96 protein-coding genes and 1 pseudogene (1 of these 97 cut by a window edge) are annotated in these 115,343 nt (G+C 72.0%); 59 read left to right on the top strand and 38 right to left on the bottom strand.

The window, feature by feature from the left end; all coding sequences use genetic code 11:
- The 11 genes from ACH4C6_RS30545 to ACH4C6_RS30495 all read left to right on the top strand — a co-directional run.
- On the top strand, positions 1-2,164 hold the 3' portion of the coding sequence (locus tag ACH4C6_RS30545) for a DEAD/DEAH box helicase (protein ID WP_398111871.1). The gene continues 677 nt to the left of window position 1, outside the view; only the last 2,164 of its 2,841 coding nucleotides appear in the window; its start codon lies off the left edge, out of view; its stop codon occupies positions 2,162-2,164.
- Positions 2,164-3,468 (top strand): hypothetical protein, encoded by a 1,305-nt coding sequence (locus ACH4C6_RS30540; RefSeq protein ID WP_398111870.1) that lies wholly within the window; start codon positions 2,164-2,166, stop codon positions 3,466-3,468. The genes ACH4C6_RS30545 and ACH4C6_RS30540 overlap by 1 nt, the downstream gene beginning before the upstream one ends.
- Positions 3,469-3,635: 167 nt before the next feature.
- On the top strand, positions 3,636-5,129 hold the full coding sequence (locus ACH4C6_RS30535; protein ID WP_398111869.1) for an AMP-binding protein: 1,494 nt from the start codon (positions 3,636-3,638) through the stop codon (positions 5,127-5,129).
- Position 5,130: 1 nt separating this feature from the next.
- Positions 5,131-5,394: an acyl carrier protein gene (locus ACH4C6_RS30530; protein WP_398111868.1), complete on the top strand. Its 264-nt coding sequence runs from the start codon at positions 5,131-5,133 to the stop codon at positions 5,392-5,394.
- 2 nt (positions 5,395-5,396) lie between these two features.
- Positions 5,397-6,440 carry an anthranilate phosphoribosyltransferase gene (locus tag ACH4C6_RS30525; RefSeq protein WP_398111867.1) on the top strand — a complete coding sequence of 348 codons (1,044 nt, stop codon included), beginning with the start codon at positions 5,397-5,399 and terminating at the stop codon, positions 6,438-6,440.
- Entirely contained in the window at positions 6,433-7,368 is a 936-nt protein-coding gene (gene trpA, locus ACH4C6_RS30520) for a tryptophan synthase subunit alpha (RefSeq protein WP_398111866.1), read from the top strand. Before ACH4C6_RS30525 ends, trpA begins: the two co-directional genes overlap by 8 nt.
- 16 nt (positions 7,369-7,384) lie before the next feature.
- Positions 7,385-7,759 (top strand): ectoine synthase, encoded by a 375-nt coding sequence (locus ACH4C6_RS30515; RefSeq protein WP_369193212.1) that lies wholly within the window; start codon positions 7,385-7,387, stop codon positions 7,757-7,759.
- The gene (locus ACH4C6_RS30510; RefSeq protein WP_398111865.1) at positions 7,759-8,898 is read left to right on the top strand and encodes an acyl-CoA dehydrogenase family protein; all 1,140 of its coding nucleotides are present in this window, start codon (positions 7,759-7,761) and stop codon (positions 8,896-8,898) included. Before ACH4C6_RS30515 ends, ACH4C6_RS30510 begins: the two co-directional genes overlap by 1 nt.
- A 39-nt stretch (positions 8,899-8,937) precedes the next feature.
- Entirely contained in the window at positions 8,938-9,615 is a 678-nt protein-coding gene (locus ACH4C6_RS30505; RefSeq protein WP_398111864.1) for a transglutaminase family protein, read from the top strand.
- Positions 9,615-10,283 (top strand): N-(5'-phosphoribosyl)anthranilate isomerase, encoded by a 669-nt coding sequence (locus tag ACH4C6_RS30500; RefSeq protein WP_398111863.1) that lies wholly within the window; start codon positions 9,615-9,617, stop codon positions 10,281-10,283. Before ACH4C6_RS30505 ends, ACH4C6_RS30500 begins: the two co-directional genes overlap by 1 nt.
- On the top strand, positions 10,280-11,014 hold the full coding sequence (locus ACH4C6_RS30495; RefSeq protein ID WP_398111861.1) for an indole-3-glycerol-phosphate synthase: 735 nt from the start codon (positions 10,280-10,282) through the stop codon (positions 11,012-11,014). The genes ACH4C6_RS30500 and ACH4C6_RS30495 overlap by 4 nt, the downstream gene beginning before the upstream one ends.
- 33 nt (positions 11,015-11,047) lie before the next feature.
- On the opposite strand, the gene ACH4C6_RS30490 is transcribed toward ACH4C6_RS30495, so the two are convergent.
- Positions 11,048-11,632 (bottom strand): DUF2269 domain-containing protein, encoded by a 585-nt coding sequence (locus ACH4C6_RS30490; RefSeq protein ID WP_398111860.1) that lies wholly within the window; start codon positions 11,630-11,632, stop codon positions 11,048-11,050.
- Positions 11,633-11,796: 164 nt separating this feature from the next.
- Between ACH4C6_RS30490 and ACH4C6_RS30485 the strand changes: the two genes are divergently transcribed.
- The 4 genes from ACH4C6_RS30485 to ACH4C6_RS30470 are packed head-to-tail and all read left to right on the top strand — an operon-like array spanning position 11,797 to position 15,097.
- Positions 11,797-12,657 carry an NAD(P)H-binding protein gene (locus tag ACH4C6_RS30485; protein ID WP_398111859.1) on the top strand — a complete coding sequence of 287 codons (861 nt, stop codon included), beginning with the start codon at positions 11,797-11,799 and terminating at the stop codon, positions 12,655-12,657.
- The gene (locus ACH4C6_RS30480) at positions 12,654-13,697 is read left to right on the top strand and encodes a zinc-binding dehydrogenase (protein ID WP_398111858.1); all 1,044 of its coding nucleotides are present in this window, start codon (positions 12,654-12,656) and stop codon (positions 13,695-13,697) included. The genes ACH4C6_RS30485 and ACH4C6_RS30480 overlap by 4 nt, the downstream gene beginning before the upstream one ends.
- Before the next feature lie 39 nt (positions 13,698-13,736).
- Positions 13,737-14,180 carry an ester cyclase gene (locus ACH4C6_RS30475; protein ID WP_398111857.1) on the top strand — a complete coding sequence of 148 codons (444 nt, stop codon included), beginning with the start codon at positions 13,737-13,739 and terminating at the stop codon, positions 14,178-14,180.
- Positions 14,177-15,097 carry an MBL fold metallo-hydrolase gene (locus ACH4C6_RS30470; RefSeq protein ID WP_398111856.1) on the top strand — a complete coding sequence of 307 codons (921 nt, stop codon included), beginning with the start codon at positions 14,177-14,179 and terminating at the stop codon, positions 15,095-15,097. The genes ACH4C6_RS30475 and ACH4C6_RS30470 overlap by 4 nt, the downstream gene beginning before the upstream one ends.
- Before the next feature lie 72 nt (positions 15,098-15,169).
- On the opposite strand, the gene ACH4C6_RS30465 is transcribed toward ACH4C6_RS30470, so the two are convergent.
- The 3 genes from ACH4C6_RS30465 to ACH4C6_RS30455 are packed head-to-tail and all read right to left on the bottom strand — an operon-like array spanning position 15,170 to position 17,343.
- Positions 15,170-16,048: an NmrA/HSCARG family protein gene (locus tag ACH4C6_RS30465; protein ID WP_398111855.1), complete on the bottom strand. Its 879-nt coding sequence runs from the start codon at positions 16,046-16,048 to the stop codon at positions 15,170-15,172.
- Between the two features lie 15 nt (positions 16,049-16,063).
- Positions 16,064-16,939: an SDR family oxidoreductase gene (locus ACH4C6_RS30460; RefSeq protein WP_398111854.1), complete on the bottom strand. Its 876-nt coding sequence runs from the start codon at positions 16,937-16,939 to the stop codon at positions 16,064-16,066.
- Positions 16,909-17,343, bottom strand: coding sequence for a SnoaL/DnrD family polyketide biosynthesis methyl ester cyclase (locus ACH4C6_RS30455; RefSeq protein ID WP_398111853.1), 435 nt, complete (start codon positions 17,341-17,343; stop codon positions 16,909-16,911). The genes ACH4C6_RS30460 and ACH4C6_RS30455 overlap by 31 nt, the downstream gene beginning before the upstream one ends.
- A gap of 187 nt (positions 17,344-17,530) precedes the next feature.
- Between ACH4C6_RS30455 and ACH4C6_RS30450 the strand changes: the two genes are divergently transcribed.
- On the top strand, positions 17,531-18,397 hold the full coding sequence (locus tag ACH4C6_RS30450; protein WP_398111852.1) for a class I SAM-dependent methyltransferase: 867 nt from the start codon (positions 17,531-17,533) through the stop codon (positions 18,395-18,397).
- Between the two features lie 240 nt (positions 18,398-18,637).
- Here ACH4C6_RS30450 and ACH4C6_RS30445 read toward each other — a convergent pair whose 3' ends face one another.
- The 3 genes from ACH4C6_RS30445 to ACH4C6_RS30435 form a co-directional block, all read right to left on the bottom strand.
- On the bottom strand, positions 18,638-19,393 hold the full coding sequence (locus tag ACH4C6_RS30445) for an SDR family NAD(P)-dependent oxidoreductase (protein WP_398111851.1): 756 nt from the start codon (positions 19,391-19,393) through the stop codon (positions 18,638-18,640).
- A 7-nt stretch (positions 19,394-19,400) separates the two neighbouring features.
- Positions 19,401-20,477 carry a serine hydrolase domain-containing protein gene (locus ACH4C6_RS30440; protein WP_398111850.1) on the bottom strand — a complete coding sequence of 359 codons (1,077 nt, stop codon included), beginning with the start codon at positions 20,475-20,477 and terminating at the stop codon, positions 19,401-19,403.
- Positions 20,478-20,567: 90 nt separating this feature from the next.
- A complete protein-coding gene (locus tag ACH4C6_RS30435) occupies positions 20,568-21,017 on the bottom strand; it encodes a nuclear transport factor 2 family protein (protein ID WP_398111849.1) in 450 nt (149 codons plus the stop codon).
- A 181-nt stretch (positions 21,018-21,198) separates the two neighbouring features.
- Between ACH4C6_RS30435 and fabG the strand changes: the two genes are divergently transcribed.
- The gene (fabG, locus tag ACH4C6_RS30430) at positions 21,199-21,984 is read left to right on the top strand and encodes a 3-oxoacyl-ACP reductase FabG (protein WP_398111848.1); all 786 of its coding nucleotides are present in this window, start codon (positions 21,199-21,201) and stop codon (positions 21,982-21,984) included.
- A 30-nt stretch (positions 21,985-22,014) separates the two neighbouring features.
- Positions 22,015-22,968 carry an aromatase/cyclase gene (locus tag ACH4C6_RS30425; RefSeq protein ID WP_398111847.1) on the top strand — a complete coding sequence of 318 codons (954 nt, stop codon included), beginning with the start codon at positions 22,015-22,017 and terminating at the stop codon, positions 22,966-22,968.
- An 85-nt stretch (positions 22,969-23,053) separates the two neighbouring features.
- On the opposite strand, the gene ACH4C6_RS30420 is transcribed toward ACH4C6_RS30425, so the two are convergent.
- A complete protein-coding gene (locus tag ACH4C6_RS30420; RefSeq protein ID WP_398111846.1) occupies positions 23,054-23,734 on the bottom strand; it encodes a class I SAM-dependent methyltransferase in 681 nt (226 codons plus the stop codon).
- 89 nt (positions 23,735-23,823) lie between these two features.
- The gene (locus ACH4C6_RS30415; protein ID WP_398111845.1) at positions 23,824-24,609 is read right to left on the bottom strand and encodes an alpha/beta fold hydrolase; all 786 of its coding nucleotides are present in this window, start codon (positions 24,607-24,609) and stop codon (positions 23,824-23,826) included.
- Positions 24,610-24,854: 245 nt separating this feature from the next.
- Between ACH4C6_RS30415 and ACH4C6_RS30410 the strand changes: the two genes are divergently transcribed.
- On the top strand, positions 24,855-27,230 hold the full coding sequence (locus tag ACH4C6_RS30410; protein ID WP_398111894.1) for a LuxR C-terminal-related transcriptional regulator: 2,376 nt from the start codon (positions 24,855-24,857) through the stop codon (positions 27,228-27,230).
- Positions 27,231-27,282: 52 nt separating this feature from the next.
- Here the strand turns inward: ACH4C6_RS30410 and ACH4C6_RS30405 are convergent, their stop codons facing one another.
- The gene (locus ACH4C6_RS30405) at positions 27,283-28,188 is read right to left on the bottom strand and encodes a BTAD domain-containing putative transcriptional regulator (RefSeq protein ID WP_398111844.1); all 906 of its coding nucleotides are present in this window, start codon (positions 28,186-28,188) and stop codon (positions 27,283-27,285) included.
- Positions 28,189-28,295: 107 nt separating this feature from the next.
- Positions 28,296-29,030: a thioesterase II family protein gene (locus ACH4C6_RS30400; RefSeq protein ID WP_398111843.1), complete on the bottom strand. Its 735-nt coding sequence runs from the start codon at positions 29,028-29,030 to the stop codon at positions 28,296-28,298.
- 293 nt (positions 29,031-29,323) lie between these two features.
- Between ACH4C6_RS30400 and ACH4C6_RS30395 the strand changes: the two genes are divergently transcribed.
- The 5 genes from ACH4C6_RS30395 to ACH4C6_RS30375 all read left to right on the top strand — a co-directional run bounded on the left by ACH4C6_RS30395 (position 29,324) and on the right by ACH4C6_RS30375 (position 36,192).
- A complete protein-coding gene (locus tag ACH4C6_RS30395) occupies positions 29,324-30,088 on the top strand; it encodes a thioesterase II family protein (protein WP_398111842.1) in 765 nt (254 codons plus the stop codon).
- 220 nt (positions 30,089-30,308) lie between these two features.
- Complete coding sequence (locus ACH4C6_RS30390) at positions 30,309-31,625, top strand: FAD-dependent monooxygenase (protein ID WP_398111841.1); 1,317 nt, start codon at positions 30,309-30,311, stop codon at positions 31,623-31,625.
- A 439-nt stretch (positions 31,626-32,064) separates the two neighbouring features.
- On the top strand, positions 32,065-33,792 hold the full coding sequence (locus ACH4C6_RS30385) for a pyranose oxidase (RefSeq protein WP_398111840.1): 1,728 nt from the start codon (positions 32,065-32,067) through the stop codon (positions 33,790-33,792).
- A gap of 46 nt (positions 33,793-33,838) precedes the next feature.
- A complete protein-coding gene (locus ACH4C6_RS30380; protein ID WP_398111839.1) occupies positions 33,839-34,861 on the top strand; it encodes a TIM barrel protein in 1,023 nt (340 codons plus the stop codon).
- 2 nt (positions 34,862-34,863) lie between these two features.
- Positions 34,864-36,192: an FG-GAP-like repeat-containing protein gene (locus tag ACH4C6_RS30375; protein WP_398111893.1), complete on the top strand. Its 1,329-nt coding sequence runs from the start codon at positions 34,864-34,866 to the stop codon at positions 36,190-36,192.
- 183 nt (positions 36,193-36,375) lie between these two features.
- On the opposite strand, the gene ACH4C6_RS30370 is transcribed toward ACH4C6_RS30375, so the two are convergent.
- Positions 36,376-37,101: an NAD(P)H oxidoreductase gene (locus tag ACH4C6_RS30370; RefSeq protein WP_398111838.1), complete on the bottom strand. Its 726-nt coding sequence runs from the start codon at positions 37,099-37,101 to the stop codon at positions 36,376-36,378.
- A 67-nt stretch (positions 37,102-37,168) separates the two neighbouring features.
- On the opposite strand from ACH4C6_RS30370, the gene ACH4C6_RS30365 reads away from it, so the two are divergent.
- Together ACH4C6_RS30365 and ACH4C6_RS30360 are read left to right on the top strand one after the other, a co-directional pair.
- On the top strand, positions 37,169-38,131 hold the full coding sequence (locus ACH4C6_RS30365; protein WP_398111837.1) for an AraC family transcriptional regulator: 963 nt from the start codon (positions 37,169-37,171) through the stop codon (positions 38,129-38,131).
- 179 nt (positions 38,132-38,310) lie between these two features.
- Positions 38,311-38,784 (top strand): hypothetical protein, encoded by a 474-nt coding sequence (locus tag ACH4C6_RS30360; RefSeq protein WP_398111836.1) that lies wholly within the window; start codon positions 38,311-38,313, stop codon positions 38,782-38,784.
- 113 nt (positions 38,785-38,897) lie between these two features.
- Here the strand turns inward: ACH4C6_RS30360 and ACH4C6_RS30355 are convergent, their stop codons facing one another.
- Complete coding sequence (locus ACH4C6_RS30355) at positions 38,898-39,209, bottom strand: Ig domain-containing protein (RefSeq protein ID WP_398111835.1); 312 nt, start codon at positions 39,207-39,209, stop codon at positions 38,898-38,900.
- A gap of 401 nt (positions 39,210-39,610) precedes the next feature.
- Here ACH4C6_RS30355 and ACH4C6_RS30350 point away from each other — a divergent pair, with 401 nt between their 5' ends.
- Positions 39,611-41,296 (top strand): ribonuclease J, encoded by a 1,686-nt coding sequence (locus tag ACH4C6_RS30350; protein ID WP_398111834.1) that lies wholly within the window; start codon positions 39,611-39,613, stop codon positions 41,294-41,296.
- A 250-nt stretch (positions 41,297-41,546) separates the two neighbouring features.
- Here the strand turns inward: ACH4C6_RS30350 and ACH4C6_RS30345 are convergent, their stop codons facing one another.
- Entirely contained in the window at positions 41,547-41,702 is a 156-nt protein-coding gene (locus tag ACH4C6_RS30345) for a DUF6131 family protein (RefSeq protein WP_398111833.1), read from the bottom strand.
- 263 nt (positions 41,703-41,965) lie between these two features.
- Here ACH4C6_RS30345 and ACH4C6_RS30340 point away from each other — a divergent pair, with 263 nt between their 5' ends.
- The gene (locus ACH4C6_RS30340) at positions 41,966-42,220 is read left to right on the top strand and encodes a DUF5302 domain-containing protein (RefSeq protein WP_398111832.1); all 255 of its coding nucleotides are present in this window, start codon (positions 41,966-41,968) and stop codon (positions 42,218-42,220) included.
- A gap of 83 nt (positions 42,221-42,303) precedes the next feature.
- Here ACH4C6_RS30340 and ACH4C6_RS30335 read toward each other — a convergent pair whose 3' ends face one another.
- Positions 42,304-43,032: an SDR family oxidoreductase gene (locus ACH4C6_RS30335; RefSeq protein WP_398111831.1), complete on the bottom strand. Its 729-nt coding sequence runs from the start codon at positions 43,030-43,032 to the stop codon at positions 42,304-42,306.
- Positions 43,033-43,136: 104 nt separating this feature from the next.
- Between ACH4C6_RS30335 and ACH4C6_RS30330 the strand changes: the two genes are divergently transcribed.
- Positions 43,137-43,514 carry a MerR family transcriptional regulator gene (locus ACH4C6_RS30330; RefSeq protein ID WP_398111830.1) on the top strand — a complete coding sequence of 126 codons (378 nt, stop codon included), beginning with the start codon at positions 43,137-43,139 and terminating at the stop codon, positions 43,512-43,514.
- A 132-nt stretch (positions 43,515-43,646) separates the two neighbouring features.
- On the opposite strand, the gene ACH4C6_RS30325 is transcribed toward ACH4C6_RS30330, so the two are convergent.
- Entirely contained in the window at positions 43,647-44,180 is a 534-nt protein-coding gene (locus ACH4C6_RS30325; RefSeq protein WP_398111829.1) for a GNAT family N-acetyltransferase, read from the bottom strand.
- A 206-nt stretch (positions 44,181-44,386) separates the two neighbouring features.
- Between ACH4C6_RS30325 and ACH4C6_RS30320 the strand changes: the two genes are divergently transcribed.
- Positions 44,387-45,793 carry an FG-GAP-like repeat-containing protein gene (locus ACH4C6_RS30320; protein ID WP_398111828.1) on the top strand — a complete coding sequence of 469 codons (1,407 nt, stop codon included), beginning with the start codon at positions 44,387-44,389 and terminating at the stop codon, positions 45,791-45,793.
- Positions 45,794-45,995: 202 nt separating this feature from the next.
- On the opposite strand, the gene ACH4C6_RS30315 is transcribed toward ACH4C6_RS30320, so the two are convergent.
- From ACH4C6_RS30315 to ACH4C6_RS30305, 3 genes are read right to left on the bottom strand one after another with little or no spacing between them, the layout of a single operon-like run.
- On the bottom strand, positions 45,996-46,289 hold the full coding sequence (locus ACH4C6_RS30315; protein WP_398111826.1) for a DUF1330 domain-containing protein: 294 nt from the start codon (positions 46,287-46,289) through the stop codon (positions 45,996-45,998).
- Positions 46,290-46,319: 30 nt separating this feature from the next.
- Positions 46,320-47,753: an MFS transporter gene (locus tag ACH4C6_RS30310; protein ID WP_398111825.1), complete on the bottom strand. Its 1,434-nt coding sequence runs from the start codon at positions 47,751-47,753 to the stop codon at positions 46,320-46,322.
- Entirely contained in the window at positions 47,750-48,208 is a 459-nt protein-coding gene (locus tag ACH4C6_RS30305) for a MarR family winged helix-turn-helix transcriptional regulator (protein ID WP_398111824.1), read from the bottom strand. Before ACH4C6_RS30305 ends, ACH4C6_RS30310 begins: the two co-directional genes overlap by 4 nt.
- Positions 48,209-48,371: 163 nt before the next feature.
- On the opposite strand from ACH4C6_RS30305, the gene ACH4C6_RS30300 reads away from it, so the two are divergent.
- Positions 48,372-49,796, top strand: a complete 1,425-nt coding sequence (locus ACH4C6_RS30300; RefSeq protein WP_398111823.1) for an FG-GAP and VCBS repeat-containing protein — start codon at positions 48,372-48,374, stop codon at positions 49,794-49,796.
- A 116-nt stretch (positions 49,797-49,912) separates the two neighbouring features.
- Positions 49,913-50,461: a hypothetical protein gene (locus ACH4C6_RS30295; RefSeq protein WP_398111822.1), complete on the top strand. Its 549-nt coding sequence runs from the start codon at positions 49,913-49,915 to the stop codon at positions 50,459-50,461.
- A 217-nt stretch (positions 50,462-50,678) separates the two neighbouring features.
- Here the strand turns inward: ACH4C6_RS30295 and ACH4C6_RS30290 are convergent, their stop codons facing one another.
- Together ACH4C6_RS30290 and ACH4C6_RS30285 are read right to left on the bottom strand one after the other, a co-directional pair.
- On the bottom strand, positions 50,679-51,557 hold the full coding sequence (locus tag ACH4C6_RS30290) for a hypothetical protein (RefSeq protein WP_398111821.1): 879 nt from the start codon (positions 51,555-51,557) through the stop codon (positions 50,679-50,681).
- Between the two features lie 131 nt (positions 51,558-51,688).
- Positions 51,689-52,498, bottom strand: coding sequence for a class I SAM-dependent methyltransferase (locus ACH4C6_RS30285; RefSeq protein ID WP_398111820.1), 810 nt, complete (start codon positions 52,496-52,498; stop codon positions 51,689-51,691).
- 181 nt (positions 52,499-52,679) lie between these two features.
- Between ACH4C6_RS30285 and ACH4C6_RS30280 the strand changes: the two genes are divergently transcribed.
- Complete coding sequence (locus ACH4C6_RS30280; protein ID WP_398111819.1) at positions 52,680-53,678, top strand: YdcF family protein; 999 nt, start codon at positions 52,680-52,682, stop codon at positions 53,676-53,678.
- 73 nt (positions 53,679-53,751) lie between these two features.
- Here ACH4C6_RS30280 and ACH4C6_RS30275 read toward each other — a convergent pair whose 3' ends face one another.
- Together ACH4C6_RS30275 and ACH4C6_RS30270 are read right to left on the bottom strand one after the other, a co-directional pair.
- Positions 53,752-55,257, bottom strand: a complete 1,506-nt coding sequence (locus tag ACH4C6_RS30275) for an FAD-dependent oxidoreductase (protein ID WP_398111818.1) — start codon at positions 55,255-55,257, stop codon at positions 53,752-53,754.
- Positions 55,257-55,544, bottom strand: coding sequence for an antibiotic biosynthesis monooxygenase family protein (locus tag ACH4C6_RS30270; protein WP_398111817.1), 288 nt, complete (start codon positions 55,542-55,544; stop codon positions 55,257-55,259). The genes ACH4C6_RS30275 and ACH4C6_RS30270 overlap by 1 nt, the downstream gene beginning before the upstream one ends.
- A gap of 199 nt (positions 55,545-55,743) precedes the next feature.
- On the opposite strand from ACH4C6_RS30270, the gene ACH4C6_RS30265 reads away from it, so the two are divergent.
- Together ACH4C6_RS30265 and ACH4C6_RS30260 are read left to right on the top strand one after the other, a co-directional pair.
- Positions 55,744-56,205, top strand: a complete 462-nt coding sequence (locus tag ACH4C6_RS30265) for a nuclear transport factor 2 family protein (protein WP_398111816.1) — start codon at positions 55,744-55,746, stop codon at positions 56,203-56,205.
- 17 nt (positions 56,206-56,222) lie between these two features.
- Positions 56,223-56,765, top strand: coding sequence for a nuclear transport factor 2 family protein (locus ACH4C6_RS30260; RefSeq protein ID WP_398111815.1), 543 nt, complete (start codon positions 56,223-56,225; stop codon positions 56,763-56,765).
- Positions 56,766-56,821: 56 nt separating this feature from the next.
- Here the strand turns inward: ACH4C6_RS30260 and ACH4C6_RS30255 are convergent, their stop codons facing one another.
- Both ACH4C6_RS30255 and ACH4C6_RS30250 read right to left on the bottom strand, forming a co-directional pair.
- Positions 56,822-57,187, bottom strand: a complete 366-nt coding sequence (locus tag ACH4C6_RS30255; protein WP_398111814.1) for a hypothetical protein — start codon at positions 57,185-57,187, stop codon at positions 56,822-56,824.
- A gap of 362 nt (positions 57,188-57,549) precedes the next feature.
- The gene (locus ACH4C6_RS30250; protein WP_398111813.1) at positions 57,550-59,142 is read right to left on the bottom strand and encodes a (2,3-dihydroxybenzoyl)adenylate synthase; all 1,593 of its coding nucleotides are present in this window, start codon (positions 59,140-59,142) and stop codon (positions 57,550-57,552) included.
- Positions 59,143-59,459: 317 nt separating this feature from the next.
- Here ACH4C6_RS30250 and ACH4C6_RS30245 point away from each other — a divergent pair, with 317 nt between their 5' ends.
- The 9 genes from ACH4C6_RS30245 to ACH4C6_RS30205 all read left to right on the top strand — a co-directional run bounded on the left by ACH4C6_RS30245 (position 59,460) and on the right by ACH4C6_RS30205 (position 82,345).
- Complete coding sequence (locus tag ACH4C6_RS30245; protein WP_391883116.1) at positions 59,460-60,206, top strand: thioesterase II family protein; 747 nt, start codon at positions 59,460-59,462, stop codon at positions 60,204-60,206.
- Positions 60,207-60,213: 7 nt separating this feature from the next.
- The gene (locus ACH4C6_RS30240; protein ID WP_398111812.1) at positions 60,214-61,248 is read left to right on the top strand and encodes an isocitrate/isopropylmalate dehydrogenase family protein; all 1,035 of its coding nucleotides are present in this window, start codon (positions 60,214-60,216) and stop codon (positions 61,246-61,248) included.
- A gap of 67 nt (positions 61,249-61,315) precedes the next feature.
- The gene (locus tag ACH4C6_RS30235) at positions 61,316-62,734 is read left to right on the top strand and encodes an FAD-dependent oxidoreductase (RefSeq protein WP_398111811.1); all 1,419 of its coding nucleotides are present in this window, start codon (positions 61,316-61,318) and stop codon (positions 62,732-62,734) included.
- On the top strand, positions 62,725-63,066 hold the full coding sequence (locus ACH4C6_RS30230; protein ID WP_398111810.1) for an antibiotic biosynthesis monooxygenase family protein: 342 nt from the start codon (positions 62,725-62,727) through the stop codon (positions 63,064-63,066). The genes ACH4C6_RS30235 and ACH4C6_RS30230 overlap by 10 nt, the downstream gene beginning before the upstream one ends.
- Before the next feature lie 248 nt (positions 63,067-63,314).
- The gene (locus ACH4C6_RS30225; protein WP_398111809.1) at positions 63,315-71,165 is read left to right on the top strand and encodes an amino acid adenylation domain-containing protein; all 7,851 of its coding nucleotides are present in this window, start codon (positions 63,315-63,317) and stop codon (positions 71,163-71,165) included.
- 8 nt (positions 71,166-71,173) lie between these two features.
- Positions 71,174-80,581, top strand: a complete 9,408-nt coding sequence (locus ACH4C6_RS30220; RefSeq protein ID WP_398111808.1) for an amino acid adenylation domain-containing protein — start codon at positions 71,174-71,176, stop codon at positions 80,579-80,581.
- A 46-nt stretch (positions 80,582-80,627) separates the two neighbouring features.
- A complete protein-coding gene (locus ACH4C6_RS30215) occupies positions 80,628-80,840 on the top strand; it encodes an MbtH family protein (RefSeq protein WP_391883122.1) in 213 nt (70 codons plus the stop codon).
- 202 nt (positions 80,841-81,042) lie between these two features.
- Complete coding sequence (locus tag ACH4C6_RS30210; protein ID WP_206666946.1) at positions 81,043-81,465, top strand: winged helix-turn-helix domain-containing protein; 423 nt, start codon at positions 81,043-81,045, stop codon at positions 81,463-81,465.
- 121 nt (positions 81,466-81,586) lie between these two features.
- Complete coding sequence (locus ACH4C6_RS30205) at positions 81,587-82,345, top strand: TetR/AcrR family transcriptional regulator (RefSeq protein WP_398111807.1); 759 nt, start codon at positions 81,587-81,589, stop codon at positions 82,343-82,345.
- 12 nt (positions 82,346-82,357) lie between these two features.
- Here the strand turns inward: ACH4C6_RS30205 and ACH4C6_RS30200 are convergent, their stop codons facing one another.
- Positions 82,358-83,044 carry a tryptophan 2,3-dioxygenase family protein gene (locus tag ACH4C6_RS30200; RefSeq protein WP_277755380.1) on the bottom strand — a complete coding sequence of 229 codons (687 nt, stop codon included), beginning with the start codon at positions 83,042-83,044 and terminating at the stop codon, positions 82,358-82,360.
- A 197-nt stretch (positions 83,045-83,241) separates the two neighbouring features.
- Here ACH4C6_RS30200 and ACH4C6_RS30195 point away from each other — a divergent pair, with 197 nt between their 5' ends.
- Entirely contained in the window at positions 83,242-84,429 is a 1,188-nt protein-coding gene (locus ACH4C6_RS30195; protein ID WP_398111806.1) for a cytochrome P450, read from the top strand.
- A gap of 7 nt (positions 84,430-84,436) precedes the next feature.
- Here the strand turns inward: ACH4C6_RS30195 and ACH4C6_RS30190 are convergent, their stop codons facing one another.
- The 3 genes from ACH4C6_RS30190 to ACH4C6_RS30180 form a co-directional block, all read right to left on the bottom strand.
- Entirely contained in the window at positions 84,437-86,233 is a 1,797-nt protein-coding gene (locus tag ACH4C6_RS30190; RefSeq protein WP_398111805.1) for an amino acid adenylation domain-containing protein, read from the bottom strand.
- A gap of 89 nt (positions 86,234-86,322) precedes the next feature.
- A complete protein-coding gene (gene ecm14 / locus ACH4C6_RS30185; RefSeq protein ID WP_398111804.1) occupies positions 86,323-87,531 on the bottom strand; it encodes an N-formyl-beta-hydroxy-L-kynurenine formamidase Ecm14 in 1,209 nt (402 codons plus the stop codon).
- A gap of 68 nt (positions 87,532-87,599) precedes the next feature.
- Positions 87,600-88,376 (bottom strand): TioE family transcriptional regulator, encoded by a 777-nt coding sequence (locus ACH4C6_RS30180; RefSeq protein WP_398111803.1) that lies wholly within the window; start codon positions 88,374-88,376, stop codon positions 87,600-87,602.
- A gap of 158 nt (positions 88,377-88,534) precedes the next feature.
- Between ACH4C6_RS30180 and ACH4C6_RS30175 the strand changes: the two genes are divergently transcribed.
- The 5 genes from ACH4C6_RS30175 to ACH4C6_RS30155 all read left to right on the top strand — a co-directional run bounded on the left by ACH4C6_RS30175 (position 88,535) and on the right by ACH4C6_RS30155 (position 95,891).
- Entirely contained in the window at positions 88,535-90,913 is a 2,379-nt protein-coding gene (locus ACH4C6_RS30175; RefSeq protein WP_398111801.1) for an ATP-binding cassette domain-containing protein, read from the top strand.
- Positions 90,914-91,202: 289 nt separating this feature from the next.
- Positions 91,203-92,141 carry an NAD(P)/FAD-dependent oxidoreductase gene (locus ACH4C6_RS30170; RefSeq protein WP_398111800.1) on the top strand — a complete coding sequence of 313 codons (939 nt, stop codon included), beginning with the start codon at positions 91,203-91,205 and terminating at the stop codon, positions 92,139-92,141.
- A gap of 162 nt (positions 92,142-92,303) precedes the next feature.
- Positions 92,304-93,017: a class I SAM-dependent methyltransferase gene (locus tag ACH4C6_RS30165; protein ID WP_398111799.1), complete on the top strand. Its 714-nt coding sequence runs from the start codon at positions 92,304-92,306 to the stop codon at positions 93,015-93,017.
- A 39-nt stretch (positions 93,018-93,056) separates the two neighbouring features.
- Complete coding sequence (locus ACH4C6_RS30160) at positions 93,057-94,439, top strand: DoxX family protein (protein WP_398111798.1); 1,383 nt, start codon at positions 93,057-93,059, stop codon at positions 94,437-94,439.
- Between the two features lie 60 nt (positions 94,440-94,499).
- Positions 94,500-95,891: an FAD-binding oxidoreductase gene (locus tag ACH4C6_RS30155; protein WP_398111796.1), complete on the top strand. Its 1,392-nt coding sequence runs from the start codon at positions 94,500-94,502 to the stop codon at positions 95,889-95,891.
- A gap of 33 nt (positions 95,892-95,924) precedes the next feature.
- On the opposite strand, the gene ACH4C6_RS30150 is transcribed toward ACH4C6_RS30155, so the two are convergent.
- Together ACH4C6_RS30150 and ACH4C6_RS30145 are read right to left on the bottom strand one after the other, a co-directional pair.
- Positions 95,925-96,608 carry a hypothetical protein gene (locus ACH4C6_RS30150; protein ID WP_398111794.1) on the bottom strand — a complete coding sequence of 228 codons (684 nt, stop codon included), beginning with the start codon at positions 96,606-96,608 and terminating at the stop codon, positions 95,925-95,927.
- Positions 96,609-96,847: 239 nt separating this feature from the next.
- Entirely contained in the window at positions 96,848-97,435 is a 588-nt protein-coding gene (locus ACH4C6_RS30145) for an SMI1/KNR4 family protein (RefSeq protein ID WP_398111793.1), read from the bottom strand.
- Between the two features lie 586 nt (positions 97,436-98,021).
- Here ACH4C6_RS30145 and ACH4C6_RS30140 point away from each other — a divergent pair.
- Positions 98,022-98,177 carry a hypothetical protein gene (locus ACH4C6_RS30140; protein ID WP_010059700.1) on the top strand — a complete coding sequence of 52 codons (156 nt, stop codon included), beginning with the start codon at positions 98,022-98,024 and terminating at the stop codon, positions 98,175-98,177.
- A gap of 173 nt (positions 98,178-98,350) precedes the next feature.
- On the opposite strand, the gene ACH4C6_RS30135 is transcribed toward ACH4C6_RS30140, so the two are convergent.
- Both ACH4C6_RS30135 and ACH4C6_RS30130 read right to left on the bottom strand, forming a co-directional pair.
- Positions 98,351-98,971 carry a hypothetical protein gene (locus tag ACH4C6_RS30135; RefSeq protein ID WP_398111792.1) on the bottom strand — a complete coding sequence of 207 codons (621 nt, stop codon included), beginning with the start codon at positions 98,969-98,971 and terminating at the stop codon, positions 98,351-98,353.
- Positions 98,972-99,117: 146 nt separating this feature from the next.
- On the bottom strand, positions 99,118-100,353 hold the full coding sequence (locus ACH4C6_RS30130; RefSeq protein WP_398111791.1) for a glutamate--cysteine ligase: 1,236 nt from the start codon (positions 100,351-100,353) through the stop codon (positions 99,118-99,120).
- A 438-nt stretch (positions 100,354-100,791) separates the two neighbouring features.
- Here ACH4C6_RS30130 and ACH4C6_RS30125 point away from each other — a divergent pair.
- From ACH4C6_RS30125 to ACH4C6_RS30100, 6 genes and pseudogenes are all read left to right on the top strand, one after another.
- A pseudogene (locus ACH4C6_RS30125) lies at positions 100,792-101,088 on the top strand (urease subunit gamma); the annotation flags it as partial.
- A 24-nt stretch (positions 101,089-101,112) separates the two neighbouring features.
- On the top strand, positions 101,113-101,646 hold the full coding sequence (locus tag ACH4C6_RS30120; protein WP_398111892.1) for an urease subunit beta: 534 nt from the start codon (positions 101,113-101,115) through the stop codon (positions 101,644-101,646).
- Positions 101,647-101,699: 53 nt separating this feature from the next.
- Positions 101,700-103,685, top strand: coding sequence for an urease subunit alpha (locus ACH4C6_RS30115; protein ID WP_398111891.1), 1,986 nt, complete (start codon positions 101,700-101,702; stop codon positions 103,683-103,685).
- A 105-nt stretch (positions 103,686-103,790) separates the two neighbouring features.
- On the top strand, positions 103,791-104,465 hold the full coding sequence (locus ACH4C6_RS30110; RefSeq protein ID WP_398111790.1) for an urease accessory protein UreF: 675 nt from the start codon (positions 103,791-103,793) through the stop codon (positions 104,463-104,465).
- A gap of 28 nt (positions 104,466-104,493) precedes the next feature.
- Positions 104,494-105,189 carry an urease accessory protein UreG gene (ureG, locus tag ACH4C6_RS30105; protein WP_398111789.1) on the top strand — a complete coding sequence of 232 codons (696 nt, stop codon included), beginning with the start codon at positions 104,494-104,496 and terminating at the stop codon, positions 105,187-105,189.
- Positions 105,190-105,293: 104 nt separating this feature from the next.
- A complete protein-coding gene (locus tag ACH4C6_RS30100; protein WP_398111788.1) occupies positions 105,294-106,052 on the top strand; it encodes an urease accessory protein UreD in 759 nt (252 codons plus the stop codon).
- Positions 106,053-106,115: 63 nt separating this feature from the next.
- Here the strand turns inward: ACH4C6_RS30100 and ACH4C6_RS30095 are convergent, their stop codons facing one another.
- The 5 genes from ACH4C6_RS30095 to ACH4C6_RS30075 all read right to left on the bottom strand — a co-directional run bounded on the left by ACH4C6_RS30095 (position 106,116) and on the right by ACH4C6_RS30075 (position 113,854).
- The gene (locus ACH4C6_RS30095; RefSeq protein ID WP_398111787.1) at positions 106,116-106,364 is read right to left on the bottom strand and encodes a hypothetical protein; all 249 of its coding nucleotides are present in this window, start codon (positions 106,362-106,364) and stop codon (positions 106,116-106,118) included.
- 13 nt (positions 106,365-106,377) lie between these two features.
- The gene (locus ACH4C6_RS30090) at positions 106,378-107,064 is read right to left on the bottom strand and encodes a TNT domain-containing protein (RefSeq protein ID WP_398111890.1); all 687 of its coding nucleotides are present in this window, start codon (positions 107,062-107,064) and stop codon (positions 106,378-106,380) included.
- 264 nt (positions 107,065-107,328) lie between these two features.
- Positions 107,329-108,375, bottom strand: a complete 1,047-nt coding sequence (locus ACH4C6_RS30085) for a hypothetical protein (protein WP_398111786.1) — start codon at positions 108,373-108,375, stop codon at positions 107,329-107,331.
- Positions 108,376-108,406: 31 nt separating this feature from the next.
- Entirely contained in the window at positions 108,407-110,269 is a 1,863-nt protein-coding gene (locus tag ACH4C6_RS30080; protein WP_398111785.1) for a DNA/RNA non-specific endonuclease, read from the bottom strand.
- A gap of 216 nt (positions 110,270-110,485) precedes the next feature.
- Positions 110,486-113,854, bottom strand: coding sequence for an ALF repeat-containing protein (locus tag ACH4C6_RS30075; protein WP_398111784.1), 3,369 nt, complete (start codon positions 113,852-113,854; stop codon positions 110,486-110,488).
- A gap of 576 nt (positions 113,855-114,430) precedes the next feature.
- Here ACH4C6_RS30075 and ACH4C6_RS30070 point away from each other — a divergent pair.
- A complete protein-coding gene (locus ACH4C6_RS30070) occupies positions 114,431-114,958 on the top strand; it encodes a hypothetical protein (protein ID WP_398111782.1) in 528 nt (175 codons plus the stop codon).
- An 83-nt stretch (positions 114,959-115,041) separates the two neighbouring features.
- A partial coding sequence (locus ACH4C6_RS30065) for a trypsin-like serine protease (protein ID WP_398111781.1) occupies positions 115,042-115,343 on the top strand: 302 nt, incomplete at its 3' end.

Raw genomic sequence — 115,343 nt, 5'->3', positions numbered from 1 at the left:
GCGGGTCTCGCTGCGGGTCGAGCTCACCGAAGGCTCGGGCGGTGACGGCCCCGGAGCGGAGCCGCCCGGCCTGCGGCTCGTCCCGCGCGCCCACAGCCTCGCCGACCCGACCCTCGCGCTCGACGCGGGCGAGCTGTTCGAGAGCGCCGACCACGCGCTGGGCCCGCGCGCCCAGGCCGACACCGTGCTCGCCGTCCGCCGCGCCTCGGGCGTGTGGCCACCGCTGGAGCGTCTGCTGCCCGTGCCGCGCGCCCTGGACCTGTCCGACCGGGACGTCACCGACCTGCTGGGTGAGGGGGCCGGCCGGCTGCGGGCCCACGGCATCGACGTGGTGTGGCCCGAGGACGCCCACCGCGCGCCGACCGCCCGCGCCGTCGTCGGCGCCGATCTTCCGCCGCCCACCGACCTGCGTTCCTTCTTCGGCGGCGACGGCACGGTCGACCTGCGCTGGCAGCTCGACCTCGACGGCGATCCGCTGACCGAGGAGGAGACGGCGGCGATCGCCGCGGGCCGGCCCCTGGTACGGCTGCGGGGCGGATGGATCCTCGTCGGCGCCGACCTCGCCCGCAAGGCACGCGACCGGCAGGTGGGCTCCCTCACCGCGATCGAGGCCCTCGCCGCCGCCCTGAGCGGACACACACGGATCGGCACCGAGCAGGTTCCGGTCGCCCCCACCGCCTGGTTGCAGGCGCTGCGCGCCCGGCTGTCCGACCCGGACGGCGGCGACGAACCCGTCCGGCAGCCGGCCGCACTCACCGCCACACTGCGCGACTACCAGCTGCGCGGCCTGCGGTGGCTGGACCGGATGACCTCACTGGGTCTCGGCGGCTGCCTCGCCGACGACATGGGCCTGGGCAAGACCCTCCAGCTCATCGCGCTGCACCTGCTGCGCCGGGAAGCGGGCAGCCGCGGCCCCACGCTGGTCGTCTGCCCGGCCTCCCTGCTGGGCAACTGGCAGCGGGAGGTGGGCAGGTTCGCCCCCGGCACCGCCGTGCGCCGCTACCACGGCGCCGGGCGCACCCTGGACGGCGCCGACGACGGGTTCGTGCTGACGACGTACGGCACCATGCGCCTCGACGCTGGCCGACTGGCGGAGCACGCCTGGGACATGGTCGTCGCCGACGAGGCCCAGCACGTCAAGAACCCGCACTCGGGCACCGCGAAGGCGCTGCGCCTCATCCCCGCCGACGCCAAGGTCGCGCTCACCGGCACACCCGTGGAGAACAGCCTGTCCGAGCTGTGGGCGGTGCTGGACTGGACGACACCCGGACTGCTGGGCGGGTACGGGGAGTTCCGCCGGCGCTGGATGGCGCCGATCGAGGCGGAGCGCGCCGAGGGGGAGCGGACCACGGCCACGCGCCTGGCGGGTCTCGTCCGCCCCTTCCTGCTGCGCCGCCGCAAGTCCGACCCGGGCATCGCACCGGAACTGCCCCCCAAGACCGAGACGGACCGGCCGGTCGCGCTCACCGCAGAGCAGTCCTCCCTGTACCGCACGCAGGTGCGGGAGGTGATGGCGCAGATCCGCGGCAGCGAGGGCATCGCCCGCAACGGACTCGTCCTGAAGCTGCTCACCGGCCTGAAGCAGATCTGCAACCACCCCGCCCAGTTCCTCAAGGAGGAGGGCACGGCGCTCACCGGGCGCTCCGGAAAGCTGGAGCTGCTCGACGAACTCCTCGGCACGATCACCGCCGAGGACGGCGCCGCGCTGGTGTTCACGCAGTACGTCGCCATGGCGCGGCTGCTCGAGCGGCACCTGCGGGAGCGGGGCGTGCCCGTGCAGCTCCTGCACGGCGGCACGCCCGTGCCCAAGCGCGAGGAACTGGTACAGCGCTTCCAGGACGGGGAAGTGCCCGTCTTCCTGCTGTCGTTGAAGGCGGCGGGCACCGGGCTCAACCTCACCCGCGCCGATCACGTCGTGCACTACGACCGCTGGTGGAACCCCGCGGTGGAGGCCCAGGCGACGGACCGTGCGTACCGCATCGGCCAGACCCGGCCGGTCCAGGTCCACCGGCTGATCGCCGAGGGCACCGTCGAGGACCGGATCGCCGCGCTGCTGGAGTCCAAGAAGGAACTGGCCGACGCGGTGCTGGGCACGGGCGAGCAGGCACTGACGGAGCTGACGAACGACGAGCTGGCCAACCTGGTCGAGCTGAGGAGCGAGTGATGGGCGAGGCACAGGGGAGCGGTGCACGGGGCTTTCCCGCCTTCGCGGCACGCAGGGGCGGGCGCGCCCGCGGTCAGTCCTTCTGGGGCAAGGCGTGGACCGAGGCCGTGGAGGACACCTGGCCCGAGGAGGAGTCGCTGAAGGGCGGGCGGGCCTTCGCACGCACCGGGCGGATCGGTCCCGTCACCGTCAGCCCGGGGCGCATCGCCGCGGAGGTGTACGGAGGCGAGAGCGCGTACACCACCGTGGTCACACTCACGGAGCTGGACGCGGGGGAGTGGGAGCTGCTCTGGGAGAAGGCCGCCGACCGGACCGGCGTCGCGGAGGGACTGCTCGCCGGTGAGCTGCCGGAGGACTTCCTGGAGGCCGTCGAGGACGCCCGGGTGCGGATGCTCCCCGGATACGGCGACCTGGACGCGGACTGCGACTGCGACGCGCTGGAGCACCCGTGCGCGCATGCCACGGCACTGTGCTATCAGATGGCGTGGCTGCTGGACGCGGAGCCGTGGCTGCTGCCGCTCGTCAGGGGCAGGGACCTCGACGAAGCCCTGGAGGAACTGAAGTCGGAGCTGCTGCTGCGGGCGATGGCGGGCACGGACGACGACGGACCGGACCACGAGGACGGCGACGACGAGCGCGCCGCCGGGGGCAGCGGGCCGGCGGAAGCGGCCGCGGCCGGTCCGCCGCCCGGCGTCGACCCCGTCGCGGCATGGGCCCGGGGCGACGTGCCGCTGCCCGCTCCGCCACCGCTGCCCGCCGCCCCGGCCGGCACCGACGAGCCCGTCACCGGCATCGAGGCCGACCCGCTGGAGCACCTGGTCGCCGACGCGGCGGTGCGGGCCCGGGGCCTGCTCGCCTACGCCCTCGGGCTGACCGCGCAGCCCCCGCCGCCGCTCGACCAGTGGCAGGACACCGTGCGGATCGCCGCCACGCACCCCGATCCGAGGGTGCCGGAGCGGCTGCGCGTCAGCTGCGGCCGGCCACCCCGGGAGCTGGACCGTGCGGTCGAGGCCTGGCGCACCGGCGGAGCGGCCGGGCTGGAGGTGCTGGAGCACACCTGGTCACCGTCCGCCCAGGAGACCGCCCGGGCCCGGGCGGCGCTCTCGGCGGGCTGGGAGGCGGACGAGCTGCCCGGGCCGGACATCCGGGACAACCACTGGACCCTGGCCGGACAGGGCGTCCAGCTGCGCCTGGGGCGCGACGGACGGTGGTACCCCTACCGCGACGAGTCGGGCACCTGGTGGCCCGCCGGTGAGCCGCACGGCGACCCGGCGGACGCGCTGGTGGAACTGACCGGCGGCTGAGCGCCGCACGGCCCGAGGGGCCGCGTCACCTGCCCGGTGACGCGGCCCCTCGGCGTTCGGCGGGCCGGTCGCAGGCGGCGAAGTGCAGCGGGGCTCCATCCATCCTCCAGACGGCGCAACCACCATCAGAACCCGCAGGAGTGCAAGGGCGAACCGGGGGAGGGGCCGTGAGCGCAGGCGCGGGTGGGACGCAGGGCCGGCACGGGCTGCTCGACGGCATCGTCGGGCAGGCACGCCGGACGCCGCGGGCGCCCGCCCTGGTGTGGCGGGACGAGGAGATCAGCTACGGCACGCTGCTGCGCCTCGCGGCGCGGGAGCGCGGCCGCATCGCGCACCTGCCGGGCGACGAACCGGTCGCGGTACCCGCCGTGAAGTCGCCCGCCACGATCGCGCTGGTCCTGGCCTGCCTGCTGGAGCGGCGGCCGGTGCTGCTGCCCGCCGCGACGCTCGGCCCGCAGGCACTGGACCGGCTGCACCGGCAGGCCGGCGTCCAGGAGGTGCTGCGGCCGTGCGCCACCGATGCGTCCGGGCCGCGGGCCGACCCGCCCGCACACCCCGCGCCGCCCACCGGCCGGCCCGCCCTGCTGCTGACCACCTCCGGCTCCACCGGCCTGCCGAAGATCGTCCCGCTGCACCCGGACGCCCTCGACGCCTTCGCCGGCTGGGCCGGCGCCGCCTTCGGCATCGCACCGGGCACCACCGTCCTCAACTACGCGCCGCTCAACTTCGACCTCTGCCTGCTCGACGTGTGGACCACCCTCGCCCACGGCGGCCGTGTCGTCCTCGTCGACCCCGACCACGCGCTGGACGGCGCGCGGCTGCTCGGCCTGCTCCGGCGGCACGAGGTGCACGTCGTGCAGGCCGTGCCCATGCTCTTCCGGCTGCTGGCCGACGCGGCGGACGCCACCGGGACATGCCTGCCCGCCGTGCGCCACGCCATGTTCACCGGCGACGCCATCCCCGGGCCGCTGCTCGGCCGGCTGCCCGGCCTGCTGCCCGGAGCCCGGCTGCACAACGTCTACGGCTGCACCGAGACCAACGACAGCTTCCTCCACGAGGTCGACGCTGGTGCCCCCGTGACGACGCCCCTCCCTCTCGGCGCCCCGCTGCCCGGAGTCCAGGCGCTCGTCGTCTCGGCCGAAGGCGCGGTGCTCGCGGGTCCCGGCACGGGCGAACTGCTCGTCTCCACACCGTTCCAGACGCGCGGCTACCTCGGTGTCGCCGCCGCCCGGCAGGTGCTCGTACCGCACCCCGAACGCGACGACGGGCGGTGCTACTTCCGCAGCGGCGACCTGGTGCGCAGGCACCCGGACGGCTCCCTGACCCTGGAGGGCCGCACCGACCACCAGGTCAAGGTGCGGGGCGTGCGGGTCAACACCCAGGAGGTGGAGCACCTCCTGCTCGGCCACCGCGAGGTGACCGAGGCGGCCGTCCTCGCCCTGCCCGACCCCGTCGCCGGCCGCCTGCTGCACGCCGTCGTCCGCCGTGCCCCGGGCTCGGGCCTCAACAGCCTGACGCTGCGCGGGCACCTCGCCCGCCGGCTGCCCCGGGCAGCGGTCCCCAGCGTGCTGCGGATCACCGACGACGCGCTGTCCCGCACCTCCACCGGCAAGGTCGACCGAGACCGGGTCGCTTCGGCCCACTTCACCAAGGAGAACTGACATGCAGTACGTTCAGGCCGTCCGGGCGTTCGTCGTCGAGGAGTTCCTGCCCGACGTGGCCGCCCACGAACTGGCCGACGACTACGACCTCATGGCGGGCGGCGTCATCGACAGCCTCGGGCTGCTCAAGGTGATCGCCTGGCTGGAGGACCGCTACGGCGTCGACACCGACGCCGTCGACCTCGACCCGGAGTCCTTCACCTCCGTCGCGGCGATCGCCGCGTTCCTCGCGGACGCGCCGCGCGAGCACGCGGGGGCCGCGTAGCCATGCACGAGGCGGTCGTCTCCCTCATCGGCCGGGACCGTCCGGTGGAACTGCGGGTGTGGCGGTCCTTCTGGGACCGGCTCCACACGGGAGGACTGCGCCGGGGGGAGGCCACGGCTCTGCTGGCCTCCCTGTCCACCCGGATGCCCGACCGGGTCACCCTGGGCGCGTTCCTCGACTCGCTGGCCGAGCGCCGGCCCGCCCGCCCCGCGGACGGATTCGGGCCGGCGGTCAACATCGTCGGCACCGGGGGCGGGCCGCGCACCTTCAACATCTCCACGGCCGCCGCGTTCGTCGCGGCGGCGATGGGGGTGCGGGTCGTCAAGACCGGCTCGCGGGCCTACACCGGCAGCTGCGGTTCCCTGGACCTGCTGGAGGAGCTCGGGATCACACCGGCGACGTCGTACGAGCAGACCCGGGACGTGCTGGAGCGCTGCGGCATCGCCTTCGCCGGGCACTTCGTGTACCCGCGCGAGATCGCCCTGCTCGCCCGGGCCGTCGCACCGCTCGACCTGCGGCAGCTGGGCTCCTTCGTCAACACCCTCGGCCCCTTCCTCGCCGACGTGCCGGTGACCGCCCAGGTGACCGGGGTGTCCCGGCCCGCGGTGCTGGACGCCCTGCGGCACGCCGCCGGCCACACCTCCCGCGCCACCGGCCGGACGGTGTGGCTGACCGACAACGACGCCGGCGCCGACGAGTTCCTCGCCTTCACCACCAACCGGGTGCGGGCCTACGAGAGCGGCGGCGAGGACGAGTTCACGCTCGTGCCCGGCGCGCTCGGCCTGGGGGCCGGCCACCTGGCCGACCTGGCTCCGGCCGAGGACGGAGTGCGGGGCGCCACCTCGCTGTTCCAGGACGTGCTGGCCGGACGCGGCGGCCCGGCGGCGACGCAGACCGTCTGCCTCAACGCCGCCGCGCTGGCGGTCGCGGGCCGGCTGACCGGTGACTGGCACCAGGCGCTGGGCGCCGCGCGCGCCGCCCTGCACAACGGCTCGGCGCTGCGGCTGGTCGAACGGCTGCGGACGAGGGAGGCGGCCCATGCCTGACGGCTTCCCCGCCGCCCGGATGCCGGGCCGCGCCCGTGGCCTGCCCCGCCCGCCCGGCGCCCCGGACACCGCCGTACGAGCCGACCCCGCGGCCGACGCCGCCGCGCGGGACGGCGGGAGCGGGCCCGGGTTCTTCGCGCGACGGCGACCCGGACGGCCCGGGCTGGCCGTGTTCGTCAACGCGGGCGACCCGCCGCTCGACGCGCTGCCGGACCTGGCGGCGATGCTCGACGACGGCGACGTCGACTGCCTCGAACTGGCCGTCCCCTTCCCGGACTCGGTGACCGACGGCCCCGTGATCCGCCGGTCCGCCGACCGGGCGCTGGCCGCCGGCGTCACGCTCGACGGGGTCCTGGACGCGGTGTCCGCCCTGCGGCCCCGGCTGCGCCGGCTGCGGATCGCGCTGCTCGCCGACTGGAGCCACACCGTCAAAGGCCGGGACCTGGACGACTTCACCCGGTCCGTCGCCGACGCCGGCTGTGACGGACTGCTGCTGCACGGACTGCCGCCCCGGCTGCGCGACGCCCACTACGACGCCGCCGAGCGCGCCGGGCTGCCCCTGGTCACCACCTGCTACGCGGTCTCCGACCCGGCGACCGCCGCGGAGGCCGCCCGGCACGCCTCCGCCTACCTGTACCTGGTCGCCCACTACGGCCGCAGCGGCACCACCGCCGCACCCGACCACGAGCGGCTCGCCGCCGCCCTCGGCACCCTGCGCGCCGCGACGCGCGCCCCGGTCGCCGTCGGCTTCGGCGTGCGCACCCGCGCCGACATCGCCGTCCTGGAGAAGCTCGGCGCGGACGCCGCGGTCGTCGGCAGCGCCGGCGTGTCCGCGATCGAACAGGCCCTGGACACCGGGCGCGACCCGGTGGAGGCGTTCGCCTCCTTCGTCGCGCAGCTGCGCCACCCCACCCTCCCCACCACATGACCGAAGGGAAGAACCCATGATCGTCCGTGCTCTCGACAGCGTCCACTGCGTCGACTGGGGCAACGGCCTCAGCCGCCGGTTCCTCACCGAGTCCGACGGGCTCGGGTACACCGTCACCGACACGATCGTGCGGGCCGGCACCAAGTCGCGGCTGGAGTACCGGCGTCACCTGGAGGCCTGCTACTGCATCAGCGGCAGCGGCGAGGTCGTCGACATGGCCGGCACCTCCCACCCCATCACTCCCGGCACCCTCTACGCACTCGACCAGCACGACGCGCACTGGCTGATCGCCGGCCCGCACGAGGACCTGCGCCTGGTGTGCATGTTCACCCCGGCGCTGCGCGGCGACGAACGCCACAACCTGGACTCGTCCGAGTTCTCCCAGTACTGATGATCACGTGGACGGACGAACAGCAGCGGCTGCGCGACGGCCTGGCGCCGCTGCTGGACAAGATCGGCGCCGGGCACGTCGAGCGTGACGCCGAGGCCGCCTTCCCCCGCGAGCAGTGGGACCTGCTGCGTGCCTCCGGCATCCTGGGCCTGCCCTTCGACACACGGTGGGGCGGGCTCGGCCAGGACCTGCTGACCACGATGTACGTCCTGGAGGGCCTCGGCCGGGGCTGCCGCGACGCGGGACTGAACTTCTCCGTCTGCAGCCACCTGGTCAGCACCGGCGTACCCCTCCAGCGGTTCGGCTCCCCGGAGCTCCAGGACCGCTACCTGCCGGGACTGTGCTCCGGCGACCTGATCGGCGCCCACGCCATCAGCGAGCCCGACAGCGGGTCGGACGCGCTGGCCATGCGCACCCGCGCCGTGCGGGACGGCGACGACTTCGTCCTCAACGGCAGCAAGGCCTTCGTCAGCAACGGGCCGGTCGCCGACGTGGTCACCGTGTACGCACGCACCAGCGACCGCCCCGGCCCGCTCAGCATCACCGCCTTCCTCGTCGACCGCGACACGCCCGGCCTGACCACCGGCCGGCCGGTCGCCAAGATGGGACTGCGCACCTCGCCGCTGTGCGAGCTGTTCCTCGACGACTGCCGCGTCCCCGCCTCACAGGTCGTGGGCCGCCCCGGCGGCGGCTTCCTCGTCCTGGACCACGTGATGCGCTGGGAGATCCTCTGCTCCTTCGTCATCAACGCGGGGGAGATGCGCGACCGGGTGGAGCGCTGCACCGAATACGCCCGCGCCCGCACCCAGTTCGGCCGGCCGATCGGCTCCTACCAGGCCGTGTCCCACAAGATCGTGGACATGGACGTCGGGACCGAGACGGCCCGCCACTGGCTGTACTCCACCGCGCGCAAACTGATGGCCGGGGAGAACGTCACCCGCGACATCGCCATCGCCAAACTCGTCACCAGCGAGGCCAACGTCGCCTCCGCGCTCGCCGCCGTCCAGATCTTCGGGGGCAACGGCTACATGGCCGAGTACGGCGTCGAGAAGGAACTGCGCAACTCGGTCGCCGGGACGATCTACTCCGGCACCTCCGAGATCCAGCGCAACCGCATCGCCTCGATGCTCGGCCTCTGAGCACACGTCGACACCCAACGGAAGCGGAACCACGCCACCATGACCCCCGAACCAGCCCTGGCAGCGACCGAGTTCATCGACCACCACAGCCCCGAGGTGCGCGCCTTCGTCCGCGACACACTGCCGGCGGGTGCCACCACCCCCACCGAACGGGCCGTGGCCCTGTACTACGCCGTGCGCGACGGCATCCACTACGAGGTGTACGGCGCGGACCTGTCCCGTGCGGGTCTGCGCGCCAGTCAGGTGGTGCGCACCGGCTCCGGCATGTGCCTGCACAAGTCGGTCCTGTACACGGCCGGGCTGCGCTCGCTCGGCATCCCGGCACGCCTGGTCCTGACCGACGTCCGCAACCATCTCGCCTCCGAGCGGCTGAAACGGCTGCTGGGCGGCGACGTGTTCCACCAGCACGCGCTCACCTCGGTGCGGCTGGAGGGCCGTTGGGTGAAGGCGACGCCGGTGTTCAACAAGACGCTGTGCCGGCTGTACCGCATGGCGCCGCTGGACTTCGACGGCACCGCCGACAGCCTGCACCACCCCTTCGACCTCAAGGGACGGCGGCAGATGGAGTTCCTGCGCGAGCACGGCGCGTTCGACGACCTGCCCTACGAGTGGCTGATCGCCGACCTGCGCGCCGCGCACCCGGGACTGTTCCAGGACGGGCCGGACGGCTCGCGCGACCGGCTCGCGCGGGGCTCACTCGTCGGCGAGGCCGTGTAGTGCTCGTCAAGATCTGCGGTGCGACCAGCGCCGCCGAGGTGCGGGGCGTCGCCGACGCCGGGGCCGACCTGATCGGGCTGTGGCACGGGGTACCCGGCGGCCGGGCGGACCTGAGCGCGCACCGCCTGACCGAGCTCGCCGCCGAGGCACGGGCGACCGGGCGCCTGGAGGCGGTACTGGTCACCTTCGCCGCCGACGCCGAGGCACTGGCCCGGCTCACGGGCCCCGGCGGCCCCGCGTGGATCCAGCTGCACGGCTACCAGCCGCCCGGCACGGTCCGCGCCCTGCGGGCCCGGGTCCCCGACGGCGTACGCATCGTCAAGGTGCTGCACGTCGACGGCGGTTCCTGCGTCGAGGCACGGCTGATCGGCGCGTACGAACGGGCCGGCACCGACTGCTTCCTGCTCGACGCGGTCGGCGCGGGCGGCCGGGTCGGCAGTACCGCCGTGAGCCTGGACGACGGCACGGTGACCGGGCTGGCCGACCGCATGCACCGGCCCTTCCTGCTCGCGGGCGGGCTGGACGCGGGCAACCGCGACCGCTTCCCCGGGACCCTCGCCCACCCCCGGTTCCTCGGCATCGACGTCGACTCGGCCGCCCGGGGCGGGGACGGCCTCCTCGCCGCGGGGAACGCGGCGGCCGTGACCCGTGCGTGGAGGGCGCCATGACGTTCACCGACGCGCTGCTGGCGGCCCCCCGCCCCGTGGTCATGGAGGTCAAGCGGCGAGACGCCGACGGCACCGACCTGCTGGGCGCCCGCTCGGTCAGCGAACTCGTCGCCGCCTACGAGAAGGCCGGGGCGCCGTGCGTCTCGGTGGTCACCGGCCGCTGGTTCGGCGGCAGCGAGGCGCTGCTGGAAGAGGTCGCCGCCGCCACGCGCCTGCCCCTGCTCCGCAAGGACTTCCTGACCAGCCGGCGCCAGCTCGAACGCAGCCGGGAACTGGGCGCCTCCGCCGTGCTGCTGACCGTGCGGCTGCTGCCCCGCGGTGTCCTGGCGCGGCTGGTGGACCACGCCCTGGACCTCGCGCTGACCCCGTTCGTGGAGGTCGCCGACGCTGCGGAGGCGGCGGCGGTGCCGAGGGCCGACCGATGCGTGGTCGCCGTCAACAACAAGGACATCACCACCCGCGAACGCCTGCCCGGTGACCTCGACCGCAGCTCCACGCTGCTGCCGGCCGTGCGGGCGACCGGCACGCGCTGCGCGGTCAGCGCCAGCGGCATCACCGACCCCACCGACGCGGCCCGGCTGCTCGACGCGGGCTTCCAGGGCCTGCTCGTCGGCACGGGGCTGCTGCGCGCCCCCCACCCGGCGCACTGGTGCGCCGCCCTGGACGCCGCACGCGACCGGCCGGCGGCGTCCGGGCACGGCCCCGGGCAGACGCGTCCGGCCCGCCGGTGAGGGCGGGCCGGAGACCGGTGACGGGCCGGTGCGTCAGGTGCGGCGGGGACGGGCCGTGGTGCGGCGGCCGCGGGCCGTGCGGCCCCACGGCTTGTAGACGGAGATGACCGCCGCCGCCGTGAGCAGCACGAACAGGGCGGGCACGCTCCACACCAGGAAGTCCGCCGGCCAGCCCGGGTTGGGGGGCGCCCCGCCGGCCTCGGCCGTGTTCTCGGTGGCCTGCATGACGATCGGGTGGATGACGAACCACGCGAAGATCGTCATGAACAGGGTGATGACCCACTTGGCGACGATCCACCAGTGCAGCAGCAGACCCCAGGCCGTGCCGCAGGACAGCAGGATGCCGGAGATCGACGCGGCCACGCTGAACACCGTGACGCTGGTGTCGTCGAACACGTACATGGCGTAGTACACGCCCTTGGCGACCGCCGCGTCGTCCGTGGTGAATCCCATGAGGGCCAGGACGGCCATGGACAGCGACAGGCCGACCCAGCCGACGGACGTGACGACGTGGACGGCCAGGGTCAGCTTGCGGCCCCGGCGGCTCAGTTGGAATCTCTTCTTCTTCCGGGCGTCCTGCTGCCCGGTCGTGCCGGGCGTGGTCGTGGGAGCGGACAAAACGCTGCCTCGCCTTCATGTCCTGTGGGAAGTGGTGGCCGTTGCCATGGTTCTCCCCTCCGCTCGAGGCGGGGTCGAGGCGGTCGACCGCCTCTCCGGGCATCCTCCAGCGGCGTTCCCGACGCTGGGCAGCACTTACTGGCCAACGAACTCGTGGAGCAGGCGTGACAATTCTGGTGACAGGAGCAACAGGATCGGTCGGCCGTCATGTGGTCGCGCGGCTCGTGGCCGCGGGTGCCACGGTGCGGGCGCTGACCAGGAATCCGGCCACCGCCGGACTCCCGGAGGGCGTGGACGTCGTCGAGGGCGACCTCACCCGCCCCGGCACGCTGCGCGCGGCGCTGCACGGGGTGGAGCGCCTCTACCTCTTCCCGGTCCCGGAGACGAGCCGCGAGGTCGTCGCGGCCGCCAAGGAGGCCGGAGTGCGCCGCATCGTCGTGCTGTCCTCGTCCTCCGTGCTGGACGAGTCGGGCGACAACCACAGCGGTGAGCACCACCGCACCGTGGAACGGGCCGTGGAGGAGTCCGGCATCGACTGGACGTTCGTGCGTCCCGACGAGTTCGCCACCAACGTCCTGTGGAAGTGGGGCCACTCCATCCGCACCGAGGGCGTGGTGCGCGCCCCGTACGGCAACGCCCCGCGCGTCCTCGTCCACGAGGCGGACGTCGCCGCCGTCGCGGTGACCGCGCTGCTGGAGGACGGGCACGCCGGCCGGGCGTACGTGCTCACCGGGCCGGAGGCGATCACCCAGGCCGACCAGGTGCGGGCCATCTCCGGCGCGCTGGGGCGCGAGGTCCGCTTCGAGGAGATCACGCCCGACCAGGCACGCGAGCAGATGGGCCGGGTCATGCCGGTGCCGGTCGTGGAGATGGTGCTGGGCTACCTGGCCGGCGCCGTGACCGACCCGCCCGCGGTCCTGGACACCGTCGAGCAGGTCACCGGTGTGCCGGCGCGGACCTTCGCCCAGTGGGCGGCCGACCACGCCGCCGACTTCGCCCCCGTGACCGAGGAGGTGGCCGCATGACCGCCGACGCCGGCCTCGGGACCGCGCTCAGCGGCGCGAAGGTCACCATGACGGGCAGCGGCAGGCCCGAGGAGCGGCTCGTCACCGCCCGCGAAGCGGCCCCCTCGGCGGGGCGCGGCAAGGTCGTGGTGCGCGTCGAGGCGGCGGGCGTGTCCTTCGCCGAGGTGCAGATGCTCCAGCACCTGCACCCCTTCCCGCCGACATTCCCCTTCGTGCCCGGCTACGACCTGGTCGGTCGCATCACCGAGGTGGGGGAGGGCGTCACCGGGTGGCGCCCCGGCGACCGGGTCGCCGCCATGCCCCGCTACGGCGCCTGGCAGGAGTACGTCGAGACGGCCGCGAAGGACCTGGCCCCGGTGCCCGGGAACCTGGACGCGGCCGAGGCGGTGGCACTGGTCACCAACGGGGTGACCGCCTACCAGATGCTGGACCGGCTGACCGGCCTGGCCCCCGGCGACACCGTGCTGGTGCACGGGGCGAGCGGCGGCGTGGGCTCCCTGCTCACCCAGCTCGCCGTCCACCGCGGCCTGCGCGTCATCGGCACCGCCTCGCCCGCGAAGCACGACGCCGTGCGCGCGCTGGGCGCCGAGCCGCTGGACTACCGCACCCCCGACCTCACGGCCGCGGTGCGCGAGCTGGCGCCGCACGGGGTGGCCGCCGTCTTCGACCACATCGGCGGCCGGGGCCTGGACGCCGGCTGGGCCATGCTGGCCGAGGGCGGCACGCTGGTGTCGTTCGACTCCTCCGTCGCCGGATACCGGCCGGGACAGTGGTTCCGCCCGCACGTCCCGGCGCTGGTGCGCACCGGCCGGCGCTTCCTGGCGCGCCTGCTCGGCCTGACGCGCGGCCGGCGGATGACCATGTACTACGTCAAGCCGGGCCGGGCCTTCAACAGCGCTCTGGACGCCCTGTACGGCCTGCTCGCCGAGGGCGTGCTGAAGCCGGAGATCGCCGGCCGCCACCCGCTCGACGGGGCCGCCACCGCGCTGCGCGACCTGCTGGACGGGCGCTCCGTCGGCAAGCACGTCCTGTTTCCCTGACACCCCACCCCACCCCACGACGACCGTGAAGGATCGATGATGTCCACGACGCTGACCGAGCCGTCCGTCCAGGAACGCAACAAGCAGATCGCGCTCGACTGTGCCGCCGCCTGGAACCGCTGGGACCTGGACGGCATCACCGAGCACTGGGCCCCCGGCATCCGGCACTTCTCCGAGGACCGTCCCGTCGACACCGAGCAGATGATCGGGGCGATGCGGGGCGGCCTCGCCGCTTTCCCCGACCTGCACCTGGACGTCAAGAGCGCCGTCTCGGAGGGCGACCGGGTGATCCTCCGGATCACCGTGACGGCGACCCACCTGGGCGAGTTCATGGGCAAGGCCCCGACCGGCAAGAAGGTCACCTGGTTCATGCTGGAGGAGCTGCGCTTCGACGACGACGGCCGGATCATCGAGCACTACGACGTGTTCAACTACCTGCCGATGCTCAAGGAGCTGGGCTTCGTCCCCGCGGACGCGCTGTGAGCACCGCCGTCGCCCTCGCGGGGGAGCTCACCGAGGTCGCCGACGGGGTGCACGCCTTCGTGCAGCCCGACGGCGGCTGGTGCCTGAACAACGCGGGCCTGGTCGCCGGCGACGACGGCCGGGCCGTGCTCGTCGACACCGCGGCGACGCAGACGCGCGCGCGGCGGCTGCGCGAGGAGGTGCTGCGCGTGACGGGCACGCCGCCGCGCACCCTGGTCAACACGCACTTCCACGGCGACCACACCTTCGGCAACCACCTCTTCCCGGAGGCCGTGGTCGTCGCCCACGAGCGGACACGCTCGGACATGGCGGCCGCCGGTCTCCACCTGACGTCGCTGTGGCCGGACGTGTGCTGGGGCGACATCGAACTCGCCCTGCCCGAGGTCACCTTCCGCGACGCCCTCACCCTGCACGCGGGGAGCGTGCGGGTGGAGCTGCTGCACCTCGGCCCGGCCGCGCACACCACCAACGACACCGCGGTGTGGCTGCCCGAACGGCGCGTGCTGTTCACCGGGGACCTGGTGATGTCCGGGGTGACGCCGTTCTGCCTGATGGGGTCCGTCAGCGGCTCCCTGGACGCCCTGGAGCGGATGCGCCGGCTGGACCCGCTCGTGGTCGTGCCGGGGCACGGACCGGTCGGCGGCCCCGAGGTCCTCGACGCCAACGAGGCCTACTTCCTCCGGCTGCGCGACCTTGCCCGGCAGGGGATCGCCGACGGGGTGACGCCCCTGGAGCTGGCCCGCGCCGCCGGACCCGGCCCCTTCGCCCGGTTGCTGGACGCCGAACGGCTGGTGCCGAACCTGCACCGCGCCTACGCGGAGGAGCGTGGTGCGGCGCCCGGCGATCCGCTGGACGTCCCGGCCCTGTTCCGGGAGATGACCGCGTACCACGGCGGGCTGCCCACCTGCCGCGCGTGAACCGCGGGTGCGAAACGCCGGTGGCCCTCCCGCAGCGGGAGGGCCACCGGCGTTTCGCGTGCGGCGGATGCGTCAGACGTCGATGCCCTTGAGGTACGTGGCGAACGTCTGGAGCGCCGGGTGCGCGGTGCGCAGCGCGGGGATGTCGGCGCGGTAGCCGTGCTCCTGGAACCACTCGAACATCAGGGCGATCTCCGGGCCGTTCGGGATGTACGGGTTGGCGGCCACCGCGTCCAGGGGCAGCTCCTCGAAGCGGGCCGGCAGGCCGCTGCGGGCGGAGAACGCCTCGGCGATCCCGGTGGCCGTCAACTCGTCGCCCGCCAGCTCCACGGCCCGCCCCAGGTACTCCTGCGGCCGGTCGAAGGCCTCCGCGGCGAAGTACCCGATGTCGTCCACGGCGATGAACTGCACCCGGGTGCCCGGCTTCAGCGCCAGCCGGACCACCAGCGTGCCGTCCACGTTCTGCGGCCCGTGCGCGGCGAAGTTGTCCATGAAGAACGTCGGGCGCAGCACCGTCGTCGGCACGCCCAGCTCCTCCAGGTACCGCTCGATGTGCCGCTTGGAGTCGAAGTGCGGCACGCCGCTGTGCCGTTCGGCACCGCCCACCGAGCTGTACACCACGTGCGCGACCCCGGTGGCCTCGGCCGCCCGTGCCACCGCCCGCCCCTGGCGGACCTCACCGCCCAGCCCCTTGGGCGTCATGAAGTTCTGCACGGAGAACACCCCGTGCACGCCCTCCATGGCCGCACGCAGCGACGCCTCGTCGTCCAGGTCACCGGTGACCAGCCGCACGCCCGACGCGGCGAGCGCCCGGGCGCCGTCGGACCCGGGGTCGCGCACCAGCGCGGCCGTGTCCCGGCCGCGCCGCACCAGCTCGCGTGCGGTGGCGCCGCCCTGCAGACCGGTGGCCCCGATCACCAGGACCGGGCCGTTCGCCTCGGTCTTCGTCATGTCGTTCGCCTCTCCTCAGCCGAACAGCGGCGCGGCGTTGGCGGCCGCCCAGGCACGGTACGGACGGGGGTCGCGGCCGGTGAGGTCCTTCACGGCCGTCGTGGGCGTCGCCCACGGCACGTCGGGGCTGTGCAGCGCGGCCACGTTGGTCACGGCCGCCGCGCGGTCGCCGGTGATGCCGGCGAAGACCTCGACGACCTCCTCCTGCGGCGCCACGGAGAAGTCAAGGCGGCGGCCCAGGACTTCGCCGAGGATGCCGGCCTGCTCCTGCGAGGTGAGGACCTCGCCACCGGTCAGGACGTACGCCCTGCCCCGGTGGCCGTCCCGGGTGAGCGCGGCGACGGCCGCGGAGGCGATGTCGTACTCGTCGATCGGCGCACCGGGGTTGTTGCCGATCCAGCAGCGCACCGAGTCGCTCTCGCGGACGGTCCTGACCCACCACGCGGTGTTCGCGTGGAACGGGCCGGGACGCAGGAACGTGGTCGCGACGCCGGAGTCCGTGATCGCCTCCTCGGCGGCCCGGTGCTCCTCGGCGATGCCGTGCGGCAGCGGATGCAGCACGCTCGCCGAGGACAGGAACACGATGTGCTCGACGCCCGCCGCCGCGGCGGCCTTGGCGATGTTGCGTGCTTCACCGGCCACGTCGCCGGAGAGCACCACCAGCGCCGCGGTGACGCCGGCGAACGCCGCGGTCAGCGACGCGGGGTCGGCCGGGCTGCCGGCCACGACCTCGACGCCCTCGGGCAGACCCGCCTCCTCGGGCTTCCTGCTGAGCGCCCTGACCCGGCGGCCCTGCGCGGTGAGCTGCTCGACGGCCTCGCGGCCGACCTTGCCCGTCGCTCCGGTGACCAGAATCATGATCAGGCCCTCCAGCCCTGCGGCTCCGGCCACGGCGAGCCGAGCTGACGGTACGTGCCCTGGTAGTCGGGCCAGTCGCGGTGGTCGCGGATCTTGCCGTCGACGAGGCGGATGAGGTGGATCTGCTCACCGGAGAAGCGGCGCCCGGTCGGCGCCATGCCGACCAGCTCCCCGACGTGCCGGCCGTACAGGACGAGGTTCGCGCGCACCCAGTCGCCGCGCTCCTCCAGCAGCACCTCCTCCAGGTGCGCCTCCTCGGAGAAGGTCATCTTCAGCCACTTGACGGCCATCGCGAAGGAGTCCGGACCACGCAGGTCCATGTGCTCCATCGTCGCCGGGTTGAGGTACTCCGGGTGGATGTACTCCGCGACGTCCTCGGTGTCACCGGTGTTGTACGCCTCGATCATGCGGCGTACCGCAGTTATCTGGTCGCTCATCGAATGTCCTCCACGGCTGGCGCCAAGGGCGTCGGTCAATGGCCCTATTCTGTGCGGGAAATGCACGGCCCGGCAAGGGAGGAAATGTCGACTCCCTTTGTTCTCCAGGCATATGCGGGGCAGCTTTCCACCGCGCCTCGAACAATGCTCCAGCTGCACACGTGAGAAGGGCCCCAGCATGTGGCACATGGACACGGACACAGCCACCTACAAGACAAAAGTCACCGCCGCCTTCAATGGGGCCGCCGCGACCTATGACCGGCTCGGAGTGGAATTCTTCACGCCGATGGGAAAGCGGTTGGTGGAATTCGCCGGCCCACGCCCCGGCCAGCGACTGCTGGACGTCGGCTGCGGCCTGGGCGCCACCCTGCTCCCGGCGGCCCGGCTGGTCGGCCCCGGCGGCAGCGCGCTCGGCATCGACATCGCCGAGGCCATGGTCGAGGAGGCCGGACGGGAGGCGGCACGGCAGGGCATCGGCAACGTCGACCTGCGGGTGATGGACGGCGAGCACCCCGACCTGCCCGCCCGCTCCTTCGACCTGGTGCTCGGCAGCTACAGCGTGATCTTCCTGCCGGACGCCCGGGCCGCGCTCGCCCGGTACGCCGGACTGCTGCGCGACGGCGGCCGGATCGCCTTCACCAGCCCGGTGTTCGCACGGGACACCTTCCCGTTCCTGCCGCCGCTGTTCACCGACCTGATCCCGATGTCGCTGCTGAACCACCTGCCGGCCGCCTGGCACCCCGAGCAGCTGCGGCGACAGCTCCACTCCTGGCTGGAGGACCCGGCCGACCTGACGGCCGCGCTGCGCACGGCGGGCTTCGACGACGTCCGGATCGTCGACGAGTCGGTCGACATGACGGCCCGCTCCGGCGAGGCGTGGGTGGACTGGTCCCACACCCAGGGGATGCGCCTGCTGTGGCAGCACCTGCCGGCCGACGAGGCGGCCGCCCTGCGGGCCCGGCTCGTCACGGCCCTCGACGCCCTGCGCGGCGAGGACGGCCTCATCCACATCGACGTCCCCGTCCGCTACGTCACGGCCACGGTCGCCCGCTGATCCGCGCACGGCGCCACGACGGACGGGGCACGGCGCACACCTCACCCCGGCACGCACAGGGCGGCACCACCGGTCATCGCGGTGGTGCCGCCCTGTGCGTGCCGGCGCGACGCCGGGCCCGGCCACGGGGGAAGGCCGCGTCGGCCGGCCCGCACGCCACCGGCCGCCCACGCCGAACGCCCGGCTGGGCGACCCAGCCGGGCGTTCCGCGGTACTCCGGGCCGCACGGGCGCCGCCCCGTCAGGTGACCGACAGCGCGCCGTCCACCGCCAGGACCGTGCCGTTGGCGTAGGCGGCCTCCGGGCGGGTCAGCTGGACGATCCACCAGGCGATGTCCTCGGGCCGGCCGACCCTGCCCGAGGGGATCCGCGTCGCCATCCCCTCGAGGAACGCCTCGTACGCCTCCGGGGGCATCCCGGCCCGTACCCCGACACCCGTGTCCACGACACCCGGCGCGATGCCGACCGAGCGGATGCCGCGCGGGGCGAGCTCCACGGCCCAGGTGCGGGTGAGGAAGTCCAGGGCGACCTTGGCCATCCCGTAGACGGAGTTCTCCGGCCACGCCCGGCGGCCCAGCGAACCCGCCGAACTGACGTTGACGACGACGCCGCCGGTCGCCTCCAGCGCGTCCAGCGCCCGCTGGGTCAGGAACACCGGAGCGATCAGATTGGTGCCGAGCTGCGCACGGACGGAATCACGGTCCAGACCGTCGAGGGAGGCGAATCCCGTGACGGCCGCATTGTTCACCAGGACGTCGAGCCGCCCGAATGCGCTCAGCGCGGTGGAAATGATGAGTTCCGGCGCCTCGTGGTCATGGACGTCCGCCGCCAGCACTCGAATACGGTCCTGGCCGTCCGCGGTCTCCTTGAGGGTGGCTTCATTGCGGCCGACAACGAGCACGTGGGCGCCGCTCTCCGCGAATGCGCGGGCCGTCGCCGCTCCGATTCCCGTGCCGCCGCCCGTGATGACGACGGCCTTCTCCACCGAATGCGTCACCGCGACCTCACGAGCACAGCGCGATGTTGACACCGCGGATGACGGCCTGCTCGGCGTCCGGCCCGAAGTCCTTGTCGCCGATGGTGAACGACAGCTGCACGCGGGCGCTCAGGTCGCGGGTGGTCGCCGCGAACGTGGCGTAGCCGGGAATGCCGGCGCCGTGGCCCCACAGGTCGAGGTCGTCGTCGTTCTCGAGCTTCATGATGCCCAGGCCGTAGCCGATGCCCATCGGCAGGTTCTCGATCATCTCGGGCGGCAGCGGGGTGGTCATCTCGGTGAACTCCGCTTCCTTCAGGAGTTCGCCGCTGAACAGCGCGGAGAAGAAGCGGTCCAGGTCCGCGGTGGTGGAGATGATCTCGCCCGCGCAGCCGGCCTCCGAGGGGTTCATCAGCGTGACGTCCACCGGCTCGCCGCCGATCTGCATGTAGCCGCGCGCGTGCGGCTCCGGGATGTTCGGGTCGTCGCCGGGCAGCACGGTCTCGTCCAGCGCGAGCGGCTCGAGGACCCGCTCGCGGATCTCGTCGCGGTACGAGCGGCCGGTCACCTTCTTGATGAGCAGGCCGACGATGAAGTAGTTCGTGTTGCAGTAGGCGAACTTGGTGCCCGGCTCGAACTCCAGCGGCTTGGCGGCCGCGATGGCGATCAGGTCCTCGGGCTCGTAGTGCTTGTAGCGGTCGCGCAGGAAGCGGTCACCGGGCTTCTGGAACGAGTCCATGTAGTTGTACAGGCCGCTGGTGTGCTGCATCAGGTTGCGCACGGTGATCTTCTCGCCGTACGGCAGCAGACCCGGTAGGTAGCTCTCGACGCTGCGGTCGAGGTCGATCTTGCCCTCGGCGACGAGCTGGAGCACCACCACGGCCACGAAGGGCTTGGTGATGCAGGAGATGCGGAAGCGGCCGTCGGCGGGAACGGGACGGTCGGTGCCCAGCTCCGCGATGCCGGACGTCACCACGAAGGACTCGTCCCCCCGGGCGACCCGGAACTGCACGCCTCCGGCTCCGGCTTCGACGAGCCGGTCGGCGGCGCCCTGGACGGCCTGCTGAAGGGCCGAGACCTCCGGCCGGGCGATCGTCGTCTGCGTCATGTCGGGAAACCCCCATGGTGGCTGTCGGTTCTTTCGGCCGAGGCTGACCGGCCGGGGTGGAGAGGCGGCCGGGCGCCGGTGGAGCGCGGCTCAGGCAAGGTCGTCGCGGGTCACCGTGCGGGCGAGGACCCGCAGTTCACCGTCCTGACGCACCAGGACGTCCTGGCACACGCACACGCGGTGCACCCGCGACGCGCCGCCGATCTCCGAGGCGTACACGATCGCGTAGGAGCGGACGTCCACCGCGCCGTCGGGCCGGGGACGGACGTCGAACATGCCGATGAAGTGGCGGTGGCGCTGGCCGGCGGCGGCGAGTTCGGCCGCGGCCCGGCTCGTCGCCGCGACCAGCCCGGCCCGGCCGCGCACCGGCTCTGGCAGGGTCGGCACGGCGAACGTGGCGTCCTCGGTGAAGGTCCCCGCCCACTGCTCGGCCTCACCGAGGTCCAGCAGCTGCATCTGGTGCGCGTAGAACTGCTGGACCTCCGCGTGCAGGGAAGCGGCCCAGGCGGAACTCCGGGTGGGCTCGGGTGCGAGCGTCATGCTGTCTCCTTGGTCGGTCGGAACGCCCGCCAGCCTGGGTGCGCCCGGTCGCATGCCGTTGGAAGCTCCCTCAAGCGCCTGGCCGGCAGCACGGCCCGGCCCCGGTCGAGCGCCCTTCCGCCGCACCTCGAGCGGCGCGGGACACGGTCGACGTCACCAAGGCGCTCATGGGAGGAAACCGATGACGACAACGACGAGGCCCGTCGCACTGATCACCGGCGCGACGAGTGGCATCGGCCTGGCCGTGGCCCGCGAGCTGGGGCGACGGGGCCACCAGGTCTTCCTGTGCGCCCGGACGGGACAGCAGGTCAAGCAGACCGTCGAGGACCTGCGCGCCGAGGGCATCGACGCCGACGGCATCGCGGCCGACGTCCGCTCCCCGGAGTCGGTGACCCAGCTCGTCGCCGCCGCCGTCGAGACGTACGGCCCGATCGGCATCCTGGTGAACAACGCCGGGCGCAGCGGCGGCGGTCCCACGGCCGACCTCTCGGACGAGCTCTGGGACGACGTCATCGACACCAACCTCACCAGCGTCTTCCGGCTCACCCGGGAGGTGCTGAAGAAGGGCCGCATGAGCGAGGCGCCCTACGGCCGTGTCATCAACATCGCCTCGACCGCGGGCAAGCAGGGCGTCGTGCTGGGCGCCCCCTACAGCGCCTCCAAGCACGGCGTCGTCGGCTTCACCAAGGCACTCGGCAAGGAACTGGCCCCCTCCGGCATCACCGTCAACGCCGTCTGCCCCGGCTACGTCGAGACGCCCATGGCCGAGCGGGTGCGCCAGGGCTACGCCGCCGCCTGGGACACCACGCAGGAGTACGTGCAGGAACAGTTCGAGGCGAAGATCCCGCTGGGCCGGTACTCGACCCCCGAGGAGGTCGCCGGGCTCGTCGGCTACCTCGCCACCGAGACCGCCGCCTCCATCACCGCGCAGGCCCTCAACGTCTGCGGCGGACTGGGCAACTTCTGAGCGTCCCGACCAAGAGAGAAGGTAGTGAAGGTGTCTGCCGAACAGGTTCACCGCACATCGCACGACGTGGAGATCGCCGCACCGGCGGCCGTCGTCTACGGGGTCATCGCAGACACGGAGCGGTGGCCGCTGTTCTTCCCCCCGAACGTGCACGTGCAGCGGCTGGAGTTCGACGGGACCAGCGAGCGGCTGCGCATGTGGGCGACCGCCAACGGAGCGGTCAAGTCCTGGACTTCACGCCGCACACTGGACCCGGCCGCCCGCCGTATCGACTTCCGCCAGGAGATACCCGCGGCCCCCCTCACCGGGATGGGCGGCACCTGGGCCGTCGAGGAACTGGGCCCCGACTCCTCGCGGCTGACCCTGCTGCACGACTTCACCGTGGCGGACGACCGGCCCGAGGACGCCGAATGGGTCGACCGGGCCACGGACACCAACAGCCGGGCCGAGCTCGGCCGTGTCAAGGCCCTCGCCGAGCGGTGGGGCCGCCTGGACGACCTGGTGCTGTCCTTCCAGGACTCGGTGCGGGTCGACGGGCCGGCCGAGCCGGTCTACGACTTCCTCCACCGGGTCGGCGACTGGCCCGAACTGGTCCCCCACGTCACCCGGCTGGACCTGACGGAACCCGCGCCCGGCGTCCAGATCATGGCCATGGACACCCGGACGGCCGACGGCTCCACGCACACCACCGAGTCCATCCGCATCTGCTTCCCCGACGCCGGCCGCATCGTCTACAAGCAGACCGCGACGCCCGCGCTCATGGACGCCCACACCGGCGAGTGGACCGTGGTCCCCGACGCCACCGGCGTCACCGTCACCTCCCACCACCACGTCGTCATCCGCGAGGAGGCCATCGCCCGCGTCCTCGGCCCGAACAGCACCCTCGAGGACACCCGCCGCTACATCCGCCAGGCGCTCGGCCGCAACTCCACCGCGACCCTGAACCTCGCCAAGCAGCACGCGGAGACGGCCGCCGCCGTCTGACCCGACGACCTCCACGGTTCACCGCCCGGGGCTCCAGGACGCGCGCGTGTCCCCTGGAGCCCTCGGTGTGCGCCCGGCCGGGTCCTCAGCGCAGCCGGCGCACCCGCAGCACCAGGTCGTCGGTGTGATGCGCGCCGGCGCCACCGGGGGGAGCGACGCGTGGCCGTTGCTCGTCCACCTCCACCACCCAGTCGTCGTCGAGCAGGGCGGCGACCGTCGAGGGCCAGAGGTAGTCGGCCGGGTCGAAACCGCTCTCGTGCGCCTCCCGGGTGTCCATCCCCGCGTGGTGCACGAGCAGCAGCACCCCTCCGGGTGCCACGGCGGCGAGCAGGGCCCGCTCCGCGGCGGCCTCCAGCGTGCGCAGCAGCGCCGGGTACTGGGCGGAGACCAGGTCGAAGGAACCGGGCGGGAGCGCGGCCTCGGTGAGCTCCGCGTGGACCCACCGAACGGTGAGGCCGGCCTCCCGCGCGTGTCCGGCCGCGCGTTCCAGGGCCACGCCCGAGACGTCGAGCGCGGTCACGTCCCAGCCGCCGCGCGCGAGCCAGAGGGCGTCCGCGCCCTCGCCGCAGCCGACGTCGAGGACTCGTCCGGGGGTCAGCCCGGCGACCTCCGCGACGAGCGCGCCGTTGGGCCGGCCGCTCCACAGTTGCTGCCGGTCGGCGTAGCGGCCGTCCCACTCCGCCCGCACGGCGGGGTCACCGGCGTACCCCTCGGATCGCGGGGGGAGGCCGGACGCGGGCGTGCTTGCTGCGATGTCGTCGGTCACGGACCCACCGTCGCCCACCGCTCCGCGGATCCGCCAGCTCTGTTGCCGCTCCGGCAAACGGCCGCGCCGGGCCGGGGCGCCGACGGCCCCTAGGCCGCCGGTGCGCGGCGGACGGGGAGCATCGTCTCGACCGGTTCGACGGTGAGGTGCTCGATGACGAGACGGTTGACCTCGGCGGGCTTCTCCAGCGGCACCACGTGTGAGGTCCCGGGCACGACGGCGAGCTCCGCATGCGGGAGAGCGCGGTAGAGGGCGACGGTGTGCTCCAGCGTCACCAGGTCGTCGTCGCCGACCATCACCCGGGTCGGGGCAGCGATGCGCGCCAGATCGTCGGTGGAGAGAGCCGGCTCGGTCCGCCACATGCCGACCACCTTGCGTGCGACCACCGGCCAGTGCCCCGGCCCTTCCGGCGCCACCGCTTCGTACAGCTCGCGGAAGAACTCCAGCTCGGCGCTGCCGGGTGTCATGCGGTCCAGCATGGCGGGCGCCGCCCAGCACTCCTCGGCGGGGCGGAAGTTCGCTCCGATGACCACGAGTTTGCGGACGAGATCGGGGCGGGCGAGGGCGACGAGCAGGGCGACGATGCCGCCGTCGCTCCAGCCGACGAGGTGGGCCGGACCACCGACGACCGCGTCGAGGAAGGCCACGGTGTCGTCCGCCATGTCCTGGTAGGTGAGCGGTCCCTCCACGTCGGGTGTGTGCCCGTGCCCGCGCCGCTCGGGGAGGAAGAGGCGGAACCTCGCCGCGAGGTCGGCCCGCTGTGCTCCCCACGTCTCGTTCGTGCAGAAGCCGCCGTGCAGCAGGAGCAGCGGATCACCGTCGCCCTCGGTCTCGTACCAGGTCCTGACGCCGGGGAGGTCCACGTAGTCGCCCATAGCCGAGGCTTTCTGCCGCCGTGCCCTTGTCCCTCGTCAGTCTCCGCCGGGGCGCCGGGGCCCGCAACGGGAGCGGGACGCCGGCGCCCGCGCCCGGGCCCGGGCCCGGGCCCCGCGCCCGGGCTGGCCGGTGGGCGCGGTTCGAGTGCAGCTGTGGTCCGGTTCGAGGGGGCCTTTCCCGCTCCCGGGGAGACTGACTGGGGTGGGATGCCGCCCGTGACGAGGTGGGGGTGCGGCTCGTGTTGGTGGGACGGCGTGGCGAGTCGGGGGTGCTGGACGAGCTGCTCGCGGGTGCGGGGCGGGCGGAGGGGGCCGTCGCCCTGGTGTCGGGCAGCCCGGGATGCGGGAAGAGCGCGCTGCTCGCGGAGTTCGCCGCACGGGCTGCCGACGCGGGTGCGCTGGTGCTGTCCGCGGGTGGCTCTCCGGCGGAGGCGGGTTTGCCGCTCGGCGTGGTGGGACGGCTCCTCGGCGGCACCGGCACCGGCACCGGCACCGGCACCGGCGCCCCGGCCGGTGGGCGGCCGCAGGTGCTGTACGAGGCGTTGAGCGGTGTGCGGTCCGGGCGGCCGGTGGTCGTCGTGGTCGACGATGCGCACCACCTCGATGAGGAGTCCGGACGTGCCCTGTTGTACGTCTGTGCGCGGCTGACCGGCACCGACGTGCTGGTGGTGCTGGCCGGGCAGCCGCCCGAGCCGTCGTCGCCGACGCTCACGGAGCTCTGGGGACAGCCACGAGTGGTGCGGGTGCCGCTCCAGCCGCTGACCGAGCACGAGGTCGCCGATCTCCTGCGCGAGCCGGCCGGGGGCGGCATGGACGCGGGGACGGCCGGACGGCTCGCTCCGCACTGGCACGGATTCACCGGCGGGAACCCGCGCCTGCTGCGGGGTCTGCTGGACGATCTCCGGGAGTGCGGCCCGCTGAGGTCGGTCCGGCCGGTGGCCGGGACTGCCTTCCGGGCTGCGGTCGCCGCATGCCTGCAGGGCGCGGGGACTGCGGTGACGGCCACGGCCGGGGCTCTCGCGGTCCTGGGCGAGGACGCCACGTTGACGCGGCTGGCGCGGCTGCTTGCCGTGCCCGAGCTGACCGTGTCGCGGCGGATGGAACAACTCGAGGCCGTCGGATTGCTGGACGGCGGCCGGTTGCGTCACCGCGCGGTGCCGGCCGCGGTGCTCCGGCACCTGGGCGCCGGGGACAGGGGGCGGCTGCACGCGCGGGCTGCCCGGATGCTCTACGACGACGGTGCGGAGCCGTCCCGGATCGCCGTCCACCTGGCGGAAGCCGGGGATGCCGCTGCCGACGAGGGGGGAGCGCATGGTCCTGGGCTTCCCCTGTGGGCGCCGGCGGTGCTGACGGAAGCGGCCCGATGCGCGCTGCGGGCGGGCGCGGCGCACCAGGCGGTGCGGTTCCTGCAGGTCGCGCACCGGGCCCGCGGAGGCGGCGCGCTGGCGGGTGGCATGCTCACCGCGGTGGCCGGGGCGGAGTGGGAGAGCGATCCGGCCTTGGTGACGCGCCACCTGCCGTCGCTGGAGGGTGAGGTGCGCGGTGTTCCGGGCGGTGACCGGGGTGCTGTTCCGCCCGACGCTCCTGCGGGTTGCGTGCCGGCTGACGTCGCACACCGGGCCGAGGCCGCGGGGTTGCTGTTGTGGCATGGCCGGCGCGTCCGCCGCGAGCAGCGGGCTCCAGCTACGGGGGAGCGGGAGTGGGGGCGGGGCACGGGGGCGCGGCAGGTGCAGGACGCGTCGGGCTTCGTGTGGCCGGTCGCGGGCGAACCTGTCGTGGAACCGGATGCGGACGACGTGGAGGCCGTGCTGGACGCCTTGGTGCGGGGGTACGTGCCCGCGCCGGCGGTCCCGGAACTGCTGGTGGCGTTGGTGTACGCCGGTGAGACACGGCGGGCTGCGCAGTGGTGTGCGTTGACGCGCGGGGTGGAGAAGATGAGGGGGACGGCGGCGCGGCGGGCCGTGGCGCTGGCGGTGGCCGCCGTGGTGCATGTGCGTACGGGCGCGCACGACAGGGGTGCCGACTACGCCCGGCAGGCGTTGGGATTGCTGTCGCCGGCGGCCTGGGGGGTGGCGGCGGGTATGCCGTTGTCGGCCGGGGTGTGTGCGGCGACGGCGCTGGGCGCACACGAGGAGGCGGAGCGATTGCTGCGGGTGCCGGCCCCGGAGGCGATGTTCGACTCGCGGGTGGGTGTGCACTACCTGCTGGCCCGTGGACGTCATCGGCTGGAGGTGGGGCGGGCGCGGGCCGCGCAGGCGGACTTCCGTGCCTGCCGTGATCTGACGGCGCGTTGGGGCCCGCTGGTGGGGGAGGTGGCCGACTGGCGCGGGCCGGCGGCGCAGGCGCTGCGGGTTCTGGGCGAGGCGTCCGATCCGGCGGCCGAGAGCGGCGCCCCCGGAGGAAGTCCGCTGGGGATGCTGACACGTTCGGAGCGTCGCGTGGCCGTTCTGGCGGCGGGCGGCTGCACCAACCGGGCCATCGCTGCGCGGCTGCATGTGACGCCCAGCACGGTGGAGCAGCACTTGACCAATGTGTACCGCAAGGTGCGGGTGAAGTCGCGGGCCGGACTCGCGGAGCTGGTGGGCGGACGGGTGCCGACCGCGGTGGGCGGCGGATCCTGAGCACCGGCCGGCTGGTCGAAGTGGTCGACGCGCAACGCCCGCTGACCCCGAGCTAAGCGGTGGACGCGGGCCGCTGGCCGGTGAGGGCGTTGAGACGTTGCTGCATGTGTTCCTGGCTGCGCATCAGTTCGTCGATGCGCCGCTTGAGGTGATCGATCTCGTGGTGCAGGTCCTGGGCGCCGGCCGGAGGCGGGGCGGTGGGGCGGGGAGCGTGGTGGAGGATCGCCTGGAGGCGAGCCCGTAGCGCGGGGCCGGGTTCGACACCGAGGGTGGTGGTGAGGTGGTGCCGGGCGCGTTCGTAGACGCCGAGGGCTTCCGCCTGGCGGCCGCTGTGGTAGAGGGCGGTCATCAGCTGGTCGTAGAAGCGTTCGTGCAGCGGATGGTCGGCGGTGAGCTTCTCCAGTTCGCCCGTGATGTCGTGGTGGCGCGCGCAGCGCAGGTGTGCCTCGTAGAGGGACTCCAGTGCGGTGAGGCGGTTCTCCTCGAGGCGGTCGGCCTCGCCGGTCGTGAGGGGGCCGTGGCGGCTGTCGGCCAGGGCGGGGCCGCGCCACAGGGACAGCGCGTGGTGGAGCAGCCGGGCGGCGTGCGCGGGGTCGCCGGTGAGTGCGGCGCGGCCCTGGGCGGACAGGTGGGCGAAACGCTGCACGTCGGTGGTGGCGCCGCCCAACTGGAGGACGTAACCGGTGGGCTGGGTGTGGATCCAGTCGTGCCCCGACTCCGGCTCCTGACCGGGCCGGGGCCGCTCCCCGGGGCGGGGGAGGAGGCGCCGCAGGCGGGCGATGTGGGCGTGCAGGGCGTTCGCGGGGTTGGCGGGTGGTTGCCTGCCCCACAGTTCCTCGGTGAGCTGGTCGACGGTCAGGAGCCGGCCGGCGTGCAGGACGAGCGCGGCCAGCAGCGCGCGCTGCTTGGAGCCGGGCGGGACGACGGGGGTGCCGGTGGCGCCGACGAGCACGTCCACTGGTCCCAGCAGCCTGAACTCGTATGATCCGGCCGCCTGTTGGCCGAGGGCTGGGACCGGAGCCGGAGCCGGAGCCGGAGCCAGGGCCGCGGCTGAGGCCGGGGCGGTCATGACCGCGGAGCCGGGGTGGGCAGGGTGAGCGCGGTGCGGATGTCGCTGGCGATGTGCGTGGTCAGTTCGGTGGCGTCGGGCCTGAAGTAGAAATGGCCGCCGCGGAACAGGCGCACCCCGAGGTGGCGTGTGCTGTAGGTGGCCCACTCCCGCAGGTGTCGCGGGGGTGCGAGGGCGTCGTGGGTGCCGCCGTACACCGACAGGGGCACGGGCAGCGGCGCGGCCTGGGGACGGGGGCGCCAGGTGTCGACCAGGCGCAGGTCGCCGCGGATGACGGGGGAGAAGATCTCCCACAGCTCGGGGTCGTCGAGGACGTCGGCGGGCGTGCCGCCCATCGCGGCGAGTTCGTCGCGCAGCGCCTGGTCGGACAGCAGGTGCCGACCCGTGCCGCTCCGGCGGGGTGCGGAGTGGGGAGCGCTGCGGGCGGACAGGCCCAGCCAGCACGGCGGGCGGCCCTCGGCGTGCAGCAGGCGGGTGAGCTCGTAGGCGATCAGCGCACCCATGCTGTGCCCGAACAGGGCGAAGGGAGCGTCGAGTTGGCCCTCCAGCTCGGTGTGGAACCAGGTGACCAGGTCCGGTGCGTCGCCGATGGCGGGGAGATCGGCGAGCATGCCGCGACCGGGGGCGTCGAGCAGACGCACCTGCCAGTGGGCGGGGAAGCGGCTCGGCCAGTCGCGGTAGGTCAGGTGGGAACCACCGGCGTGGTGGAACACGAACAAGCGCAGTTCCATGACGAGGGCTCCCTGATGCCGGCACGGGCCGGGCGTTGGCGTCGGACGAGGCGGTGGTGCCGGAGGTTGCCCGGGTGGGTGTTCCCCGCAGGTGACCATAACCGGCGTCGGCCGGTGGCGGGGCCGGTGCGCGACCCGGCTTCGAGCGGCCGTGCAAGCGTTCTCCAGAGGTGGGGCGCCGGGCGCGAGTGCCGCTCGAGCCTGCCCAGCAAGGCTTGACCGCACGCCTGAATCGCCTCCCGGCCGCCCGGTGGGGAGGCCGGCCGCCGCAGACGTGTCCGAAGGGACGAGCCATGCCTGATGCACCGCCGGTGGTACTGCACTGCTTCGCGCACGCCGGGGCCGGGATCTCGGCGTTCCACGGCTGGCAGACCCGGCTGGGCCCGGGCGCGGTGCCGGCGGCGCACCTGCTGCCCGGGCGCGACCGCCGGCGCCGCGAGCCCCGCGTGACCACACGGCGGGAGCTGCTGGCCGACTTGCTCGACGACTTCAGGGCGCCGAACGGCCCCTTCGTGCTCTACGGGCACAGCCTCGGCGCGATGGTCGCCTACACCCTGGCGCGTGCGCTGCACGAGGCGGGCCTGCCCACACCCGCCCTGCTCGCCGTGGGTGCCTGCCCCCCGCCGGATGCGCCGTCCGAGCTGGCCGATGCCTGCCGTCGCTCCCCCGACGGCCTGCTCGACCTCCTCGACCGCCTGGAGGTGGTGCCCGAGGGGGCGCGTCCCGGAGGGCTGTGGCACCGCGCCGTACTGCCGGTGCTGCGCGATGACCTGACGCTCGCCGACAGCCTGCGCCGGGCGGCCCTTACGCCGGTCGCGGGCGGCCCGTTCACCGTGCCGCTGCTGGTCGTCGCGGGCGAGGCCGACCCGCTGGCGCCGCCCGGCACGATGGCGGGCTGGGAGCGCTTCAGCGCGGGGCCGGTGGTACGGCGCACCGTGGCCGGCGGTGACCACTTCTTCGTGCGCGGGCCCGCACTGCCCAGGTTGCTGGGCCGGGCCTGCCGGGTCGTCGGGCGCACGGCGGGCGCACCCCTCGCCGGGGCGGCCACTGCGCGGTGAGGCGCTTGCACCGCCTCCCTGCCGAACTCCGTCTGCACTTGCGTCACTTGTCATCGGCTCGCCCTCGTCACCAGGAGAAGAGGCACATCATGGACCGGTTGGACGTGGAGCGACTCGACGACAGGGCGGGCGTGTACGCGGGCCGCCGGGCCCGCGCGGTCGGCGTGGCCGGCTCGCCGGCCGCCGTGCACGGGCGCGGCTCGAGAGGCGGTGGCCGGTCATGACGTCGCTGCGGGTGCCCGCGATGCACCGGGCTGATGACGTGCGTGCCGACGTGTGTGTGGTGGGCGCGGGCCCTGCCGGACTGGCACTCGCGCTGCTGCTGTTGCGTTCGGGCGTCGAGGTCGCCCTGGTGGAGCGGTCCACCGCGTTGCGCCGGGACTTCCACGGGGAGATCCTGCAACCCGGCGGTCAGCAGATCCTGGACGAACTGGGAGTGCTGGAAGCCGCTCGTGCCCGCGGCGCGCGGGAGCTGAGTGCCTTCCAGGTGGTGCAGGACCGGCGGGTGCTGCTCGACATCGACTACCGGCGCCTGCCCGCTCCTTACGACCGTCTGCTGGCGCTGCCTCAACAGCACCTGCTCGGTGAACTCCTCGAAGCCTGCCGGGCGATGCCCGGTTTCACGCTGCTCCAGGGGTACCGGGCCGGGGCTCTGGTCCGGGAGGGCGGGCATGTCGCGGGGGTGGTGGCCCATCGACGCGGTGCCGCCTCCGCTGCGGTGCGGGCACGGGTCGTGGTCGGTGCCGACGGCCGCTACTCGCAGATCCGGATGCTCGCCGGGATAGGCGCCGGCCGCCGGGAGTCCTTCGACCAGGACATCGCCTGGTTCTCGCTGCCCGCGCCGGGCCGCGCGCTCGGTGCCGTACGGATCCACCGCACGGAGGCCGGGGCCGTGCTCGTGCACGACACCCACCCCGACCGGCTGCGGGTGGGCCTGACGCTGCCGCACCGCAGCTGGAACCGGGTCGCGGCCCGCGGCATCGAGGAGGTGCGGGGCGAACTCGCCACCGCGCTGCCTCCCTTCGCCGACCTCATCCACGATCACCTGCGTTCGCTGAGGGACGTGCACCTGCTGGACGTGTTCGCCGCGCAGGCCGGTGAGTGGGTGCGCCACGGGCTGATGCTGATCGGTGACAGCGCCCACACCCACGGCCCGATCGGCGCCCAGGGCATCAACCTCGCGTTGCAGGACGCGGCGGCCGCCCACCCGGTGCTGGTGGAGGCGGTACGCGCGGGAGATGCGAGCCGGGAACGGCTGCTGCCCTATGAGCTGCGGCGGAGGCCGGTGGCGGCGGCGGTGCACCGTATGCAGCGCGTCCAGGCCAAGGCGCTGCTGGGACGCAGCGGCCCGCTCACCGCGCGGCTGCGGGCGCGAGCGGCCTCCTGGGTGAGCGGCTCCGCGGCCGGAGCCCGCATCACCCGCCGCATCGCCTACGGCCCGGACGCGGTGCGGGTACGCGAGGAACTGTTCGTCGCGCCTGCGGCCACCCCGGCGACCTCGACACCCGGGCCGGGCCCGGGGCACCCGGCAGGCTGATCCACCGGATTTCGGGATCCGGCCACGGTGAAATAAGTCACTGGCGCGAGCATCGGAGCGCCAGTGACTCACGTGTCACCGGCCGGCAGTGGGAAATGCGCCGTTTCTCGGGTATGTATTCCGGACATCGACGGCAAGGAAATTGTTTCGCCACCGCAGTACGCCGGGGCGCGCAACTGGTGTCCCGTCAAAGCGCTTTGCTCCCATGTCTCGTCCGGTCATCCGTGTGAGGGACGCTAGAGGAGCTGCGGGTGGGAATCACGTAGTCGAGTAGGAAATTCGTCAAGAATTCCGGCGTGTTCGATCGTGCCCGGCGGACGCGTATCCGGCGCCGACAATCCAGGGCTGATCGCTTTCCTTGCGCCCGGCGAATTTCCTGCATCGGTGCGCCCTTTTGTGTGCCGGTCCTTTCCCGTGAGCTTCAGGAGAAAGAGCACGCATGCCCAAGCCGAAGTACGACGTCATCATCATCGGTTCCGGCCCGGTGGGCTGTTCGTTCGCACGAGATCTCGTCGACAGGGGTCAACGGGTCCTCATGCTCGACGCCGGTCCCCAGCATTCCGCCCGCTACGGCGAGCACCTGAAGAACGCGTTCCTCTACCAGAGGAACATCGACCAGTTCGTGTCCGTCATCCGCGGCAACCTGACCCCGCTGTCAGTGGCCACGCGCAACGACCCCACCGTGACGCTGGACCCGTCGTCCTACCGCTACGACACATCGGAGTACGCCGGCTTCCAGCTGAACAACCAGAACCCGCTCCAGCGCGAGAGCGAGAACCTGGGGGCCTGCGCCGCCACGTACGTGGTGGGCGGTATGGCCACGCACTGGACGTGCGCCGTGCCCCGTTTCGACCGGGACCTGGAGCGCAGGTGGAAGCCGGCGGGCTCGGCCCCCGAGCAGACGTACCCCATCAACGACACCGACATGGACGCGGCATACGAGGAGGCGGAGCGCCGGCTCAAGCGCTCCACCACGGCGTTCAAGGACTCCGCCCGTCACCAACTGGTCAAGAAGGTGCTGCGCGATGCGGGCTTCGACGTCCGGGACCTGCCGCTGGCGGTGGAGCGGCGCAGCGACGAGGCCAGCGAATTCGTCACCTGGAGCGCCGCCGACACGGTGCTGCGGGGCGATCCGGACCTGGCCCGGCCGGGGGCGTCCCCCTTGTTCACGCTGAAACCCGAGCACCAGTGCCTGCGGCTGGAGCACGACGGCCGCAGGATCACCGGCGTCGAGGTCCGCGACCTGCAGACGATGGAGGTCGCCATCTACCGGGCGAAGGCGTACGTCGTGGCCTGCGGAGCCATCCCCACCCCCCAACTGCTGTACGCCTCCGGCCTGCACGAGAAGCTGCCGGCGCTGGGGCGCTACCTCACCGAACAGCCGATGGCCTTCTGCCAGGTGGTCCTGCGCCAGCCGTTGGTCGACGGTGCCGCGGAACTCCTCGGCGCCGTCGACGATCCGGAGGACCGACACCACGCCTGTCGGGCGGCCCGACGCGTGGCCGACTACCGCGCCTCCCAGCAGGAGATCGTGCGCCGGAACCAGTCCCAGTACCTCCAGATGGCGGCGGACCCCCTGCCCTTCCGCAAGGACGACCCCGACCCCAATCTCTACATCCCCGCCAGCGTCGAGCGGCCCTGGCACTGCCAGATCCACCGGGACGCCTTCAGCTACGGCGCCGTGCCACCGAGCATCGACACCCGGCTGATCGTCGACCTGCGCTGGTTCGGCATCTCCCGCCCTCGACGCAGCAACTGGGTGGAGTTCGACGCCACCATGAAGGACACCTTCGACATGCCGCAGGCCACCTTCCACTTCAAGCTGACCGACGCCGAACGCGACCAGGCAGGCCGGATGATGGCGGACATGCAGAAGGTGGCCACCCAACTGGGTGGCTACATGCCCGGTTCCGAGCCGCAGTTCCTCACCCCCGGCCTTCCCCTGCACATCGCCGGCACGACCCGCATGGGCAGCGGCGAGGAGAAGACCGCCGTGCGCACCAGCGTCGTCGACCCCGACTCCAAGGTCTGGGGCTTCGACAACCTGTGGCTCGGTGGCAACGGCCTCCACCCCTTCGGCAACGCCGGCAACCCCACCCTCACCAGCGTCGCCATGGCAGTCCGCGCCGCCAAGAACGTCCTCAACACCCTGCCCGACCTCGGCTAGACCCCTCGGCAGCGCCCGGACCCACCACAGGAGGAGCACGTCCATCATGGAACCCGAAGCCATCGACCGCACGGAATGCGGCAGCGACACCAGCGCGTGCCACACCCCCGACTCGGACCCGCCGGCGGCACCCATCGAGCGCGCCAAACTCGGCATCACCCCGACCTGCTGGCGCAACGCCGACTTCCCCGACATCGGCGAGCGCATCGCACCGGCCGACATCATCGGCGGCATCAGGGCGTGCACCGCCACCGTCTCCGGAGCCGAGGTCCGCTACCGCGGCACCAGCCTGGCCCCCTACTTCCACGAGCCGGAGCTGAACCTGCTGCGGAAGCCGCCCCGCCCCATCGAGCTCACCGAACCGTGGGTGAGCACCTTCTACACCGAGCACGGGGGCGCGGAAAGGACGCTTCGCGACTTCGAGAAGCTGCGCACCTACTTCGGTGACCGCCGGCTGCCCCTGCGGCGGCTGGGCGTCGCGGAGTTCGGCAACGCGGTCCACCTGGAACCCGACACCCCACTGAGCGAACGTCCCCGCTTCAGCCAACGGCAGTGGGAGAGCCTGGTCACCGGGCTCAACGACCTGGGCGAGCGCTGCCGCAAGGACGGCATCGAGCTGTGCTACCACCCCCACATGGGCACCGGGGTGCAGAGTCAGTCGGACATGGACCGGCTCATGGCCGCCACCGACACCAAGAGCGTCAAGCTCCTGCTGGACACCGGTCACCTCACGTGGGCCGGTGGAGACCCCGTCGCCGCCGTCCGCCGCCACGGCCGGCGCATCCGGCACGTTCACCTCAAGAACGTCAGCCCCGACATCGTCCGGGACGCCCGGCGCAGCGACTACAGCTTCAGGACGGCAGTCGAGAAGGGTGTCTTCACCGTTCCCGGTGAGCAGGGCGCAGTCGACTTCCCAGCCGTCATCGACGAACTGCGCCGCGTCGGATACGACGGTGAATGGCTGGTCGTGGAGGCCGAACGGAACCTGAGCAACGTCGACGAGGGCAACCGCTACGCCCAGACGGCACTCGCCTTCCTCGCGGGACTCGGACTGGGTGCGTGCCCGTGACGATGAAGGAACCCGCTTTCACCCGCGTCGAGATCGCCGACGACACCGGTGACGGCTACTGGATCCACGCGGCCGACCTCGACGACGACGGCCGCGTCGATCTGGCGGTCAGCGGCCTGACCCGCCAGGAGGTCGCCTGGTATCGCAACCCCGGCACCGCCGACGCTCCCTGGACTCGGCACCGCATCACCGAACCGCAATGTCCCAGGAAGCCGGTCGCGATGGACGTCGTCCGGCTGCACGGGGATCGTCACCCCTCGCTCGTCCTCTGCCACGACTACGGCAGATGCATGTTCGACTGCGGTTGCCACGACGGCAAGATCTCCCTGCTGCGCCGCCACGACAGCGCACACGAACCGGATCGGTGGCAGTGGCAGCAGACCTCCATCGCGACACTGGTCGCCACCCACCGCCTGCGCTGCGGCCACTTCACCCGTACCGACCGACTGCAGGTGGCAGCCTTTCCCGTGGTGGGACCGCAGGGCGGCGAAGCCGGCGTGACCGAGCCGGCCCGGCTCATGCTCTGGGACGTCCCCGACGACCCCGAGGGAGCCTGGGGCGAAGGCACGGTGATCGACGAAACACACTTCCGCATCGTCCACGCGGTCGTCACCCGCGCCTTCCCCGGCACTCCCGGAAGCAACCTGGAGTCCTTCCTGCTCGCGTCGGCCGAAGGCATCTCATGGCTCGGCTGGGACCCGCACAACCGGAGGTGGACGCACCAGCGCATCGGCCGGGGGGTGCCCGCCCGCCCCTCGGCCGAGCTCGGAGGCCGGACGTTCAGCGGAACCGGGAACCTCGCCATCGGCCGGGTCGGCGGTCAGGCCAACGCCTGCATCCTCGCCGCCGAACCCTTCCACGGCAACACCCTCGCCGTCTACACCCGGCCCTGGGGGAGGGGTTCCTTCGACCAGCCCTGGCAACGCCGCGTCCTGCGCGTCTTCCCCCAGCCGACCGTCGTCGACGGACGCGCCTACGACGCTGTCGTCCACCACATCGTCGCGGCCGACTTCGACGGTGACGGGGACGACGAATTCCTGGTCGCCCTGCGCGGCCCGACCGACAGCGAGGGAGAAGGAGAGGGCGTCTACTACTACAAGCTGGACGCCGACGGCCGGGTGCGGCAACAGCGGCGCCTGGACACCGAGTCGGCCGCTCACCTCGCCGTCGCGGACTTCACCGGCGACGGGCGACTCGACTTCGCCACCGCGTCCTACTACACCGAGGGCTACTACACGCCGAAGGGCATGAAGCCCAACGTCCGGGTCTTCCACAACACCTTCGGCACACCGCGCGACAACCCCTGGTGGCCGTCCAGCGCGGACGGCTAGCCGAGCTGACCGATGGCACCACCGCCCGCTTCGTGCGGGTGCAGGTCCATGCGCAACAAGGCGGCAAGAAGGAGGAGCTGCCGGGGATCGCGGAACTCCGCGTGACGCGGAAGCGGTAGCCCCGGCACCGCACAGACGGTTCACCGGCCGGCGAGCGCCGGCCGGTGCACCGGCCGTACTCCGTCAGGCCGTGACGAGGCCCTCGGCGAGGAACTTCTCCACGAACTCCTCTGCGCGCCGGTCGAAGTCCGCGTACTGCGCCGTCCGTTCGCTGCCCGCGACCGCCTCGCCGATCAGAAGGGTGCCCTCGGAGTCGAGGCGCTGCGGGCGCTCCTCCGCATCGGTGAGGAGGCCGACGGTGGAGTGGGCGAAGCCGCAGTAGGAGGCGATGCCCTCGCTGAGGTTGGTCTCGAGAAGGCTCCTCATCCCCTCGACGACGGGATCGCCGGCGGTGGCGCCGGCGAGACCCAGCCACAGGATGCGCTTGCCGGCGAGACGGGGCCTGCTGCGTCCGTAGGCGAACCCGTAGTTCCACACGCGGTCGATCCAGCCCTTGAGGAGAGCGGGCAGGTGCTGCCAGTAGACCGGGAAGACGGCGACGACGGCATCGGCGTCGAGGACGCGCCGCATGTGACGGTGCACTTCGTCGGAGTACTTCTTGTCCCTGTCGCCCCAGTCCGGCTGGTCGGCCTCGTTCATACGCGGGTCGAACCCCTCGGCGTGCAGGTCGAGCAGGTCGACGCGGTAACCGGCGGCTTCGAGGCGCGCGGCGGTACGGCGGGCCGTGTGCGCGGTGAGGGAATCGGTGCGGTGGTGTGCGACGACGACGAGGGCTGTCCCGGCATGGGTGTCCTGCTGCGGCACGGTGTCTCCCGGCTGGTCTCGATCAATGCGACGAGTCCAGTACATCCACCGCATCGTGGATGATCCATGGGAGAAGCGCTCCAGAACATAGGAGAGCGTCTACAGTGAGGGCGTGGATCCTCTGAGTTCACTGCTGAGCGGCATCCGGGCCGAGGGCTCGGTCGTCACCCGCGCCGTACTGGCCCGGCCCTGGACCATCCGCTTCGCCGACGCCGCGCCCCTCACCATGATCAACGTGCTGCGCGGCGGCGGCACACTGCTGCTGCCCGACGGAACGGAACGCGTCGTCGGTCCCGGTGACACCGCCCTCGTGCGCGGCCCCCAGCCGTTCCACCTCGCGGACGACCCCGCTACGGTGCACAGCCCACACGCCGCCTACGAGATCGCCTGCTTCACCCCACACACCGACTGCACCGCCGAGGAACTCGGCGGCATCCACTGGGGCGCCGACGCGCCGGAGGCCACCGCACTGATCGTAGGCGCCTACCGCGCCTCGGGCCACCGCCACGAGCGGCTCCTGCGTGCCCTGCCGCCCGTCCTGGTGGTCGAGGAGGACGCCGAGGTGTGCGCCTGGCTGGAGACGGCCGCCGCCGACGCGGCCCGGCGCACGGCCGGGTCACAGGCGTTGATGGACCGGCTCCTCGACTGGGCCCTGGTGTGCACGCTGCGCAGCTGGTTCGACACGGCGGGTGCCGACGCGCCCAGCTGGTACAGGGGCCTCGCCGACCCGGTCCTCGGCCCCGCCCTGCAGTCCTTCCACGACCGGCCGGCCCAGGCGTGGACAGTGGCCTCCCTGGCCGCCCGCTCGGGCGTCTCCCGCGCCCTGTTCGCCAAGCGCTTCACGCAGCTGATGGGCCGACCGCCCCTCGCCTACCTCACCGAATGCCGCCTGGACGAGGCCGCGACCCTCCTGACCGACACCGACCTCACCCTCGCCCAGGTCGCCAGATCCGTCGGCTACGCGGACGCGTTCGGCTTCAGCGCCGCGTTCAAACGCCACCAGGGGTTGAGCCCCAGCGTGTACCGCAGAGTGACGGCGGGGGCGGGCGCCGTGGCGGGCACAGCGACGCCCTGACATCTGTCAGGGACGCCCCGTCCCCGGCGTGACCTACGGTTCGAGGCGCCGGCTCGGGGGAGCTCTCGGCCGCTATGGCATCGGGAGCGGGGGATGTGAGCGCTCCGCCGGTCGACAGGTCGTGGCGACGACGTCTCGCGTCGCCAGGGCGGCATCGGCTCGATCACGGAGGAGATCAGATGAGGCTGACAGGCATGGGACGACGGGCGGCTGCCACGGTCGCGGCGCTGACCGCCGCGGTTCTTGTTCCGCTGGCGGCGCAGGCACCGGCACAAGCGGCATCGAACGTCGCGACCGGATCGTCCGCATGGACACCGCAGATCTACCCCCTGTTCTCGGGTGAGTGGGTACAGCGGGACGTGTCCAGCGCCGATCGGAACTACTGGCTGGCCGGCTGCGCCGCGGCGGAGGGCATCGCCTGCGTGTCGGTCGGCCAGGGCGACGGCAAGCACAGCGTCTTCCATCTGTTCAAGTGCGATACACGGTCGTTGTCGAACTTCATCGACGCGCTCGCCGTCCGCAATCACCAGACCGGCGGGGCGGAAGTCCACTTCTCGGGCCCCAGGTACGAGGTCAGGATCCCCGCGAACAACACGACCACCACGGTCCCCGACTACGCGACGTACGACTTCAACCGTCTCGACATCTGCTGACGGCGGCGTCGACCCGGGCACGCTCGTCCTCGTGCCCGGGTCGAAAGCCGTTGCCCGCGCCGCCGCGGCGCGACTGGCCGCGGCGGCGGTCCCGCTTTCCTCGCGACGAGCGCTCACCGGCGTCGCGGCGGAGGCTTGGTCCGGGACTTTCGGAGTCCCCTGTCCTTGGCCTTGACGGGCACGGTGACCCGCATGCTTGCGCCCTGAGACGGGAGGTAGGCGTCCGACACCGTCACCGTGAAGGTGACATCCGTGGCTCCGGTCGGTGGTGTGCCGAAGATCCGTCCTGTGACCTTGTCGCCAGCCAGCCAGTCCGGCAGGTCTTGGAAGGCGAAGGTCCTGGGGGTGCTGAACGCTCGCGTACCGATGGCTCCGCTCACCGTCGGCGTCCAATGGATGGCGGATTGTTTCGATTTCACGCTCATCCGAGTAATCCGCATCCTAGGAGCGGTGAATCGTCCGAGCAATACTTCCGAGTGCATTTATGCAAAAGACCGGAAAATCGCCGGAATGGATAGATTCTGTGTGTATCTATTTCGAGTCGGATCTCCGGATTTCACCGGATGTACTCGACGGCCCTTATTTTGATCGAGTGGATCGGGTGGGTTCCGCGAGGCGCAGCGCCCTGCGGCGCACTCGGGCCCCGGGCCCGGCGGCAGCTCCGCTCCAACGAGGCGGGCGGGCGATTCCCCCGCCCCCGCGCGTGGTCACGGCCCTGGATCCCGGGCCCGTCGAGCCCGCATCGCCGCCCCGCACGCTCGACCGGCCCAGCAGTAAGCCGGGGCCGATGATCGTCCTGGCGCGGACTTTTCGGTAGCGTGAGGGTATGAGCCATCCGCACCCCGAACTCAAAGCCGCTCCGCCACTGCCCAAGGGAGGGCTGAGGGTCACCGCTCTAGGCGGTTTGGGCGAGATCGGCCGGAACATGACCGTCTTCGAGCATGCGGGCAAGCTGCTGATCGTGGACTGCGGAGTGTTGTTCCCCGAGGAGAACCAGCCCGGCGTGGACGTGATCCTGCCGGACTTCACCTCCATCCGGGACCGGCTCGACGACATCGTCGCCGTCGTGCTCACCCACGGTCACGAGGACCACATCGGCGGCGTGCCCTACCTGCTGCGCGAGCGGAGGGACATTCCCCTCGTCGGCTCCAAGCTCACGCTCGCCTTCATCGAGGCCAAGCTCAAGGAGCACGGCATCAGGCCCCGCACGGTGCGCGTCCGTGAGGGCGACCGGCGCGGCTTCGGCCCCTTCGACTGCGAGTTCGTGGCCGTCAACCACTCCATCCCGGACAGCCTCGCGGTGGCGCTGCGCACCGCGGCGGGGATGGTGCTGCACACCGGCGACTTCAAGATGGACCAGTTCCCCCTGGACGACCGGATCACCGACCTGCGGGCCTTCGCCCGCCTCGGTGAAGAGGGTGTGGACCTGTTCCTGACGGACTCCACCAACGCCGAGGTCCCCGGCTTCACCACCTCCGAACGCGAACTGAACCCCGCGATCGAGCAGGTGATGCGCACCGCGCCGCGGCGGGTCATCGTCTCCAGCTTCGCCAGCCACGTGCACCGCATCCAGCAGATCCTGGACGCCGCACACCAGTACGGCCGCAAGGTGGCCTTCGTGGGCCGCTCCATGGTCCGCAACATGGGCATCGCCCGGGAACTGGGGTATCTGAAGGTCCCCTCCGGCCTGGTCGTGAGCACCAAGGAGCTGGAGAAGCTCCCCGACCACAAGATCACCCTGGTGTGCACCGGATCGCAGGGTGAACCGATGGCCGCCCTGTCCCGGATGGCCAACCGCGACCACCAGATCCGCATCGGCAAGGGCGACACCGTCCTGCTCGCCAGCTCCCTCATCCCCGGCAACGAGAACGCCATCTACCGGGTGATCAACGGCCTGACCCGGTGGGGCGCCAACGTCGTCCACAAGGGCAACGCCAAGGTGCACGTCTCCGGCCACGCCAGCGCCGGCGAACTCGTCTACTGCTACAACATCGTCCGCCCCCGCAACGTCATGCCCGTGCACGGCGAGTTCCGCCACCTGCGCGCCAACGCCGACCTCGCCATCCGCACCGGCGTCGACCCCGAGCGGGTCGTCATCGCCGAGGACGGCGTCGTCGTCGACCTGGTGGACGGCCGCGCCTCCATCACCGGCAAGGTGTCCGCGGGCAACGTCTACGTGGACGGCATGGAGGTCGGCGGCGCGACGGAGGCCTCCCTCAAGGACCGGGTGACCCTGGCTGAGGAGGGCGTCGTCACCGTCGTGGCCATCGTCGACGCCGACACCGGAGCACTGACCGAGCCGCCCGACTTCCTGGCCCGCGGGTTCGTCCACGACGAGACCACCTTCGAGCCGGTGATCCCCGTCATCGAGAAGACGCTGGCCAACGCCGCTCAGGAAGGCGTCGGCGACGCCCGCCAGCTGGAGCAGCTCCTCGCCCGCGCCGTGGGCAACTGGGCGTTCCGCACGCACCGCCGCAGGCCGCTGATCATCCCGGTGATCATCGACGCCTGACCGGGAGCACGTGTCCGGTGGCTCCTGCCACAGGCGTGGCTTCGATGCCGTGCCGGTCCGGGGTCCGCACACGTGCCGCCTCGGCGCTGGTGGTCGCGACCACCAGCGCCGACGCGGCTGCCGTCGGCCAGTATCCAATGCGCTGGACGGCCGGATCGCCGGACCGCACGGACCGCCGGACCGCACGGACCGCCGGACGGTCGGATCGCCGGGTCGCGGGACCGCCCGACCCGCCGCTCCCGTCCACGGACTACCAGTAATGCCGGCGGCCGCCGACGGCGTGTCCCATGGAGCCCATGATCCACAGCGCTGCGCCGATGACCGCGAGGATGATCCCGATCGTCCACAGGACCGAGATCCCGGTGATGAAACCGACGACCAGCAGGATGATGCCGAGGAGGAGCATGACGGCCTCCGGTGGGAAGTAGTGCTGCTTCCAATATGCACCTCCCCACGGTCTGTGCGCTCGTGCTGGTGAGAAGCACGTACAGCGCTGCCCGCGGCACCCCGGCGGTTGTCGATCTCCCCCGGCAAATGGTCCGCGACGGCCGCACACCGGCCCACCGCGGGGCTCGGAGCGAAAGCGGCTCGTGATGTCGGCTGTCGGCGGCACATGTGACGCCCGGCATGACAAGCTGTGGTCTCCAACCGCGCACCCAGGAGGTCCCCTTGACCGCAGAGTCTTCGACGCCGCAAGCGCCGGAACCGGCCGATGCCGAATCGGGCGACACCGGGAGCCCCGCTCTCTCGCCCGACGCCGACGGCCAGTACGACCTCAAGCGCAAGTTCCGCGAAGCCCTGGCGCGCAAGCGGAGTATGCAGGCGGATGCCGCCGACGTGGCGAGCAACCCGCACGCCGCCAAGGTCCGAGGCGCACACGGACCGGCTGCGCAGCAGCGGTCGTTCAGGCGCAAGAGCGGCTGACCCCGGACCGGCCACAGGGCCGGCGGCCCGCGGGGGAGCCGCTCCCCGTGTCCGTATCGCCCCGACCCGCGGTCTGAGGACCCTCAGGCCGCGGACAGCGCCGCCAGGGCGCGATCCATCGCGGCGGTGAACTCCTCCGGGGTCAACGGCAGACGCGACTTCACGTCCTTGCTCCACTGGTCGGCCAGAACCTCGGCGGAGCCCGCCTCCACACCGTCCAGGGCCGCGTCGGCCAGGTCGGACGGGGCGATCTTGGCCACGGGCCAGCCCGCCGCCATGTCCGTGTCGGCCAGACCGAGGTGTACCGCTGTCACGAGCGTGCCCTGCTCGGCGAGTTCCAGGCGGACGCCGTTGGTCATGGCCCAGGCGGCGGCCTTGGACAGGTGGTAGGCGTTCGCGCCCCTGCCCCCGAACCAGGACATGGCGGAGAGTACGTTGACGATCGCGCCCCCGCCGCTCCTGGCGAGAGTCGGGGCGAACTCCCGGATCATGCTCAGGTGACCGAACATGTTGGTCTCCAGCTCGTGCCGCACCGTCTGCAGCGAACCGGTCAGCAGATCGGTTCCCGTACTGACTCCGGCGTTGTTGACGAGCAGCGAGACGTCCGGGGCGGCCTCGGCGGCGGCCCTGACGGATGCGGGATCGGTGATGTCGAGGGGCAGCACCTCGACCCCGGGCAGATCCACGGTCTCCGGCCGGCGAGCCGTCGCGTAGACCTTGCGGGCGCCTCGTGCGACCAGGCGCTGGGCGAAAGCGCGGCCCAGACCGCGGTTGGCCCCTGTGACAAGGGCGACGGAGTTGTTGATGTCCATGTCCGTTACGCTAAAACCTGACGCCAACGTCAGAGGCAAGTGCTGATGTCCGGTGCCGGGGATTTCCCATCGGACTTCCCGGAGCCCGGGGGAGAGGAGGCACCGTGACCAGCGCAGTGGATGCGGGCGAGCGGTTGATCCGCATCGGCGAGGTGGCACGTGGTGCCGGGGTCTCGGTGCGCGCCGTGCGCTACTACGAGCAGCAGGGGCTGCTCACCGCGGAGCGCAGCCCGTCCGGCCAGCGCTTGTACCGCCAGGACGCCATCTCACGGGTCCGCTTCTTCCAGCAGATGTACGCCGCTGGTCTGACCAGCAGGAGGATCACCGAACTCCTTCCGTGCTGGGACTCGGGGCACACCGACGCCGAGCAACGCGCCATGCTGCGCGTCGAGCGCGAGCGCATCCAGGCCAAGATCGACGAACTGCTGGCCGCCCGGGACCGCCTCGACGAGGTCATCGCCGTCACCGACACACACCCCTAGGTGTCACGGCACCGTCCCACCGATCCAGCCGTCGTCGTCGCCGCCGTCGCGGCCGACCCGGCGTGGGCATCGGACGAGGTTCGCCTGGAACCCGGGCGCATGCTTCGCAGCGGCACTGCCCCTGATCTGCCCCTAGTGCTGATACTGCGTCAGATCGATGCCGTACAACGTCAGGTCGTGGCCATGGACCGGGTGCCGTGTGGCGCCTTCCGCCTGCATCCCGAGTTTCCCGAGTACGTTCGCCGAGCTTCGGTCCTCCGTCCGGCACGCCGCGACCACGCGGTCGAGGCCCCGGTCCTGCAAGGCGAACTCCAGGGTGGCCTGAGCCGCTTCCGAGGCGTATCCCTGGCCCCAGAACACGCGTCCCAGCCGCCAGCTGATCGCCACCTGGCCTGCGATCTCGGACGGTGTCTCCGCCACGGTCAGACCGACGGCACCGGCCAGTTCACCGGAGCCCAGGAGCTCGACGCCGAACATCCCGAAGCCTTCCTCGTCCCACTCCTCCTCCCATGCCTCGATGTCCTCGGCCGTCTGGTCGAGGGAGCGCGTCCTGCCGTCGCCGATGTTCCGCATCACCACCGGATCGGCGTGGATCTCGGACAGAGCGACGAGGTCGTCGTCGAACCATCGACGCAGGACGAGGCGGGGGGTGCGGATCTCGGTCATGGTCCCATCCTGCCGAGACGGCCGTGGCGAAGCGAATCGCGGCTCCCGCGGCCGGTCGGCCGCGCCGGAGGCCGGCGGCAGCCGAGTACGTGAGCGGAGCGGTTCGGCGAAGGCGAAATTCGGTCACCCGGACCACAACCGTTTCGGTCCCTCGCGGGTCCCAGATGAACGACAGACCTATCCGGACCCAACTTTCGGAGTCATTCGTGCCTCACCCCAAGAGCCGTCGCCACGTCGCACGGTGCGCGGCGCTGGCCGCGCTGCTCACCGCGCCGTTCGTTCTGTCCGCCGGTCCGGCCGCCGCCGCCGGGCCGAAGACCCCCGTGGTGGACTTCAACGGCGACGGCTTCGCCGACCTCGCGGTCAGCGCCCCCTTCGCCACCGTGTCGGGCCTCCAGCAGGCCGGCTACGTCTCGGTCCTGTACGGCTCCTCGGCCGGCACCGACACCGCCCACCCGCAGCTGATCACGCAGGCGACCGAGGGCGTGCCGGGCGACCCCATGGAGTACGGGACCTTCGGCACCAGCACCGCTGCCCGCGACCTGGACGGTGACGGGTACACCGACCTGATCGTCGGCAGCTACTACACCCCGATGGTGCTCTGGGGCTCCCCGCAGGGCCTGGGCGAGGGCGCCCCGCTCGGCGACGCCGCCTACCGGGTGGCCGCCGGTGACATCGACGGCGACGGCCACGCCGACGTCATCGCCAACGGCAACGGCAACCTGGAGGTCCGCTTCGGCCCCTTCACCCGGGCCGGTGCTCCCGCCCGGACGAACACGCTGGAGATAGCCGACGAGTCCGGCCCCCAGGACATGGCCGTCGGCGACATGAACGGAGACGGCAAGGACGACGTCATCACCACGAACGGCTTCGAGGAGATGCAGTTCCACTCCCGCTACTACAAGGGGACCTCCACGGGGCTCAGTTCGACCTTCAAGAGCACCGGCTACTACACCGTCGGCGGGGTCGTGGCCGACGTGAACAAGGACGGCTACGGGGACTTCGTGGCCCGCCAGGTCGACCACGTGTCGGAGATGATGGACTACGACGCGGGCGCGGTCCGCGTCGTCTACGGTTCGGCGAACGGGCCCTCCACGCGCACCGCCAGGATCACGCAGAACACGGCGGGCGTCCCCGGCACGGACGAGGCGGGCGACAACTACCGCAACTTCGGCGACCAGTTCGGCTACTCGCTGGCCGCCGGCGACGTGACCGGCGACGGCTACCCGGACATCGCGGTCGGCGTGCCCGGCGAGGACGTGGGCACGGTCCGCGAGGCGGGCGCGGTGGTCCTGCTCAAGGGCGGCCCGTCCGGCCTGACCGGCTCGGGCGCCCAGGCGTTCCACCAGTCCACCTCCGGTGTTCCCGGTGTGTCCGAGACGAGCGACAACTTCGGCCGTACGGTCCTGCTCGCCGACGTCAACGCCAACAACCGGGCCGACCTCATAGCGGCCGCCCCGCTGGAGGACGGCACGTACAAGGACTCGGGGGCGGTGTGGGTGCTGCGCGGCTCGAAGACGGGCGCGACGACCAACAACATCACCTCGTTCAGCCCGGGTTCGCTCGGTGCGCCGCAGAAGGAGGCGCTGTTCGGGCAGCGCATCGCCCGCTGATCGACCGACTCCGCGGGACCCGGGCGGCGCGCCGGCCTCTCCCGGGTCCTCGCGGAACCGGCGTCCCGCCCACCATCGTTGACCCGGGCCTCGCGCGACCGACGGCACCTTGAGCGGGACTCCTGCCCGGGTGCCGGCTCCTCCGCCGGCACCCGGGCCCTCACGCGGACTGGCCAGCGAAGATCCGACCACACCACCGCCGTCAGTCCATGCCCTCGACGATGCGGAAGTCGCGCTCGACACCGTCGGAGAGGGCGACCAGCGCCTCCTGGTAGGCCGCACTCTCGTAGGCCGCGACGGCCTGCTCGAAGCTGTCGAACTCGACCAGGACGGTGCGCTCGGCGATTCCGGCGCCGTGCGCCACGACCCGACCGCCTCGGACGAGGGTCCGACCACCCCCGGCCTCGACGGCGGGACGGGCCAGCGTGTTGTAGGCGGCCAGCTTCTCCGGGTCCGCGATGGTGCGGTAGACGCTGACCCAGTAGCCCTTGGGCATGAGACCTCCGATGTGGTGAGTGCATCCGACTCAGGGATGGGCCGGAGACGAGCGCCGGCGGGCGAGGCAGAGGCTCGTCAGCGTCGTGAGCGCCATGGCACCGAGGCCGGCCAGAGCGGCGGTGGTGTAGGCGCTGTCGTCGGGGAAGAGGTGGCCGGGGCCGGTGCCCGCCGCGAGGATCAGGCCGCCCAGGGCGCTGCCCAGGGAGTAGCCGACGCTGCGGACGACGTAGTTGACGCTCATGGCGCTCGACGTCTCGCTCCTGGGGGTGACGGCCAGGATGACGCCGGGCATGGCGGCCGAGAAGCCGCCGACACCCAAGCCCAGCACGCCCATCGCCGCGAACAGTTCGGCCAGGTCCGACCGGGCCGCCGCGAACAGGGCGAACCCGCCGCCGACCACGACGGCGCTGCCGGCCAGCAGCAGCGGGTCGGCGACCCGCGTCCGGACCCGCGGCGTGAGCTTGCCGGCGACGAACCCCAGCACCGAGAACGGGACGAGGACCAGCCCGGCGACGAAGGTCGTCAGACCGAAGCCGTAGCCGGCGCCGTGCGGCGTCTGCGCGTACCGGGTGATGAGCGTGAGCAGGAGGTACATGCCGATCCCGCCGACGAACATGGCGAGGTTGGCCCCGGCGACCGCCGGGTGCCGCACGGCTCGCACATCGACCAGGGGCGTCCTGCTGCGCAGCTCGATCACGACCCAGAGGCAGAGCAGCACCACTCCGGCGACGGAGAGGCCCGCCGCCACGGTGAGGTGCCGGCTCCACAGACTCCGTTCACCGGCGAGGAACAGCACCAACAGCAGGGCGGCGGCCAGGACGACCGCGCCCACCAGGTCCACGCGCGCGGAGCGGCCTTCGGGTGCTTCGGGCATGGAGCGCCACGCGGTCAGGAGGGCGGCGGCGGTGACGGCCAGACCGAGGGCGTAGGCGGCCCGTACTCCGCCGAGCTCGGCGAGCAGTGCGGCCAGCGGGTAGCCGACGCCGGCCCCGACGATGGAGACCACCGAGATCAGGGCGATCACGCCCCCGCCTCGCTCCTCGGGGAGATGGTCCCGGGCCACGCCCATCATCAACGCCGTGAGCCCGAGACCGACGCCCTGGGCCGCCCTGCCCGCCAGCAGCCACGCGAACGGCAGCGGCAGCACGGTGAGCGCGCTGCCGGTGACGACGACCGCCAGGGTGACGAGGATCGTGGTCCGGCGGTGCGGGCCGGCTCCGAGCCGCCCCAGCACCGGCGTGGCGACGGCACCGCTGAGCAGCGCGACGGTCAGCGTCCACTGCGCGCTGCCGAGCGAGACGTGGAACGAGGTCGCCACGCTGGTGATGAGCGGCGCCCCGAGGCTGCCGACCACAGCCACGACCAGGGCGATGAACATGAGGGCGGGAACCAGCATCCGCGCCTCGGATCGCGGCACTGGGACCGTTTTCACCACGTCTCCGCCGACCGGCCGCCCGGTCACTGCCCGAACCCGTCGCGGTCCTGGCTCTCGAGCTCTGCCAGATGTTTCAGCGCCGGAAGGGCCGCCAGCAGCGCCTCGATCTCGTCACCGGTGAGTTCGCCGATCAGCCGCTCGAACGCGTCGACGCCCGCCTGGCGCCGGGTCCGGACGTAGGTGGCGCCCGCGTCGGTCAGACACACCAGCGTGACCCGCCTGTCGGACGCGTCGCCCCGCCGCTCGACCAGACCGGACTCCTCCAGCACCCGGACCAGGGCGGTCATCGCGGGCTGGGTGACGCCCTCGACCGCGGCCAGGTCGGTGATACGCCGGGGGCCCGTCCGGTCCAAGGTGGCGAGGGTGGCGGCGGACGTCAGGCTCATGTCCCGGGGGAGGCGTCTCGCGGCCCTGGTGGCCAGGCCGTAGAGGGCTGCCCCGATGGCGGCGGAAGCGTCAGGAGCGGTGTCGCGACGACTCATGCCGGAAGCATAGCATTTTTATATACAGCAGTTATGTATGTGGGAGGGGGGAGGTCCCTGTGCTGAGGGCGAAACACCGAGCATTGCCACAGGAGCTTGCTGATCACTAGGTTTGTGCCGTCGGGGATCGGGTGGCACGAGGTGCTGGTCGTCAGGGGTGGCGGTGCGGAAGTTCGCGGGTGCGTGTGAGGCTGCGGTTGCCCCTCGGTTCCTGCTCGCCCTGCTGGGCTGTGCGCTCCTCCTGCTCACCGGTTGCTCCGGCGGCAGCGGGCGCCAGGACGGGAGCGCCGGCCGTTCGGGGGAGAGCCGGCCGGCCCCTCGGGACCGTGACGGTCGCAGCGAGTCGGGCACCGGCGACTTCGACAAGGACGGTTACGACGACTTCGCCACCGTGGAAGTCGACCGCGCCTCCGGCGAGTCGGGAGGGCGTCTGGTCGTCGTCCCGGGCTCGAGACGCGGACTGGACGCGGCCCGGGCCACGCGTGACGACGGCGGGTACAGCGCCCCGCTGCTCCGCGGCGACCTCGACGGCGACGGATTCACGGACCTGGTCGCCACGCGCGCACCCACGCGACCGGGCCGCAAGACCGAGCCGGGTGCCGCCTATCAGGCGGTGGTCCTGTTCGGTGGGATGAACGGCCTCGGCAAGCCCGTGGCGGTGACCGCCCCGCGCCAGTTCCTCGCTGTGGCCGCTGCCGATGTCGACGGTGACGGGGCCCTCGACCTGATCGACCGCGGCATGGGAGCGCAGCAGAAGGACCCGGAGCGGATTCCGGGCCGGATCGCGTACGGCCCGTTCGGACGGAACGGCGCCCCGGCCCGGCTCGTGGAGCAGGACTGGGAGGCCGCCGGAGGCGGGGCCACCTCCGGTGACTTCGACGCCGACGGCTTCGACGACCTGCTGTTCACCGGCAGCCCGCCGTACGAGGAAGACGAGGAGCCGGGCTCGGACCCGGTCCCCGCAACTGCCTACTTCCGCGGCAGTCCTGACGGGCCCGTCCGGGCCGACCCGCCCCAGGGCCTGGACAACGCCACCGAGGACGGAGCCCTGACACCGCTGACCGGCGACGTGAACGGCGACGGCGTCACCGACCTCCTCGTCGGAGGGGGCGGCGTCGGGTCGCCGGCCGCAGGGCTCGACCCGGGACAGCTCACCCTCGTCCACGGGGCGCCGGGCGGCCCCGGCACGGGGCGCCGCAACACGGTGCTCAGCCAGGAGACCCCGGGCATCCCCGGCGACGGGCAGGGCAAGGACTTGTTCGGCGCGGTCTCCGGAACCGGTGATGTGAACGGCGACGGCCATCCGGACCTGGTGATCGACACTCCGGGCGAGGACAAGGCGGGCCGCTTCACCCTGCTGCCCGGTGCGGGCGACGGCTCCGGTCCCGACCCGTCCCGAGCCACCGCCTTCGACGCGGCGACCTACGGTGGGGCATCGATCAGCGCCACCGTGCCGCTGCTGGACGTCAACGGCGACAGGTTCACGGACGTGGTGGCCGAGACGCCGGACGGCTTCCTGCTCTTCCTGGGAGGCGCGGCGGAGTTCCCCGCCGAACAGCCGACGCTCACCGAAAGGGTCACCCGGTAGCCGGAGTTGCCGCCCAGAAGGTGCTCGCTGCGGCGGACGATCGAAGTGTTCTTGTCGCCGCTGCTGCGAGCGGCCCGGGGGAGGGAAAGGCTTGCCGAAGGCCGAAGGGGGACGCCGTGCTGGGGCTGCTGGGCTTCTACGACGAGTTGGACGACTGCTCCGGCCGACCGAACGGATCGATACGCGATGCCGTCCGGCCCGTCGGCGAGCCGGATGAGAAGGACCTGGTGGCCTACCTGGACGCAGGCCACGTCCTCCTCGACGTCATGGAAGGCGGAGACGACGTCATCACCGGGGAGGCCCACCGGCATTCTCTGGGATGCTCCTCCTTGTTGACGGACGGTACGTGGCTGTGGCGCCAGGACTTCCCGCACTACGTCGAAACGCACCATGTCGCGCTGCCCGACGCGTTCATCGCACATGTGCGCAGCCTGAACCACCGGATGCCCGCGATCGACGTCGCGCAGTTCGCTCCGCACTACGACGAGACCATGCCCCTTGTCGGCTGGGCCTCGGCCGTCCCGTTCCGATCGACCGCGACCACCCTCGTACCCGTACCGCGGCCCGTGACCAGTAAGGCCCAGTTCGACGCCGCGACATCGGGCCGGGACCGCAATCGACCACACGGCAGCTGGGGTCGGCCACGCAAACCGCGCAGAACATAGCCACCCCTCCGATTCCGCGAATTCCGCGAAAGAAGTGAGGGGGGCGGTCACACACCGACGCGTGACCCGCCCGGCCTGACGGGGCGTCAGGGGCCGGCCGGGGCGTGCGATCGAGTGCGGGCGACGGCCCGCTGAAGGGAGCGCTGCGGCCGGTGCACAGCAGGGGCACTTCCCCTGCCGACGTGCGTTCGTCGTCACACCCGGTGTCAGGGGCGGACTACCCGGCAGCGCGCCACGTACCGTCCGTCAGACCGACCGGGTTGGCGGGCGGCACGAGGCCGGAGTCCAGGACGCGGCGTGCGAGCGGTTCGAGCAGGTGGGCGAGGCGGGCGGTGGCTTCGGCACCCAGGGCGTGCCACGGCGCCGCCGCCGCGGCGTCCGTGTCCGCCTCCATCTGCGCGTGGGCGGCCGCGCCAGCCGTCGTGAGGCGCTCCTCCTCGTCGATCCAGCCGCGCCCGCGCAGCGCGTCCTGCGCCGCCTGCCATGCCTCGGTGTCCCACTGGCGGATGCGTTGCTGGAATTCGGCGTCGGTCTCGCCCGTCGCGCTCTTGAGCACCAGCGCCTCGACCGGTCCCAGGCCACGGCCGACCAGCACGGCGACATGGCCGTCTCCGCGGTGCTCGCGCAAGGTGGTCGCGGCCTGCCAGAGCCGGACGTGGGGTTGATCCGGCCGTGGCAGGGTCTGGTTGGCCGCGCCGAGCACCCGACCCGCCGTGTCCGCGGCGCCGGCGGCCTCCCATGCGAGGTCGGCGGCCTCGGCCAGCTCGGCGGAGCCGATGACGTCGGGACCGTAGAGGCTGGTCATCGCGGCGTCCACGGCCCGTTCGCGAGCCTCGATCACCTGCTGCGGCCCGGCCAGACTCCAGGCTTCCGGCAGGGCGCTCGCGGCCCGGTCGGGGTGGAACACGTAGAAGCAGCTCGTGACGACGGGGGCGGGGACAGGGCCCAGAGGCGCCGCGCGCAGAGCGAAGTAGCCCATCCAGTAGCCCCGCATCCCGAGTCCGTCCATGGCCTCGCGCACCTCGGGGGCGAAGTAGACCAGTTGGTGGACCGGCTCGTACCTCTCCCACATCGCCCGTGCGGCGTTGTCCCTCACCTTGTCCTCCCGGCTCGTCGGGTTCGGCCGTGCCGTGCGCCGAGAGGCAGCATCCATCATGACAGCGGTCATAACAACCCCCCGGCTGGGCGCCACCAGGCAGCGTCCAGCCCGGCCCGGCCGGTGAACGGTCAGTGGCTGCCGCCGGCCTTGACCGCCTTGGTGGCGAAGTAGCCGGGGAGCCAGCCGGCCGTGGCCTCCGAGTGGTGCGGGGCCTCGGTGAAGCCGGTGATGGCGAAGCCCGCCGCGATCTGCCCGCCGATCTGCTCGGTGAGTGTGTGGCTGTACTCCACGGGCGCGTCGAGGCCCCACAGCCGTTCACGCTCGGCGGGATCCAGGTGGGTGAGATCGCTGTAGGGGAGGCGGTGCCGCACCACCAGCTCGCCGCGCGCCTCCAAGGACTCGGCGTCGAAGAGGTAGACGTCCGGGTTGAGGAAGCCGGACAGCAGTGTCCCGCCGGGGCGCAGCACGCGGTGGCACTCGCGCCAGACCGGCGCCGGCTCCGGGATGAACAGGTTGGAGACCGGGTGGACGACGAGGTCGAACGAGGCGTCCGGGAACGGGCTCAGGTCGCGCGCGTCACCGAGCACCGTGCGCAGGTCGAGCCCTTCCCGCTCCGCGACCATCTCGTCCTGCGCGAGTTGACGGGGCGAGTTGTCGAAGACGGTCACCCGCGCGCCCGCTGCGGCCAGCACCGGACCCTGCTGCCCGCCGCCGGAGGCGAGGCAGAGCACGTCACGACCGGCGATCTCCTGCGGAAACCAGGCCGGGTCGACCGGCTCGTACCCGATCAGGACGATGGACCACCGACCGGCCCGCGCCTCCGCGATCACCTCGGGACCGACCGGGCGTGACCACTCGTTGCCCTCCTCCACCTCGCGGTCCCAGGCGAGGCGGTTGTGCGCGACGGGGTCGATGGGGTCGACGGGAGTCTGGCTCATACGCCGTATTTTAGTGATGGGTACGCGCACCCGTGATGAACAGAGCCTCGCTGCCGAAAGCGGGTGGGGCGGGTGTGGCGCCCGCGTGCGGCGCACCACGACAGCTCTGCGAGGATGGTCCACAGTCGTCCGTACCGGCGCGGGCGGTGGGACACGGCGGGGGAGTGGAGTGGTGCGGCACATGCCGGAGTATCCGGAGTACGTGGCCGCGGTGGTGTTCGCCATCGGCGGCGTCGTCAACGCCGTGCTGGCACCGCACCGGTTCTCCACCGCCGTCCTGTTCTGCCTGGCGGCGACTTCGGCCGGACTCGGTGTGGTCGGTCGCAGCGCGGCATCCCACCCGACCCTTGCGACCGTCCTCGCGGTGGCCGCCGTGTCCGTGGCGCTCACGCTCGGGTTGCTGCTGCTGGCCGATGGCGTGCTCCTGGTCCGGCGCTACGGACCACAACCGGCCCTGCTGGCCACGGCGGCCGCCGGCTGCGCGCTGCTCGCGGTGCCCGGCCTCGACGCGGTCCATCTCTCCGTCGGCGGTGAGGTGTTCGGTGCGTTCCTGGTCGCGGTGAACGCGGCAGCGGGATACCTCACTCTGCTCTTCCTCGTCTTCGCCGGCTACGTGGTCGTCCACGGCCGGAACACCGCCCAGCCGGGAACCACCCATGTCGTCGTCCTGGGCGCCGGGCTCGACGGCGACCGGCCCGGCCCGCTGCTGACCCGCAGGCTCGACCGCGCCCTTGCGATCGACGCCGCCCGCACCGCCGAGACACCGGGTGTGGTGTTCGTCGTCTCGGGCGGCCAGGGCGACGACGAGGTCCGCTCCGAGGCGGACGCGATGGCCGACTATCTGCACGGACACGGGGTGCCCGCCGATCGGATCGTGCGGGAGGACCGCTCCGTCAACACCGGGCAGAACCTCCGCTTCAGCGCGGCCCTCGTGGACGGCGCCCCCTCCGGACGCCGTGCCACGGTGGTCACGAGCGGCTTCCACGTGTACCGAACGACCCTGCTGGCTCGCCGCGTCGGGGTGCCCGCGCGCGTCGTGGGCGCGCCGACCTCACCCGCCTACTGGCTTGCCGCGACCCTGCGCGAATTCGCCGCCGTCCTGTGGCTGGACCGGCTGCCACTGGTCGGACTCAGCCTGCTGCTGACGGTGCCGGTGGCGACCGTGCTGCTCGAGCACTGATGCGCTGCCGTTCGCCATGGAGCGGCCGTCGGCTCCGCGCGTGCGGCACGCCCTGACTGTCACCTAGGCGTGGTCAGTGCTTCTTCGGGTCGGGTCGGGTAAGGGGCCGGAGGTCCCGAGGCGCTTCGCTGAGGAGGGGTGCGGTGGGTGCGAGCGGGGTGAGGGCTTGCTGGAGGCTGCGCCGGGTGAGGTGTGAGCCCCGGGCCGCGACGTAGGCGTCAGGGCGTATCAAGAGCCAGTTGCCGGGGGCGAGGCCGAGGGCGTGGTGGAGGTGGTGGTGAGGGTCGTGCAGTGGTTGGGGTCCGCTGGTGTGGGTGGTCGTGAGGGTCCTGACGGACAGCCATGGGCCGTACTGGAGCGCTGCGTTGAGCGCGACGGTCTCGGGTGTGTCGCCGGTGTGAGGGCCGCCTGCGGCGAGGAGCAGGGTCCAGCGAGGGTCCCGTAGCTGGCGGTGCAGGGCGCGGTGGGAGGGGGCGTGCGGGTGGTGCACGGGGGCGTGGGTGAGCCGTTCGCCGGGGCGTGGGCGGGTGTGCGGGGCGGGAAGGGTGCCGGCCGCCACGAAGGGGCCGATCGCGCAGATGTAGTGCTGGGTGTCGTACGTGGTCAGCGGGGAGTCGGTGTGACGGATGCCGAGTCCGGACAGGTCGTTGAGGAGGATGCGCTGCAGTGCCCTGCGCAGGGGGCGCACGAGATGTGCGGCGTGCAGGGCCGCTGTCAGCGCGGTGCGGACGAGGAGGCTTCTCACAGAGGTCAGTCGGGTGGCAGCGGGGTTGCCGATGGGCTGACGTTCATGCCGGTACGTGTCCAGCAGGGCGGGTGCGGCGTGGCCGTGGGTGACCTGGGCGAGCTTCCAGGCGAGGTTGTGTGCGTCCTGCACACCGGAGTCGATGCTGCCCGGCCCGTTGCACCGGGTTGGTTGCCGGGTGGCGGCTCCGACGGCGAACAGCCGGCCCTGTCGCAGGGGCGTGGGCGCAAGTCCGTCGCTGTGTCTGGCGGGCGTGAGGCCTTCCGGCAATGCCTGCTTGTCGCCCGGAAGGCTGTCGGACGGGTCGGCCGCCGGATGCTCGGGCGTGGTGCCGGACGAGGTGTCGCAGTGGATGAGCCAGGAGGTCTCCACCACCTGGGTGCGTCCCTGGTGGTGAAGGCGCAGCAGGACCCGATCGTGATCCTGCTCGATGCGGCCCGGACGGGTGTCCCACTCGACGGGCACGCCGAGGCGGGCCAGGGCCAGACGCAGCACCGACTCGATGTCGTGCCGTGCGGCAGCCAGGGTGTACGGGTAGGACGTCGGCAGCGAGGAGTAGTCGGCCACCAACGGCACCGGAGAGCGTGTGCCGGCCTGCACGGTGATGGACCTGCTGGTGCTGCCGCGAGCGAGGACTTCCTCGACCACTCCCATCTGCGCGAACGCCTCGAGCGTCCGGGGCTGCACGGCCACGGTGTGACTGGTGATGGCCGGTGCCTCGGCGGCATCCACCAGGCGCACGGAGACACCACGGCGGGCCAGTTCGTACGCGGCGGTCAGACCGGCGGGGCCGGCGCCCACGACGACGGCCTGGGGCCTGCTGGGGCCGAACATCACGCGCCCGCCTCGACCGTCTCGTACAGGCCCGGCTCCGGGGTGGCCAGCGGACGCAGACGGCGGACGAGGGACTGGAACTCCTTGCTGCGTACGGCCGTGCCGTGGGCAGTGGCGTCCTGCCAAACGGCCAGTTCCAGATACACGTTCGGCTGTCCGGCCTGGCGCAGCGTCTGGTGACTGACGTAGCCGGGCTGGGCCGACATGTAGGCCGTCAGCCGGTCCTTCACGGCGAGGAAGGCGTCCATGTCGCCGTGCACGGTCAGTTTGTTGACGAAGGTCACCATGGTCTGCTCCTGACGGCGGGGAGGTGGCGGAACGGGGGAGTCGGGCGAGAGGGCCGGGCGGGCGGCTCGGGCACGGCCGGGGGCCTCGTCGCCTGACTGGGCCTTCCACGCTCTGCCGGATCGCTTGAGGAAGGTTCGAAGAGTGCTCGATCGGCGGAGGGGACCGTGTGGGGAGTCGAAGAAACGGAGTGATGCCGCCATGACGACCGACACTCTGATCCGCCCCCAACACGCCCCGCCGCACGTCGGGTTCGGTGAGTTGTACGGGCAGGTGCTGCAGTTCTACGCACATCAGATGCAGCTGTTCGACGGGCATGAGGCCGAGCGTTGGGCGGCGACGTTCACCGAGGACGCCGTCTTCGACGTTCCGACCCTGGACGCCCCGCTGCGGGGCCGGGCGGGGCTGGCCGCGAACGTGCGGCGCAACCGGGCTGTGCAGGAGCGCAGCGGTGACCGGCTGCGGCATTTCGTCGGCATGCTCGACGTCCAGCCGGGCCGCGCGGACGAGTTGCGCACCCGCTGCTATGCGCTGGTGTACGGCACCGGGCGTGACGGCGGTTGCCGGGTGGTGCGGGTCTGCGTGATGCAGGACGTGCTGGTGCGGGTGCGCGGCAAGTGGCGCACACGCCATCGTGTGGTGACCCGGGACGATCTGGTCTGAGGCAGGAGGGCGAAGAGATGACGATCCATACCGACGAATCCGCCACCCTGCCCGTCACCGGGCCCCACATCGCCGCAGCTGTCGCGACACCCGCTACCACGGTCGTACCGGAGCCGGACGGAGCCGTGGAGGGCGGGGTGAGCGCGCTGTCGTACGCGCGAGTGCAGCAGTTCTACGCGCGCCAGGCCGTCTTGTTGCAGGAGTCGCGCCTGAGTGAAGTGGCGGCGTCGTTCACGGAGGACGGTGTGCTGGTGTGCGCGCCCCTCGTGCCGCGGGTCCGGGGCCGTGCCGCGATCGCCGCCGCGCTGGCCGGCGCGTACGGGCGGAGCTCGGAGGAGGGACCGGTGCGCTGCCGGTACTGGCTCGACGCGCTGTGGGTGGAGGAGTCGCCCGGTGGTGTGCTGCATGCCCGCTACAACACACTGGTGACCCGGGTGCGTCCTTGGCATCCGGTGGCATCTGTGGGACCCGGTGCGGGCATCGAGGACGTGCTGGTCGTGTGCGGGGGCCGGTTGCGGGTGCGTGAGCGTCGTATCACTCTCGACCACCTGTCCTTCTGAACCCCCTGACCCAGGGCCTCCGAGCACCCCGTGCGGGACGCGTGGCCACCCGGACCTCAGCTCTCCATGAAGTGCCGGCGCCAGTGCCCGCAGGCACCGAACGGCTCCGACAGGACGAGGTGAGCACCGAGTGGCCCGGCCCGGCCGTCGAACTCGGCGTCCAACCTGGCCACGAGCCTGCCGAGATCAGCCCGAGCACCCAGGGGAAGCCACAGCAGCACGTCCTCCAGACGGTCTCGGGCGACGAGCGGATCACAGCAGTCGCAGCCGATCATCGGGTCCGGGAGAACGCGCCCCGGCCGGTTCAGGTACCACTGGCACTCGGCCAGGGCAGCGGCCACGGCACCCGGCCGAAGGCGCTCGTCCTCCAGCTTCCGGATCGCCGCGCGAGTCGCCGCGGAGATCCCGCGGATCCGGGGCACGGGGACGCCCCCTCGAGGTCGCCAGCGCTCCGCGCGCAACCCTGCCGGACGCCTACGCGGCATCGACCTTTCGGATCAACATGCCTTCATCCTGCCACGGCCCGCGCGACCCCGGCCACGCTCCCTGCTCGCCGGACGCGGTGGCAGCATCGAGCCTGTCGGGGGGATCGCGGACCCGAGAATCGTCACCACCCGCATCACGCCCGGCACTCCCTCGCGACCGGACCGGACCGGAGCCCACTCGTTCGGAGGCAGCGGTGCACCGCACGCCGTGAGCGCCGAAGCCGCTTGCGCTGCGCTCCGGCTCGAGTCGGTGGGCCCGGCGGCGATCGCCTGCCACACACCAGGGCCCCTGCGACGCCTCACTCGACGGCCGGTGTCAACTTCCGCAGCGCCTTCTTGTCGACCTTCCCCATCGGTGTGCGCGGAAGCTGCGGCACCGGGATCAGCCGGTCGGGGATCTTGTACGTGGCCAGGCCGCGACCGCGCAGGAACTCCTTCATGGCGGACGGGCGGACGTCGGCCTGGTCGAGGACGACGAAGGCGTAGGTCCGTTCGCCGAGCACGGTGTCCGCCACGCCGATGACGGCCGCGTCCCGGACCGCGGGATGGGTGCGCAGCTGCCGCTCCACCTCCTCCGCGGAGACCTTCTCGCCGGCCCGGTTGATCACGTCCTTGATCCTGCCGACGATCTCGATGTTGCCGTCCGGGCGGCGTCGGACGAGGTCGCCGGTGCGGAAGAAGCCGTCCGGCGTGAACGAGCGGGCGTTCTCCTCGGGGGCGCGGTAGTACCCGCGGATCGTGTAGGGGCCCCGGACCTGCATTTCGCCGGCTTCCCCGTCGGGCAGGGGGTTCCCCGTCTCGTCGACGACGCGCACCTCGTCACCCGGTGACATGGGCCGGCCGTCCGTGCCGACGGCCACCTCCTCCGGGTCGTCGAGCCGGGTGTGGGTCAGCAGCCCTTCGCTGATGCCGTACCACCGCTGCACCCTGCATCCCAGTGTCTTCGCCGCACGGAGCGCCAGGGCCGGGTCGAGCGGTGCGCTGCCCACCTGGATCAGCAGGCGGGACAGTTCCCCGGGCGGTCGCCCGGCGTCGGTCCACAGCCGCAGCACCGAGGGCACGACCGTGGTCACCGTGACCCCCTCGCGGAGCATCAGCGCGAAGACGTCGTCGGGCCGCACACTCGACGTGAGGACCGCCTTGCCGCCCAGCAGGATGCTGCCGAGGACGCCCGGGCAGGCCAGGGCCGCCTGGTGCGCGACCGGGTTGACGGCGAGGTACACCACCTCCGCGCCCACCTGCATCGCCTCCGCGCTGGCCCGCATGACGTACGCGTAGTCGTCATGGGTCCGCGGGATCAGCTTCGGCAGCCCGGTGGTGCCTCCGGAGAGCAGGAACAGCGCGGGGGCGGACGCGTCCACGCGGGGCAGCGTGACGTCCTTCGCGTCCAGTGCCTCCAGCGACTCCAGCGAGGTGAACTCCTGGGCGTCGCCGCTGACGATCACGTGCGGGACCGGTGCGATCTCCCGGGCGATCGTGCGGAAGTCGAACCCGCCGAACTCGTCCTTCACCACATAGGCGACAGCTCCGGAGTGCGCGCACAGGTGCGCGATCTCGGCTCTGCGATGACCCGGCAGTGCGAGGACCGGGATCGCACCGGCCCGCATCAGGGCGAAGACCACGACGACGAACTCGGGGACGTTGGGCAGCTGCACCACCACCCGGTCCAGGGGCCTGATGCCCAGGCGGATCAGGCCACCCGCCAGCCGATCCGCCCGCCGGGTCAACTCCGCGTAGGTCATCCGGCGTTCGCCGCACACCACGGCCACCCGCTCGGCGTTCCGCTCGCACGACTCGTGCAGCAGGTCGCCGAGCGGTCGGCCGAGCCAGACTCCGGTCCGGCGCAGTTCTGTCACGAGGTGCTCGGGCCAGTGCACGAAACCGTCAAGCATGGTCACAGTCCCTTCCAGAGGTCGATCGAGGCGTGGAGCGGGGTGACGATCGGGGCGGCATGGCGGTCCTGTTTGCTCCAGGAGGACGCTCGACCCGGACCGAAACCGGACCGGACCGAAACCGGACCGGCCCTGCCGCGGGCCGTGGGCCGCCGGTCGCGGTCGCGCGTCGTGCCGCCTCGCCTCCCTTGGCATCGTCAGCGTCAAGGCGCCCCGCCCCCCGGTCTCTTGCCGACATCTGTCGTGGGCCGTGCGAATCCCCGGCGAGTGGCAAACATGGTGCGGACGGAACGACGGCCGCCGGGAGGGCGAACAGGATGAGCGGGAAACGGGAGCGCGGATGGGTGCGGTCGCTGGCCACCGGTGACCCGCTCGGCCTGCGGGTGGTGTGCTTCCCGCACTCGGGGGGCTCGGGGATCGCCTTCGGCGAGTGGGCCGCCGCGGTGCCGCCCGGGGTGTCCCTGATGGCCGTCCAGTACCCGGGCCGCGGCGACCGCTTCGGGGAGCCCCCGGTGGACGACGTGACCGCGATGGCCGCCTCCGTCGCGGCGGAGCTGCGGCGTCTGCCGCCGGGCGACCACATCCTCTTCGGGCACAGCCTGGGCGCCCTGGTCGCCTACGAGACCGCCCTGCTGCTGAGGGACGCCGGCGAGGGGCCCCGGGCACTCTGCGTCTCCGCGGCTCTGCCACCCGGCCGGATGACCGACAGGGACACCTACAAGGCACCCGACGACGAGTTCTGGACGACCCTGTGCGCACTGGGCGGCATCGAACCCGCCGTCGCCGGGAACGCCGAACTGCGCGACCTGCTCCTGCCCGTCATCCGCTCCGACCTGCGGGCCCACGCCACCTACCGCCCCCGCCCCGGCACCCGTCCGCTGTCCTGCCCCGTGCGCTGCTACCACGGCGAGGGCGACCCCTTGGTGGAGCAGGACCAGTTGGCGGGCTGGGCGGCCGTCACCACCGGCGGCTTCACCGAGACCGTGCGGCCGGGCGGGCACTTCCACGTGACGGCCGACGTCGCGGAACTCGTCAAGGACGTGCTCAGCCAGGGCCGGAAGTGAGACGGCCGTGACCACCATCGCGGTGATCCCCGGTGACGGCATCGGCCCGGAGGTGATCGAGCCGGCCCTGGACGTCCTCGACGCGCTCGGCCTCGGGACGCGCACCGACATCCTCGACCACGTCAACGCGGACACGTACCTGCGCACCGGGGAGGCCCTGACGGGCTCCGACCTCGACCGGATCAGGTCCAGCGAGGCGGCGCTCCTCGGCGCGGTCGGCGACCCCCGGCTCGGCGACACACCGTACGTGCGCGGCGTTCTCACCACCCTGCGTCTCGAACTGGACCTGTACGTCAACTACCGGCCCGCCAGGCTCTGGCACGACAGGCTCAGCCCGCTGCGCGACCCGACCCGCCGGGCGATCGACTGCGTGATCGTCAGGGAGAACACCGAGGGGCTCTACAGCGGCATCGGCGGCGGTGCGCGGACCGGGACACCCGAGGAGATCGCCGTGGATGTGGACCTCAGCACCCGCCACGGGGTGTCACGTGTGCTGGAGTTCGCCTTCTCCGTAGCACGCAGGTCGGTGTGCCTCGTCGACAAGGCCAACGCCGTCCGCAACGGCGGGCAGTTGTGGCAGCGGTGCTGGGGCGAGGCGGTGGCACGGCACCCGCACATCGCGACGTCCCACCTCTACGTGGACACCGCCGCGCTGCGCCTGGCCACCGACCCGACCGGCTTCGACGTCATCGTCACCAACAACTCCTACGGCGACATCCTGAGCGACCTCACGGCCGCGCTCGCCGGCGGCCTGGGCGTCGCGGCGTCCGCCAACCTCAATCCGGTGACGGGACGAGCCTTGTTCGAGCCCGTGCACGGCAGCGCCCCGGACATCGCGGGCAGCGGCACCGCCAACCCGTTCGGGGCGATCCTCTCCGTGGCGCTGCTCGCCGAGCACCTGGGCCGGAACGAGGAGGCGGACGCCGTACGCCGGGCGGTCGCCGCGGCTGTGGCGGCCGGCCGAGTCACCCCCGATCTCGGCGGGCCTCTCGGCACGAAGGAGGTGGGTGCCGCGGTCCTGGCGGAACTGCGGCGGCCATGACCGGGCGCGGACGCACGGACGCCCGTGCATCGACGGGCGGAGCCAACGGACGAGGGGCGGGAACAGCATGAACGGCACCGGCACGGGCCGCACGGACGGGAACGGCACCCCCTCCACGGCCGAGAACGCAACGACTCGCACGGACCGCAGCCCGGAGACCGTCATCGTGGGCGCCGGTCTGGTCGGCGCGGTCGCGGCGTGCTACCTCGCCCCCCGGTTCGGACCCGTCACCGTCCTGGAGAAGCGGCCGGACCCCAGGGCCGACCCCGGCCCGCAGCGCCGGTCCCTCGTCGTGATGCTGTCGGCACGCGGCTGGCGCGCCCTGTCGGACCTCGGTGTCGCGGACGCCGTACGCCGGATATGCGTTCCCCTGCACGGACGGTGCGGGCACCTGCCCGACGGCCGGACGCGGATGACTCCCTACAGCCGGGACGGCCGGCCCATCTGGGCCGTGGAGCGCCGCCGGCTGCACCGGATCCTGCTGGACGCGGCCGAGGCAACCCCCGGTGTGAGCATCCGCTTCGGGCAGCGCGTGCGTTCCGTGGACCTGGACCGGCCCGCGGTGCAGGTGGAGGACCGGCACGGCACCCACCGGCTGACGTGCCGCCGCATCCTCGGCTGCGACGGTGCGCACTCCGCCACCCGGGCAGCTCTCCAGGCACGCGGCGCCCGGATCGAGGTGCGCACACTGGACCTGGCGTACCAGGAGATCGACGTGCCGGCCGGCCGGCTGGAGCCGGACATCACGCACTACTGGCCCAGCGGGCAGGCCATGTTCGCCGCCCACCCCCTGCCGTCGGGGAAGCTGTCGGGCTCCCTGTTCATGCGCCGCGACGGCCCCGCCCCGTCCTACGCTGCGGCCCGCGGCGGCCAGGAGCTGTCCGCGCTGTTCGCCGCCCACTTCCCCGAACTGACCGGCATCATCCCCGACATCGAGGAACAACTCGCCACCAAGGCGGTCTCCACCCTGACGGCCGTCCACTGCGACCGGTGGGTGTGGCGCGACACCTTCGCGCTGCTCGGCGACTCCTGTCACGCGATGGCGCCCTTCATGGGACACGGCATGAACTGCGGCTTCGAGGACGCCCGTGTCCTCGTCGACTGCCTCGACGCCACCTCCGACCCGTCGGCGGGCCTGGCCGCCTACGAGACGTCGCGCACCGAGGACGCCCACGCCATCTCCGAACTCTCCTACCGGCACTACTTCACCATGGCCAACCCTCCGCGCGAGGAGAGTGCGGCGGATGTGCTGCGCGGGCGGCTGACGGCCCTCTTCCCCGACCGGTTCGTCCCGCTGTACGAGCGGTGCGCCTTCACCGAGGAGGGCTACGCCTCCGTACTGCGTGACGACCGGCGGCTGGACCGGCTCGTGGCGGAGTTGCTGGCCCGGCACGGCACCGGACTGGTGTCGGTGCCCGACGACCGGCTGCGCGCCTGCGTCCACGCCCCGACCACAGCAACCCTGGAGGACTCCGGATGTTCGTGATCCTGTTCAAGTCGCACCTGTCCGAGCAGGCCGGTGAGGAGTACGAGGCGACCGAGGAGCGGATGCAGGAGCGGGTCCGCGCGATCGCCGGGTCCGATCCGGTGGAGGTGAAGCACTACACCGGGGAGGACGGTGAACGTCTCGCCGTCATGATGTGGCGCGACGGGGAGACACTCGACAAGTGGCGGTGCGACCCCGAGCACCGGGTGGCGCAGCGCATGGGCCGCGAACACTGGTACGACTCCTACGAGTTGACCGTCGCGCAGGTGATCCGTACCAGCGGCCACGACAACCGGAGCCGGGCCGGGACAGCCGAGGAGCCGCGCCACTAGGCCCGGGCGGACCGGCGTGCGGCCCTCCGGCTCCGCGGGCGGAGGGCGTGCTGCGGCAACACCCGGGGCGGGCGCCGAACAGGCCCCGACCGGCGTCGCATGGCGCGGAAGTTTCGGATGGTGGCCAATTCCTTCTGGATCTCTGGCCAACATCTTTCATCGCGGTTGTTCGACCACCTGGACCACGACAAGCATCGGGCACGGCAAGGGGCCGTTGACCGGGAAACCACTGTGTTGGGGGCATCTGGATGGGTTGTACCGGCGTCACATCCGCGCAGGAAGCCATGTGGCTCGCGCAGGAGTTCAGCCCTGAGGTACCGAACAACGTGGCGACCCTCTGGGACATCGACGGCGACCTGGACACCGCCCTGCTCGCCGACGCTCTGCGGGCGGCGGTGGCGGAGGCCGACGCGCTGAAGGTGAACTTCCGCCGGGACGACGACGTGCTGCGGCCGGTCGCCCGGGACCTCTCGGCATGGGAGCCGTTCCGCCTCGACGTCGGCGACGCCGCCGATCCGGCCGACGCGGCCCGCGCCGTCGTCGCCGACCTCGTGCGCCGGCCCTTCGACCTGGCCGAGGACGCGCTGCTGCGGACGGGCTCCATCCGGCTGGGCCCCGGACGCCACCTGCTCGTGCTCGTCTTCCACCACATCCTCACCGACGCGTTCGGCGTCCTCACCCTGCTGTCGGGGCGGATCGCCGAGATCTACCGGGCGCTGCGCGCCGGCTCGGCGGTGCCGGCCGGCGCACCGAACCCGCCGCAGGACGCGGCGGACAAGGATGCCGCCTACCGGACATCGAAGCGGTTCGCCGACGCCGAGCGGTTCTGGCCCGACTACCTCGCCGGTGACCTGCCCGCCGCCCGTCTGCCCGCCGGTGTCCGTCCGCCCGCGGGCGCCGCCGGCGGCGAGCCCGGGTACTGGGACGGCCTCACCGAGCCGCAGGGCATGTCCACCCGCACCACGACGGTCCCGGCCGCCGAACTCGCCGACTGGGAGCGCGCCTCCCGCGCGACCGGGACCTCGGTGCCGGATCTGATCGCCTCGGCAGCCACCGCGTTCCTGGGGCACATGTGCGGTCTGGCCGAGCCGCTGCTGACCATCACCGTCAACCACCGCGTCGGCGCGCTGCGCCGCTCCCTCGGCCTGCTCTCCAACCGGGTGCCGCTGAGCTCGCGGGTGGACCCCGAGGCCGACTTCGTGGAACTGGCCGAGGCGCTCGGCCGGGAGCGGCGCCGTGTCCTGCGGCACGCCCGGCACGACATCTCCCTGATCAAACGGGCGACCGGTCACCCCGCGGACGCGCGCAGCCCGTTCGGCGCCGTCGTCAACGTCCTCCCCGCCGTCGAGGCACTCGACCTGGCGGGCGCCACCGCCCGCTTCGCCGGAGGCACCTTCGGCGTGATCGACGAGGTGATGATCTGCGTCTACACCGACGGACGGGCCGGCAGCGACCTGTACGTCCGGTTCGACGCGCCGCGCACCGAGTACGACCAGCAGGACATCGCCGGGCTCGCGGACCGGTTCACCACCTTCCTGCGGAGGGCCCTGGCCGACCCACAGGCCCCGGTCGGGACCGTCACCGCGCTGCACCCCTGCGAGCAGCGCGCGCTGCTCACCGAGTACGCCGGTCCCACCGTGCCCACGCCGCCGGTGACCCTGACCGAACTGCTGGACCGGCAGGCCCGCGCCACCCCGGACGCCGTCGCGCTGCTGTGGGAAGGGTCCCCGACGACCTACCGGGAACTGGCCGAGAGGTCCGGCCGGCTCGCGCGCCTGCTCACCGAGCGCGGCGCCGGACCCGAGCGGTGCGTGGCCGTCGCGGTGCCCCGCTCCCCGGAACTGGTCGTCGCGCTGATCGCGGTCCTCAGGGCGGGCGCCGCCTACCTGCCGGTCGACCCGGACTACCCGGCCGCGCGGGTCGCCTTCATGCTCGCCGACGCCCGGCCCGCCCTGCTGCTGACGGCCAAGGACACGGCGGACCGGCTGCCCCCGACGGACCTCCCCGTGCTCCTGGTCGACGACGTCCCGCCCGCCGAAGGGCCCGTCGCCCCTGCCGCGCACGGTGTCGACCACCCCGCCTACATGATCTACACGTCGGGGTCGACCGGACGGCCCAAGGGCGTCGTCGTCACGCACGCCGCCATCGTCAACCGGCTGCTCTGGATGCAGGACCGCTTCCGCCTCGACGGCACCGACCGGGTCCTGCAGAAGACCTCCGCCTCGTTCGACGTGTCCGTCTGGGAGTTCTTCTGGCCGCTGATCACCGGCGCGACCCTGGTGATCGCCAGACCGGACGGGCACCGCGACCCGGACTACCTCGCCGAGCTGATCCGGCGGGCCGGCGTCACGACGGCGCACTTCGTCCCGTCGATGCTCGCGGAGTTCGTCACCGACGAAGCGGCCGCCGCCTGCACGGGGCTGCGCCGTGTCGTGTGCAGCGGAGAGGCGCTGCCGGCCGAACTGGCCGCGCGCTTCCACCGCACGTTCGGCGTACCGCTGCACAACCTGTACGGGCCCACCGAGGCGGCCGTGGACGTCACCGCCTGGGAGTACCGGCCCGGGGCGCGCACCGTCCCGATCGGGACCCCGATCTGGAACACCGCGCTCTACGTCCTCGACAGCCGGCTGCGACCGCTGCCGCCCGGCGTCCACGGCGACCTCTACATCGCGGGCGCCGGACTCGCCCGGGGCTATCACGACCGCCCCGGCCTCACCGCGGAGCGCTTCGTGGCCTGCCCCTTCGGTGAACCCGGGCGGCGCATGTACCGCACGGGCGACCTGGCGCGGTGGAACGCCCGGGGGGAGTTGGAGTTCGCCGGTCGCGCCGACCACCAGGTGAAGATCCGCGGCTTCCGGGTCGAGCCCCAGGAGATCGAGGACACGCTGACCGGCCATCCCGCGGTGCTGCGGGCGGCGGTCGTCGCCCGGCCCGGCCGGGGCGCGGACGCAGCCGCCCGACTCGTCGCCTACATCGTCCCGGTGACCGCCGGCGGCAGCCGCCCGGCCGGCGCCGACTGGGATCTCCACGCGGGTGTGGACCTCGCCGAACTGCGGGGCTTCGTGGCCGCGCGGCTGCCCGCCCACCTCGTGCCCGCGGCGTTCGTCGCACTCGACCGCCTGCCGATGACCGCGAACGGCAAACTCGACCGGGCCGGGCTGCCCGAGCCGGAGATCACCCGCCGGGCCCACCGTCCGCCCGCGACCCGGGAGGAGAGCCTCCTGGCGGCCGCCTTCGCCGAGGTGCTCGGTCTGAGCGACATCGGAGTGGACGACGACTTCTTCGCCCTGGGCGGCGACAGCATCCGGGCGATCCAGGTGGTGGCCCGCGCCCGCGCCGGCGGCCTCGCCCTCAGTCCGCGCACCGTCTTCGACTGCCGCACCGTCGCCGCGCTGGCACAGGCGGCGAGCCGTACCGACGCCCCGGCCGCCCTCGCCGAACCGGAGGGCGGAGGCGTCGGCCTGCTGCCGCTGCCCCCCATGGCCCGGCTCCACGCCGAGCGGGGCCCGGGCCTGGACCGCCTCGCCCAGTGGCTGGTGCTGGAGCTGCCCGAGGCCGTGGACCTCCACGACCTCACCGAGGCCCTGCGCTGCGTGCTGGACGGGCACGACGTCCTGCGCTCACGGTTGACGGACGACGGCCTCCTGGTGCAGCCGCCCGGCACGGTGGACGCCGGAGCCCTCATCGACCGGGTCGACTGCACGGGGGACTGGGGCGGCGAGGCGTGGCAGACCCTGCTGCGCGCCCGCGCCGCCGAAGCCGTGCGGCACATCGACGCCCGCGCCGGGCGGATGCTGCGGCTGGTGTGGTTCCGGGGGACCGCGGGCGGGCCCGGGCGCCTGCTGGTCGCGGCCCACCACCTGGTCGTCGACGGCATGTCCTGGCGGATACTGCTGCCCGACCTGGCCGCCGCCTGGCGGCAGGTCCGGGACGGCCGCACTCCCGTACTGCCGCGCGTGGGCACCTCTCTGCGGGGCTGGCTGCACGCCCTGGCCGAGGAAGCGGCCCGCCCCGAGCGGGTGGCGGAGGCGGCGTGGTGGCGCGAGCTGCTCGCGGCCCCCGTCGCACCCGTCGGCTCCCGGCCGCTCGACCCCGCCCGGGACGTCACCTCCACCACCCGCACCGTCCGGGTGGAACTCCCCGCCGACCTCACGGACGCGCTCCTGACCTCCGTCCCCGCGGCCTACGGCAGCGGCGCCGACGACGTCCTGCTCACCGCCCTCGTCCTCGCGCTGGCCCGGCGCCGCCGGGGCCTCACCGACGGCACGGCGGTCGTGCGGCTGGAGGGGCACGGCCGGCAGGAGGAGCTGGTGCCCGGCGCGGACCTGTCCCGCACGGTCGGGTGGTTCACCACGGTCACCCCCGTACGCCTCGACGTCTCCGGAATCGACGTGGACGCCGCGATCACCGGGGCGGCAGCCGCCGGAGACGCCCTGAAGCGGGTGAAGGAGCAGCGGCGGGCCCTGCCCGACGGCGGCATCGGCTACACCTTGCTGCGCTACGTCAACGACGACACCGGCGAATTGCTGCGTTCCCACCCGGCGGACGACATCGGCTTCAACTTCCTGGGGCGCTTCACCTTCGAACGCCCGGAGCCGGTACCCGGCCAGGACCCCACCGAAGGCTCCGGCTGGATCCCGGCGCCGGAATGCGCCGAGCTGGTCGCCGCACCGGCCGCGGACATGCCGGCCCCCAGCGCGCTGGAACTGAACGCCCTGGTGACCGGGACCGGCGACGACGCCCGCCTCACCGCCCTGTTCACCTACGCCACCGGGGTGCTGACGGCCGACGAGGTCCGCGCCCTGTCCCGGACCTGGTGCGCCGCCCTGCGCGGCCTGCGGGACCTGGTCGCAGCCGGGGGACGAGGCCTGACCCCGTCCGACGTCCCGCTGGTCACCGTCGGTCAGGAGGCACTGGACGACTGGCAAGGACGCTTCGGACGCGTCAGCGACGTGTGGCCGCTCACCCCGTTGCAGGACGGGCTGCTCTACCACACGATGCTCGCGAGCAGCGCGTCCGAGGCGTACCAGACGCAGTTCGTGTACCGGCTCGAGGGCGGTGTCGACCCCGGGCGCCTGCGGGCGGCGGGCCAGGCCCTGCTCGACCGGCACCCGAACCTGCGGGTCGCGTTCCAGCCGGGCGCCACCGGTGCACCCGTGCAGATCGTCGTGGACGACGTCCCGCTGCCCTGGCGGCACCTCGACCTCACCGGCGAGGACGACGCGGCCCAGCGGCTGGAGGAGATCCTCGCCGGGGAGCGCGACGCCCGGTTCCACCCGGACAGCCCGCCGCTGCTGCGCCTGACCCTCGTCACCCTCGGCCCCCGGCACGCCGAACTGGCCCTCACCGCCCATCACGTGCTGCTCGACGGCTGGTCCGTGCCGCTCATCGGACGTGAGCTGATGGACCTGTACGCGGCGGGCGACACCGGACGCGCCGTGCGCTCGCACGGGTACCGGGACTTCCTGAGCTGGCTCACACACCAGGACGCGGCACAGTCCGCCCGCGCCTGGGCCCGGGAACTGGCGGGTGTGACGCAGCCGACCCTGCTGGCGCCCACGACACCCGGTGCCCGGCCCGCCGACAGCGGCAGCAGGCAGATCGACGTGCCGCTGACCGGCGAGGACACCACCGCTCTGGCGCGCCGCGCCGCCGAGTGGGGCGTCACCACCAACACCCTGGTGCAAGGCGCCTGGGCCATGGTGCTGGCCCAGCTCACCGGCAGCGAGGACGTGCTGTTCGGTGCCACGGTCGCCGGCCGGCCCACCGGGCTGCCCGGTGCGGCCGGCACGATCGGCCTGTTCATCAACACGGTGCCGGTGCGGGTGCGGTGGGCGCCGGCCGACGCCGTGCCGGAGGTGCTGCGACGGCTCCAGGACGCCCAGGCCGGGCTGCTGGACCACCATCACGTGGGACTCGCCGACATCCAGCGGGCGACCGGGCTGAACGAACTGTTCGACACGCTGGTGGTGTTCGAGTCGTTCCCGGTCGACCGGACCGGTCACCCGGCGGCGGACGCATCGGCACGCCCGGGATCAGCGGCACCCGGATCAGCGGAACTCACATCAGCGGCACCCGGATCGGCGCGACCGGTGGTGGCGGGTATCCGCCCGTACGCCCCGCCCCACTATCCGCTCACCGTCATCGCGGCGGCCGACCCGCTGCTGCGGATCTCCTTCCAGTACCGCCGCAACGTCTTCGAGCGGACCGCCGTGGAGGCGCTCGCCGACCGGCTGGTGCGCATCCTGCGGCAGTTCGCCGCCGGCTCGCCGCCCACCGCAGGCGCGCTCGACGTGCTGTCCGGCGCCGAGCGCGAACAGGTGCTGCACGGCTGGAACGACACGGCGGTCACGCCCCCCGGGCGGACCGTTCCCGAACTGATCGCGGCACAGGCGGCCCGGACGCCCGAGACCGTCTGTGCCGAGTTCCGCGGGCACCGGCTGACCTACCGGGAACTGGAGGAGCGGTCGGGCCGGCTGGCGCATTGGCTGACCGGGCGGGGCGTGGGCCCGGAATCCCGGGTCGTGGTGCTGCTGCCGCGCTCGGCCGACCTGGTGGTCGCCCTGCTGGCCGTGTGGAAGGCCGGCGGCACGTACGTGCCGGTGGACCCGGAGTATCCGGCCGCCCGGGTGCGGGCCGTGGTCGAGGACAGCGCACCGGTCCTGGTCCTCGACGAGAAGCGGCTGGCTTCGGTGGACCTGACCGACCGGTCCCCGCACCCCGCCCGCGGCCCGCGCGTACCGCTCGGCGCCGACCACGCCGCCTACGTCATCTACACGTCCGGCTCCACCGGCACGCCCAAGGGCGTGGTGGTCCGGCACGGCGCGCTGGCGATCCTGCTGACCGGTATGCAGAAGCGTTTCGCCCTCACCCCGGACGACCGGCTGCTGGCCTGCGCCACCGTCGCGTTCGACATCGCCGCGCTGGAACTCTTCCTGCCGCTGCTCACCGGCGGACGGGTCGTCCTGGCCGGCAAGGACGACATCACCCAGCCGGCGGCGCTGCTGGACCTCGTCCGGCAGTCTCGTGTCACCGTCATGCAGGCCACCCCGGCGCTCTGGCAGAGCCTCGCCACCCACGCGCCCGACTGCCTGATGGGGCTGAGGGTGATCTCCACCGGCGAGGCCCTGCCGCTGGCACTCGCCGAGACCCTGTCCCGGCACGCCGCGGAGGTCACCAACCTCTACGGCCCGACCGAGACCACCGTCTACGCCACCGCCGCCCGTGTGCTCCCCGGCGGCCGCGGCATGCCTCCCTCCGTCGGCGGCCCCGTCGCCGGCACCCGGATCCTCGTCCTCGACCGGGCACTGCGCCCCGTACCGCCCGGCGCCACCGGCGACCTCTGGATCGCCGGCGAGGGCCTGGCCCGCGGGTACCACAACAGGCCGGGCATGACCGCGGAGCGGTTCGTGGCCTGCCCGTTCGGTCCACCGGGCACCCGGATGTACCGCAGCGGGGACCTCGCCCGCTGGACGGCCGCGGGCGAGGTCGAGTACCTCGGCCGCTCCGACCACCAGATCAAACTGCGCGGTCACCGGATCGAGCCTGCCGAGGTCGAGCACACCCTGACCCGCCATCCCGCGGTGCGCCGCGCCGCCGTCATCGCCCGGGAGGACCGCCCGGGGGACCGCCGGCTGGTGGCGTACGTGGTGCCGGAGGCGGGCGCCGAACCCACCACGGCGCTGCTGCGGGAGGTGGTGGGACAGCGGCTTCCGGCCTACATGATCCCGGCCGCGTTCGTGACCCTCACCGAACTGCCCCTGACCCCCAACGGAAAACTCGACCGTTCCGCCCTGCCCCGCCCGGAGTTCGCCGGGGACGAGTACCGGCCTCCCCGCACACCCAGGGAAGAGACGTTGTGCGCCTTGTTCGCCGAGGTTCTGGGCGCCGAACGCGTCGGCCTGGACGACGACTTCTTCCTTCTGGGCGGCCATTCCCTGATGGCCACCCGGCTGGTGGCCCGGGTGCGCGCGGAAATGGGCGTGGACATACCGATGAGCATCCTCTTCACCGCGCCGACCGTCGCCGAACTGACCGCCCGCTGGGACGAGATGGCGACCTCCACTCGAATGCCGCTGCGGAGAATGACCGAAAGGTAGGAGAAACCATGACCCCCCTGTCGTACGCGCAGCGGCGCATGTGGTTCATCAACCGCTTCGAAGGCCCTTCCTCCACCTACAACATCCCGCTGCTCCTGCGCTGCCACGGCCCGCTCGACACCGTCGCTCTGCGGGCGGCGTTCCGTGACGTGATGGTGCGCCACGAAGTCCTGCGCACGGTGTTCGCGGAGACCGACGGCCAGCCGTACCAGCGAGTCCTCGATCCCGCCGACATCGACCTCCCGTGGCAGGACTGGGGCCGGGTGGCCCCCGAACGGGTGCCCGGCGTGGTGGAGTCGGTGAGCGGCAGCTGGTTCGACCTGTCGACGGACGTGCCGCTGCGCGGCTGCGTCCTGCAGAGCGGCGACGAGGAGTACCTGGTCGTCCTGGTGCTCCACCACATCGCCGGCGACGGTGGTTCGCTGGCCCCGCTGGCGCGTGACGTGTCGACGGCGTACCGGGCCCGGGTCACCGGCACGGAACCGGATTGGCCCGAACTGCCCGTGCAGTACTCGGACTACGCGTTGTGGCAGCAGGAAATGCTGGGCGACGAAAAGGATCCGGACAGCATCGTCTCGGTGCAGAGCGCCTATTGGGGTGAGGAACTGGCCGGTGTGTCCAAGCCTCTTCCCCTGCCCTTGGACCGGCCCCGCCCCGAGGTGGCGACTTTTCGCGGCGATTCCGTCCCGGTGGGTTTACCGGCGGAACTGCGCTCTGCCGTGGAGAGGTTGGCGCAATCCAATGGTGTAACGACGGCGATCGTGCTCCAGGCCGCTTTGGTGGTATTGCTGCACCGGCTGGGGGGAGGCAAGGATGTGACCGTCGGCTCCCCGATCGCGGGCCGCACGGAGGAGGCGCTGAATGAACTGGTGGGCTTCTTTGTCAACACCTGGACCCTGCGCGTGCAGGTGAGCGCGGACCGGAGTTTCGCGTGGGTCCTCGAACAGGTCCGGAAGAAGGCGATCGCCGCCTACGACCACCAGGACGTGCCGTTCGAAAGGCTCGTGGAGATCCTGCGGCCGGAACGGTCGACCGCGCATCACCCCCTGTTCCAGGTCGTGCTGGCGTGGCAGAACAACACCCCGCCGCACCTGGACCTGCCGGGTCTCACCGTGACGATGGAACCGCTGCCCACGGGCAGCGCCAAGTTCGACCTGTTCTTCAACCTGGCGCCGGACGACGTGACCGTCTCGGTCGTCGGTGAGATCGAGTACGCCACCGACCTCTTCGACCGCTCCACGGTGGAGGACGTCGCGGCACGGTTCGTGGCCGTCGTCGAGGAGGTCGTGGCCGACCCGACGACCTCCGTCGGCACGGCGGTCGCGGCCGGAACCGGCAGGTCCGGCGACTCGCTCGACGCCGCCGAGCGCCACCGGATCCTCGTCGAATGGAACGACACCGCACGCCCCGTCCCCTGCCCCGGACCGGTCCATCTGCTCTTCGAGGAGCAGGCCGCACGGCGCCCGGACGCCGTCGCCCTGCGCTGGGCCGCCGGCACCATGAGCTACGGCGAGCTGAACCGGTGGGCCAACCGTGTCGCCTGGGACCTGAAAGAACGCGGGGTCGGCCCCGAGACGGTGGTCGGCGTCGGCGTGCCCCGCGGACCGGCCATGATCGCCGCCGTCCTCGGTGTGCTCAAGGCGGGCGGCGCCTACCTGCCGCTGGAACCCGCGCTGCCGGCCGACCGCGTGGCCGGCATGCTGGAGGACGCCGGGTGCGCCCTCGTGCTGTCCACGCCCGACACCGAACGCTGGGCCCTGCCGGACCACGTCGCCTTCGCCGAGCTCCCCGGGGCCCGGTCCACCGGCGCCGACCACGACCCGGAACCGGCCGCGGGGCCGGACAACACGGCGTACATCATCTTCACCTCCGGCAGCACCGGGAAGCCCAAGGGGGTGGCGGTCACCCACCGCCCGGTCCACAACCTGCTGAACTGGTGCTACCGCACCTTCGCGTTCGGCCCCGACGACGTCGTCCTGTGCGTGACGTCCCTCGGCTTCGACCTCTCCGTCTTCGACATCTTCGGTCTGCTCGGCTGCGGCGGCGGCGTCTACCTGGCGGACGCCGTGCAGCAGCGCGATCCGCACCTCCTGCTGGACGTGCTGCTGAGCGAGCCGATCACCTTCTGGGACTCGGTGCCCACCACCCTCAACCAGGTCGCGTCCCTGCTCACCGAGGACGGCGGGTACGAAGGCACCGACGATCTGCGCCTGGTGTTCCTCTCCGGCGACTACACCCCGCTGTCGCTGCCCGACGAGGTCCGCCGCGTGTTCACCGGCGCGGAGATCGTCAGCCTCGGCGGCGCCACCGAGGCGACGGTGTGGTCCAACTACTTCCGGGTCCGGGAGATCGACCCGTCGTGGAGCAGCATCCCCTACGGCCGCCCCATCGACAACGCCCGCTACTACGTGCTCGACGAGGACATGGAGCCCTGCCCCGTCGGCGTGGAGGGCGACCTGTACATCGGCGGCGACTGCCTCTGCGTCGGCTACGTCAACCGGCCCGAGCTGACGGCGGAACGTTTCGTCCGTGACCCGTTCAGCACCCGTGCGGGCGACAGGCTCTACCGCACCGGCGACCGGGCCGCCTTCTTCCCGGACGGGAACATCTGCTTCCTCGGCCGCGCCGACAACCAGGTCAAGCTGCGCGGGTTCCGCGTCGAGCCCGGGGAGATCGAGCACGCACTGGTCCGGCACCCGGCCGTCCGCCAGGCCATCGTCACCGCCCGCGAGGACCAGCCCGGCGATCTGCGCCTGGTCGCCTACGTCGTCCCCGACACCGCCGCCCTGCCGTCCGCCGGCGGGACGCAGGAGCAGGTGGGGGAGTGGCAGGAGGTCTACGACCAGGCCTACTCCGACGACGGCGGACACGTGTTCGGTGAGGACTTCACCGGCTGGAACGACTCCGCCACCGGTGAGCCGATCCCCGTGGAGGAGATGCGGGCCTGGCGTGACGCCGCCGTTGCGGGTGTCATGCGCTGGTCACCCGAGCGCGTCCTCGAACTCGGCGCCGGCACCGGCCTGCTGCTCGCGCACATCGCCGGCCAGGTCCGGGAGTACTGGGCCACGGACCTGTCCCGGGCCGTGATCGACCGGCTCCGCGACCAGGTGACCCGGGCCGGACTGGCCGACCGGGTCCGGCTGCGCCATCAGGCCGCCGACGACCTCACCGGACTGCCCGCCGGCGGATTCGACACCGTGGTGCTCAACTCGGTCGTGCAGTACTTCCCCGACGAGCACTATCTCGCCCGGGTGCTGGACGGAGCCTGGCGCCTGCTCGCGCCCGGCGGCCGGATCGTGCTCGGTGACATCAGGCGGGCGGCCTCGCTGCGCACCCTCCAGACGGGCGTCCAGCGCGCGAGGCACCCCGACGCGACGCCGGCCGTCCTGCGCACCATCGTCGAGCAGGCCGTGCTGCTGGAGAAGGAACTGGTGCTCGACCCGGAGTGGTTCCTGCGCTGGGCGCAGGACGCGGGGGCGGCAGGAGCCGACATCCGGGTCAAGGACGGCACCCACCACAACGAGCTGACCCGGCACCGCTACGAGGTCGTGCTGCACAAGCCGGGCACCGGACCGGCCGACGCCCCGCGCCGGCTCGACGATGCCCCGGCCCTGGTCTGGGAAGGCGACCTGGACCGCCTCGCCGACCGGTTGGGTGGACGGCCCGAAGCGGCGGTGCGCGTCACCGGCATTCCGAACGCCCGCCTCACCGACGAGGCCGCGGCGGCCCGCGCCCTCACCCCGGACGACTCCGCCGAACCCGGGCCGCCGCCGCTCGACCCCGCCGAGATCCGGGCCTGGGCCGCCCGGCACGGCTGGGACGCGGTACCCACCTGGTCGGCCGACGCGCCCGACCTGCTCGACGTCGTCGTACTGCTGGACGGCCCGGCCGCGCACACGCCCCTCACCGGCACCTACCTGCCGGCCACCGACGGACGGACCACCGCGAGCGATCCCGCGGTCGCCGCCGCCGTCACCGCTCTGCTGCCCGCACTGCGTGGCCACCTGCGGGAGACACTGCCCGAGTACATGATCCCGGCGGCCGTCGTCCCCATCGCCGCCGTGCCGCTGACCGACAACGGCAAACCCGACCGGCGCGCCCTGCCCGCGCCCGACTACACCGCCGGCGGCGGCCGGGCCCCCGGCACGCCGGAGGAGGAGTCGCTGTGCGCGCTGTTCGCCGCGGTCCTCGGCCTCGACCGGGTCGGCGTGGACGACAACTTCTTCACCATCGGCGGCCACTCGCTCCTGGCCACCCGGCTCGTCAGCCGCATCCGCGCGGAGCACGGCGTGGAGATCCCCATCCGGGTCGTCTTCCAGTCGCCCACCGTCGCCGAACTCGCGGCCCACCTGACCGCTGCGGACGACCTCCGCCCGTCCCTGCGGCTCCAACCCCGGCCCGAACGGCTGCCCCTGTCCTACGCCCAGCAGCGGCTGTGGTTCATCCACCGTTTCGAGGGCCCCTCGGCCACCTACAACATCGCGCTCGCCCTGCGGATGCGCGGCACCCTCGACGCGCCCGCCCTGCGCCGCGCCGTGCACGACGTCGTCGAGCGGCACGAGTCGCTGCGCACCGTCTTCGGCGAGGCGGACGGACAGCCGTACCAGCGGATCCTGCCGCCGGCCGCGGTCGAGGTCCCCTGGGAGGAACGCGAGGTCACCGAGGCCGAACTGCCCGGCCTCCTGCGCGAGGCGGCGCGCCGCCCGTTCGACCTGGCGACCGAGATCCCCCTGCGCACCTGGCTGCTGCGGACCGGTCCCCGCGAGGCGGTGTTCCTCATCGGCGCGCACCACATCGCCGCCGACGGCTGGTCCGCCCTCCCGCTCGCCGAGGACCTCACCACCGCGTACGAGACCCGCCAGGCGGGCCGGACGCCCACATGGGAACCGCTGTCCGTGCAGTACGCCGACTACACGCTGTGGCAGCGGGACCTGCTGGGCGACAGCGAGAACCCGGACAGCCTCTACCGGCGGCAGCTGGACTACTGGACGACCCGGCTGGCAGGCCTGCCCGAGACCGTCACGCCGCCCACCGACCGGCCCCGGCCCGCCGTCGCGTCCTACGCCGGAGACCTGGTCCCCCTCACCCTGGACGCAGAGCTGACCGACGGCGTGCGCCGCATGGCGCGGGAATCGGGCGCCACGGTGTCGATGGTGCTCCAGGCGGCCCTCGCCGCGCTGCTCACCAGGCTCGGCTCGGGCACCGACGTGCCCATCGGCTCACCCATCGCCGGCCGCACCGACGAGGCGCTCAACCGGCTGGTCGGCTTCTTCGTCAACACCTGGGTGCTGCGGGCCGACACCTCCGGTGACCCCTCCTTCGCCGAACTCGTCGGCCGGGTCCGCGAGGACAGCCTCGCGGCCTACGACCACCAGGACATCCCGTTCGAGCACCTCGTCGAGGTGCTCAACCCCGTCCGCTCACCCGCCCACCACCCGCTCTTCCAGGTGTGCCTGGCGCTGCAGAACAACACGCGGCCGGAGTTCCACCTGACCGGCCTGACGGTCACCGAGGAGCCGTTCTCCCTCGGCACCGCCCGCTTCGACCTGTTCATCAGCGTCACCGAACGGGACGAGGAAGGCGCACCGGCCCGGATCGAGGGGTTCGCGGAGTACGCCACCGAACTCTTCGACGAGGAGACCGTCAGGACGCTGCTCGACCGCTGGCAGCACTTCCTGCGCCAGGCGGTCGCCGCACCGGACACGCCCATCGGATCCGTCGGTGTCCTGACCGAGGCCGAGAGCGCGGCGCTGGACGCCTGGGGCGGCCCGTCCCGGGACGCCGGGTCCCGGACCGGGACCATTACGGAACGGTTCGCCGCCGCGGCCGCCGCGACACCGGACGCCACCGCACTGGTCGCCGCGGACTCCGCACACACCTGGACCTACGCGGAACTGGACCGCTGGGCCAACCGGCTCGCCCATCACTTCCGCGCCCGGGGCGTACGACCGGCCGACCGCGTCGCGCTCGTGATGGAACGCTCGCCGCTGCTGATCGCCGCCGTACTCGGTGTCCTCAAGACCGGCGCCGCCTACGCGCCGGTCGACCCCTCCTATCCGCCCGAGCGCATCGACTTCCTCCTCGCGGACCTCGATCCGGCCGTCACCGTGGACGAGGCACTCGCCGAGGTGGACCTCTCCGGGCTGCCCGACTCGCCGCCGGACACGGCGGGCCCCGGCGAGCACGCCGTCGCCTACGTGATGTACACCTCGGGCTCCACCGGCAGGCCCAAGGGCGTGGAGGTGACCCACCGCAATGTCGTCGACCTGGCGCTCGACGGCTGCTTCCGCGACGGCGCCCATCGCCGCGTCCTGGTCCACTCACCGCACACCTTCGACGCGTCGACGTACGAGATGTGGGTGCCGCTGCTCGGCGGTGGCACGGCCGTGGTCGCCCGCGCCGGCCGGCCGGACACCGCGGAACTCGCCCGGCTGATCGCCGAGCGGGAGGTGACGGCCCTGTGGCTGACCGCCGGACTGTTCGCCGTGATGGCCGAACAGCACGCCGAGTGCTTCGGCGGGGTCCGGGAAGTGTGGGCGGGCGGCGACGTCCTGTCGCCGAGCGCCGTCCGCACCGTCCTCGACGCGTGCCCCGGCCTCACGGTGGTCAACGGCTACGGCCCCACCGAGACCACCACGTTCGCCTCCCGGCACCGGATGACCTCCGCGGAGCCGGGCGCCGGCCCCCTGCCCATCGGCAGCCCGATGGACGGCAGCCGCCTCCTCGTCCTGGACGACCGGCTGCGGCCCGTACCGCCCGGCGTGGTGGGAGAGTTGTACATCGGTGGCGACGGGGTGGCCCGCGGCTACGCCGGCCGTCCCGGCCTGACCGCCACCCGGTTCGTGCCCGACCCTGCGTCGAAATCCGGAGGACGCGTCTACCGCACCGGCGACCTCGTGCGCTGGGACGGCGCCGGCCGCCTCCACTACGTCAGCCGCAGCGACGACCAGCTCAAGCTGCGCGGCTTCCGCGTCGAGCCGGGCGAGCTGGAGGCGGTGCTGCGCGAGCAGGAAGGCGTGGCGAACGCGGTGGTCGCCGTGCGCAGCGACCGGCTCGGCGAACGCCGCATGGTCGCCTACGTGGTGCCCGGCGACACCGCGTCCACCGGCCGTGACGCCGCCGAACAGGTCGACGAGTGGCGCGAGGTCTACGACACCATGTACGGCGGGACGGAGGTCGCCACCGACACCGTCGGCGAGGACTTCACCGGCTGGAACAGCTCCTACACCGGCCTCCCCATCCCGCTGGAGGAGATGCGGTCCTGGCGGGAAGCGGTACTGCGGCGGGTGCGGTCCCTGCGCCCGCGCCGGGTGCTGGAGATCGGCGTCGGCTCCGGCCTGCTGCTCGGCCCGCTGGCACCCGAGACCGAGGAGTACTGGGGCACCGACTTCTCGGCGCCCGTCATCGAACGGCTGCGCGCCCAGACCCGGGCCGACCGGCGGCTGGCGGACAAGGTGACCCTGCGGTGCGGGCCCGCCCACGACGCCGAGGGCCTGCCCGCCGGGTACTTCGACACGGTGATCCTCAACTCGGTCGTGCAGTACTTCCCGGACGCCGACTACCTCGGCCGCGTACTCGACCTCGCGATGGACCGCCTCGCACCCGGCGGACGCGTCGTCCTCGGCGACGTGCGCAACCACCGCACCCTGCGCACCTTCGCCGCCGCGGTGCACCGCTGCCGGCAGCCCGCCGACGGCCCCGCCGCCGTGCAGGCCGCCGTCGAACGCGCGGTGCTCGCCGAGAAGGAACTCGTCGTCGACCCCGGCTTCTTCACACGCTACGCCGAGACACACCCGGACACCGTCGCGGCCGACATCCGCCTCAAGCAGGGCACCCACCACAACGAGCTGACCCGCCACCGCTACGAGGTCGTGCTGCACAAGGCGCCGGCGAAACCGCTGGACCTCGGCGACCTGCCCGAGGCGGTGTGGGCGTCGGAGGTCCGCGAACTGGACGACCTGGACGCCGCGCTGGCCCGGCACGGCGGCCGACTCCGCCTGACCCGCGTCCCCAACGCCCGCCTGGCCGGCGAGGCCGCGGAGTGGGGCGCCCCCGCCGAACTGGGCGGCACCCTCGACCCCGCCGAACTGGAGGCGTGGGGTGCCGGGCGCGGGCTCGCGGTGTACTGCACGTGGTCGCCCCAGACCGGGGACTTCTTCGAGGCGGCCGTCGTGCCCGACGTCGACGCCGTCTGCTGCGACGGCCTGTACCGGTCCACAGGTGCCCCCTCGGCCCGGCTGGCCAACGTCCCCGCGGTCTCCCGCCGGGCCTCCCGGCTGCCCTCCGTGCTGCGCGGGCGGCTCGCCGGCCGGCTGCCGGAGTTCATGATGCCCGCCGAGATCGTCGTCCTGGACCGGCTGCCGCTCACGGAGAACGGCAAGGTGGACCGTGCGGCCCTGCCCGAACCGGACCCGGCCGACGGGGAACACCGCGCCCCGCGCACCCCGCGCGAGGAGCAACTCGCCGAGCTCTTCGCCGAAGTGCTCGGCCTGGACCGGATCGGCATCGACGACGACTTCTTCGCCTGCGGTGGACACTCCCTGCGGCTGACGCGTCTGGCCTGGCAGATCCGCGAGAAACTGGGCGTGGACGTGCCGATCCGCACGGTGTTCCAGTACCCGACGGTCGCGGAACTGGCGGCACAGCTGACCACCGACACCGACGCCCAGTTCGAGGACCCCTTCGCCGTCCTCCTGCCGATCCGCACCGAGGGGCAGCAGCCGCCCCTGTGGTGGCTGCACCCGGGCGGCGGGCTGAGCTGGCCCTACCTCGGCTTCGCCCGTCACCTGGACCCGGGCCGGCCGCTGTACGGCATCCAGGCACGCGGCTTCGACGGCACCACCGCGCCGGCCGGCTCGATCGAGGAGATGGTCGAGGACTACCTCGAGCAGGTGCTCCGCGTCCAGCCGAGCGGCCCCTACCACCTGCTGGGCTGGTCCTTCGGCGGCACCCTCGCCCACGCCATGGCGGCCGAACTCCAGCGCCGCGGACACGAGGTGGCCCTCCTGGCGCTCCTGGACGCCGCGCCCTCCAGCCACTTCGCCGACCTGGAGGCGCTGGACGAGTCCATGGTGCGCCGCTACCTCGCCAACTACATGGGACACCTGGCGGGGATGGAGGAATACCCGTCGCTCGTCACCACCGCCTCGTCGATCTTCATCGGGCAGATGGAGCAGATGCGGCGGTTCACCTCACCGCGGTACCGGGGCGACGTCGTCTTCTTCAACGCGCTCCTCGACCCGGAGACCCACGACAAGCGGGTCATGGACGAGGACCTCGACGTGCTCTGGCAGGACCACGTCGACGGTCGTGTGCAGCGCATCGACATCCCTTGCGCGCACAACGAGATGTACTGGCCACGGAACGCGGCCGAGATCAGCCGCACCATCAACCGCATGCTGCGGGCGTCGCAGTGACCCTGCCGAGCCCGCACCTGCCGAGACGAGTTCTGGAGGACACAAGGTGAGCACCAACCCGTTCGACGACGAGACCGGCCGGTTCCACGTGCTGGTCAACGGCGAGGACCAGCACTCACTGTGGCCCGCCTTCGCCGAGGTGCCCGCCGGATGGCGCAGCGTCTTCGGCCCCGCCGCGAGGACGGAGAGCCTCGCCTACGTCGAGGAGCACTGGACCGACATGCGGCCGCGCAGTCTCCGCGAGGCGACCGGCGGCTAGAGCTGCGCCGCCGCCGGCGGCGGCGGCCCGCGGCTTGTGGTGCCCGTCCGGCCGACGTGAGCATGCCGTCGGCCGGCGATGACCGTGACCACCTGTATGCGTCGACGGGGAGGCGCACGCTGTGCGATGTACGACCAGCGATGTCATGTTCGTCCGATGGCCGGCCCAGACAGACCTTCGCAACCGATGTAGGAGGGACGGTGTGCCCCGGCTCCTCGTAGTGGAGGCGGGGGCCCGTCCGCCCGTGTGCAACGACCCCTTCGAGGACTGGGTCCGGGCGCCCATCTCGCGGGACGATCTCGACGCCCGGGTCCGGGCTCTGCAGAACCGGCTCGACAGCCGGCAGATCCCCACCCTCGACTCCGCCGGAACACTCACCTTCGGCTCACACTCCATCACCGTCTCCAACGTGCAGACCGAGTTGATGGAGCTGCTCATCGAGCACTTCGGCGAGGTGGTGTACCGGCACGAGCTCGCGCAACGGCTCGCGGAACGCGTGCAGAGGCCGACGAGGAACTCGCTCGACCTCCACATCATGCGGCTGCGCCGCCGCCTGGCGTCGACCGACCTGGTGATACGCACCGCCTGGGGCCGCGGATACGCCCTGGAGGTCGAGGCCCGTTGACCCCTGCCGTCCGTCCCCCCCCCCCCGCTCACGCCCGAAGGGCCTCCCGGTCTCGCCTCTCGGGAGGCCCGCCCGCGGGGCCTAGCATCTGAGCAGTGATCCCGTCGGAGGAAGGTGCGCGGTGACGAAGCAGGCCGACCCGTCGGCAGGGACCAGCCTCTGGTCCAAGTCCGAGGTCCGGCGCGGAGGGCGCGGTGAGCGGCCCTCCGGCCTCGACCGGCAGCGGATCACGGCGGCGTCGGTGCGGCTTCTGGACGACGGGGGACTCGCCGGGTTCTCCATGCGCCGGCTGGCCGCCGCACTGGACGTCACCGCGATGTCCCTGTACTGGTACGTCGACACCAAGGACGACCTGCTCGAACTCGCCCTGGACGCCGTCTACGGCGAGTTGGAGCCGACCGAGGCGGACCGCGCCGGCGAGGACTGGCCCGAGCAACTGCGACGGCTGGCCACGGCGTACCGGGGACTGCTGGTGCGCCACCCGTGGTTGCCGGCGCTCGCCGGACGCTACCTCAACATCGGCCCCAACTCGCTGGCGTTCTCCCGCGCGATCCAGCAGCTCGTGCGCCGGGCGGGGCTGCCCCCGCACGGCGTGACCGGGGCGATCGCGGCCGTCCTGCAGTTCGTGCACGGCTACGGCACGATCGAGAGTCGCTTCCTCACCCGGATCGCGGACACCGGGCTGTCCCCGGAGGAGTACTTCCGGCGCACCATGTCCCTGGTGGACGAGGTCCCCGGAACGGCCGAGGTCATCGGCGAGTCGAAGGACATCATGGCGGCACGCGGCGGCGACACGGTCGCCGAGATGCTGGACCGCGACTTCACCTTCGCCCTGGACCTCCTGATCGCGGGCATCGAGGCCCTGGCCGTCCGCGGGTGACGGCCCGTGCCGCTACGCGTGGTGCACCTTCCCGCGCAGCCGGCGCAGCTCGGGGAAGGGCCGCGTGACCCGGCGGGCGAGGAAGTCGACGCCGCTCGAGCCGCCGGTTCCGCTCTGCTCACCGATCATCTTCGACACCAGTGCCAGATGAGCCACCTTCCAGTGCCAGTACCCGTTGCCCAGGTCCACCAGCCCCTCCGCGAGACGGTGCAGCACACCGGTCTCTACGCCGCGCCGGCAGACCTCGTCGACCGACCGCCCGTGGTACTCGGCCGCCGCCGCGAACGCCTCGTAGAGGCTGCCCTGGTCGTGACTGTTGCCGAAGAGCGCCGTCAGCCTGCGGAACTGCGCGGACTGCGCGCCGCTCGCCGTGTCCAGATAGGCCCGGAACTCGGCGAAGTAGCGCAGCGGCAGCCTCTCCAGCACCAGCAACTGCTGCTGGAGCACCCGCAGCACATCGACGGACCGCAGCAGGAACTCCAGTCCCAGCTCCAGATCGTGCGGGTCGCAGGGAGGCAGGAGCGCCTCCGCGGCGGCGTCCAGGTCGGCCCCGAGCTGCTTGAGCCACAACTCGCAGGCCTGGTGCGTGATGATGAAGAACTGCTCGGCCAGGACGGCCGCGCCGCCGGCGGTGTGAGGGACGCGCGGCTCTTGCAGCGAGAGCAGGGTCTCCATGTGGAGATAGTCCCCATACGTCAAAGTACTCAGGACGCCGCCTCCTCGTCATAGGTGGTCCGCCGGCCGCGGCCGGAGTGTCCGACGCGTCCGACGACCGAGGGACCTGATCGTGACACGGGAAGGAACCGGCTGATCAGCAATCTTTCCTCTTCCATTCACGAGGAAAGACGTGCGCAAGAGCTTCCCGCCGCGGACGCCGGCGATGTGACGATCGCGGCATGACCACCCCCACCGAGCTGGACCTGACCCGCGCGAGCACCTTCGTGGAGCACGACGCCCACGCGTTCTGGCGCGACGTGCGCACGCACCGGCCCGTCTACTGGCACGACGGGGACCCCGGGTTCTGGGTCGTCGCCCGCCACGCCGACGTGCTGGCCTGCTACACCGACGTACGCTCCCTGAGCTCCGCCCGCGGGACCGTACTGGACGTCCTCCTCAGCGGCGGCGACTCGGCCGGCGGCCAGATGCTCGCGGTCACCGACAGGCCCCGCCACCGCGAACTGCGCAACCTGATGCTGCGCGCCTTCTCCCCGCGCGTCCTCGGCGCGGTGGAGGAGAAGGTGGTGGAGCGGACCTCACGGCTCATCCGCACCGTCGCCCGGCGCGGCCGGTTCGACTTCGCGGCGGACGTCGCCGAGCACATCCCGATGAACACGATCTGCGATCTGCTGTCCGTTCCGGAGGCGGACCGCGAGAAGCTGCTGCGCTGGAACAAGCTGGCCCTCTCCTCGGACGACGCCGAGGCGGACCGGCTGGACTCCCTGGAGGCCCGCAACGAGATCATCGGCTACTTCATGGACGTCGCCCGGCACCGCCGCTCCGACCCCGGCGACGACGTGATCAGCATGATCGCCACGGCGGAGGCGGGAGGCCGCCCGCTGACCCTCGAGGAGGTCGCGCTCAACTGCTACAGCCTCGTGCTGGGCGGCGACGAGTCCTCCCGCGTGTCCGCGATCTGCGCGGTCAAGGCGTTCGCCGAGCACCCCGCCCAGTGGCAGGCGCTGCGGGAGGGGACGGCCGCGCTCGACACCGCGGTCGAGGAGGTGCTGCGCTGGGCCACACCCGCCATGCACTTCGCCCGCACCGCGACCCGGGACCTGCGGATAGGCGACCGGCAGGTGCGGGCGGGGGACATCGTCACGCTGTGGAACACCTCCGCCAACAACGACGAGGAGGTGTTCGACCGGCCCCGCCGGTTCGACCCGGCCCGCTCACCCAACAAACACCTCTCCTTCGGCCACGGCCCGCACTTCTGCGTCGGCGCGTTCCTCGGCCGGGCGGAGCTGCGCGCCCTGCTGAGCGCACTCGTCGAGTCCGTCGCCGAGATCGAGGTGTGCGGCAAGCCCGCCCCCATCTACTCGAACTTCCTGAACGGGCACGCCAGTCTGCCGGTCGCCTTCCACTGACGGTTCGTCAGGCGGGCAGGCGGCTCCCGACGATCGCGGCCAGCTCGCCGATCGAGGCCGCCTCCAGCACGGTCCGCATCGGCAGTGCGACCCCGAACCGCTCCCGGATCCGGGACACCAGCCTGGTCGCCTGCACGGAGTGGCCGCCGAGCTCGAAGAAGTTGTCGGCGGCCGTCGCCTCCGGGGCCCGCAGGACGTCGCGCACGATCGCGCAGACCACGGCCGCGCAGTCGTCCGCCTCGGGCTCCCGCGCGCCTGTCGCCGATTCCGCGCCCGCCGCCGGAATCCCGGCATGCGCCAGTACCCCGGCATCCGCGTCCGGCCGCGGCAGGGCTCCCCGGTCGATCTTCCCGTTGGCCAGGGTCGGGAACCGCTCCAGCACGGTGACCCGTGCGGGCACCATGTGCGCGGGCAGCGACGCGGCGACATGGGTGCGCAACTCGCCGGGGTCGACCGGCGCCGTGGTGGTGACGTAGCCGACGACGTGCGCGTCGGCCAGCTCACCGCGCACCACCGCGACGGCGACGTCCACCACCGGATGGGCGGCGAGCCGCGCCTCGATCTCGCCGAGTTCGACGCGGAAGCCGCGCACCTTCACCTGGCCGTCCGCGCGGCCCGCGAAGAACAGCTGACCGTCCGGTCCTCTGCGTCCCCGGTCGCCCGTGCGGTACATCCGGGTGCCCGGCGGCCCGAACGGGTCGGCCACGAACTTCCCCGCCGTCGCGGGCGACCGGTTGAGATAGCCGCGCGCCAGCCCGCTGCCCGCGATGTACAGCTCGCCCTCCGTGCCGGGCGGCACCGGGCGCAGGCGCTCGTCGAGCACATGCACCCGCTTGCCGACCCAGGGCGCGCCGATCGCGATGTCACCGGTGTCCCTCACCGGGCCGGCGATCGTCGCCCCGACGGTCACCTCGGTCGGGCCGTAGCCGTTGAACATCCGCCGCGTCCGGGACCATTTGCGCACCAGCGTCGGCGTACAGCTGTCGCCCGTGGACATGACCGTCCCGCCGGGCAGGACGTCGTCGGCGTCGGTCTCGCTGAGCGCGACGGGGGGAAGTACCGCGTGCGTGATGCCGTACTTGACCAGGGTGTTCCCCAGCGGGTGGCCCGGCAGCAGCTCCTCGGCGGGCGCCGTCACCAGAGCCGCCCCGGACAGCAGCGCCAGGGACACGTCCCAGAAGGCGGCGTCGAAACTGATCGACGCCCACTGGAGCACCCGGTCGCCCGGACCGGCCCGCAGGACGGCCCTCTGGGTGGCCACCATGTCGGGCACACCACTGTGCGGCACGGCGACACCCTTGGGCGTCCCGGTCGACCCCGAGGTGTAGATGACGTACATCAGGTGCTCGGGACGCAGGGGGGCACGGCGCTCGTGCTGCGCCACGTCGTGTTCCGGCAGTCGCGCGCACGCGGCGCGGAAGGCCGGGTCGTCGCAGACCACCTCCTGCGGCCCCTCGCCGAGCTTGCCGAGGGGCGCCACCGAGGAGGACCGCAGCAGCAGCACCGGCCGCGCGTCGGACAGCATGAACGACAGGCGTTCCGCCGGATACTCCGGGTCGAGCGGGAGATAGGCGCCGCCCGCCTTGAGGACCGCCATGATCGACACGATCAGCTCCCGCGACTTCGGCATCGCCACCGCGACGAGCGAGTCGGGACCGACACCATGCGCGATGAGCCGACGGGCGAGCCGGTTGATCCGGGTGTTCAGCTCCGCGTAGCGGAGGGTGCCCTCCGCGTCGATGAGCGCCGGCTCTCCGCCCCGTCGGGCGACGACCGACTCGAACAGTGCAGGAACCGTGTTCAAGTGCGCTCAGCTCCTTCGGGAGGCTCCCTGACCGACGGCGAATCTAATCTCCGGCGCCCGGGGAGCCCGGCGAATCCTTCCCGTCTCTGTCAGCGCCCGCTCACGGCACCGGCAAGGGCGCCTGTGAGACAGGCCGGACCGGTGACGGCGTCGCCGTCGCGGACGTGCAGGACGGCGTCCGCGGTGTCCAGCACGGCCTGCTCGAGCGGGAAGTAGCCCTGCTGCGGGCTGACGTCCGTCCGGCTCCGCGCTGCGGTGGCCGCGGCGGTCGGGGCCAGGGCCCAGTCGGTGACGGCGTCCTGCAGGACGCTCTCGTGGGTCCCCGGCTCCGGATCGCCCAGCCCGAGGGCTCCGCTGCGGCCCAGACTGCCGGCGACGAAGACGTACTCCTCGCCCAGCAGCGGTGCCACGACCGTGCCGGCCCCCGGCCAGTCGACGTGGAGGTCTCCGAGGCTCCAACTGCTCGGGGTCCGCTGGAGGTGCGTGTTGTGGGCGAAGACGAGTGTGGCGCCCCGGCGGCCCTCGATGCTGCGGATGTCCAGGAGGTTCTGCGCCATGAGCGCGTCCCGGGTGGCGAACAGCCTCGACAGCCGGGTGTTCTTCTCCAGGCGCAGGGCGGCCTGCCGGTGGTAGCGCAGCAGACCGAGGCCCGCGGTGAGGTGGGTCCGGGCGCGCAGCCACTCCGTGCGCGATGTCTGCGAGATCCGCTCGGCGGCACGGGAGTGGAGCAAGGTGAGCATGTCGTCGGCGAGGGAACGCAGCCGATCGGCCTCGGGAGTGGCGCCGACCGACATGGCCGGGTCCATCACCGCCTCCGTGCGGCTCCACTGCTCGTCCGATCCGGACAGTCCGGCCAGGTCGAGGTCGAGCCCCAGATAGTCGCGGGCGTGCTCGAGACACCGCCGCGGACTCGGGGCGCTGGTCGTCTCGGTCGGGACGTCGAAGCCGTGGAAGCTCAGTTGTTCCTGCGGGGGCAGGCCCGCGTTGTGGTCGCGCATCCAGGCGACGAGGCGCCGGTTGGTCTCCATGCCGCCGAAGCCGTGCGAGAAGCCCTCCCGCATCACCTCGTCGAGGTCCCCGGCACCGCCCTTGACGAAGTCGTCGACGCGCAGCGCGGCCACGCGGTCGGTCTCCAGCGCGATCGAGCGGAAACCGGCGTCGGTCAGCCCGGTGAACAGCTCGTTGCGCACCCACCCGAAGGCGGGTTCGCGGTGGGTGGGTTCGCCGAACGCCAGCAGGGAGCAGGAGGCCAGGGGAAGGTCGTGCAAGTCCTTTCTCATGTCTGTCCATCGAATCATTGAAAGACCTGTTGAGGCTTGGGGCGGCGCCGCCGGTGCCGCGGCCGGACCCGCGGAGCCGGGAGGTCTCAAACCGTCGGTGGGGACTCCGGCCCGGGAGCGGGCTCCCCGGCGGCCCCCGGCCTCGCCGGGGTGATGCCCAGCAGGGCCACGTACCCGCCGAGACGGGCTGCCGCGTCGAGCATGGAGACACCGCGGGCGGTGAGCCGTCGCCGCCAGTCGTCGAGCGCGTCCGACAGCGCCTCGGTGCCGCCGGCCGTGCGGATCTGCCGGATCACCGTGCGGATGTGCTCCAGCGGATAGCCGCCGCGGCGCAGCAGATGGGTCAGTTCGGCGTCGCGCACGTCGGTGGCGCCGAACGAGCGGTGGCCGGTGACCGGTTCCCGGGCGGGGGAGAGGATGCCCACCGCCTCCCAGTTCCGCAGGGTCGCCGCGGTGACCCCCAGGCGCCGCGCGAGTTCGCCGATGCTGAGCGGGTCGCCGTCGGCGGACGCGCGTGCGGCGACCTCCCGGTCGCGGGTCAGGTGCTCCACCGCCCGCCCCACCGCGTCCAGCGTGCCGCGGTCGCGCAGCAGTTGGGCGTGGCCCCGGTCGACGGCGGTCAGCGCGCCGTCGAGGTCACCGGTGTTGAGCGACCGCATGATCTCGCCGCCGGTGGCGTAGCCGTAGGCCTGGACGAGCGCCAGATAGGCGCGCAGCGCCGTCGCGTGGACCTCGGTGTAGCTGCGGTAGCCGGACGGTGTGCGCCGGGCGAGCGGGATGAACCCGTCCCGCTCGTAGTTGCGGACCGCCTGGGTGGAGATGCCGTGCTCACGGGCCAGGTCGTGGGGACGCAGGTGTTTCACGCTTTGAGACTTTATCCCAGATCCTCGCCGTCGAAAGCGGAAAAGTCTCAACCGAGTTTGCAGGTATACGCTTGAGCACATGAACCGGGACGCCCAGGAACGTCTCACCACGTCACATGACGAAGGCGTGCCGCGTCCGACCCAACGGGAGGGACACCATGACCGCCGGTACGGAGACGGACACCCAGCCCGCGCAGCTGTGCGCCGCCGACAGCCACGACATGATCCGGGTGCACGGAGCACGTGAGAACAACCTCAAGAACGTGCAGGTGGAGCTTCCCAAGCGGCGGCTGACCGTGTTCACCGGAGTCTCCGGCTCGGGCAAGAGCTCCCTGGTGTTCGACACGATCGCCGCGGAGTCGCAGCGGCTGATCAACGAGACCTACAGCGCCTTCATCCAGGGGTTCATGCCCACTCTGGCGCGGCCGGAGGTCGACGTCCTCGACGGGTTGACCACCGCGATCCTCGTCGACCAGCAGCCGATGGGCACCAGCCTCCGCTCCACGGTCGGCACCGCCACCGACGCGGGCACACTGCTGCGCATCCTCTTCAGCCGGCTGGCCAAGCCGTACATCGGCACCCAGAAGGCCTTCGCCTTCAACGTCGCCTCGGCGGACGCGTCCGGTGTCCTCGTGGTGAACGGCAAGAAGATCGAGAAGGGCTTCAGCGTCGTCGGCGGCATGTGTCTGGCGTGCGAAGGCATCGGCTCTGTCTCGGACATCGATCCCGCCCAGCTGTTCGACGCCTCCAAGTCCCTGGCGGACGGCGCGATCACCGTCCCCGGCTGGAAGCCCGACGGCTGGGTGGTGCAGTCGTTCACCGAGTCCGGCTTCTTCGACCCGCACAAGGCGATCCGCGACTACACGGAGCAGGAACGGCACGAGTTCCTGCACGGGGACCCGGTCAAGGTCAAGGTGAAGGGCGTCAACACCACCTACGAGGGCCTCCTCGCGCGGGTGCGCAAGTCCTTCCTGTCCAAGGACAAGGAGACGCTCCAGCCGCACATCCGCGCCTTCGTGGACCGCGCGGTGACCTTCTCCGCCTGCTCCGAGTGCCACGGCACCCGGCTCAGCGAGACCGCCCGGTCCGCGAAGATCGACGGACTGAGCATCGCCGACGCCAGCGCCATGCAGATCAGCGACCTCGCGGCGTGGATCCGCGGTCTGACCGACCCGTCGGTCACGACCCTGCTCACGGTGCTCGGCCAGACCCTCGAGTCCTTCGTGCAGATCGGCCTGGGCTACCTCTCGCTCGACCGGTCCTCCAGTACGCTCTCCGGTGGCGAGGCCCAACGCGTCAAGATGGTGCGCCACTTGGGCTCCGCGCTCACCGACGTCACCTACGTGTTCGACGAGCCGACGGTCGGACTGCACCCGCACGACATCCAGCGGATGAACGAACTGCTGCTGCGGCTGCGGGACAAGGGCAACACCGTCCTGGTCGTCGAGCACAAGCCGGAGACGATCGTGATCGCCGACCACGTCGTCGACCTGGGTCCGCTCGCCGGCACCAAGGGCGGCGAAGTGGTCTTCGAGGGCACCGTCGAGGGCCTGCGCGCCAGCGGCACCGTCACCGGACGCCACCTGGACGACCGGGCCGCGCTGAAGCCGTCCGTGCGCCAGCGGACCGGGGTCGTGGAGGTGCGCGGCGCCGACGCCCACAACCTGCGCGACGTCGACGTGGACATCCCGCTCGGCGTGCTCACCGTGGTCACCGGGGTCGCGGGCTCCGGAAAGAGCTCGCTGATCCACGGATCGGTGGCGGGCCGGGACGGCGTCGTCACCGTGGACCAGTCACCCATCAAGGGCTCGCGGCGCAGCAACCCGGCCACCTACACGGGCATGCTCGAACCGATCCGCAAGACGTTCGCCAAGGCCAACGGGGTCAAGCCCGCCCTGTTCAGCCCCAACTCCGAGGGAGCCTGCCCCACCTGCAAGGGTGCGGGCGTCATCTACACCGACCTGGCGATCATGGCAGGTGTCGCCACGACCTGCGAGGACTGCGGAGGCAAGCGGTTCCAGCCCTCGGTGCTGCAGTACCGGGTCGGCGGCCGGGACATCAGCGAGGTGTTCGCCATGCCGGTGGCCGAGGCCGCCGAGTTCTTCCGCACCGGTGAGGCACGGACGCCGGCCGCGTGCACCGTGCTCGACCGGCTCGCCGAGGTCGGCCTGGGATACCTCAGCCTCGGACAGCCGCTCACCACCCTCTCCGGGGGCGAGCGGCAGCGGCTGAAGCTCGCCGGACACATGGGCGGAGCGGGCAGCGTCTACATCCTCGACGAGCCGACCAGCGGCCTGCACCTGGCCGACGTCGAGCAACTGCTCCGCCTGCTCGACCGGTTGGTCGACTCCGGCAAGACGGTCATCGTCGTGGAACACCACCAGGCGGTCATGGCGCACGCCGACTGGATCATCGACCTCGGCCCCGGTGCCGGCCACGACGGCGGCCGGGTCGTCTTCGAAGGCACCCCCGCCGACCTGGTCGCCGCCCGCTCCACCCTCACGGGCGAACACCTCGCCCAGTACGTCGGCGCCTGACGCCGAGCCGTTCCCGCACCTGCCCCCGTCCGGCGACTCCGGCGGGGGCACGGTCCGGAATGCCTCCAGGAAGTCCATCTCTTCCGGCCGCCGTTGCACGCCCGCAGCCGCACGATGTCTGGCTCACCTCTTTCCCCGCGCCCTTCCGCCGTCCCGCCGGCGACCACAATGCGGGCTGACGGCTTCCACCCGCCGACAGCCCGTGCCGGTGGGCCCACCGCGCACCTGCCGGCCCACTTCAGCGGTGCGCGGGCCCCGCGCATGCCGCCCTACGGAAGGGATCAGAGCGATGTCCTCACCCGCCGACCACACCACCGTGATCGTGGGAGCCGGCCCCGCAGGACTCACCGCGGCCCTCGGCCTGGCGAGATACCGGCATCCCGTGATCGTCGTGGACAGCCCCCGCGCACCGCGCAACAGCGCGTCGGCGGGGGTCCACGGCCACATCGGCATGGACGGCGTCACCCCCGCCGAGTTCCGGGCCCGCGCCTGGCGGGAACTCTCCCGGTACAGGACCGTCGAACGGCTGGAGGACGAGGTCGACAGCGTGTCCACCGCGCCGGGCGGAGGCTTCCGCATCACCCTCGGCAGCGGGGGAAGCGTCGAGTCCGCAACCGTCCTGCTCGCCACCGGTGTCCTCGACGTCCATCCGTCCGATGTGGACGGCTTCGCGGAGTGCTGGGGCCGCAGCGTGATCCACTGCCCGTTCTGCCTCGGTGAGGAGAACGCGGGCGGGAGCTGGGCGACGCTCGTCGACAACGCACACCTCGCGGGGCTGTCCGCGGTGGTTTTCCGCGCCTGGAGCGAGGACACCATCGCGATCTGCCCGGAATCCATGCCCGGCCTGGACACCGCCCGCGCGACCGCACGCAGTGGGGGAGGGGACGTCGTCACGGGCGTCGTCCGCCGTCTCCACCACCGGCAAGGGGCCCTGTACGGGATCGAGTTGGCCGACGGGCGGATCCTGGAGCGGCAGACGCTCGTGTGGACGCCACCGCAACGCCAGCAACCCCTCGTGCAGCGGGCGGCCGACGAGCTGAAGCTGACCGTCGACGACGCCGGTTTCATCGGCGTCGACGACTCCCAGTGCACCAGCGTGCCGGGTCTGTACGCCGCCGGGGATCTGACCAGTCGCTGGAAGCAGTCGGTCACCGCGTCGACCGCGGCGGGCGCGGCAGCCGCCGACGCCATCCACATGTCGGCCCTGCTCGGCGCCGTGCACCAGTGAGCCGGGCCCCGGTCGTGCGCACGGTGCACCGCCCGCCCGGAGACCGTCCCTGTGGCGCAGTACCGGCAGCGCGGCCCAGTACCGGCCGGTGGACGGCACGTCGGTGACAGAAGTCCGCAAGAGACCCGGGAGGTGCCGGCAGGCATCGCAATCATGGCAGCCATGACTGAACCTGCCGGCGCACCCGACGCAGCCGCGGCGATGACCGAGGTGTTCGACGCCGTCTACCGCGGAGAGAGCCCCTTCGGCAAACGACCGCCATGGGACATCGGAGCCCCCCAACCCGCCTACGTGGCACTGGAGAAGGCGGGCCTCATCCACGGCGCCGTGCTCGACGCGGGCTGCGGCACCGGTGAGGACGCCCTCCACCTGGCCGGCCTGGGCTACGCCGTGACAGGGCTGGACCTGTCCCCGACGGCGATCTCCCTCGCCCGGGACAAGGCCGAGGCGCGCGGACTCGGCGCCGTCTTCGAAGTCGCCGACGCCCTCGACCTCACAGGCTGGGAGGAGCGCTTCGACACCGTCATCGACTCCGGCCTCGCTCACACCTTCGAGGGCGACAGGCTGCGCGCCTACGCCACCGCCCTGCACCGGGCCTGCCGTCCGGGTGCGGTGGCGCACATCCTCTCGATCAGCGACCGGGGATCCGCGGAGATGCAGGCGCGGCTCGCCGAGGCCATCGACGAGATACCGGCGCCGCTCCCGGACGACGACGAGTCGCCCACCCTCAAGCGTTCCGCCGACCACCTGCGCGACGGCTTCGCCGAAGGCTGGACGGTCGAGTCGATCGACGAGTCCCTCATGCGCGGCGTCATCCCGACCACGTCCGAACTGCTGGACGTGCACGCCTGGCTCGGACGCTTCCGCCGCGACTGACCGCACCCACCGAAGACGGCCCCGAGAAGGCGAGGAACGATGAAGGTGCGAGTAGGCAAGTGGCTGCGGACCGCCGCGTCCTCAGCGACGGGCCGGGCCGCCAGACGCGCGCTCGCGGCGACCGGTACCTCTGCGGCCCGGCCGAACCGGTCCGGGGCCGCGCGCGCCGCCTACCGGTTCGGCTGCGTCTACACCGGCTTGTACTGCCTGACCTCCCCACAGGTGTACCTGGCGCTGCGCGGGGGCGGCATGGGGCGTCTTCAGGAGGCGGCCGACGCCTGGGCGAAGCTCTGGGCGATCCGCCCGGTGCGGAACTGGATGTCCGTCCGGTTCCTCGGCAAGGAGCTGGGCGACCGCTTCGAAGGCGGCGACGACCCGCACACCTGGGCGGGACAGCTCTGCTGGCTCGCGGGCGCCGCCGTGGCCACTCCGGCCTTGTCCGTGCTGGAGCGCCACCGGACGGGTAGTGCGGCACCGCAGGAGTGGCTCCGCCTGGCCGCCCGCTTCTGTCTCGCGGGCCAGATGTTCTCCTACGGCGCGGCCAAGGCCGTCCCGCTCCAGTTCCAGCTGCCACCCTCCAAGCTCGTCGAGCCGCTCGGGGAGCTCAGCCCGATGAGCCTGCTGTGGGCGCAGACGGGATCCTCGAAGCCGTACCAGATGGTGCTCGGGTGCGCCGAGATCGCGGGCGGACTGCTGCTCGTCCTGCCGCGCACGGCGCCGCTGGGCGCCCTGCTGTCCGCGGCGGAGATGGCCCAGGTCCTCCTGCTCAACCTGACCTTCGACGTCCCGGTCAAGGTGCACTCCTACCAGCTGCTCCTGCTCAGCCTGCTGCTGCTGGCCCCGCACGCGCCCCGCCTGGCCGGGGCCGCGCTCACCGGGCATCCGCTGCCCGCCGCCTCGACCGGAGACCTCTTCCGTTCCCGCCGGGCGAACCGGATCGCCACCGCCCTCCAGGCCGGGGCCGGACTCTGGCTCCTCGGCGCCCAACTGCGCAACGACTTCACGTTCTGGAAGAACCACGGAGGCGGACGCGAGAAGCCCGAACTCCACGGCGTCTGGGACGTCACCGACTTCTCCGTCGACGGCGAGCAGCACCCGCCTGTGACCACCGACGACCGTCGCTGGCGCCGCGTCGTCGTGGACTCCGCCGACGTCGTGGCCATCCAGCACATGGACGACTCGCTCGATCCCTGCATGGCGGCGATCGACATGGACGCCCGCTCCCTCGCCCTGACCAAGATGACCGATCCCACCTGGCGGGTGACCTTCGCCTTCGAGCGTCCCGCCGACGACGCACTGATCCTGGAGGGCAAGGCCGACGGCTGCCACCTGCGCCTGCACCTGCGCCGCCGCGCCCCGCACACCTTCCCTCTGATCAGCCGCGGCTTCCACTGGGTGCAGGAGAACTCGTCGCTGCGGTGACGCGATGACGGGCCGCACGCGATGCGGTGGCCGGGGTGGGCCGAGGAAGGAGAGCAACGTATGAGCGGTATGAGCGGTGACGCCGACGCACTGGCCGCCGAGGTGAGGGGGCCCGTCCTCCTGCCCGGCAGCGGGGAGTACGACGAGGAACGGGCCGGATTCCAGGCCGGCTTCAGGCACCGCCCGGCTCTCGTCGTCGGCGCGACCCGCCCCGAGGACGTGCGCGCCGCGGTCCGCTTCGCCGCCGAACGGAGCATGCCCGTCGCCGTGCAGTCCACCGGGCACGGCATCGTCACCGCCCTGAACGGTGAGGGCCTGCTCATCACGACCCGTCGGTTGAAGGGCGTCTCGGTGGACGCCGATGCCGCCACGGTCACGGCCCAGGCCGGCGTGCTGTGGGGAGAGGTCGTCGAGCAGACCACCCCGCACGGCCTGGCCCCGGCCAACGGCTCAGCCCTGCACATCGGCGTCGTCGGCTACCTCCTCGGAGGCGGTGTCGGCCTGCTCGGCCGCCGCACCGGGTACGCCAGCGACCACGTACGCGCCCTCGACATCGTCACCGCGGACGGACAACTGCGCCACGTCACGGCCGGCGACGACCCCGACCTGTTCTGGGCGCTGCGCGGCGGCGGAGGCAACTTCGGCGTCGTCACCGCCGTCGAGACCGCCCTCATGCCGGTGACGCGGCTGTACGGCGGCGCCCTGCACTTCGCCGCCGACCGCCCCCTCGACCTGCTGCACGCCTACCGGGCATGGACGTCGACCCTCCCCGAGGAACTGACCTCCTCGATCTGCCTCATGACCTGCCCACCGTGGGCCGACGTCCCCGAGCCGCTGCACGGACGCTACGCCGCACACATCCGCATCGCTTTCACGGGACCCGCCGACGAGGGCGAACGGCTGGTGGCGCCGCTGCGGGCTCTCGGCCCGCGGCTCGTCGACACCGTCCGGGACATGCCGTACACACAGGTGGGCACCATCTACCAGGATCCGCAGACCCCCCACGCCTACTTCGGCAGCAACGTCCTGCTGCGCGAACTCGACCCCACGGCCCTGCGGACCGTCGTTGATGTGGCGGGGCCCGATGCGGCGGTGCCGTGCAGTGTCGAGATCCGTCACCTGGGCGGCGCCTTCTCCCGCCGGCATCCCGGCAGGGGGGCGGTCGGCGCCAGGCAGGCCGCGTACATGCTGCGCGTGACGACCGGCGGCACGGCCGCGCCGTCCGCGTCCGCCCGGCCGGTCCACCAGAAGGTGTACGACGCCCTGAAACCCTGGACCGTCGGCCGCAGTCTCAACTCCGTCTACAACGACGGCGCCCCGGTGCCGGAGGAGCAGGTACGCGAACTCTTCGCGGCCGAGGACTTCGAGCGGCTCCGCCGCGTGAAGACGCTGCACGACCCGCACAACCTGTTCCGGCTCACGCACAACGTCCGGCCGAAGGGCTGGAGTTGATGCACAGCGGCGGCGGACGCGCTTGATGACATATCAGGGCTGTTCGCGCAGCACGGCGAAGAGCGCCCGATCCGTCGGGAGCCCGGCGGCGTCGAAGGCGCGGTGCCGGCCGAGATACTCGACGCGGCCGCCGGAACAGGTCTCCCGCAGATACGTGCCCAGCCAGGCGTCCGGACTGGGCACCATCGCAGGAAGCCCGAACTCCGCAGGCATCTCGTCCTCACCGGTGTCGAAGAACATCACCTTGCCGGTGCGCGCCCACACGTCCCGCAGCAGCGCCGTGGCCGTCTCCAGCCCCTGCAAGCGCACCAGGTGGTGCCACACCGACAACACCAGCGTGCAATCGGCCGCCGGCAGCAGGCCGACCGTGTCGGGCCGCAGCTCCAGTTCCATGATCGCCACATTGGTCAGCCGGTTGCGCCGCACCGCGGTGGCCGCGGTACGCGCGTACTTGGGTTCCGCTTCCAGTGCCACGGCCGCCACCCCCCGGCGGCCGAGCATGATCGGGAAGTAGCCGGCATTCGCACCGACATCCAGCGCCGTCCGCACGCCCAGGCCCTCGACGACCGGCTCCATCGCCGCCCATCGCGACATGGTGCCGTCGGCCCGCTTCGCTCTGCGCACCGGCAGTCCCGGCACCGGCTGGTAGATGCCGTCGGGCAGCGCGTCCAGCTTCAGCCGGACCAGATCGAAGGCACCGTCGATCACCAGGCGCACCCGGTGCAGTGCCCGCCGGGCCGGGATCCGCTGATGCATGCGCACCACCCGCGTGGATGCCTGCCCCGTACGACCCCGACCCACACGCCACCTCCACCACCAGCGGACACGACACTGCTACTCGTCAGCATCGACCATGGCCCCCACCGGCATCCCCACCGACGCGCAGCGCAGCGCGGCCGGTCGGAACCGGGTGGTGCGGGTGCGGCACTGTGCGCCGCTGCGCGCCTGCGGAGGAGTCATGGCGAGTGAGCGAGCCGCTGCCGAAGCGGCTGTGCTCGAAGCCTGGGTGAGGTGAGTTCCAAGGCCCGGTTGTCCTGCCCGGCAGCCATGTGGTCGAGCCATCGTTCGTACCAGGCGAGGAAGTCCGGGGCCGAGGAGACGTTCGGACCCCAGAAGCCGTCTGCGTTGCCGACGAGCATGCGTCCGGTGAGAGGGCCGGTCATGCCGATGAGGACCAGATCGCTGCATCCGCGTTCGATGGCGTGCAGGAACAGGTCACCACGGCGCGTGGGCCGATGAGCCCGGCTGAACCCCCTCGAGCCCGTTCCGGCGACTCTGGCGTTCATCGTGAAGAGCGTGCAATCCTCCAACGGGATCAGTCCGTAGTACGGAGACGCTCCTGTACCGCCCATCTGGGTGAGGAAGTCCAGGTAGGGCTGGGGGAGATCCACCTCGTGCTCGGCTTGGAAGGCGTCTGCCCGACGTTCGGTGAGCCGGGGGCCGAGACGAAATCGGTGCCGCTCCTCGCCGAAGGAGTGGCTTCGGCCGGGCGTGTAGGGGACGCGTGCCAGCTTGCGTCGCAACCGCGCGATGCGGGAGTCCATGCGGGCTCTTCTCTCGTGTCGCCCGCAACCTATCGCACGGCAGCAGATCTGATCCTGCGAGCCCTGCCGGATCGGGCACCGCTGCGCCTGGACGGACTTGAGGACCGGGATTCTGGGCGAACTCGTCAGGTTTGGCATTTACGGTCGAGAAGCGGCGAGAGTGACGAGAGCGACGAGAAGGGGCAGTCCTTCGACGTTCGGCACAACGAGGATGAATAGCGCATACGGGCTGGCGGTGTCACGAGCGGAGAGAGGTTCGAAGTGAGCCACCAAGCCGACAGGCGGCCACAGCGCCGTCACCCAGCACGGGTGAGCGGGGTGCAGGATCCTTTCGATCTGGGGCCTGACCTGCCCGAATGCGCCATGGCCCGGTGTCCCGATCGCCAACTCCCGAACCCTCGGGGGCGGCGCACTGAACAAAGTCTCGAAGCAGTGCGTGAACCTCGCTTCGCCGGGCACAAGGACTATCGCACCGAGGTCCTGGCCCTCGGAGCTGGTAGGGATCCAAAAGCCAAGGGACGGAAATCGGACCCTTGCGAAGCTCAAACGCACACGCGCTTGAGCCGGAATTGACGATGGGGTTGAGATGATTATTCTTGGGCTTATTCTGCTGATTATCGGCCTGCTTGTCGGCATGGGCCTGCTGACGACGATCGGTGGAATCCTCATTCTGGTGGGCGCCATCCTGTGGATCCTGGGTGCGACCGGTCGCGCGGTCGGTGGACGAAAGCACTTCTTTTAAAGGATCGCCGGTCGTGCCAACCGGCGATCCCCTGTAATGCTCGTCAGGTGATGAGCTGTCTTGGCTGCTTTGAGGGCTGGGCAGGCGCTGTCCGCAGGTGATGCGGGCGCCGGTCCAGCCCTCAGCACGTTCCGCACAGCGTCGAGGATCGGGTCGAGGTCAGCCGTCCACGGTCAGGGCAGTCCCACCAGCCCCCAGCCTCGATGCGCAGCCTCCGTGGTCACAGTGCCCCATTCACGCAATAGGGCCGTGAAGTCCTCGAAGCTGTCAGGGCGCCCGGCCCAGGACTGACATTCGGCGGCGAAGGGTTTCCGCAATTCCTCGAGGCGGGATTCCGCCCGCGCCCAGGCGAGGGCCTTGCCTGGCATGACCTCGGGCGGGCATACGAGGAGAAGCGACGGGTGCCGGCGGTCCGCGGCCGACGGCAAGAAGCCTCCGCCGCCGGTCAGCGCAAGGTCGTCGGCCGGGTCCGCGTTCCAGATCAGACCGCCGAGGAAGCTGTCCATCGCTTCCCGCAGGGACGCGTCGACGAAGGGCCTCATATCGGCCCACGCATTCCCCGCATGAGCATGGTGTCGATAGGCGCCGGTGGTGGCGAAGAAGTCGTACTCCGCGCACCATGCCCCCTCGCGGTCCGGAAGCCATGTCCAGCCGCCGCGTGGCCGGCCGATGTAGTACTCGTCGTCGATCTCCGGCGGGAAGGCGGCAACCTGCAGCGCCTCAAGGCGTTTCTCGACTGGCGTGGCGCTCAAGTGCCTCCAGTCCGCCATGAACAGCATGAGATCGAGACCCATGGCGGCAGGATAGGCACGTACGGTGGAGGGTCCGAGATCCGGTACCCACGGTCAGCGGTGACCTCCCTCTGGGAGCAGGTCACCGCTGACCGTGGGTACCGACGCTCACGCCCCGATCCCTGCCCCTGCAGGCACGTACTTCGGACTCACTGTGGTCCGCCCTGTCCGGCCGGCGCGCCGGGTGGGGCGGTGGGGAGTGCCTGCGTCGGGCAGGTGGCGGCGACGACATGGTCGACGACGTCGTGAAGGCTGGAGCGATGGCGGTAGGCGGCACGCTGCCGCTCCGCTCCGCCTCCCCGGGTGCGCACGCGTTCCCAGTGGCTGCGCACGAGGTCGAGGTCACCGCTGCGGTGCAGGGCGGGGGACAGGGTGCGCAGCATGTGCTCCACCTGCTCGGTCGCGGGGACCAGGCGCCGGGTGAGGGGATCGAGGGCGTGTCCCGTGAGTCCGTCGCGTGCTGCCCGCCAGGAGGCGGCGCGCAGGATCTCGGGGGCCGGGCGGGGGGCCGGTTCGCCGGCGCGGATGGCCCTGAGCGCGGTGGCGACCAGGGCGCGGACCACTGCGGCGAGCAGGATGGTGTCCTCGGGGGTGAGGGCTGCGTCGGCGACGCGTACTTCGACGGTGGGCAGATGGTGGGAGGGCCGGACGTCCCAGTAGAGGCCGCCGTGGTCCAGGACGGTGCGGGTGAGGATGAGTTCCTCGACGAGTTCCTGGAAGTGGGCGGGGGACTCGAAGTAGGGAGGTGGGCCGGCCACCGGCCAGCGCCCCCAGGTGAGGGTGCGCCAGCTGGCGTAGCCGGTGTCACGGCCGTCCCAGTAGGGGGAGTTCGCCGCCAGCGCGGTCAGTGTCGCCAGCCAGGGGCGCAGGTGGTTGCTCACCTCGATCGCTTCACGCGGGTCGGCCACGCCGACGTGCACGTGGCAGGCGCACGCGCTCTGCTCGTCGTCCAGTGCGCGGAAGAGCGACAGGCTCTCCGCGTACCGCGGGCCCGGCGTGAGGGGCACTGGTGCGACCAGGCCGGTGATCGGGGAACCGCTGGAGGCGATGCGCAGCCCCCGCCCGGCCGCCGCGCGCGCCAACGCCGCGCGTACGGAACGCAGTTCGGTGAGTACCTCGCCCAGATGCGTATGGGGGTCGGTGCGGCCCTCGAGCTGGTAGCGAGTCAGTTCGGTGTCGACGAGGTGCTCGAGCTCACCGGCGGTCGCCGCGGCCGCCGCGGCCACCTGCGGGCCGCCGGGCCGCACCGTTCTGCTGACGGGATCGACGAGGAGGAACTCCTCCTCCACCCCCACCGACAACAGCGCCGGGGCCTGTCCGAGCGGAGTGGGGCAGGTGGCAGGGGCGTCGTTGGGGGGCAACTGCTGCTGCGGCTGACTGGTCACGATGCCCGACTCTGACAGAAGGCACCGTCGCCCGGACGGCACAACACTTCACTCGTCCGGTTTTGGGGCCCGGCCCACACGGCACCAGGCGCGCCGACACACCGATGCCCTCGAAGGGGAGGCCGGCCCGCACCGTACGGAGCATCACGATGTTGGCCGATCTGCGCAGGCGCGACGTGGCCGGGACTGTGCTGAACCCGGACCGTGCTGACCTGGACCGTGCCGGCAGGCCGCGTCGGTGTCAGAAGGCACCTGCATTTGTTGGGCACTTGAAGCCCCGCGATGTATTTCACCGGATGGTGTGGTGTGATCCCGGTTTGGCTCTTTGTGTGAGGTGACTCCGCGATGCTCGAAGAGCGCCCGGTCGCCGTCGCTGGAGAACGGCGTCGGCGGACGGGGCCGCTGCACCTGCACGACCAACAGAGAGACGGGCTCATCGTGCATTTGACTCCGCATGAGCAGGAGCGCCTGCTGATCCATGTCGCGGCCGATGTCGCTCGACGCCGCCGCGAGCGCGGGCTGCGTCTGAACTACCCGGAAGTGATGGCCCTGCTGACCGTGCACGTCTTCGAGCAGGCGCGGGAGGGCAGGACGGTCAGCGACATCATGGACTCGGGTCGGCACCTGCTCACGCGCGAGGAGGTGATGGACGGCGTCCCGGAGATGATCAAGGACGTGCAAGTGGAGGCCACGTTTCCCGACGGCACCAAACTGGTCACCATCCACGACCCTCTTCCCGAGGCCGCGGCGGAGCCCGAGGTGTACCCCGGCAAGGTGGAGCACCCCCAGTCGCCCCGCACGCCGGGCTCGCCCGTCGACTGCGAGGACGGCGGCACACCGTCCAGCGACTGGGACCCCGACGAGATCGTCCGCCGCTACGACCCGATCTGCTTCAACGTGCACCTCGACGGAGACCCGGAGGGCGTCAGCCTGCAGCAGGACGCCACGGTGCTGCCGGGACCGGGCAGGACGAGGATCAGAGTGAAGAACGAGTCCGACCGCCCGGTCCAGGTGGGCTCCCACTACCACTTCGCCGAGGTCAACCCGGGGCTGAGGGTCATCAGCGTCGAGGTCCCGGCCGGCCAGGCCCTGCCTGAGGATCGCAGTCTGGGGAAGTGCGAGGCAGCCAAGGGCAGGCGGCTCAACATCGCCGCGGGCACGTCGGTGCGGTTCGAACCGGGCGACGAGTGCTGCGTGGAACTGGTGCAGATCCGCGGTGATGTCACGGCCGGCGACGGCAGCACCAGCGACCTGAGCAAGATTCACGGACTGCGCGAAGGGATCGTTCCATGAGCACGCCGCAGGCGCACGGCCGCAACCAGGAACCCGGGGCCGGTCTCCGGCCGATGGCGAGCAACGAGCTGACGCGGGCGGAGTACACCGCCCTGTACGGTCCCACCACGCGCGACCGGGTCCGTCTCGCCGACACCGACCTCACGCTGCAGATCGAGGCCGACTGGAGCGGCGGCCCCTCCTACAGCGGCAACGAGATGATCTTCGGCGGCGGCAAGGTGATCCGCGAGTCGATGGGCATGTCGCACCTGGCCCGGGACGGCAGGAGCGTCACCGGCGACGCCACGGACCACAGGCCGGTCGACACCGTCATCACCGGCGCACTGGTCCTCGACTGGTGGGGCGTGGTCAAGGCCGACATCGGCATCCGGGACGGACGCATCGCCGCCCTGGGCAAGGCCTACAACCCCGAGACCATGGACCCCGTCCCGAGCGACCGCTTCGAGATGCCGGACCGCACCACCCGCGGCAACACGCTGCCGATCCCGGTGACACCGACGAGCTTCGTGATCGGGCCGAGCACGGAGGTGATCTCCGGCAACGGCAAGATCCTGACCGCCGGCGGCGTGGACACCCACGTCCACTTCATCTGCCCCGGCGAGATCCACGAGGCCCTGGCCTCGGGCGTGACGACCCTCATCGGCGGCGGCACGGGCCCGGCCGAGGGCAGCAAGGCCACCACCGTGACCCCGGGCGCCTGGCACATCCGCCGCGTCTTCGAGGCGCTGGACGAGTTCCCCGTGAACGTCGGTCTGCTTGGCAAGGGCAGCACCATGAACACGCACGAACTGAACGCGCAGGTGGACGCCGGTGTCTGCGGCTTCAAGATCCACGAGGACTGGGGTGCCACTCCCGCGGTGATCGACCGGGCCCTCGACGTGTGCGAGGAGCGCGGCATTCAACTCGCCCTGCACGCCGACTCCCTGAACGAGTCGGGCTTCCTGGAGAGCACACGGGCGGCCTTCACCGGCGGCGCCGGGACCACGGACGGCGAGCTCACCGAGGGCAAGGCACGCGCCATCCACATCTTCCACGTCGAGGGGGCCGGCGGCGGACACGCGCCGGACATGATCGAGCTGGTCAAGGACCCCAACGTGCTGCCGGCCTCGACCAACCCGACCCGGCCCCTGACGGTCAACACCGTCAAGGAGCACGTCGACATGATGATCGTGTGCCATCACCTCAACCCCGAGATCCCGGCGGACATGGCTTTCGCCGACTCCCGGATCCGGCCCTCCACCATGGCCGCGGAGGATCTCCTGCACGACATGGGCGCCATCTCGATGATGTCCTCCGACGCCCAGGCGATGGGCCGCATCGGCGAAATGATCATGCGTACATGGCAGACCGCGCATGTCATGAAGGCCCGCTACGGCCCGCTGAAGGAAGACCTCGCGGCCGCCCGCGTCCGCCCTGCCGACGAGGACGAGGACCACGCGTTCACCGAGCGGCGGCAGCCGAACGACAACTTCCGCGCACGCCGCTACGTCGCCAAGTACACGATCAACCCGGCGATCACCCACGGCATCGACGGACACGTCGGCGACGTGCAGACCGGCAAGCTCGCCGACCTGGTGCTGTGGGAGCCCAAGTTCTTCGGCGTCAAACCGCACATGCTCCTCAAGGCCGGTCAGCTGGCCTACGCGCAGGTCGGCGACGCGAACGCCTCCATCCCGACACCGCAGCCGTACCTGCCCCGACCGGTGTGGGGTTCCACCGGCCGTGCCCCGGGGCGCAACTCGGTCAACTTCGTCGCCCCGGGCGTGGCCGACACCCTCAACGGAGACGGCACCGGCGACAACCCCGGCCTCGGACTCGACAAGGACTTCGTGGACATCACCAGCACGCGGCAGGTCACAAAGGCCGACATGAAGCTGAACGACACCGTGCCCGACAGCCTCGAAGTCGACCACAACAGCTTCGAGGTCACCATCGGCGGCGCGACCACATCCGACGCCCGCACCGAGATCAACGGTGCAACCGTCCCACGCTCCTACGTCACCGAAGTACCCCTGGCGCAACGGTACTTCCTCTTCTGATCAGGTCCCCCGCCCGGCCGGTCACCCAACAGCCGGGTCCGCCGGGCCCGGCCGACGAACCCCACCCGGCACCACATCCCCCATGCGAAAGGCAGCCGCTCCTCCATGAGCCTTGCAGCCCTGCTCCTGCTGGCCGACGGGCGCTTCCCCGCCGGAGGACACGCCCACTCCGGCGGCGTGGAAGCAGCCGTCGCCCAACAGGCCGTACACGACACCGCCGACCTGGAATCCTTCTGCCGGGGCCGCCTGCACACCACCGGCCTGACCACGGCCGGCTTGGCAGCCGCAGCGGCCGCCGGACTGGACCCCCTGCTGCTGGACGAGGCCGCCGACGCACGCACGCCGGGCCCCGCCCTGCGAGCCGTCGCCCGCCGCCTCGGTCGGCAGATGATGCGTGCGGCCCGAGCCATCTTCCCCTCCGGGGCGCTGGAAGCGCTGGCCGCCGCACGTCCCCGGGGCGCGCACCAGCCGATCGTGCTGGGCCTCGCCGCCCGAGCCGCCGGCCTCACCCCCCTGGATGCCGCCTACGCCGCCGCCTACGAGAGCACCGGCGGTCCGGCGACCGCGGCCGTGCGCCTGCTCAGCCTCGATCCGCTCGACGCGTCAGGGCTGCTGGCCCGCCTCGGCCCCGACATCGACACCGTCGCCGCCGCTGCCGCCCGAGCCGCCGACCGCGCTCTCACCGAAGGCGTCGACGCACTGCCGTCGGCGTCCTCGCCGCTGCTGGACATCACCGCAGAACAGCACGCCGCCTGGACCGTACGCCTCTTCGCCTCCTGACCCCCACCCACATCCACCGGAGCCCCCCGTGCACCTCGACCACCACGTGACCATGCCGCAGCGCCACACCCACAGCGCCGAACCCGTCCGCCCCGACGGCACCCGCCGTGCCCTCCGCGTCGGCCTCGGTGGGCCCGTGGGCACCGGAAAGACCGCCAGCGTCGCAGCCCTGTGCCGCACCCTGCGCGATCGCTGGTCCATCGCCGTCGTCACCAACGACATCTACACCCGCGAAGACGCCGAATACCTCCTGCGCGAAGCCGTACTGCCCCCCGAACGGATCACCGCCGTCGAGACCGGCGCCTGCCCCCACACCGCCATCCGCGACGACATCTCCGCCAACCTCGAAGCCGTCGAACACCTGGAGGAAACCCTCCAGCCCCTCGACCTCGTCCTCGTCGAATCCGGCGGCGACAACCTCACCGCCACCTTCTCCAAAGGCCTCGTCGACGCACAGATCTTCGTCATCGACGTCTCCAGCGGCGACGACATCCCCCGCAAGGGCGGCCCCGGCATCACCACCGCCGACCTCCTCGTCGTCAACAAGACCGACCTCGCCCCCTACGTGGGCGCCGACCTCGCCACCATGGCCGCCGACGCCGAACGGCAACGCGGCGACCTGCCCGTCGTCTTCACCAGCCTCACCAGCGACGACGGAATCCGGGAAGTCGCCGACTGGGTCACCGCGCATCTCACCGCCTGGCACGCCGAGGCGACCGCATGACCGCTGCCACGTCCCGATCGGCCCCGGGCCCGACGCCCCGGAACGAACGGCCAGGCACTGCCCCGGTCCTGGGCTCCGGCGAGCCTGCCGTACACCCGGCCGGCGTGCGCGCCCACGCCCGCATCCACGCCACCCACAACGGACACGTCACCACCCTTCCGCGACTGCACAGCGACGGGCCCTTCCACCTCCGCCGCATGCGCCCCGACGGCAACACCGCCCGGGTGGGAATCATCGGTGCGATGAGCGGCCCGCTCGGCGGCGACCGGCTCACCATCGACGTCACCGCCTCCGAGCGGGCCGCACTGGACGTCACCACAGCAGCCGCCACCCTGGCCCTGCGCGGGCCCACCACAGCGCCGGCCACCTACGACGTACGGCTCACCGCCGGCGACCACGCCCACCTGCGCTGGCTGCCCCAACCACTGATCAGCGCCGCCGGAAGCAACCTCCGGCAGACCTACACCATCGAACTGGCCCCCACCGCCCGGCTGTTGCTGCGCGAGGAGCAACTCCTGGGCCGGGCCGACGAAGAGCCGGGCCACCTCGTCAGCCGGCTCCTGGTCCACCGCGCCGGAGGTGTCCTGCTCGACCAGCAGACCGCCTACGGAGACCCGGAACCCGGCTGGGACGGCCCCGCCGTCCTGCACCGGCACCGCGCCGTGGGCCAAGTCCTGCTCGTCGACCCGGCCGCCCGACTTCCCGCCACCTCCGTCCTTCTCGGCCGGGGATCCCCGAGCGGACAGGCCGTCCTCACCCCGCTGGCCGGCGGCCTGGCGCTGCTCGCAACCGCCGTCGCACCGACCTCCGCGGCCCTGCGGGACCTGCTCGACGAAGCCCTCACCCACGTCCGGCCGAGATAGCCAGGCCCCGAGCGCACAGCCCGAGCCCGCCCGCTCGCCCTCTCGGACGAGCGGGCGGGCTCGTCAGCCTTCTGCGGTCAGCAACCGCAGAAGATGGGCGCAGGCGTGCTCCTCATGCGCGTGCCAGGCGATTGCTTCCCAGGTGCCTCGCTCGTGGGCTCCGGTCTCCCACGTGCCCGGGACGGCCGTGGACCGGCGCAGATACAGGAAGTCGGTGGGCAGGGGAGAGGGCTGGTGGACACCTTCGATGTAGTAGTGGCCGTCCTGCACGCCCCGGGCGCGCAGGACGGTGCGCAGACTCTCGCGGTCCACCGGCCGACCGGGTTCAGCCTGCGGCGGGGGCGAGATAGCCGTGGTCCAGCAGCCACTTGACGTTCAGCCCGTCCCCCTCACCCGGGGCGAGGAGGGCTGGGTCGAGTTTGATCTGCTGGCCGCCACCGGGTTGTTCGAACCAGGGGGCGATGCGGCCCTGCCAGACGGCGAAGGGCTGTGTGACGGTGTAACGGTGGTAGTCGCACGGGTGTTGCGGGTCGCGGGTGTTGAGGTTCTGCGGGGGCAGGGCCCGCTTGGCGTAGGGGTCGCCGGCGGGGGCGAGGTAGGAGCCGTACTCGGAGCCGAAGCGGTCCAGCTTCTCACCGGGCTCCAGGACCTCGACGTGCTTGACGACCTCCCCGGTGTTGGTCTCGGCGAACCCGTCGTCGGGCGGGTACTTCCACCCACCCGGGCCCTGAGGGCTGTCGTCCTTCCAGTACTTGGCCAGGAAGTCCCGGGGGGACAGTCCACCGGTGCGGTGGTAGTTCTTCAGCAGCGGCCCGACCGGCTCCTGCCATGAGCGGGGCAGGATCTGCGGTCCCAGCCGCGCATCTCCCCGGTACTCGCCGGTGCAGGGGGCAGGCGGCGACTCGACCGGTGCGGGGCGGGGACCGGCGTCCTCGGCGGCGGTGGCGGTGGCGGCAGCCGGCGTCAGAGCGGCAGTCGCGGTCAGTGCCAGTGCGGACAGGGCGCTGCGCATGCGGTGGTTCACGTGTCGTACTCCGGTGACTCGGTCGAAGAGGAAGCCGACTCAGGCGTGCATACCTGGAGCAGGCTGGTTCCAGGTTGTCGTGATCCGATCCCAGGATGCAGAAGGGCCGGAACGGCCGAGACAGAGATCAACGATCGGATGACCGGCAGGACATGCGTTCCCTGGCACCGTTCGAGACCGGCGACAACCCCGGACGCGGCATCCGCCAGCCGCTCGTCCGGGACGAGGTGTATGAGGGTTCGTCCTGGAAGCTCACTGGACGAGTTCGATGTGCGGATGGTCGGGGGACACCGGGCAGACGTGGAGTTGCAGGTCGTAGGCGTCGGCGATGTTGAGCAGAGTGACGTTCGACGGCTGGGTGCCGAGGGGGAGCAGGGTCGGGTTCGTCCGCTCCTCCTCGGGCATCCAGCTCCGACTCCCGGAATTCCATTCCCTGCTGGCGATGGTGACGAGTGGGATCGTCTCCGTGCCGCAAGCGGGGCAGGGGCGGGGGACGGGGTCGGTGAGGCCCCAGCGGGTCCAGCCGCCCGTCTTCCACCCGGGGGCGTGGCACAGGTTGCGGAAGTAGAACTCCTGGGGGGTCTCCGCGCCGGTGCTGTCCCACGTGAGTCCGGCTGCCTGCCACCGGCTCACGTCTCCCAACTGCCGCTGGAGCTCCGTGCTCAGCTCCGGGGGGCTGGGGTACTCGGTGACCTGCTCGGGTGCCAGAAGGCATGGCTGCGGGAGGTACCACTCGAACTGGATCACGGGTGGCTCGGGCGGGTTGTCGAGGATGTCGGTGACGCTGGTCGACGAACGCCAGCGGAGGGCGGTTCGGGGGTGTGCGAACTCCGAGTGGTCGCAGGGGCACCACAGGACTTGGAGAAGATCGGCTCCGGGAGGGCTGCCCGGGAGAGGAACGTCACGGGCGTAGAGCTGGGCGACGGGAATCATGGGAATCGGGCCGTCGAACCACGGGTGGCCCTTCCGCAGCCGCTGTTCGATCTCCTGCTCCTCGGGCGTGACCGCGAGTGCTTCGGAGTCGCGGAGCCGGCGCTCGGCCGCTGCGGCACGGATGCGACGCAGGAGCCGTATGTCGTCCGGGGGGTGCAACTCGTCTGTGGCGTCACTGTCGTGCGGCTCTTCGCAGTGGGGCCACGGCTCGTCGGCGGGCCCGAGGAGCGGCCCGCCGACGGAGCTCTCGTGCGGGGTGGGCGACCCTGGGCGGGGATGCAGCCGGGTCGCCGTGCGGGCCAACGGGGCCAGACCTGGCAGGAGCGCGGTCACGTCGAACGGCCGCGGCGGCGTGGTGAAACTCATGCTGGCTCCCGTTGGCGCGAACTGACGGTGATCAGTTGCCGAGGTTGTACAACCCGGTGTTCTTCAACGTGTTGGTGACATAGACATTGTGGAACAGCCGCTCGATCGTCCCGTCCGCCCGCTCGATGTCAGCGGTCATCGTGACTCCCACCGGGATGGTGCTGGTGCCGTCGTTGTAGACGGGCGTCACCTGGTAGAAGATCGCGTCGTCCGGACCGAAGGCGGAGACATCGCTCTTGATGACCTTCTGCGCCATGGCCTCGTACGTTCGCATGCTGGGCGTACCCGTGTTCATCCCGGACTGCCAGCACGGGACGAGATTGACCTGTACACCCCGTCCGCCGGCGACGTTCGGGATCAGATGACACCGGGCCAGCCCGTTGGTGAGCGAGTTCGCGGTCCGGAAGAGCTGCGCGTCCTGCCAGCCGGGGATGTCTCCCTGTGCGTCGGTTCCTTCCGGGGCCGTCCTGTCCAGGCATGCCTGCGCCCGGGTCGGCCTGGCCCCGGCCTGCCCCAGCGGAGTGGTCGTCTTGTTGACGTGGGGGACCGGTTCGGTGGTGTTCAGGATCCACCCGGCGCCACTGGTGGGTGCCTCGTCCGGCTTGCTGTCCAGGCAGCGGGCACGCGGGCCGGTCTCCGGCAGCGAGAACGTCAGCTCGAACTGGTCGGCGTCGATCACCCGTTGGCTCTTGAAGCCGTCGGCGAGCTGCCTGTCGGCGAACTGCTTCTCGCCGGGTGTGACGTGGGCCTGGACGCAGGGTGCGGCGGGGTCCACGACACGGGCGTCGTTCAGGACGTAGGCGCCCCATTCGCCGCTGGCGAGATTGGGGATCACCTTGACGCATTCGGCGCCGGCGGCACCGCCTTGCTTCGCCTCGCCGAAGGGAAAGTCGCCGCAGGAGTCGTTGTCGACGAGTTCCGGTTCGGGTGTGAAGCCGCTGCACGTGCGGGCGGTGCGGTCGGCCACGCCGCTCGTCGACCGGGTCAGGGGGCTGCCCTTCTTGCCCCAGGCGCCGCTGAGCTTCTTCTGCGCCCAGGCGTAGGCGGCGACGGCGCCGCCGGCTTCGGAGGCCTGCGCGCTCATCGGGACGACGGGCATGATCGAGGGGATCACACAACCGGCCGCCGAACCGCCGCCGACCGCGTCGTCGCAGCGGATCTTGCGCGGGTTGTCCCAGGAGGCGCTCGGGTCGACGGGCGTGGCTCCCGGGGAGGTGACGTACAGCTTGTACGAGGTGAGGAACTCCGCGACCGAGCCCGTCGCGGGCGCCGAGGAGTACTTGACGTCGCCGGACAGGGTCTTGCCCAGGACGATGCCGCTCTCGTACCAGGGCGCGGTCGTCGTCGCCCTGCAGCCGGTCGTGCAGGAGGCGCGCAGCTTGGCGTCGAGGGCGGTGACGGCGTTGCTCGCGGAGGTCATCGTCACGGTGACGTGCTCGCTCCACGCCGTGCCCGCCGCAGGCAGTGACGCGCTGGTGGAGACCTCCAGGGTGCCGCGGCCGAGCTCCGCGCCCTTGGTGTCGCGCAGGATGTAGAGGACGTTCACCCCGGTCACGCAGTAACTGAAGCGTTCGTACGAGTAGTTGCCTGGGCTGGTGAGGGAGCAGCTGCCGAGGCCGGCCGAGGCGGCGGCGAGGCTCTGCTGTCGTGCCTTGGCTCGCGCGGCCGGGAGGGGCGTCGTGCTCACACACGCCTCGACGGCGCCCGCCCGGCGCTCCTTCGATCCCCTCTTCGTGGGCTCGCAGCGTTCCCCCGACTGCTTGGGGAAGGGGCTGGTGGCGGAGACCGGGGTGCCGGCCTGGATCGTCGGGTCCGCCGTGCCGGCGCTCCGCGGCTTCTCGCCGGCGGTCTGCTGTGCCGTGGCCGTACCCGCCGTGGTGAGTCCCAGCGTCACGGCGGCGAGTACGGCAAGTACGGTCGACCGCGCCCGTATTCGAAGTGATGCGCCTCGCTGGCGTCTGTCGTGCATGTTCGTCAGGTCTCTTTTCCTTGTTTCTTCGTCCGGGTGGCAGGGAGAGGGGGGCACGGGACGGGAAGTGCGTGCCCCCGGGTGCAGCGGTGGGCGGCCCGCGCTCTACCGCGGCAGGGCCGTACGGGAGGGGCTCACTCGTCAGCCGACGAGGTCGAACAGATCCTTGGTGATGGCGGAGACCCCGTCCTCGACGACGTCCGCGATCTTGCCCACGACGGGCTTGACGACCGTGCTGGCAGGCTTCACCGCGCCCAGCCACTTGGACTGGCCGTAGGTGACCAGGCTCAGGCCGGTGCCTGCGGCGGACCACCAGAAGTCACTGCTCGTGAAGCCGTGTTCGATGCCGGTGAAGACCGTGCTGATGGCGCTCGCACCGGTCGAGACACCGGCGAAGAAGCCGGCTGCCGCGAAGGCCGGTGGGAAGACGAACCCCGCGAGAGTGCAGCCCGCGGCCAGGAGGCCCGCACCGACGCTGACCACATTGGCCGCGTCCGCGTAGAACTGGGCGTCGTTCCACCACTCGTCCGAGTCGGCAGGATCCTTGGTGCCGTTGGGGTTGACCTGGTTGTTCCGGTCGTTGGCGGCGGGGTCACGCTTGGCCTCGCGGTCCTGCCGGGCCTTCTCGGCGGCCTCCTTGGCCCTGGCCGCCACCTCGGCCCGGTGCTTCTCGGCCGTGATCCGCTTGGCTTCGGAGTACGCGGCGGCGGCCTCTTTCGCGTCCGCCTGCGCGGCAAGCATGGAGGCACGTGCGGCGTTGGCCGAACTCTGCGCAGAAGCGGAGGACTTGAGGGCGGCGCGCGCCGAGTCGATCGCCTTGTTGGCCGAGTAGTTGGCCGATCGGGCCGCACCACGGGCGGTCGCCGCGGCCGCCTTCGCCGTGTTGGCGGAAGCCTGGGCAGCAGCAGCCGACTTGTCGGCGGCGTCCGCGTTCCGGCGCGCCTCGTCCGCGTAGCTGTCGGCCGCCTTGGACGAGGCGATCGCCTTGTCCGCCCACTCCTGGGCCTTGGCGGCGTTGTTGCGGGCCAGGTAGGCGGCCTGGGTCGCCCGCGCGGCGTTCTCCTGCGCCCGCTGAGCGATCTTCGCGGCGGCGGCGATGGCACCGCGGACCGCGGCGACATGGGTGGCGGTGTCGTGGTCGAGCTGCGCCGTCCGGAACTGGACCACGAGGATGAAGTTGCGGAGCATCCACGCCGGGCCCTCGAGGGCGACCTCGGCGTAGGCCTTGGTGAAGGCACCGCCGGTGCTGATGAGCTTCCCGGCGAGGACCCTGTCGTCCTCCTGCTGCGCCAGCGGGTAGTCGTGGTCGAAGAAGTGGTTGAGGGACTCGGTGGTGTTCTCGTCGAGTGCCTTGTTCGCGGCGTTGGTGACGGCCCTGCCCGCGCCGTCGTTGAGGATCTTGTTGATGGCGACGCGCAGTTCCTCGTCGGACGCCTTCTTGATGCCGATGGTGAGGAAGTCACCGATGGCCTTGGAGCTGGAACTCTCCAGAGCGAGCTGGGCGGCCTCCGCGATCTTCGGCGCGGCGATCGTCGCCACGTGGAGGGCGGTCTCGCGGTCGTCCTGGCCCTGGGCGAGGGCCCGATCGAGGTCGATCCAGGCGAAGACGTCGTCGTCGGAGCCCGCCAGGGCGTGCTGGGCGGCCTGTCGCGTCCAGGCGCCCCGGGACTCCATCAGGCCGATCGCAGCCTTGCGTCCCAGGGTCGCGGCGAGCGCCATGTCTCCCGAGTACAGGGCCTGTTCGGCTTTGGTGGTGAGGTCCTTGATCTCCTGTGCGGTGCGCTGCGCCAGAAGGCGCTTGTCGCGGACGTCGGACAGATCGCTCGCCTCGGCGGAGGCGAGCAACTGCGCCTCCTCGATCGCCTTCTGCTTGTCCTGCTCCAGCGTCTGGGCCTCGGCGGCACGGGCGTTCTTCTCCACCTCGATGGCGTCGGCGACGGCCTTGGTGGCGACGTTCGCGGCCTTCACGGCCTCGTCCGCGTGCGCGGTCGACTTGTTGGCGTAGTCGATCGCCTGGCCCGCGTACTTCACGGCCTCCTCGGCGGCGGCTGCCGCCTTGTCGGCGTGGGCGGCTGCGGACTTGGCGGCGTCTCGGGCGGTACGGGCTGCTGCTGCGGCGGCGCTGGCCAGTGCCTGGGCGGCGGAGGCCGCGTTGGTGGCGCGGTTGGCGGCACTGGTGGCGATCGCGGCCTGGCGCTTGGCCTCGGCCGCCTCCGCCTGAGCGACCCCGGCGGAGGCGGCGGCCTGCGCGGCGGCCGTGGCGGCGGCGGCCGAGTTCCGTGCGGCGGAGGCGGCGGCCGTGCCGGCGGATGCGGCCGCATCGCCGGCGATGGCCGCCTTGTCGGCGGCTGCCGCGGCGCTCCGGGCCTTGGCCGCGGCGTTCTTGGCGGCGACTGCCGCGTCCTTGGCCTCCTGCGTCTTGCTCGCGTCCTTGGAGGCGGCTATCGCAGCCCTGTAGGCACGGGACGCGGCGCTGCCCGCGTTCGAGGCGGCCTGAGCGGCGCCGGTGGCCGCCCACGAGGCCCGGCGGGATGCGTTCACCGCTGCGTTGGAGGCGTTGATGGCATTGCGTGCGGCATCCGCCGCGCCCTTCGCCGCGTTCGCCGCCTTCCGGGCCGCCGCCGCTGACTTCGTCACGTCGTTCTGGGCCGCGGACGCTTCGGCGGCGGCCTTCTGGGCGGCTTCCTTGGCCTTCCCGGCAGCGGTCTCGGCGCGGGCCGAGGCCTCCACAGCCAGGTTGGTCTCCTTCTGGGCACGCTTGCCCTCGCGCTCGACGAGCGCCACCAGCTCCTCGATGGTCGCCGACTCCTGGTCACGGGCGCGCGCGATGTGCTGACCGGTCTCCATGAACCACTCGACATCCGCCGCGGTCCCCTCGAGCGCGCGTCCCGCGTACTTCTGCACCTCCGGGCCACCGTTCATCAGCATGGCGCTGACCTGGACCCGGGTGTCCTCCAGACGCGCGTCGTACTGCTTGTCGGTGAGGAAGCCGGTGAGAGCCGGTGCGGTGGCGGTGTCGAGAGCGGCGTTGGCACTGCGCACCACCGCCTTGTCACCCGTGGCCGAGACGGTGGTGGTGGCGACCCGGAGATCCTCCAGGATGGCCGGTCTGAAGCCGTCCTCGAGGAACGCGGCGATCGCGGCGTCGCCGCTCTCGAGAGCGGCGACGGCCTCTCTTCGCAGACCCTTGCCGGCCCGGTCCAGGCTGCGGACGATCGCGACACGATTGTCCTCCACCGTCTGCCTCGGCAACGTCTCGGCTAGGAAGGTCTGGATGTCGGCGTCCGACCCGTACAGGGCCTCGGCGGCAGCGGCCTTGACGCTCCTGCCACCGGTCAGCCACGCCTTGACGACCTTGGCGCGTTCGGTGTCCGGCAGCGGCACCGGATCGGAGGTGGCGCCTGCGGCAGCGGCGGTCGTCGGGAGGAGAGTGAAGGGAGTGGACGCCATGGCGGCGGAGGCGGCGAGCGCGCCGAGCACGCGGCGCCGGCTCCAGAAGACTGTCTGCATCGGAGAGTTGTCTCCCGTGTGAGCTGGTGACAGGACATGAGCTGGTGACAGGGCGTGCCGGGTGGCACTGACAGCACGGTTTCCGGCGTGCCTGAGAGGCGGAATGCCGACGGACGCGAAGTGGCGTGCGTTCGCGGTGACGTGCAAGCCCGGACCATATCAACTGTCCATGCACCATAAGTCAATTGCGGCGTTGAAGGTTTCAACTCGCGTTTTCAAGGGCTGACTTGACGGTACGTCATTGGCTTCTTCACAGTTTCTTCACACTTCCTCGTGCAACCTTCATGAAGTGTGATGCAGGTCATGAATGAGGCTGGGGGATTGCGTCGGTATGCGCGATTTTCCCTGCTCGACCTGGGGGTGGCTTCGTGTTTGCATGATGAAGAGGATGGTGATCACGGAGATGGGTACTTCTCGCTTTCGATAATCAAGCGAGCCTCTTGCCGTGGGGATGGAGCGCACCCGGAAAGGCGATGCCGAAAGCGCATTCCGGTGCGCCCGAAAGCCTCTGTACAGGTCACGAACATCCGGTCGTCGGCGACACATTTGGGGATGCAGATGAAGCCATACAAGAGAATGTCTGTCACGTCGCAGCGGAAGCGGATTGCTCTGCGCGCACTGGGCGCGGCGGCGGTCGGCGCCCTGGCCTGGGTAGCGGCGGCCACGACCATCCCCGCCGGGGCCTCGCAGGAGTCGAAGCCCACGGCGCTGGTGGCGGGGGAGTCCCCCGGCTATGCGGTGGAGGACTTCAGCTACCCGCTGGCGGACAAGATCCTGGCCGAGAAGAACATCGTCCTCAAGCGCGGTGACGGGCACATCACCCTGGCCGACTGCGGGAGCGGCTCAGGCCTTTTGGAGATCATGGCTCGGAACAAGGCGGAGAAGATCTGCTTCAAGGTGGTGGGCGACTCGGGCTGGCTGACCCTGGAGATCCCGGCGGTCTACGCGATCAAGGGCAACGACTACACCACCGAGGTCGACATGACCGTCGGCGCCGAGGAGAAGTCGTTCGACCTCAACAAGAACGCCTGGACCCCGGTGGGTGAGGCCGCCGACGAAGAGGGCCGCGATCACCTGCTCGTCGAGATCAGGTCCTCCAAGTAGACGCGCCCGACTTTGTCATGCCCACCGCAGCGCACTCCGATGTCCTTCGGGCGCGCGGCCCTCGTGTCTAGGAATCCACGTTCATGCACCTCTCCAGACGTCGACGCATCTCCGCGTTGACCACCGCCTTGCTCGCGGCCCCCCTTGTTCTGGGCGCCCTCCCGGCAACCACCGCGTCGGCTTTCGCGCTGGGTGGAGTCGACGCGCCGGCGCAGATGACCTCTGTCGCGAAGGTCGAGGTCGGTGAGCAGGCTGCCTGCACCGGCACTTTTGTCGACCAGCAGTGGGTTTTGACCGCGGCCAGTTGTTTCGCCGCGGACGGCAAGTTGACGGCGGGCAAGCCCGCCGTGACCACCACCGTCACGGTGGGGCGGACGGACCTGAC

The sequence above is a fragment of the Streptomyces sp. NPDC017943 genome (genome assembly GCF_044328425.1).
Classification (GTDB): Bacteria; Actinomycetota; Actinomycetes; order Streptomycetales; family Streptomycetaceae; genus Streptomyces; species Streptomyces djakartensis_A.
This window is presented reverse-complemented; position numbering and strand designations above follow the sequence as displayed.

What these genes read in the sequence shown, in the direction of transcription:
- ACH4C6_RS30245 (WP_391883116.1), top strand. Translation starts at nt 59,460, where the DNA reads ATGAGCGGGAAACGGGAGCGCGGATGGGTGCGGTCGCTGGCCACCGGT.
- ACH4C6_RS30325 (WP_398111829.1), bottom strand. Translation starts at nt 44,180, where the DNA reads ATGACCGAGATCCGCACCCCCCGCCTCGTCCTGCGTCGATGGTTCGAC.
- ACH4C6_RS30090 (WP_398111890.1), bottom strand. Translation starts at nt 107,064, where the DNA reads ATGCGCAGCGCCCTGTCCGCACTGGCACTGACCGCGACTGCCGCTCTG.
- ACH4C6_RS30170 (WP_398111800.1), top strand. Translation starts at nt 91,203, where the DNA reads ATGTCCTCACCCGCCGACCACACCACCGTGATCGTGGGAGCCGGCCCC.
- ACH4C6_RS30395 (WP_398111842.1), top strand. Translation starts at nt 29,324, where the DNA reads ATGCCTGATGCACCGCCGGTGGTACTGCACTGCTTCGCGCACGCCGGG.
- ACH4C6_RS30135 (WP_398111792.1), bottom strand. Translation starts at nt 98,971, where the DNA reads ATGGGTCTCGATCTCATGCTGTTCATGGCGGACTGGAGGCACTTGAGC.
- ACH4C6_RS30540 (WP_398111870.1), top strand. Translation starts at nt 2,164, where the DNA reads ATGGGCGAGGCACAGGGGAGCGGTGCACGGGGCTTTCCCGCCTTCGCG.
- ACH4C6_RS30400 (WP_398111843.1), bottom strand. Translation starts at nt 29,030, where the DNA reads ATGGAACTGCGCTTGTTCGTGTTCCACCACGCCGGTGGTTCCCACCTG.
- ACH4C6_RS30155 (WP_398111796.1), top strand. Translation starts at nt 94,500, where the DNA reads ATGAGCGGTATGAGCGGTGACGCCGACGCACTGGCCGCCGAGGTGAGG.
- ACH4C6_RS30350 (WP_398111834.1), top strand. Translation starts at nt 39,611, where the DNA reads ATGAGCCATCCGCACCCCGAACTCAAAGCCGCTCCGCCACTGCCCAAG.
- ACH4C6_RS30475 (WP_398111857.1), top strand. Translation starts at nt 13,737, where the DNA reads ATGTCCACGACGCTGACCGAGCCGTCCGTCCAGGAACGCAACAAGCAG.
- ACH4C6_RS30415 (WP_398111845.1), bottom strand. Translation starts at nt 24,609, where the DNA reads ATGGGCGACTACGTGGACCTCCCCGGCGTCAGGACCTGGTACGAGACC.
- ACH4C6_RS30380 (WP_398111839.1), top strand. Translation starts at nt 33,839, where the DNA reads ATGGAACCCGAAGCCATCGACCGCACGGAATGCGGCAGCGACACCAGC.
- ACH4C6_RS30160 (WP_398111798.1), top strand. Translation starts at nt 93,057, where the DNA reads ATGAAGGTGCGAGTAGGCAAGTGGCTGCGGACCGCCGCGTCCTCAGCG.
- ACH4C6_RS30335 (WP_398111831.1), bottom strand. Translation starts at nt 43,032, where the DNA reads ATGGACATCAACAACTCCGTCGCCCTTGTCACAGGGGCCAACCGCGGT.
- ACH4C6_RS30385 (WP_398111840.1), top strand. Translation starts at nt 32,065, where the DNA reads ATGCCCAAGCCGAAGTACGACGTCATCATCATCGGTTCCGGCCCGGTG.
- ACH4C6_RS30435 (WP_398111849.1), bottom strand. Translation starts at nt 21,017, where the DNA reads ATGACGCTCGCACCCGAGCCCACCCGGAGTTCCGCCTGGGCCGCTTCC.
- ACH4C6_RS30530 (WP_398111868.1), top strand. Translation starts at nt 5,131, where the DNA reads ATGCAGTACGTTCAGGCCGTCCGGGCGTTCGTCGTCGAGGAGTTCCTG.
- ACH4C6_RS30375 (WP_398111893.1), top strand. Translation starts at nt 34,864, where the DNA reads ATGAAGGAACCCGCTTTCACCCGCGTCGAGATCGCCGACGACACCGGT.
- ACH4C6_RS30285 (WP_398111820.1), bottom strand. Translation starts at nt 52,498, where the DNA reads ATGAGCCAGACTCCCGTCGACCCCATCGACCCCGTCGCGCACAACCGC.
- ACH4C6_RS30265 (WP_398111816.1), top strand. Translation starts at nt 55,744, where the DNA reads ATGACGACCGACACTCTGATCCGCCCCCAACACGCCCCGCCGCACGTC.
- ACH4C6_RS30525 (WP_398111867.1), top strand. Translation starts at nt 5,397, where the DNA reads ATGCACGAGGCGGTCGTCTCCCTCATCGGCCGGGACCGTCCGGTGGAA.
- ACH4C6_RS30075 (WP_398111784.1), bottom strand. Translation starts at nt 113,854, where the DNA reads ATGCAGACAGTCTTCTGGAGCCGGCGCCGCGTGCTCGGCGCGCTCGCC.
- ACH4C6_RS30270 (WP_398111817.1), bottom strand. Translation starts at nt 55,544, where the DNA reads ATGGTGACCTTCGTCAACAAACTGACCGTGCACGGCGACATGGACGCC.
- ACH4C6_RS30305 (WP_398111824.1), bottom strand. Translation starts at nt 48,208, where the DNA reads ATGAGTCGTCGCGACACCGCTCCTGACGCTTCCGCCGCCATCGGGGCA.
- trpA (WP_398111866.1), top strand. Translation starts at nt 6,433, where the DNA reads ATGCCTGACGGCTTCCCCGCCGCCCGGATGCCGGGCCGCGCCCGTGGC.
- ACH4C6_RS30360 (WP_398111836.1), top strand. Translation starts at nt 38,311, where the DNA reads ATGAGGCTGACAGGCATGGGACGACGGGCGGCTGCCACGGTCGCGGCG.
- ACH4C6_RS30370 (WP_398111838.1), bottom strand. Translation starts at nt 37,101, where the DNA reads ATGTACTGGACTCGTCGCATTGATCGAGACCAGCCGGGAGACACCGTG.
- ACH4C6_RS30165 (WP_398111799.1), top strand. Translation starts at nt 92,304, where the DNA reads ATGACTGAACCTGCCGGCGCACCCGACGCAGCCGCGGCGATGACCGAG.
- ACH4C6_RS30355 (WP_398111835.1), bottom strand. Translation starts at nt 39,209, where the DNA reads ATGAGCGTGAAATCGAAACAATCCGCCATCCATTGGACGCCGACGGTG.
- ACH4C6_RS30315 (WP_398111826.1), bottom strand. Translation starts at nt 46,289, where the DNA reads ATGCCCAAGGGCTACTGGGTCAGCGTCTACCGCACCATCGCGGACCCG.
- ACH4C6_RS30450 (WP_398111852.1), top strand. Translation starts at nt 17,531, where the DNA reads ATGGACACGGACACAGCCACCTACAAGACAAAAGTCACCGCCGCCTTC.
- ACH4C6_RS30230 (WP_398111810.1), top strand. Translation starts at nt 62,725, where the DNA reads ATGTTCGTGATCCTGTTCAAGTCGCACCTGTCCGAGCAGGCCGGTGAG.
- ACH4C6_RS30345 (WP_398111833.1), bottom strand. Translation starts at nt 41,702, where the DNA reads ATGCTCCTCCTCGGCATCATCCTGCTGGTCGTCGGTTTCATCACCGGG.
- ACH4C6_RS30260 (WP_398111815.1), top strand. Translation starts at nt 56,223, where the DNA reads ATGACGATCCATACCGACGAATCCGCCACCCTGCCCGTCACCGGGCCC.
- ACH4C6_RS30110 (WP_398111790.1), top strand. Translation starts at nt 103,791, where the DNA reads ATGAGCCTTGCAGCCCTGCTCCTGCTGGCCGACGGGCGCTTCCCCGCC.
- ecm14 (WP_398111804.1), bottom strand. Translation starts at nt 87,531, where the DNA reads ATGATTCGATGGACAGACATGAGAAAGGACTTGCACGACCTTCCCCTG.
- ACH4C6_RS30495 (WP_398111861.1), top strand. Translation starts at nt 10,280, where the DNA reads ATGACGTTCACCGACGCGCTGCTGGCGGCCCCCCGCCCCGTGGTCATG.
- ACH4C6_RS30225 (WP_398111809.1), top strand. Translation starts at nt 63,315, where the DNA reads ATGGGTTGTACCGGCGTCACATCCGCGCAGGAAGCCATGTGGCTCGCG.
- ACH4C6_RS30440 (WP_398111850.1), bottom strand. Translation starts at nt 20,477, where the DNA reads ATGACGCAGACGACGATCGCCCGGCCGGAGGTCTCGGCCCTTCAGCAG.
- ACH4C6_RS30175 (WP_398111801.1), top strand. Translation starts at nt 88,535, where the DNA reads ATGACCGCCGGTACGGAGACGGACACCCAGCCCGCGCAGCTGTGCGCC.
- ACH4C6_RS30275 (WP_398111818.1), bottom strand. Translation starts at nt 55,257, where the DNA reads ATGTTCGGCCCCAGCAGGCCCCAGGCCGTCGTCGTGGGCGCCGGCCCC.
- ACH4C6_RS30505 (WP_398111864.1), top strand. Translation starts at nt 8,938, where the DNA reads ATGACCCCCGAACCAGCCCTGGCAGCGACCGAGTTCATCGACCACCAC.
- ACH4C6_RS30465 (WP_398111855.1), bottom strand. Translation starts at nt 16,048, where the DNA reads ATGACGAAGACCGAGGCGAACGGCCCGGTCCTGGTGATCGGGGCCACC.
- ACH4C6_RS30250 (WP_398111813.1), bottom strand. Translation starts at nt 59,142, where the DNA reads ATGCTTGACGGTTTCGTGCACTGGCCCGAGCACCTCGTGACAGAACTG.
- ACH4C6_RS30145 (WP_398111793.1), bottom strand. Translation starts at nt 97,435, where the DNA reads ATGGACTCCCGCATCGCGCGGTTGCGACGCAAGCTGGCACGCGTCCCC.
- ACH4C6_RS30085 (WP_398111786.1), bottom strand. Translation starts at nt 108,375, where the DNA reads ATGAGTTTCACCACGCCGCCGCGGCCGTTCGACGTGACCGCGCTCCTG.
- ACH4C6_RS30115 (WP_398111891.1), top strand. Translation starts at nt 101,700, where the DNA reads ATGGCGAGCAACGAGCTGACGCGGGCGGAGTACACCGCCCTGTACGGT.
- ACH4C6_RS30510 (WP_398111865.1), top strand. Translation starts at nt 7,759, where the DNA reads ATGATCACGTGGACGGACGAACAGCAGCGGCTGCGCGACGGCCTGGCG.
- ACH4C6_RS30480 (WP_398111858.1), top strand. Translation starts at nt 12,654, where the DNA reads ATGACCGCCGACGCCGGCCTCGGGACCGCGCTCAGCGGCGCGAAGGTC.
- ACH4C6_RS30070 (WP_398111782.1), top strand. Translation starts at nt 114,431, where the DNA reads ATGTCTGTCACGTCGCAGCGGAAGCGGATTGCTCTGCGCGCACTGGGC.
- ACH4C6_RS30235 (WP_398111811.1), top strand. Translation starts at nt 61,316, where the DNA reads ATGAACGGCACCGGCACGGGCCGCACGGACGGGAACGGCACCCCCTCC.
- ACH4C6_RS30455 (WP_398111853.1), bottom strand. Translation starts at nt 17,343, where the DNA reads ATGAGCGACCAGATAACTGCGGTACGCCGCATGATCGAGGCGTACAAC.
- ACH4C6_RS30140 (WP_010059700.1), top strand. Translation starts at nt 98,022, where the DNA reads ATGATTATTCTTGGGCTTATTCTGCTGATTATCGGCCTGCTTGTCGGC.
- ACH4C6_RS30515 (WP_369193212.1), top strand. Translation starts at nt 7,385, where the DNA reads ATGATCGTCCGTGCTCTCGACAGCGTCCACTGCGTCGACTGGGGCAAC.
- fabG (WP_398111848.1), top strand. Translation starts at nt 21,199, where the DNA reads ATGACGACAACGACGAGGCCCGTCGCACTGATCACCGGCGCGACGAGT.
- ACH4C6_RS30280 (WP_398111819.1), top strand. Translation starts at nt 52,680, where the DNA reads ATGCCGGAGTATCCGGAGTACGTGGCCGCGGTGGTGTTCGCCATCGGC.
- ACH4C6_RS30390 (WP_398111841.1), top strand. Translation starts at nt 30,309, where the DNA reads ATGACGTCGCTGCGGGTGCCCGCGATGCACCGGGCTGATGACGTGCGT.
- ACH4C6_RS30220 (WP_398111808.1), top strand. Translation starts at nt 71,174, where the DNA reads ATGACCCCCCTGTCGTACGCGCAGCGGCGCATGTGGTTCATCAACCGC.
- ACH4C6_RS30195 (WP_398111806.1), top strand. Translation starts at nt 83,242, where the DNA reads ATGACCACCCCCACCGAGCTGGACCTGACCCGCGCGAGCACCTTCGTG.